The sequence below is a fragment of the Serratia sp. CY33802 genome (assembly GCF_052169095.1).
Taxonomy (GTDB): Bacteria; Pseudomonadota; Gammaproteobacteria; order Enterobacterales; family Enterobacteriaceae; genus Serratia; species Serratia bockelmannii.
This window is the reverse complement of record NZ_JBJNLL010000009.1, coordinates 115,344-214,116: the sequence shown is the minus strand read 5'-3', so window position 1 is coordinate 214,116 and position 98,773 is coordinate 115,344. Positions and strand designations below refer to the sequence as shown.

The 98,773-nt window shown below is 60.6% G+C and carries 91 protein-coding genes (1 of these 91 running past the window's edge); 35 read left to right on the top strand and 56 right to left on the bottom strand.

What is annotated here, in order from left to right:
* The 9 genes from ACJ8HA_RS21855 to fkpA all read right to left on the bottom strand — a co-directional run.
* Window positions 1-164, bottom strand: a 164-nt coding sequence (locus ACJ8HA_RS21855) for a GTP-binding protein (RefSeq protein ID WP_023158627.1), incomplete at its 3' end; no start/stop codon positions are given.
* Between the two features lie 70 nt (window positions 165-234).
* Entirely contained in the window at window positions 235-2,349 is a 2,115-nt protein-coding gene (gene fusA / locus ACJ8HA_RS21850; protein WP_025304497.1) for an elongation factor G, read from the bottom strand.
* 93 nt (window positions 2,350-2,442) lie between these two features.
* Complete coding sequence (gene rpsG, locus ACJ8HA_RS21845) at window positions 2,443-2,913, bottom strand: 30S ribosomal protein S7 (RefSeq protein ID WP_004956203.1); 471 nt, start codon at window positions 2,911-2,913, stop codon at window positions 2,443-2,445.
* Between the two features lie 96 nt (window positions 2,914-3,009).
* Complete coding sequence (gene rpsL / locus ACJ8HA_RS21840) at window positions 3,010-3,384, bottom strand: 30S ribosomal protein S12 (protein WP_004930426.1); 375 nt, start codon at window positions 3,382-3,384, stop codon at window positions 3,010-3,012.
* A gap of 143 nt (window positions 3,385-3,527) precedes the next feature.
* A complete protein-coding gene (gene tusB / locus ACJ8HA_RS21835; RefSeq protein WP_025304499.1) occupies window positions 3,528-3,815 on the bottom strand; it encodes a sulfurtransferase complex subunit TusB in 288 nt (95 codons plus the stop codon).
* A 9-nt stretch (window positions 3,816-3,824) separates the two neighbouring features.
* Window positions 3,825-4,184, bottom strand: a complete 360-nt coding sequence (gene tusC, locus ACJ8HA_RS21830) for a sulfurtransferase complex subunit TusC (protein WP_025304500.1) — start codon at window positions 4,182-4,184, stop codon at window positions 3,825-3,827.
* Between the two features lie 7 nt (window positions 4,185-4,191).
* Window positions 4,192-4,581 (bottom strand): sulfurtransferase complex subunit TusD, encoded by a 390-nt coding sequence (gene tusD / locus ACJ8HA_RS21825; protein WP_033636259.1) that lies wholly within the window; start codon window positions 4,579-4,581, stop codon window positions 4,192-4,194.
* Window positions 4,581-5,303, bottom strand: coding sequence for a helix-turn-helix transcriptional regulator (locus ACJ8HA_RS21820; protein ID WP_004930418.1), 723 nt, complete (start codon window positions 5,301-5,303; stop codon window positions 4,581-4,583). Before ACJ8HA_RS21820 ends, tusD begins: the two co-directional genes overlap by 1 nt.
* 373 nt (window positions 5,304-5,676) lie before the next feature.
* A complete protein-coding gene (gene fkpA / locus ACJ8HA_RS21815) occupies window positions 5,677-6,516 on the bottom strand; it encodes an FKBP-type peptidyl-prolyl cis-trans isomerase (protein WP_025304502.1) in 840 nt (279 codons plus the stop codon).
* A 356-nt stretch (window positions 6,517-6,872) separates the two neighbouring features.
* Here fkpA and ACJ8HA_RS21810 point away from each other — a divergent pair, with 356 nt between their 5' ends.
* A complete protein-coding gene (locus ACJ8HA_RS21810) occupies window positions 6,873-7,100 on the top strand; it encodes a SlyX family protein (RefSeq protein ID WP_025304503.1) in 228 nt (75 codons plus the stop codon).
* Between the two features lie 15 nt (window positions 7,101-7,115).
* On the opposite strand, the gene ACJ8HA_RS21805 is transcribed toward ACJ8HA_RS21810, so the two are convergent.
* The 7 genes from ACJ8HA_RS21805 to kefG all read right to left on the bottom strand — a co-directional run bounded on the left by ACJ8HA_RS21805 (window position 7,116) and on the right by kefG (window position 14,253).
* Window positions 7,116-8,288: a MalY/PatB family protein gene (locus ACJ8HA_RS21805; RefSeq protein WP_025304504.1), complete on the bottom strand. Its 1,173-nt coding sequence runs from the start codon at window positions 8,286-8,288 to the stop codon at window positions 7,116-7,118.
* A 1-nt stretch (window position 8,289) separates the two neighbouring features.
* A complete protein-coding gene (gene nhaC, locus ACJ8HA_RS21800; RefSeq protein WP_025304505.1) occupies window positions 8,290-9,729 on the bottom strand; it encodes a Na+/H+ antiporter NhaC in 1,440 nt (479 codons plus the stop codon).
* Window positions 9,730-9,851: 122 nt separating this feature from the next.
* Entirely contained in the window at window positions 9,852-10,880 is a 1,029-nt protein-coding gene (locus ACJ8HA_RS21795; RefSeq protein WP_060448453.1) for a LacI family DNA-binding transcriptional regulator, read from the bottom strand.
* Window positions 10,881-10,972: 92 nt separating this feature from the next.
* Window positions 10,973-11,560 (bottom strand): peptidylprolyl isomerase, encoded by a 588-nt coding sequence (gene slyD, locus ACJ8HA_RS21790; protein WP_004930407.1) that lies wholly within the window; start codon window positions 11,558-11,560, stop codon window positions 10,973-10,975.
* A 112-nt stretch (window positions 11,561-11,672) separates the two neighbouring features.
* A complete protein-coding gene (locus ACJ8HA_RS21785) occupies window positions 11,673-11,876 on the bottom strand; it encodes a YheV family putative zinc ribbon protein (protein WP_015379274.1) in 204 nt (67 codons plus the stop codon).
* Window positions 11,877-11,890: 14 nt separating this feature from the next.
* Window positions 11,891-13,699, bottom strand: a complete 1,809-nt coding sequence (gene kefB / locus ACJ8HA_RS21780) for a glutathione-regulated potassium-efflux system protein KefB (RefSeq protein ID WP_043138857.1) — start codon at window positions 13,697-13,699, stop codon at window positions 11,891-11,893.
* Between the two features lie 2 nt (window positions 13,700-13,701).
* Window positions 13,702-14,253, bottom strand: a complete 552-nt coding sequence (kefG, locus tag ACJ8HA_RS21775) for a glutathione-regulated potassium-efflux system ancillary protein KefG (RefSeq protein ID WP_025159909.1) — start codon at window positions 14,251-14,253, stop codon at window positions 13,702-13,704.
* 129 nt (window positions 14,254-14,382) lie between these two features.
* On the opposite strand from kefG, the gene ACJ8HA_RS21770 reads away from it, so the two are divergent.
* Window positions 14,383-16,296 (top strand): ABC transporter ATP-binding protein, encoded by a 1,914-nt coding sequence (locus tag ACJ8HA_RS21770; protein ID WP_164100023.1) that lies wholly within the window; start codon window positions 14,383-14,385, stop codon window positions 16,294-16,296.
* 6 nt (window positions 16,297-16,302) lie between these two features.
* Here the strand turns inward: ACJ8HA_RS21770 and tauD are convergent, their stop codons facing one another.
* The 6 genes from tauD to ACJ8HA_RS21740 all read right to left on the bottom strand — a co-directional run bounded on the left by tauD (window position 16,303) and on the right by ACJ8HA_RS21740 (window position 21,263).
* Window positions 16,303-17,151: a taurine dioxygenase gene (gene tauD / locus ACJ8HA_RS21765; protein ID WP_164100022.1), complete on the bottom strand. Its 849-nt coding sequence runs from the start codon at window positions 17,149-17,151 to the stop codon at window positions 16,303-16,305.
* Entirely contained in the window at window positions 17,148-17,984 is an 837-nt protein-coding gene (tauC, locus tag ACJ8HA_RS21760) for a taurine ABC transporter permease TauC (RefSeq protein ID WP_033631937.1), read from the bottom strand. Before tauC ends, tauD begins: the two co-directional genes overlap by 4 nt.
* Window positions 17,981-18,748 carry a taurine ABC transporter ATP-binding subunit gene (gene tauB, locus ACJ8HA_RS21755; protein ID WP_038878069.1) on the bottom strand — a complete coding sequence of 256 codons (768 nt, stop codon included), beginning with the start codon at window positions 18,746-18,748 and terminating at the stop codon, window positions 17,981-17,983. Before tauB ends, tauC begins: the two co-directional genes overlap by 4 nt.
* A gap of 9 nt (window positions 18,749-18,757) precedes the next feature.
* A complete protein-coding gene (gene tauA / locus ACJ8HA_RS21750) occupies window positions 18,758-19,753 on the bottom strand; it encodes a taurine ABC transporter substrate-binding protein (RefSeq protein ID WP_060424564.1) in 996 nt (331 codons plus the stop codon).
* A gap of 114 nt (window positions 19,754-19,867) precedes the next feature.
* Entirely contained in the window at window positions 19,868-20,650 is a 783-nt protein-coding gene (locus ACJ8HA_RS21745) for a PhzF family phenazine biosynthesis protein (protein WP_442515512.1), read from the bottom strand.
* 10 nt (window positions 20,651-20,660) lie between these two features.
* On the bottom strand, window positions 20,661-21,263 hold the full coding sequence (locus tag ACJ8HA_RS21740) for a LysE family translocator (RefSeq protein WP_038878079.1): 603 nt from the start codon (window positions 21,261-21,263) through the stop codon (window positions 20,661-20,663).
* A 119-nt stretch (window positions 21,264-21,382) separates the two neighbouring features.
* Between ACJ8HA_RS21740 and ACJ8HA_RS21735 the strand changes: the two genes are divergently transcribed.
* The 3 genes from ACJ8HA_RS21735 (at window position 21,383) to ACJ8HA_RS21725 (ending at window position 23,614) form a co-directional block, all read left to right on the top strand.
* Window positions 21,383-22,363, top strand: coding sequence for a hydrolase (locus ACJ8HA_RS21735; RefSeq protein ID WP_047729705.1), 981 nt, complete (start codon window positions 21,383-21,385; stop codon window positions 22,361-22,363).
* Window positions 22,360-22,593: a YheU family protein gene (locus ACJ8HA_RS21730; RefSeq protein WP_004930376.1), complete on the top strand. Its 234-nt coding sequence runs from the start codon at window positions 22,360-22,362 to the stop codon at window positions 22,591-22,593. Before ACJ8HA_RS21735 ends, ACJ8HA_RS21730 begins: the two co-directional genes overlap by 4 nt.
* 151 nt (window positions 22,594-22,744) lie before the next feature.
* A complete protein-coding gene (locus ACJ8HA_RS21725) occupies window positions 22,745-23,614 on the top strand; it encodes a phosphoribulokinase (protein ID WP_033636275.1) in 870 nt (289 codons plus the stop codon).
* A 38-nt stretch (window positions 23,615-23,652) separates the two neighbouring features.
* Here the strand turns inward: ACJ8HA_RS21725 and ACJ8HA_RS21720 are convergent, their stop codons facing one another.
* Window positions 23,653-24,060 (bottom strand): OsmC family protein, encoded by a 408-nt coding sequence (locus ACJ8HA_RS21720; RefSeq protein ID WP_004930372.1) that lies wholly within the window; start codon window positions 24,058-24,060, stop codon window positions 23,653-23,655.
* Between the two features lie 382 nt (window positions 24,061-24,442).
* On the opposite strand from ACJ8HA_RS21720, the gene crp reads away from it, so the two are divergent.
* Together crp and ACJ8HA_RS21710 are read left to right on the top strand one after the other, a co-directional pair.
* Complete coding sequence (crp, locus tag ACJ8HA_RS21715) at window positions 24,443-25,075, top strand: cAMP-activated global transcriptional regulator CRP (RefSeq protein WP_004090925.1); 633 nt, start codon at window positions 24,443-24,445, stop codon at window positions 25,073-25,075.
* A gap of 50 nt (window positions 25,076-25,125) precedes the next feature.
* Complete coding sequence (locus ACJ8HA_RS21710) at window positions 25,126-27,204, top strand: YccS/YhfK family putative transporter (protein ID WP_060424556.1); 2,079 nt, start codon at window positions 25,126-25,128, stop codon at window positions 27,202-27,204.
* A gap of 40 nt (window positions 27,205-27,244) precedes the next feature.
* Here ACJ8HA_RS21710 and argD read toward each other — a convergent pair whose 3' ends face one another.
* The 6 genes from argD to ppiA form a co-directional block, all read right to left on the bottom strand.
* On the bottom strand, window positions 27,245-28,462 hold the full coding sequence (argD, locus tag ACJ8HA_RS21705) for a bifunctional acetylornithine/succinyldiaminopimelate transaminase (protein WP_033649310.1): 1,218 nt from the start codon (window positions 28,460-28,462) through the stop codon (window positions 27,245-27,247).
* 131 nt (window positions 28,463-28,593) lie between these two features.
* The gene (locus ACJ8HA_RS21700; RefSeq protein ID WP_049198366.1) at window positions 28,594-29,169 is read right to left on the bottom strand and encodes an aminodeoxychorismate synthase component II; all 576 of its coding nucleotides are present in this window, start codon (window positions 29,167-29,169) and stop codon (window positions 28,594-28,596) included.
* Between the two features lie 72 nt (window positions 29,170-29,241).
* Window positions 29,242-30,768 (bottom strand): helicase HerA-like domain-containing protein, encoded by a 1,527-nt coding sequence (locus tag ACJ8HA_RS21695; RefSeq protein ID WP_442515511.1) that lies wholly within the window; start codon window positions 30,766-30,768, stop codon window positions 29,242-29,244.
* Window positions 30,769-30,919: 151 nt separating this feature from the next.
* The gene (gene btsR, locus ACJ8HA_RS21690; protein WP_047729698.1) at window positions 30,920-31,645 is read right to left on the bottom strand and encodes a two-component system response regulator BtsR; all 726 of its coding nucleotides are present in this window, start codon (window positions 31,643-31,645) and stop codon (window positions 30,920-30,922) included.
* Window positions 31,645-33,330 carry a LytS/YhcK type 5TM receptor domain-containing protein gene (locus ACJ8HA_RS21685; protein ID WP_442515510.1) on the bottom strand — a complete coding sequence of 562 codons (1,686 nt, stop codon included), beginning with the start codon at window positions 33,328-33,330 and terminating at the stop codon, window positions 31,645-31,647. The genes btsR and ACJ8HA_RS21685 overlap by 1 nt, the downstream gene beginning before the upstream one ends.
* A 155-nt stretch (window positions 33,331-33,485) precedes the next feature.
* A complete protein-coding gene (gene ppiA, locus ACJ8HA_RS21680) occupies window positions 33,486-34,055 on the bottom strand; it encodes a peptidylprolyl isomerase A (protein ID WP_049294941.1) in 570 nt (189 codons plus the stop codon).
* A 353-nt stretch (window positions 34,056-34,408) separates the two neighbouring features.
* Between ppiA and ACJ8HA_RS21675 the strand changes: the two genes are divergently transcribed.
* The 4 genes from ACJ8HA_RS21675 to tsgA all read left to right on the top strand — a co-directional run bounded on the left by ACJ8HA_RS21675 (window position 34,409) and on the right by tsgA (window position 38,478).
* The gene (locus ACJ8HA_RS21675; protein ID WP_025304525.1) at window positions 34,409-34,747 is read left to right on the top strand and encodes a PTS lactose/cellobiose transporter subunit IIA; all 339 of its coding nucleotides are present in this window, start codon (window positions 34,409-34,411) and stop codon (window positions 34,745-34,747) included.
* A complete protein-coding gene (locus tag ACJ8HA_RS21670; protein WP_025304526.1) occupies window positions 34,744-36,051 on the top strand; it encodes a 6-phospho-beta-glucosidase in 1,308 nt (435 codons plus the stop codon). The genes ACJ8HA_RS21675 and ACJ8HA_RS21670 overlap by 4 nt, the downstream gene beginning before the upstream one ends.
* A 70-nt stretch (window positions 36,052-36,121) precedes the next feature.
* Window positions 36,122-37,102, top strand: a complete 981-nt coding sequence (locus ACJ8HA_RS21665) for a LacI family DNA-binding transcriptional regulator (RefSeq protein WP_049294942.1) — start codon at window positions 36,122-36,124, stop codon at window positions 37,100-37,102.
* A 191-nt stretch (window positions 37,103-37,293) separates the two neighbouring features.
* Window positions 37,294-38,478, top strand: a complete 1,185-nt coding sequence (gene tsgA, locus ACJ8HA_RS21660) for an MFS transporter TsgA (RefSeq protein ID WP_025304528.1) — start codon at window positions 37,294-37,296, stop codon at window positions 38,476-38,478.
* Between the two features lie 54 nt (window positions 38,479-38,532).
* Here tsgA and ACJ8HA_RS21655 read toward each other — a convergent pair whose 3' ends face one another.
* Window positions 38,533-39,801 (bottom strand): cytosine deaminase, encoded by a 1,269-nt coding sequence (locus tag ACJ8HA_RS21655; protein ID WP_275585106.1) that lies wholly within the window; start codon window positions 39,799-39,801, stop codon window positions 38,533-38,535.
* A gap of 303 nt (window positions 39,802-40,104) precedes the next feature.
* Here ACJ8HA_RS21655 and nirB point away from each other — a divergent pair, with 303 nt between their 5' ends.
* From nirB to cysG, 4 genes are read left to right on the top strand one after another with little or no spacing between them, the layout of a single operon-like run.
* Window positions 40,105-42,654 (top strand): nitrite reductase large subunit NirB, encoded by a 2,550-nt coding sequence (gene nirB, locus ACJ8HA_RS21650; RefSeq protein WP_164100019.1) that lies wholly within the window; start codon window positions 40,105-40,107, stop codon window positions 42,652-42,654.
* Window positions 42,651-42,977: a nitrite reductase small subunit NirD gene (gene nirD, locus ACJ8HA_RS21645; protein WP_038878129.1), complete on the top strand. Its 327-nt coding sequence runs from the start codon at window positions 42,651-42,653 to the stop codon at window positions 42,975-42,977. Before nirB ends, nirD begins: the two co-directional genes overlap by 4 nt.
* A 16-nt stretch (window positions 42,978-42,993) precedes the next feature.
* Window positions 42,994-43,794, top strand: a complete 801-nt coding sequence (gene nirC / locus ACJ8HA_RS21640) for a nitrite transporter NirC (protein ID WP_043138885.1) — start codon at window positions 42,994-42,996, stop codon at window positions 43,792-43,794.
* 51 nt (window positions 43,795-43,845) lie between these two features.
* Window positions 43,846-45,249 carry a siroheme synthase CysG gene (gene cysG / locus ACJ8HA_RS21635; protein WP_197813158.1) on the top strand — a complete coding sequence of 468 codons (1,404 nt, stop codon included), beginning with the start codon at window positions 43,846-43,848 and terminating at the stop codon, window positions 45,247-45,249.
* A gap of 51 nt (window positions 45,250-45,300) precedes the next feature.
* On the opposite strand, the gene trpS is transcribed toward cysG, so the two are convergent.
* The 12 genes from trpS to pilM all read right to left on the bottom strand — a co-directional run bounded on the left by trpS (window position 45,301) and on the right by pilM (window position 55,330).
* Complete coding sequence (gene trpS, locus ACJ8HA_RS21630; protein WP_025304534.1) at window positions 45,301-46,308, bottom strand: tryptophan--tRNA ligase; 1,008 nt, start codon at window positions 46,306-46,308, stop codon at window positions 45,301-45,303.
* A gap of 2 nt (window positions 46,309-46,310) precedes the next feature.
* Window positions 46,311-47,009 (bottom strand): phosphoglycolate phosphatase, encoded by a 699-nt coding sequence (locus ACJ8HA_RS21625; RefSeq protein WP_043138894.1) that lies wholly within the window; start codon window positions 47,007-47,009, stop codon window positions 46,311-46,313.
* Window positions 47,002-47,679, bottom strand: a complete 678-nt coding sequence (rpe, locus tag ACJ8HA_RS21620; protein WP_004930320.1) for a ribulose-phosphate 3-epimerase — start codon at window positions 47,677-47,679, stop codon at window positions 47,002-47,004. The genes ACJ8HA_RS21625 and rpe overlap by 8 nt, the downstream gene beginning before the upstream one ends.
* 50 nt (window positions 47,680-47,729) lie before the next feature.
* The gene (dam, locus tag ACJ8HA_RS21615) at window positions 47,730-48,542 is read right to left on the bottom strand and encodes an adenine-specific DNA-methyltransferase (RefSeq protein WP_025304536.1); all 813 of its coding nucleotides are present in this window, start codon (window positions 48,540-48,542) and stop codon (window positions 47,730-47,732) included.
* 84 nt (window positions 48,543-48,626) lie between these two features.
* Window positions 48,627-49,640, bottom strand: a complete 1,014-nt coding sequence (locus ACJ8HA_RS21610) for an SPOR domain-containing protein (RefSeq protein WP_025304537.1) — start codon at window positions 49,638-49,640, stop codon at window positions 48,627-48,629.
* A 156-nt stretch (window positions 49,641-49,796) separates the two neighbouring features.
* Entirely contained in the window at window positions 49,797-50,897 is a 1,101-nt protein-coding gene (aroB, locus tag ACJ8HA_RS21605; RefSeq protein ID WP_025304538.1) for a 3-dehydroquinate synthase, read from the bottom strand.
* Window positions 50,898-51,003: 106 nt separating this feature from the next.
* The gene (aroK, locus tag ACJ8HA_RS21600; RefSeq protein WP_004391482.1) at window positions 51,004-51,525 is read right to left on the bottom strand and encodes a shikimate kinase AroK; all 522 of its coding nucleotides are present in this window, start codon (window positions 51,523-51,525) and stop codon (window positions 51,004-51,006) included.
* 349 nt (window positions 51,526-51,874) lie between these two features.
* The gene (gene hofQ / locus ACJ8HA_RS21595) at window positions 51,875-53,119 is read right to left on the bottom strand and encodes a DNA uptake porin HofQ (RefSeq protein WP_049206047.1); all 1,245 of its coding nucleotides are present in this window, start codon (window positions 53,117-53,119) and stop codon (window positions 51,875-51,877) included.
* Window positions 53,116-53,478 carry a HofP DNA utilization family protein gene (locus ACJ8HA_RS21590; protein ID WP_025304540.1) on the bottom strand — a complete coding sequence of 121 codons (363 nt, stop codon included), beginning with the start codon at window positions 53,476-53,478 and terminating at the stop codon, window positions 53,116-53,118. Before ACJ8HA_RS21590 ends, hofQ begins: the two co-directional genes overlap by 4 nt.
* Window positions 53,471-53,965, bottom strand: a complete 495-nt coding sequence (locus ACJ8HA_RS21585) for a hypothetical protein (protein WP_025304541.1) — start codon at window positions 53,963-53,965, stop codon at window positions 53,471-53,473. Before ACJ8HA_RS21585 ends, ACJ8HA_RS21590 begins: the two co-directional genes overlap by 8 nt.
* Window positions 53,958-54,497, bottom strand: a complete 540-nt coding sequence (locus tag ACJ8HA_RS21580; RefSeq protein ID WP_197813154.1) for a PilN domain-containing protein — start codon at window positions 54,495-54,497, stop codon at window positions 53,958-53,960. The genes ACJ8HA_RS21585 and ACJ8HA_RS21580 overlap by 8 nt, the downstream gene beginning before the upstream one ends.
* Complete coding sequence (gene pilM, locus ACJ8HA_RS21575) at window positions 54,497-55,330, bottom strand: type IV pilus biogenesis protein PilM (protein WP_049206041.1); 834 nt, start codon at window positions 55,328-55,330, stop codon at window positions 54,497-54,499. Before pilM ends, ACJ8HA_RS21580 begins: the two co-directional genes overlap by 1 nt.
* 121 nt (window positions 55,331-55,451) lie before the next feature.
* On the opposite strand from pilM, the gene mrcA reads away from it, so the two are divergent.
* The gene (gene mrcA / locus ACJ8HA_RS21570) at window positions 55,452-58,010 is read left to right on the top strand and encodes a peptidoglycan glycosyltransferase/peptidoglycan DD-transpeptidase MrcA (RefSeq protein ID WP_049294950.1); all 2,559 of its coding nucleotides are present in this window, start codon (window positions 55,452-55,454) and stop codon (window positions 58,008-58,010) included.
* Window positions 58,011-58,061: 51 nt separating this feature from the next.
* Here the strand turns inward: mrcA and nudE are convergent, their stop codons facing one another.
* Window positions 58,062-58,616, bottom strand: coding sequence for an ADP compounds hydrolase NudE (gene nudE, locus ACJ8HA_RS21565; RefSeq protein WP_015379304.1), 555 nt, complete (start codon window positions 58,614-58,616; stop codon window positions 58,062-58,064).
* Window positions 58,617-59,061: 445 nt separating this feature from the next.
* Between nudE and ACJ8HA_RS21560 the strand changes: the two genes are divergently transcribed.
* From ACJ8HA_RS21560 to ACJ8HA_RS21530, 7 genes are all read left to right on the top strand, one after another.
* Window positions 59,062-61,197, top strand: a complete 2,136-nt coding sequence (locus tag ACJ8HA_RS21560; RefSeq protein ID WP_025304545.1) for an intracellular growth attenuator family protein — start codon at window positions 59,062-59,064, stop codon at window positions 61,195-61,197.
* 99 nt (window positions 61,198-61,296) lie between these two features.
* The gene (yrfG, locus tag ACJ8HA_RS21555; RefSeq protein ID WP_089181417.1) at window positions 61,297-61,977 is read left to right on the top strand and encodes a GMP/IMP nucleotidase; all 681 of its coding nucleotides are present in this window, start codon (window positions 61,297-61,299) and stop codon (window positions 61,975-61,977) included.
* On the top strand, window positions 61,974-62,381 hold the full coding sequence (hslR, locus tag ACJ8HA_RS21550; RefSeq protein ID WP_025304547.1) for a ribosome-associated heat shock protein Hsp15: 408 nt from the start codon (window positions 61,974-61,976) through the stop codon (window positions 62,379-62,381). The genes yrfG and hslR overlap by 4 nt, the downstream gene beginning before the upstream one ends.
* Before the next feature lie 25 nt (window positions 62,382-62,406).
* Window positions 62,407-63,285: an Hsp33 family molecular chaperone HslO gene (gene hslO, locus ACJ8HA_RS21545; RefSeq protein WP_025304548.1), complete on the top strand. Its 879-nt coding sequence runs from the start codon at window positions 62,407-62,409 to the stop codon at window positions 63,283-63,285.
* A 194-nt stretch (window positions 63,286-63,479) separates the two neighbouring features.
* Complete coding sequence (gene pckA, locus ACJ8HA_RS21540; protein ID WP_043138920.1) at window positions 63,480-65,099, top strand: phosphoenolpyruvate carboxykinase (ATP); 1,620 nt, start codon at window positions 63,480-63,482, stop codon at window positions 65,097-65,099.
* Between the two features lie 126 nt (window positions 65,100-65,225).
* Window positions 65,226-65,489: a FitA-like ribbon-helix-helix domain-containing protein gene (locus tag ACJ8HA_RS21535; RefSeq protein WP_004930730.1), complete on the top strand. Its 264-nt coding sequence runs from the start codon at window positions 65,226-65,228 to the stop codon at window positions 65,487-65,489.
* Window positions 65,486-65,965, top strand: coding sequence for a type II toxin-antitoxin system VapC family toxin (locus ACJ8HA_RS21530; RefSeq protein WP_421095928.1), 480 nt, complete (start codon window positions 65,486-65,488; stop codon window positions 65,963-65,965). Before ACJ8HA_RS21535 ends, ACJ8HA_RS21530 begins: the two co-directional genes overlap by 4 nt.
* 32 nt (window positions 65,966-65,997) lie before the next feature.
* Here ACJ8HA_RS21530 and envZ read toward each other — a convergent pair whose 3' ends face one another.
* The 4 genes from envZ to cbpA form a co-directional block, all read right to left on the bottom strand.
* Window positions 65,998-67,368, bottom strand: coding sequence for a two-component system sensor histidine kinase EnvZ (envZ, locus tag ACJ8HA_RS21525; protein ID WP_015379311.1), 1,371 nt, complete (start codon window positions 67,366-67,368; stop codon window positions 65,998-66,000).
* Window positions 67,365-68,084 (bottom strand): osmolarity response regulator transcription factor OmpR, encoded by a 720-nt coding sequence (ompR, locus tag ACJ8HA_RS21520; RefSeq protein ID WP_004709363.1) that lies wholly within the window; start codon window positions 68,082-68,084, stop codon window positions 67,365-67,367. Before ompR ends, envZ begins: the two co-directional genes overlap by 4 nt.
* Window positions 68,085-68,341: 257 nt before the next feature.
* Window positions 68,342-68,647, bottom strand: a complete 306-nt coding sequence (locus tag ACJ8HA_RS21515) for a chaperone modulator CbpM (RefSeq protein ID WP_004930739.1) — start codon at window positions 68,645-68,647, stop codon at window positions 68,342-68,344.
* A gap of 5 nt (window positions 68,648-68,652) precedes the next feature.
* Window positions 68,653-69,609, bottom strand: coding sequence for a curved DNA-binding protein (cbpA, locus tag ACJ8HA_RS21510; RefSeq protein ID WP_043138927.1), 957 nt, complete (start codon window positions 69,607-69,609; stop codon window positions 68,653-68,655).
* A gap of 230 nt (window positions 69,610-69,839) precedes the next feature.
* Between cbpA and greB the strand changes: the two genes are divergently transcribed.
* The 5 genes from greB (at window position 69,840) to ACJ8HA_RS21485 (ending at window position 76,252) form a co-directional block, all read left to right on the top strand.
* Window positions 69,840-70,313 (top strand): transcription elongation factor GreB, encoded by a 474-nt coding sequence (greB, locus tag ACJ8HA_RS21505; protein WP_025304551.1) that lies wholly within the window; start codon window positions 69,840-69,842, stop codon window positions 70,311-70,313.
* A 157-nt stretch (window positions 70,314-70,470) separates the two neighbouring features.
* On the top strand, window positions 70,471-72,804 hold the full coding sequence (locus ACJ8HA_RS21500; RefSeq protein ID WP_043138931.1) for a Tex family protein: 2,334 nt from the start codon (window positions 70,471-70,473) through the stop codon (window positions 72,802-72,804).
* A gap of 606 nt (window positions 72,805-73,410) precedes the next feature.
* Entirely contained in the window at window positions 73,411-73,635 is a 225-nt protein-coding gene (gene feoA, locus ACJ8HA_RS21495) for a ferrous iron transporter A (RefSeq protein WP_025304553.1), read from the top strand.
* A gap of 62 nt (window positions 73,636-73,697) precedes the next feature.
* Window positions 73,698-76,013 (top strand): Fe(2+) transporter permease subunit FeoB, encoded by a 2,316-nt coding sequence (feoB, locus tag ACJ8HA_RS21490; protein WP_060448470.1) that lies wholly within the window; start codon window positions 73,698-73,700, stop codon window positions 76,011-76,013.
* A complete protein-coding gene (locus tag ACJ8HA_RS21485; RefSeq protein WP_033639206.1) occupies window positions 76,013-76,252 on the top strand; it encodes a FeoC-like transcriptional regulator in 240 nt (79 codons plus the stop codon). The genes feoB and ACJ8HA_RS21485 overlap by 1 nt, the downstream gene beginning before the upstream one ends.
* Before the next feature lie 41 nt (window positions 76,253-76,293).
* On the opposite strand, the gene ACJ8HA_RS21480 is transcribed toward ACJ8HA_RS21485, so the two are convergent.
* Together ACJ8HA_RS21480 and bioH are read right to left on the bottom strand one after the other, a co-directional pair.
* Complete coding sequence (locus ACJ8HA_RS21480) at window positions 76,294-76,578, bottom strand: YdgH/BhsA/McbA-like domain containing protein (RefSeq protein ID WP_004930765.1); 285 nt, start codon at window positions 76,576-76,578, stop codon at window positions 76,294-76,296.
* A 270-nt stretch (window positions 76,579-76,848) separates the two neighbouring features.
* Window positions 76,849-77,619: a pimeloyl-ACP methyl ester esterase BioH gene (gene bioH / locus ACJ8HA_RS21475; RefSeq protein ID WP_025304556.1), complete on the bottom strand. Its 771-nt coding sequence runs from the start codon at window positions 77,617-77,619 to the stop codon at window positions 76,849-76,851.
* A gap of 40 nt (window positions 77,620-77,659) precedes the next feature.
* Here bioH and gntX point away from each other — a divergent pair, with 40 nt between their 5' ends.
* Window positions 77,660-78,343, top strand: a complete 684-nt coding sequence (gntX, locus tag ACJ8HA_RS21470) for a DNA utilization protein GntX (RefSeq protein ID WP_442515509.1) — start codon at window positions 77,660-77,662, stop codon at window positions 78,341-78,343.
* 58 nt (window positions 78,344-78,401) lie between these two features.
* Complete coding sequence (nfuA, locus tag ACJ8HA_RS21465; RefSeq protein ID WP_025304558.1) at window positions 78,402-78,977, top strand: Fe-S biogenesis protein NfuA; 576 nt, start codon at window positions 78,402-78,404, stop codon at window positions 78,975-78,977.
* Window positions 78,978-79,161: 184 nt separating this feature from the next.
* Here the strand turns inward: nfuA and malQ are convergent, their stop codons facing one another.
* Together malQ and malP are read right to left on the bottom strand one after the other, a co-directional pair.
* The gene (gene malQ, locus ACJ8HA_RS21460) at window positions 79,162-81,252 is read right to left on the bottom strand and encodes a 4-alpha-glucanotransferase (RefSeq protein WP_442515508.1); all 2,091 of its coding nucleotides are present in this window, start codon (window positions 81,250-81,252) and stop codon (window positions 79,162-79,164) included.
* A 9-nt stretch (window positions 81,253-81,261) separates the two neighbouring features.
* Window positions 81,262-83,667, bottom strand: a complete 2,406-nt coding sequence (gene malP, locus ACJ8HA_RS21455; protein WP_148123800.1) for a maltodextrin phosphorylase — start codon at window positions 83,665-83,667, stop codon at window positions 81,262-81,264.
* Between the two features lie 460 nt (window positions 83,668-84,127).
* Between malP and malT the strand changes: the two genes are divergently transcribed.
* From malT to glpD, 5 genes are all read left to right on the top strand, one after another.
* Window positions 84,128-86,842: an HTH-type transcriptional regulator MalT gene (gene malT / locus ACJ8HA_RS21450; RefSeq protein WP_060435144.1), complete on the top strand. Its 2,715-nt coding sequence runs from the start codon at window positions 84,128-84,130 to the stop codon at window positions 86,840-86,842.
* An 82-nt stretch (window positions 86,843-86,924) separates the two neighbouring features.
* Window positions 86,925-87,251, top strand: coding sequence for a thiosulfate sulfurtransferase GlpE (gene glpE / locus ACJ8HA_RS21445; RefSeq protein WP_004930790.1), 327 nt, complete (start codon window positions 86,925-86,927; stop codon window positions 87,249-87,251).
* A gap of 171 nt (window positions 87,252-87,422) precedes the next feature.
* Window positions 87,423-88,259: a rhomboid family intramembrane serine protease GlpG gene (gene glpG, locus ACJ8HA_RS21440; protein ID WP_043138958.1), complete on the top strand. Its 837-nt coding sequence runs from the start codon at window positions 87,423-87,425 to the stop codon at window positions 88,257-88,259.
* Between the two features lie 50 nt (window positions 88,260-88,309).
* Window positions 88,310-89,068 (top strand): DeoR/GlpR family transcriptional regulator, encoded by a 759-nt coding sequence (locus ACJ8HA_RS21435; protein WP_004930797.1) that lies wholly within the window; start codon window positions 88,310-88,312, stop codon window positions 89,066-89,068.
* Between the two features lie 245 nt (window positions 89,069-89,313).
* Window positions 89,314-90,822 (top strand): glycerol-3-phosphate dehydrogenase, encoded by a 1,509-nt coding sequence (gene glpD, locus ACJ8HA_RS21430; protein WP_043138961.1) that lies wholly within the window; start codon window positions 89,314-89,316, stop codon window positions 90,820-90,822.
* Between the two features lie 67 nt (window positions 90,823-90,889).
* Here glpD and glgP read toward each other — a convergent pair whose 3' ends face one another.
* The 5 genes from glgP to glgB form a co-directional block, all read right to left on the bottom strand.
* Complete coding sequence (glgP, locus tag ACJ8HA_RS21425; RefSeq protein ID WP_025304564.1) at window positions 90,890-93,337, bottom strand: glycogen phosphorylase; 2,448 nt, start codon at window positions 93,335-93,337, stop codon at window positions 90,890-90,892.
* Window positions 93,338-93,478: 141 nt separating this feature from the next.
* The gene (gene glgA / locus ACJ8HA_RS21420; protein WP_025304565.1) at window positions 93,479-94,909 is read right to left on the bottom strand and encodes a glycogen synthase GlgA; all 1,431 of its coding nucleotides are present in this window, start codon (window positions 94,907-94,909) and stop codon (window positions 93,479-93,481) included.
* A 135-nt stretch (window positions 94,910-95,044) separates the two neighbouring features.
* Window positions 95,045-96,322 (bottom strand): glucose-1-phosphate adenylyltransferase, encoded by a 1,278-nt coding sequence (glgC, locus tag ACJ8HA_RS21415; RefSeq protein ID WP_442515507.1) that lies wholly within the window; start codon window positions 96,320-96,322, stop codon window positions 95,045-95,047.
* A 15-nt stretch (window positions 96,323-96,337) separates the two neighbouring features.
* A complete protein-coding gene (glgX, locus tag ACJ8HA_RS21410; RefSeq protein ID WP_442515506.1) occupies window positions 96,338-98,320 on the bottom strand; it encodes a glycogen debranching protein GlgX in 1,983 nt (660 codons plus the stop codon).
* Window positions 98,317-98,773: the 3' end of a 1,4-alpha-glucan branching enzyme gene (gene glgB, locus ACJ8HA_RS21405; RefSeq protein WP_025304568.1), read on the bottom strand. 1,730 nt of this gene lie beyond the right edge of the window; only the last 457 of its 2,187 coding nucleotides appear in the window; its start codon lies beyond the right edge, outside the window; it ends in the stop codon at window positions 98,317-98,319. The genes glgX and glgB overlap by 4 nt, the downstream gene beginning before the upstream one ends.

Here is a 98,773-nt window from a genome sequence, read left to right as displayed (position 1 = left end):
TCTGGCGCGTTATCGATCTGGTCGAAAGCACGTGCAGAACCGCCGTAGGTTTTAGCCAGAACGGTGGTGATCGCTGCAGTCAGGGTAGTTTTACCGTGGTCAACGTGGCCGATAGTACCAACGTTAACGTGCGGTTTTGTACGTTCAAATTTTTCTTTAGACACGGCTATATTCCTTACTATAGCGCTCTCCCCTTCTGGAGAGAGCACGGGACTTTGGTTTTAACCCTGCGGCTTATTTGCCACGGGCTTCGATTACGGCCTGAGCGACGTTGTTCGGTGCATCATCATACTTCAGGAATTCCATGGTGTATGATGCGCGACCTTTAGTCAGAGAACGCAGCTGAGTTGCGTAGCCGAACATTTCGGACAACGGTACTTCAGCGTGGATCTTAACGCCAGTCACTTCAGATTCCTGACCGCGCAGCATGCCGCGACGACGGCTCAAGTCACCGATAACGTCACCGGTGTTCTCTTCTGGAGTCTCAACTTCAACCTTCATGATAGGCTCAAGCAGAACTGGTTTCGCTTTCTTAAAGCCTTCTTTAAAGGCGATAGACGCGGCCAGTTTAAACGCCAGTTCAGAGGAGTCAACGTCGTGGTAAGAACCGAAGTGCAGACGAATACCCATGTCTACTACCGGGTAACCAGCCAACGGACCAGACTTCAGCTGCTCCTGGATGCCTTTATCAACGGCAGGGATGTATTCGCCAGGAATTACACCACCTTTGATGTCGTTGACGAACTCGTAACCTTTCGGGTTAGAGCCCGGCTCCAGTGGGTACATGTCGATCACAACGTGACCGTACTGACCGCGACCACCAGACTGCTTGGCGTGCTTACCTTCAACGTCGGTAATCTTCGCGCGAATCGCTTCGCGGTAAGCTACCTGAGGTTTGCCCACGTTAGCTTCAACGTTGAATTCACGCTTCATGCGGTCAACGATGATGTCGAGGTGCAGTTCACCCATACCGGCGATGATGGTCTGGTTAGACTCTTCGTCAGTCCATACGCGGAACGACGGGTCTTCTTTAGCCAGACGGCCCAGAGCCAGACCCATTTTTTCTTGGTCAGCTTTGGTTTTCGGTTCAACGGCGATAGAGATTACCGGCTCAGGGAATTCCATACGCTCCAGGATGATTGGAGAGTCTGGATCACACAGGGTGTCCCCGGTGGTCACGTCTTTCAGACCGATCGCAGCGGCGATGTCGCCTGCGCGAACTTCTTTGATCTCTTCACGCTTGTTGGCGTGCATCTGAACGATACGGCCAAAACGCTCGCGCGCAGACTTAACGGAGTTCAGCACGGTGTCGCCGGAGTTAACAACGCCGGAGTACACGCGGAAGAAGGTCAAGTTACCTACGAACGGGTCGGTAGCGATTTTGAACGCCAGCGCAGAGAACGGCTCGTCATCACTTGCGTGACGCTCAGCCGGAGTGTCTTTACCGTCGTCCAGGATACCGTTGATCGCAGGAACGTCAGTTGGTGCCGGCAGGTATTCGATTACCGCATCCAGCATCGCCTGCACGCCCTTGTTCTTGAACGCAGAACCACAGGTAACCAGGATGATTTCGTTGTTCAGTACGCGCTGACGCAGAGCTGCTTTGATTTCTTCCTCGGTCAGCTCTTCGCCGCCCAGGTATTTTTCCATCAGCTCTTCGGAAGCTTCCGCAGCGGACTCGATCAGGTTCTGGCGCCATTCTTCAGCCAGATCCATCATGTCAGCCGGGACGTCTTCGTATTCGAAGGTTACGCCTGCGTCTTCTTCGTTCCAGTTGATCGCCTTCATTTTCACCAGGTCGATAACGCCGGTGAATTTGTCTTCTGCGCCGATAGCCAGCTGCAGAGGAACAGGGTTAGCGCCCAGACGAGATTTGATCTGGCCAACAACTTTCAGGAAGTTAGCGCCCATACGGTCCATTTTGTTAACGAACGCGATACGTGGCACTTTGTATTTGTTAGCCTGACGCCATACGGTTTCAGACTGTGGCTGAACACCACCAACAGCACAGTAAACCATTACCGCGCCATCCAGCACACGCATGGAACGTTCTACTTCGATGGTGAAGTCAACGTGCCCTGGGGTGTCGATGATGTTTACGCGATGCGGTTCGAACTGCTTGGCCATACCAGACCAGAAAGCAGTAGTCGCTGCAGAAGTGATGGTAATACCACGCTCCTGCTCCTGTTCCATCCAGTCCATGGTGGCAGCGCCGTCATGAACTTCACCGATTTTGTGGTTTACACCGGTGTAGAACAGAATACGTTCGGTAGTGGTGGTTTTACCGGCGTCGATGTGAGCACTGATACCGATGTTACGGTAGCGTGCAATGGGTGTTGTACGAGCCATTTGATTCCTCTATTCCTAGGGCGTTCAAGTTCAGTTAACCCAAGCGGGCCGATTTGACGCGCCCGCTTGGTTAGCATGACTACAGCCAGGTGATTACCAGCGGTAGTGGGCGAACGCCTTGTTGGCTTCGGCCATACGGTGAACGTCTTCACGCTTCTTAACAGCAGAACCTTTGTTCTCTGCTGCGTCAGACAGCTCGTTCGCCAGGCGCAGAGCCATGGATTTATCACCGCGTTTACGTGCAGCATCAACGATCCAACGCATTGCCAGAGCATTACGACGAACCGGGCGGACTTCAACTGGTACCTGATAAGTAGAACCGCCAACGCGACGCGACTTAACTTCTACAGTCGGGCGAACGTTGTCGAGAGCGACTTCGAAAGCTTCCAGGTGATCTTTACCAGAACGCTGAGCCAGGGTCTCCAGCGCGGTATAGACGATTGCTTCTGCAGTAGATTTTTTACCGTCTACCATCAGGATATTTACAAATTTGGCCAGCAGCTCAGATCCGAACTTAGGATCTGGCAGGATTTTACGTTGGCCGATTACGCGACGACGTGGCATGGAAATACTCCGTTGTTAATTCAGGATTGTCCAAAACTCTACGAGTTTATTTTGACATTAAAGTTAAAACGTTTGGCCTTACTTAACGGAGAACCATTAAGCCTTTGGCTTCTTCACGCCGTACTTGGAACGAGCTTGCTTACGGTCTTTAACACCGGAGCAGTCAAGTGCACCACGGACGGTGTGGTAACGCACACCTGGCAGGTCTTTTACACGACCGCCACGGATCAGGATTACGGAGTGTTCCTGCAGGTTGTGGCCTTCGCCACCGATGTAGGAAGTCACTTCGAAACCGTTAGTCAAACGCACACGGCAAACTTTACGCAGTGCGGAGTTTGGTTTTTTCGGGGTAGTGGTATATACGCGGGTGCATACGCCACGTTTCTGCGGGCAGGCTTCCAGCGCTGGAACGTTGCTTTTAGCAGCCTTCACAGAGCGTGGTTTGCGAACCAGCTGGTTAATTGTTGCCATTAAAAAAGCTCCTGGTTTTTGCTTCGTACTAGCTTCGTAAACATGTGATAAATCCCCTCGTATGCACTATTGGCAGAGTACGAGGACGCAGAATTTTAGGGCTGACCAGTATGGGTGTCAAGAAATATACAACATCACTCTCATTACCAGGCCATTTGGCTGCGGTGTTGTTCGGTTAATTCAACGAAGTGATTATAGCCGATGACAGTGATTTTGTGCGAAAAATGACCAACCAATCCCCGGGCTTCCAGGTCATCCTGCAGCGCATAAAGGGATATGGGGGCGGCGAGCAGCAATTCAAGATGAGCGCTGCCGGCAAGGCCTGCAAGCACGCCGTCCTGTAGCAGCAACAGCGCGTCGCCCTCCGCCGCCAGGCGCAGCAGCGCAGGTAAGTCACATTGGTTTGGCGAATGGCTCAGGGTATACAGCATCAGAAGATCCTAAAACGTCATCACGGCGTCGTAACCGGCCAATTGGCGGCGCAATTCATCCGGCGCCAGCACCTCGGCATCCAGCACCCAATCGGTCACCTGACTCAGCCCACGCTCCTGCAGCGAAGCCTGGCATAGATAGCAGCGCTCCACGTCATACAACGGCAGCACGCCGAAGGTGGCGATGTAATTGCGCGCCAAGATTTTTTCCGGTTGCTGGCCCGGCAACAGCTGCAATACGCCATCGCCGACAAAAAACACCCCCAAATCCTCACTGAGCGCCGATGTGGCAAGCAGCGCATCCAGCCCTTCCCTGCCGCCGGCACCGCCGTGCGGCCCGTGGGTGAAAACAAAAGCGACTCGTTTCATCATATCCTCAGAACTGCACCAGACGGTCGCAACTCAGCGACGCTTCGGCCAGGGAACCCAGCCCGCTCAGGGTAAAGCCGGGCTGCAGGTTGGCGCTTGCCAGCCCCTGTTGCGCCGCCTCCTGCTCGTCGGTGACGCCACGGCGCAGCGCGGCAGCAACGCAGACGTTGAGCGCCACGCCGTGTTGCTGCGCCAGCTGCGTCCAGCCGCGCACCAGGTCGAATTCGTCGCTGGCCGGCGCGGTCAGTTGGTTGGCGTTCAACACCCCTTCACGGTAGAAAAAAACGCTGGAAAGCCGGTGCCCTTTCGCCAGCAAAGCCTGAGCGAACTGATAGGCGCTGCTGGCCTGCTGCGTGCCGTAAGCCGGGCCGGTGACCAACAGACAATAATCGAGCATCAACGGTCGCTTCCCAACAGATCGCCACTCTTGAACTGGCGGATGTACAGATACACGGTGTGTTTGGAGATATTCAGGCGATCCGCCACCTGATTGATCGCATCCTTGATATCGAAGATGCCTTTCTCATAGAGGTTGAGCACCACCTGGCGATTCTTGGCGTTATTGGACACCGAGCGGTCGGCGTTCACCTCTTCGATGGTGAACTCCAGCGTCTGCGCCACCAGATCGTCGACGGAAGAGGCGAAATTCACCGACGACGGCACGTCCTGCGTGGCCGGCGGCATAAAAGTCTGCATGATCTGCGAGAACGGCACGTCGAGGTTCATGTTGATGCACAGCAAGCCGATCACCCGCTGCTCGCGATTGCGAATGGCAATGGTCACCGATTTCATCAACACGCCGCTCTTGGCGCGGGTAAAGTAGGCTTTCGACACGCTGCTGTCGTCGCCGGCCATGTCGTGCAGCATGCGCAGCGCCAGGTCGGTGATCGGCGAGCCGATTTTGCGCCCGGTGTGTTCCCCGTTGGCGATGCGCACCGCCGAGCTGTTCAGGTCTTCCAGCGCGTGCAATACGATCTCACAGTGGCCGCCGATCAACATCGCCAGCCCGTCGACCACCGCTTCATAGGATTTCAGGATTTCATGATCCGTTTGAGTAAACGGACGTTCATTCAGCAAATCAAGTTCGCTGGCTTCGCTGGATAAAAGCGAATTCGACATCGAAGATACCACCCTCATAGATCGCCTGTGCCAGGGGGCGCAGCTAAAACCGCTCGGACCGGATCGCTGCCGTCGTCGGCATGCCGCCGCGCGGCTGGCTGAGAGCCGCATAAAACGGCACGATGACATCCGCGGGCGAGGCGGCCGGGAACAATTTTAGGTACACGCCCTAAGGGGCAGACGCATGACTGATAAGTCAGAATTATTAGTCTAGCAAAGCGGCCGGAGCAAAGTCCTTGCGTTTGCGCGTGGTATTGACGTTAAGCCCGATGCCCGGCAGGCGTCAAGCGTTCAATGGCGAGAGAGGCGGCGGCGGCCAAAATGAAAACCGCCGCGGAGGGCATCCGCGGCGGTGGCAAACAAAGCGACGAGATTATTTCGCTTTGGTATCGGCTTTCGCATCAGCCGGTTTTTCGGCTTTAGCGTCGGCTTTCGGCGCCGCTTTCACGTCCAGCAGCTCAACGTCGAAGACCAGCGTGGAGTTAGCTGGGATGCCCGGAACGCCGGTTTTGCCGTAGGCCAGCGCCGGTGGGATCACCAGCTTGATTTTTCCGCCTTTCTTGATGTGCTTCAGACCTTCGGTCCAGCCAGGGATCACGCCGTCCAGACGGAACGACAGCGGCTCGCCGCGGGTATAGGAGTTATCGAACTCGGTACCGTCGGTCAGGGTGCCTTTGTAGTTCACCACCACGGTGTCGCTGTCTTTCGGCGCTTCACCCGCGCCCGGTTTCTCTACCTGATACAGCAGGCCGGATTCGGTTTTCTTCACGCCTTTTTCTTTAGCGAAGCTGTCGCGATACTTGGCGCCTTTGGTTTCGTTGTCCTTGGCGTCCTGCTCCATCTTCGCCTGAGCGGAAGCCTTCACGCGCGCTTCGAAGCCCTGCAGGGTCTTCTCGATGTCGGCATCGTTCAGCTTGCTCTTGTTGGCGAACGCGTCCTGAACGCCGGCGATCAGCTGATCTTTGTCCAGCTTGATGCCCAGCTTCTCTTGCTCTTTCAGAGAGTTGTCCATGTAACGGCCGAGAGAGGCGCCCAGTGCGTAAGCCGCTTGCTCGTCGTCGTTTTTGAACTTGCCGGTGCTTGGCGCTGCTGCCGCGTCCGCTGGTTTAGCGGCTTCTGCCGGTTTGGCGGCATCGGCTGCCATGACCTGGGTCGCATTCAGAGCAAAAGCCATGGTGGTTGCCAGAAGCGTGACTTTAAACAAAGATTTCATCCATTTCTCCAGTGTCTGAAGCAATGCCCCAAACAATCATTAGGTAAGATAACCGGGCTACTATAGCTGCCTGAAACAAAACAAAACAGTCGCACAGGTAACCAATCGAGTCAAAGTGTGACTCCCACTTTGCCGAGAAGTTTCCCCCTGCGTGCTACTCGTATGATAAATCAGATTTTTCTTGCAGAATATTCGGCGAGGTTAGCAAAAAACGGCGTATCGGGCGCGCAACTTTTCAGCACTTTACACTGCCGATCGCAACGTTGCGCGCCGTCTGAAGAAATAGCGCGAGCAAACCCGGCGCCAGCTGTTACCATAGCGCCGAATCAGGATTTTATCGCGTCAGAGGTAGCCTCATGCACAACGCCGACATTCAACGCCTGCTACAGCGGCTTGAAGAACTGGAGAGCCGTCAGGCTTTCCAAGAGCTCACCATCGAAGAGCTCAACCAGACCGTTACCCAGCATCAAATGGAAATGCTGAAGATGCGCGAACACCTGCGCATGTTGACCGACAAGCTGCGCTCGACCCAAACCTCAATGATCGCCTCGCAATCGGAAGAAACCCCTCCGCCGCACTATTGAGGGTCCGTTGCGCGGTTATTTCAGGCGTGCCAACCCATCGACGGCACGCTCGAGATACCGGCGCGGGCACCCCAGGTTGATGCGGATAAAACCGCTCCCCTGCGGGCCGAAACCGCTGCCCATCGACGGAGCCAGCTTTGCCACCGCCACCAGCGCCTGCTGTAAGTCAGCATCGCTCAAACCCAGTGCACGGCAATCCAGCCAGGCGAGATAGGTCCCTTCTGCCTGGGTCATCGTGCACCAGGGCGCGGCGGCCGCCAGCGCCCGTTCAAACCAACGCCGATTCTCCGCCAGGTAGCTGAGCAGCTCATCAAGCCAGACAGCACCCCGTTGATAGGCCGCGGTCGCCGCCGTCATCGATAGCGCGTTGAACACATCCAGCCCGTGGGCATTCAGCCGATCGACAAACGCCTGCCGAAGCCGAGCGTTGGGGATCAGGAAATTCGAAATGCGCAGCGAGGAAAGGCCGAACGTTTTGCTGGCGGACGTCGCCGCAATCGCTCGCTCGCGATATTTCTTGTCCAGATGCAACACCGACGTAAACGTCTCGCCGGGCAGCAGCAGATCGGCCCAGATCTCATCGGAGATCACCGTAACGTCGTGGGTATGGCAAAGCGCCATGAGCCGCTCCAGTTCATCGCGGCGCCAGCAACGGCCTGTCGGATTGTGCGGATTGCACAGCAACAACAGCGGCGGTTTACGCTGTGCCAGACAGGCAGCCAACTGGTCGAAATCGATCCGATATCCCTGCGGAGTTTTCAACAGAGGATTCTCAAGCACCTCTCTGCCATTCATGGTGACTATCTTGGCGAACGAGCCATAATACGGCCCCTGCACCACCACACCGTCCCCCGGCTTGCTGAGCAGTTGGATCAGCATCGCCAATCCGGGCACCACCCCCTCAATCGACGTAAACCACTCACGCCGCAGCGGCAAGTCGTGCCGTTTGGCGAACCAGTCGATCGCCGCCTGATAGTAGGCGTCGTCACGTTCGCTGTAGCCAAAGACCCCGTGGTCCACCCGCTGATGCAGCGCCTGTTGCACCTCTGGCGGACATGGAAAATCGAAATCGGACACCCACATCGGCAACAGTTCGCTGCCATCCAGTTGCAGATAGCGGTCGATGAAGTCCCACTTCACGGAGCTGGTGTTGTGGCGATCGATGATGGCGTTGAAATGACTCGTCATGTCAGGCTTCCTTACGCTGCAAATCGTTCTGAGGTTGAAGTTTGGCGATACCGAAGCCGGTGAACCCATAAATCAGGGCGAACACCACCGCGGCATAACATTGGATCGCCCACGGCAGCAGATCGAGCGTGCTGACCCCCAGCGTGGTCGCCATGTAAATACCGGCGGCCGTCCACGGGATCAGCGGCTCGATAACGGTGCCCGCATCCTCGACGGTGCGCGACAGGTTTTTGTTGTCCAGCCCCATGCGCCGATAGGCCCCTTTGAACAGCTCCGCTGGGATCAGCAGCGCCAGCTTGCCGTCGCTGGTCGCGCCGGTCACCAGGATCGTGGTGGCAACGGTGGCGGCGATCAGTTGGCCGGTGGTGTGCACCACGTGCAGCAGCCGGCTGATGATCACCGTCAGGGCGCCGGTCAGCGTCAGGGCGCCGGCGAAGGAAAAGGCGCAGAACACCAGCAGGATCGTACTCATCATCGAGAACATGCCGCCGCGGTTCAGCAGGCGCGGCACATCGGCGACGATCCCTTCGACGTGATGGCCCTGGCTGGCGAACATCGACAGATTGAAGCCGTCCATCAACGCATTCAGCCCCTGTTGCAGGCTAAAACCCTGCAGCGCGACGCCGATGGCGATCGCCAGCGCGCAGGCGGCCAGCATGACAGGGATCACCGGCCGTTTGGTCACCGCGCCCCACAGCACCAGCACCGGTGGCAGGATCAACAGCAGGTTGAAATGGTACAGCCCCTCAAGCGCGCTGACGATTTCGGTCACTTTTTCCGGCGTTGCCACGCTGCCCACCGCGCCGGTGTGGCCGGCGATCAGGTACACCACGGCGGCCAGGATGAAGCTCGGCAACGTCGTGTACATCAGATGCTGGATATGGCTGTAGAGATCGGTATCCGCAACGATAGCCGCGAAATTCGTCGAATCGGACAACGGCGAAATTTTGTCGCCGAAGTAGGCGCCGGACACCACCGCCCCAGCCGCGGCGGCCAGTGGCACGTCTAAACCGGCGGCCACGCCCATCAGCGCCACGCCCACGGTGCCGGCTGCCCCCCACGAGGTGCCGGTGCACACCGAGATCACGCTGGTGATGAAGAACGCGGCAATCAGAATATATTGCGGACTGATCAGCTTCAGCCCCCAATACACCATGTAAGGGATTGTACCGCTGATCATCCAGGTGCCGATCAGGCCACCTACGCAGATCAGGATCATGATCACCGGCATGGCCTTCGCCAGCTTGGCCACGATGGCCTCGATGATGTCGTCCCAGCGGTAACCTTGCCACCAGGCCAGCGCGGCGGTGATGGCGGCGGAAACCAGCAGAAGCGGTTCAATGCGCAGGCCAAACTGGCCATAGCCGATGATGAGCAGCAACAGCATGGCCACAATCGGCAGCGTCGCCAACCCAAGGTTGAGCGTTTTCTTATTATCCATATACGGCTCCTGTTGAAGATGGGGTACTGCAACAGCGTAATGGCTTCGATAATCGGAGGATGTGAGCGCAGGCAACCGGCCATGTAATCGGTTTCATGCGCTCACGTTGTGTGACTTGTCTCTCATTCGCCGCGCTTGCTTTGCTCATGCGGCTCGCCATCGGTGACAGAGTCTCGCAGGATAAGCTCGGCCGAAAAGCGGTTGTTCTGCGGCGCGACGTCGCTGCCGCTGTGGATCTGCAGCGCGAGGCGCGCGGCGCGTCGGGCCATTTTCTCGATGGGGTAATGCACAGTGGTCAGCGAAGGGTGGAGATATTTCGCCAGGGCAATGTCGTCAAAGCCAACGATCGACAGCGCATCGGGCAACTGAATGTGCCGTTGATGGCAGGTGCGCATCATGCCGGCGGCCATCACGTCGTTGAACGTCACTGCGGCGGTGAAGCGTGGGTCGCTGGCCAGCACGCGCTCGGCCGCCAACTCGCCCCCTTTCTCGTTGAAGGGCACGCTGATGATCCAGGCTCCGGGCACCTCAATACCAGCGGCGGCCATGGCCTTGCGGTAACCCGCTAACCGCTGTGCGCGGTCGTCGATCGGCAAATCCGCCGTCACGCAGGCGATTCTCCGATGCCCCTGGCGAATGAGTAGCTCGGTCGCCGCCTGTGCCGCCTTGGCATTGTCGAGCCAAATACAACGATTGGCGATGGCCGGCAGGTAGCGATTGACCAGCACCAACGCGGGCGTGTGGGCGGCGTAGCGCAGCAGCTCCTCTTCTCCCATGCGCGTGACGTGCGCCACAATGGCTTCGCATCCCTGATTGATGAGAAAGTCGAGGCCGCTTTTTTCCAGTTCGGCCTGATGCCCGCCGCTGCACAACATCAAACGCACGCCGGCCTGCCGCGTGATGTCTTCCACGCCCCGCGCCAGGCGCGAGAAAAACGGATCGTCGAGGTTGCCGGTCAGCAACCCCAGCATATTGCCGCTTCTTTTCGCCAGTGCCAGCGCGGCGGCGTTGCGGTGGTAATTGAACTCGCGCATCGCTTTCTCGACGCGTTCGCGGGTCACCGGTTCAACGTAGGCGGTATTATTGATCACCCGGCTGACGGTGGCCGTGGAAACGCCGGCGCGGCGCGCAACGTCTTTCATGGTGGCCATGGCATGTCCTGTTTTGCCGTTCGGCGCCTGGTGCGCCGCGCATAAAAAAGGGCAGCCAATGGCCGCCCTCTTGTCTCGGGATTGCGTTCTGCTTAGTGGCAGCCGCAACCACCGTTACCGCAACCGCCTTTACCGTGGTCGTGACCATGGTCGTGATCGTGGCTGTGGCCGTGACCGCCGCAGCAACCTTCACCGTGCTCGTGGTGATGGTCGTGCTCGCCGTGTACGTGACCGTGCGCCAGCTCTTCTGCGGTCGCTTCGCGGATCGCGACAACTTCCACGTTGAAGTTCAGGTTTTGGCCGGCCAGCATGTGGTTGCCGTCAACCACGACGTGGTCACCGTCAACTTCGGTGATTTCAACCGGTACCGGGCCCTGATCGGTGTCAGCCAGAAAACGCATGCCGACCTGCAGTTCGTCAACGCCCATGAAGACGTCTTTCGGTACGCGCTGCACCAGGTTTTCGTCGTAGTTGCCGTACGCGTCGTTCGCGCCGACGTGAACGTCAAAACGATCGCCAACGTCGTGGCCTTCGAGTGCTTTTTCCAGACCTGCGATCAGAGAACCATGCCCGTGCAGATAGTCCAGCGGTGCGCTCACCGGAGACTCATCAACCAAAACACCGTCTTCTGTACGTACTTGGTAAGCCAGGCTGACCACCAAGTCTTTTGCTACTTTCATGATATCTCCTACCGTTGGCTACTAGGACGCGCACCGTTATCGGGATGCGCGCCTTTTCCGGACAGATTGTAACGGAAATCTGCCTCGCTGTACCCTCCGGGATAAAAAAACGCTACTTCGGCTGGAAAATGCCGATCACCTGCTCTTGCGGGCGAACGTGTTTTTCCACCTGTTGTTCGGTCTGGCGCTGATGGTGTCCGCACTTGACGCACTCCACCACTTCCACCTGATCCTCCCGCCATACCGCCAACGTATCCATAGCGCTACAGCTCGGGCACACCGCCCCGGCGATAAATCTCTTACGTGTTGCAGACATCGTTATGCTCCCGCTTATTCGTATTCGTCCCAGCCGTCGAACTGGCGACTTTCTTTTTGCATTTCGCGATGGAACAGCTCTTCCAGCTCGCGCCGCGCCTCTTTCACGCGGGAAATTTGCGCCACGTCGCCCTGATGCGGCGGCATCAGCTCACGCAGCATGCGCATATCCAGACGGCGGAAATGCTGCTGGGCGCGGAAAGCCTGATGCGGGTGCATGCCCAACTCCATCAGCGCCTTGCGCCCCAGTTCCAGCGCGCTGGAGAAGGTTTCGCGGCTGAACTGTTTCACGCCCGCCTGCAGCAGCTCATGCGCCTCCACGCGGCCGCGCGCGCGCGCCAGAATGCTCAGGTTCGGAAAGTGCTGTTGGCACAGCCGCACGATCTCCATGGTGTCTTCCGGCTCATTGCAGGTGATCACGATCGACTTGGCCTTTTCGGCGCCCGCCGCGCGCAACAGCTCCAGCTCGGTGGCGTCGCCGTAATAAACCTGGTAACCGTAACGCCGCAGCACGCCGACGGCGCTGACGTCGCGCTCCAGTACGGTAATGCGCATTTTGTTGGCCATCAACAGGCGGCCGATCACCTGGCCGAAACGCCCGAAGCCGACGATGATCACCTGCGGATCGTCATCCTCTACGTACGGCGTTTCCTCGTCTTCGCCTTTAGCGTTATAGCGGCGCGCCAAAATGCGGTCGATGACCTGCATCAGCAGCGGCGTGGTCATCATCGACAGCGTCACCACCACCAGCAGCAAAGAGAGTTGATCCGGCTGCAGCACCTTTTGCGTCCCCGCCGCCGAAAACAGTACGAAGGCAAACTCACCGCCCTGGCTGAGCACCCCGGCAAACTGCAGCCGCACCGAGCTACGCAGGCCGAACAGACGCGACACGCCATAGAGCACGCCGGATTTGACCGCCACCAGCGCCAGTACGCCGATCAACACCTCGGCCAGGTGGGTGTAGAGCACGCCGATATTCAACACCATGCCCACCGAGATAAAGAACAGCCCCAGCAGCAGCCCTTTAAACGGCTCGATGGAGATCTCCAGTTCGTGGCGATATTCGCTCTCCGCCAACAGCACCCCGGCGATGAAGGTGCCGAGCGCCATCGACAGGCCGAGCGCCTCCATAAACAGCGCCGAGCCGAGCACCAACAACAGCGCCGCGGCGGTGAAAATCTCGCGCACGCCGGAGGCGGCGATATAGCGGAACAGCGGCCGCAGCAGAAAGCGTCCGCCGATCAGCATGCCGCCGAACGCCGCGACCTTGAGCGCGATCTTCGCCCAGTCGTCGCTGGTGCCGCCGGCGCCGGCCAGAATGGGGATCAACGCCAACGCCGGGATCACCGCCATATCCTGGAACAGCAGCACCGAGAAACCGAGCTGCCCCCCTTCGTTGCGGTTCATGCCCTTTTCGCGCATCAGCTGCAGCGCCATGGCGGTGGAAGACATCGCCAGGCCGATACCGCCGATCACCGCCGCCTGCCAGGCGAAGTGCGTCAGGTACAGCAACGCGCCCAGCACCGCCGCGGTGAGCAACACCTGGCCGGCGCCGGCGCCGAAAATCGAGCGCCTCAGTTCCCACAGCTTGCTGGGGTTCAGCTCCAGACCGATGATGAACATCAGGAACACCACGCCCAGCTCGGAGAAGTGCAGGATCTCGTCAACGTCGCGGATGAAGCCCAATCCCCAAGGGCCGATGGCAATGCCGGCGATCAGATAGCCCAGCACCGCGCCGATCCCCAGGCGACGGGCGATCGGCACCGTCACCACCGCGGCAAACAGGAACAGCAAAATGGCGGTCAGTAAGGTCGATCCTTCCATGGTCACCGCCCTCCGTGCGGCAGCGGGTGGCTCAGCCACTCGCCGTAGGCGTCTGCATGGCTGCGCAACACCTCCGGCTTCTGCCGCCGCGCCCAATAAACCACGAACGGCGTCAGCCAGTGCATATGGCACATCCCGGCGGTCAGCTCGAACGGCCGCAGGATATCTTCCATCGGATAGTGGTTATAACCGCCGGTGCGGTAGGCGCCTTCCGGCTCACCGGTGGTGATCACCGAGCGCCAGTATTTGCCCGCCAGCGCATTGCCGCCCACCCCGCTGGCGAAGCCGCGCGACAGCACGCGATCCAGCCACTCCTTCAGCAGCGCCGGACAGCTGTAGGTATACAGAGGGTGCTGAAACACGATGACCTGATGCTCACGCAGCAGCTGTTGTTCGTGATGAATATCGATAAAAAAATCAGGGTAGTGCGCGTAGAGATCGTGCACGGTGACATGTTCTAACTGCTGCGCCGGTCGAAGCAAAACCCGGTTCGCCACCGAGTCATGGGATTCCGGATGGGCATACAGCAGCAAGACCTTGGGCGGCTGCGACATCATTCCCCTCCAAAGCGTCGTCAGAGTAGCGGTTTTCCGCTACCATGCATCGCAAAGACAAAAACAGCGCGCGGTGCGCGTTCTGTTACCTTAATGATAATTTAACATACTCTGAACATACGGCGCTTTATGATTGTATTCTCCTCGCTACAAATCCGACGCGGCATCCGCGTCCTGCTGGACAACGCCACGGCGACGGTTAATCCAGGTCAGAAGGTCGGCCTGGTGGGCAAAAATGGCTGCGGCAAATCCACGCTGCTGTCGCTGCTGAAGGGCGAGATCGCGGCGGATGGCGGCAGCTTTACCTTCCCCGGCAACTGGGCGCTGGCCTGGGTCAACCAGGAGACGCCGGCGCTGGACGTGCCGGCGATCGAGTATGTTATCGACGGCGACCGCGAGTTTCGCCAGCTCGAAGCCGAACTGCAGGCCGCCAACGACCGCAACGACGGCCACGCCATCGCCACCCTGCACGGTAAGCTGGACGCCATCGACGCCTGGACCATCCGTTCCCGCGCCGCCAGCCTGCTGCACGGCCTCGGCTTCTCCAACGAACAGCTGCAAAGCCCGGTGCGCGACTTTTCCGGCGGCTGGCGCATGCGTCTCAACCTGGCGCAGGCGCTGGTGTGCCGTTCCGACCTGCTGCTGCTCGACGAACCGACCAACCACCTGGATCTCGATGCGGTGATCTGGCTGGAGCGCTGGCTGAAAAGCTACCCCGGCACGCTGGTGCTGATCTCGCATGACCGCGACTTCCTCGATCCGATTGTCGACAAGATCCTGCATATCGAACAGCAGACCCTGAACGAATACACCGGCAACTACTCGTCGTTCGAACGCCAGCGCGCCACCAAATTGGCGCAGCAACAGTCGCTGTATCAGCATCAGCAAGAAAAAGTGGCGCACCTGCAAAGTTATATCGACCGTTTTCGGGCGAAGGCCTCCAAGGCCAAGCAGGCGCAGAGCCGCATCAAGATGCTGGAGCGCATGGAGCTGATCGCCCCGGCGCACGTCGACAACCCGTTCACCTTCAGCTTCCGCCCGCCGGAAAGCCTGCCGAACCCGCTGCTGCGCATGGAAAAAGTCAGCGCCGGATATGGCGATAAAGTGATCTTGAAGTCAATCAAGCTGAACCTGGTACCCGGTTCACGCATTGGCCTGCTCGGCCGCAACGGCGCCGGTAAATCGACGTTGATCAAACTGCTGGCCGGCACCCTGGAACCGCTGAGCGGCGAGATCGGCCTGGCGAAAGGCATCAAGCTGGGTTACTTCGCCCAGCACCAGCTGGAATTCCTGCGCGCCGACGAATCGCCGTTGCAGCATCTGAGCCGCATCGCGCCACGGGTGCTGGAGCAGCAGCTGCGAGATTACCTGGGCGGTTTCGGGTTCCAGGGCGACAAGGTCAGCGAAGTGACCGAACGTTTCTCCGGCGGCGAGAAGGCGCGGCTGGTGCTGGCACTGATCGTCTGGCAACGCCCGAACCTGCTGCTGCTCGATGAACCGACCAACCACCTGGATCTCGACATGCGTCAGGCGCTGACCGAGGCGCTGATCGATTTCGAAGGCGCGTTGGTGGTGGTCTCGCACGACCGTCACCTGCTGCGCTCCACCACCGACGATCTGTACTTGGTGCATGACGGCCAGGTCGAGCCTTTCGAGGGCGATCTCGACGACTACCAGCAGTGGCTTGTCGACCTGCAGCGCCAGGAAAACCAGCAGGATGCACCGGAAAAAGAGAGCGGCGGCAACAGCGCGCAGGCGCGCAAGGACCAAAAACGCCGCGAGGCGGAGTTCCGTACGCAGACCCAACCGCTGCGCAAGCAGATCGCCAAGCTGGAACAGCAGATGGAAAAACTGGGCGCCGAACTGGCGGCGGTGGAAGAGCAGTTGGCGGATCCCGCACTGTACGACATCAGCCGCAAGGTCGAACTGACCGACTGCCTGCAAAAGCAAAGCCAGGCCAAATCCGCGCTCGAAGAGACGGAAATGACCTGGCTGGATGCGCAGGAACAGCTGGAGCAGTTAACGCAGGCGTTCGACGCCTAAACGTTGTTACGCCTTGTAAAAGGGCTTGTCCCCCAGAATGGTCGCGCGGTGCATGATGCGCCGCTGCGGCAGATAATCCGCGTTGGCGTAGTGCTGCGTCACGCGGTTATCCCAGATCGCCACGTCATTTTCCTGCCAGCGCCAGCGCACCTGAAACTCCGGTTTGGTGATGTGAGCAAACAGGAAGTTCAGCAAAGCGTCGCTCTCCTTCGGCGCCAGATCGACGATCCGCGTGGTGAACCCTTCATTGACGAACAGCGCCTGCCGGCCGCTGACCGGGTGAGTACGCACCACCGGATGCAGCAGCGGCGGATTTTTCTGCACCGCCAGTTGCCAACGCTGGTGTTCTTCTTCACTGCCGCGATGCTTGTGCTCCGGGAACGACTTGGTGAAGTCATGCTCTGCGCGCAGCCCCGCGAGCAGCGTTCTGAACGGCGCCGACAGCGCCTCGTAGGCCGCGATGCCGCTGGCCCACAGCGTATCGCCGCCGGTGGAAGGCAAGGTCTTGGCCGCCAGGATCGCCCCCAGCGGCGGGTTCTCGATAAAGGTCACGTCGGTATGCCAGTTGTCGTTGTCCGGCGGGTTGTCGTCGTGGGTATCGAGCACGATGATCTCTTCCACGTCGGTGGCGTGCGGATAGACCGGATGGATGTGCAGATCGCCGAAGCGGCCGGCCAGATCGCGCTGCTGCAGCGGCGTGATCGGCTGGTTGCGGAAGAACAGCACCTGATGCTTGAGCAGCGCATGATAAAGCTGTTCAAACTGGCCATCGCCCAACGGCCGGGCCAACTCGACGTTTTCCACCAGCGCCCCGATGTAAGGCCCCAGCGGGGTGATATTCAGACGTTCGTTCATTGCTGTACTCCATGCCACGGGGTCAATCGGCGCTGCAGGGCGCGCAGCCCCAGCTCCAACCCAAATGCAATCACCGCAATCACGCCGATGCCGGCCAGCACCACGTCGGTCGCCAGAAACTCACCGGCGGATTGCACCATAAATCCCAGGCCGCGCGTGGCGGCGATCAGTTCGGCAGCCACCAGCGTCGACCAGCCGACGCCCAGCCCGATGCGGATGCCGGTCAGGATCTCCGGCAGCGCGCTCGGCAGCACCACGAAACGCAGCACCTGCCAACGCGTGGCGCCCAACGCGCGGGCGGCACGCACCCTCACCTGCGCCACGCTGCGCACGCCGGCCACGGCAGACAGCGTCACCGGCGCGAAGATCGCCAGATAAATCAGCAAGATCTTTGAGGTTTCGCCGATGCCGAACCAAATCACCATCAGCGGCAGATAGGCCAGCGGCGGCACCGGGCGGTAGATTTCAATCAGCGGATCGAGGATGCCGCGTACCGTGTCGTTCAGCCCCATGGCGATGCCCACCGGAATGCCGACGATCACCGCCGCCAACAGCGCTACCAGAATACGCCCCAGGCTGGCCGCCAGATGTTGCCACAGCGTGGCGTCCATAAAGCCTTGCGGGCTGGCGATGGTGATCAACTGGTGCAGCACCTGCTGCGGCGCCGGCAAAAACAGCGGGCTGATCAGCTGCAGCGCCGTTACGCCCCACCAGACGATCAACACCGTCAACAGCGTGGCGCCGCTCAGCCAAACGTTGCGCGGCACGCTGAAACGGCGTGCCGCTTTGCCCTGCGGCTGCGCCGCGGCCTTCAGAGTGGAATGCAGGCTCATAGCAAGGCCTCGCGCTGTTGGAAAACTTTGCCCAGCACGTATTCGCGCTGCGCGATAAATTCAGGATCTGACTTGATGGCGCGGCAGGCTTCACCGTCGGCATAGCGTTGGCCGAAGTTCAGCGACAGCCGCTCCACCACCTGCCCTGGCCCCGGCGACAGCAGCAGCAGTTCGCTGGCGAGGAACACCGCCTCTTCGATATCGTGGGTGATCAGCAGCACCTGCTTGCCGGTATCACGCCAAATGGTCAGTAACAGCTCCTGCATCTGCTCGCGGGTAAACGCGTCCAGGGCGCCGAACGGCTCGTCCAACAACAACAGCCGCGGATCGGCGGCCAGAGCGCGGGCGATGCCGACGCGTTGGCGCATGCCGCCGGAAAGCTGCCAGATAAAGTGCTGTTCATAGCCCGCCAGCCCCACGCGCTGCAGCATCTGCTCCGCCACCTGGCGGCGCTGCGCCTTGCCGACGCCGGCCAGTTGCAGGCCGAACTCGACGTTGTCCACCACATTGCGCCACGGCAGTAAGCCCTCATGCTGGAACACCACGCCCCGTTCGGCGCTCGGGCCGTGAACGGGCGTTCCATCCAGCGTGATGCTGCCAGCTGAAGGCTCGATAAACCCGGCGATCAAATTCAGCAGCGTGGTCTTACCGCAGCCCGACGGGCCGAGCACCACCACCAGTTGCCCGGCGGCGATCTGGAACGACACGTCACGCAGCGCGGGCCGCCCCTGATACTCTGCTGAAAGATGATTGACGTTTAGCATCCTGCTTCCTTACGACTGCGGCGCAGCCTGCACCTGTTTCACAAAGCGGTCGGTCACGTAAGCGCTGTAGTCGCTGTCGACCTGCGGGATCTTGCCCTGCTGCTTGAGGAATTCGGCGGTATCGCGGATCGCCTTGTCCACCGGCTGGCCGAGCTGGGCAACCTGATCCGCCACCGGCAGATAACGGTTTCCCTTCACCAGCTCCGGCACCTGCGCTTCCGGCACGCCGCTCAGGCGCGCCAGCGTGCTGAGGTGGTTCGGATCTTTCAGCCACTGTTCCGGCGCCGCCAGGTAGGCTTTTTGCGCCTGCAGGGCGCTGGCGGCAAAGGCGGTCACCACGTCGGGATGTTTCTCGGCAAAATCTTTGCGCACCACCCACACGTCCAGCGTCGGCGAGCCCCATTCGCCCACCTGCGCGGAGTCGGTCAACACCTTGCCCTGTTTGGCCAGTTCGTTGACCACCGGCGCCCAGACGTAGGCGCCGTCGATGTCGCCGCGCTGCCAGGCGGCGGCGATGGCCGGCGGCTGCAGATTGAGGATCTTCACCTGCTCAGGCTTGATGCCCCAATGCTTGAGCGAGGCCAGCAGGCTGTAATGGGTGGTGGAGATAAACGGCACCGCAATGCGCTTGCCGATCAGATCCTGCGGGCTTTTGATGTCATTTTTCACCACCAGCGCTTCGGAACTGCCGAGCTGCGAGGCGATGAGGAACACTTCGATGGGGAGTTTCTGGCTGGCGGCCACCGCCAGCGGGCTGGAGCCGATATTGCCGATCTGCACGTCGCCGGAGGCCAACGCACGCAGCACGCTGGAGCCGCTGTCGAACTTACGCCAGTCGACGGTCGCGCCGGACCGTTTGGCGAAGCTGTTTTCCGCCTGCGCCACCTTGGCCGGTTCCGCCGACGTCTGGTACGCCACGGTCACATCCACCGCGTAGGCGCTGGTTGCGCTGAGCGACAGCGCCAACAGCGCCGCGTTGCGTAAGGAAAAGAGTTTGCCCGCCATGTTCCGCTCCGTTGATAAAAATCTGTTCAGTTGCTGACAGTTTTATCTGAGCGATGACGGGCTATAAAAGAATAAAAAAGTCTTCTTTATTACCGTGAGTAATATAAACACGGGTTACAGCGCGATACTTCCGTGCAGGAACACATGAGCATAGCCGCCGAGCAGCGTGCGATCCCCGTGCAGTTCGCAGAACAGTTCGCCGCCGCGTGCCGAGATCTGCTGCGCATGCAGCCGATGGCGGCCGAGACGCGCCGTCCAGTAAGGCATCAGCGTGCAGTGCGCGGAGCCGGTAACCGGATCTTCACCGCCGTCGAGCGTGAAATAGCGCGACACGAAGTCCACGGTGTCACCCGGCGCGGTAACGATTACCGCACGCCCGGCCAGCGCGATCAGCGCCGGGATGTCCGGCCGCAGCGCGCGTACCTGCGTCTCATTTTCCAGCACCACCATCAGCGCTTTCGCCTGCCACACCTCCAGCGGCTGCTCGCCCAGCAGCGCCGCGAGGCCCGCCGGTTCAGCCACCTTCTGCGGCGGCCGTGCGGGGAAGTCGAGCACCAGCCGTTCCCCGTCCTGCGCATCGCGCTTGACGAACAGCTCGCCGCCGGCCGAACGGAAGCGGATATCCTGCAGCGCCGGATTGATCGCGCTGAACATCACATGCGCCGCCGCCAGGGTGCCGTGGCCGCAAAGGTCGACCTCGCGTTCCGGGGTAAACCAGCGGATAGCGGTCATGTCGCCGTCATCCCAGACAAAGCTGGTTTCCGGCAGGCCGATCTCGTTGGCGATCGCCTGCAGCCGCTCCGCCGACAGCGGCTGCGTCAGCAGGCAAACCCCGGCCGGGTTGCCGCGCAGCCCTTTGCCGGTAAAGGCAACCACGTGATAATAATTTTCCGCCATCGTTCGCTCCTTAATGCCAGATCAGTAACACACAGGCTGCGGTCAACAACCCCATGGAAACGTTGAAGATAACCCAGGCCTTTTTGCTGCGCAGCAGGCGGCCGATCACGGTGCCGAACGCCAGCCAGATAATGCCGGCGACAATGTTGACCACCAAAATGCCCAGCGCGATCGCCGCAATGGATCCGTTGTACTTATCGCCCGCCAGGCTGAAGCTGGCCACCGCCCCCAGCGCCATCAGCCAGGCTTTCGGGTTGAGGAACTGCAGCAGCCAGCCCTGATACAGCCGCACCGGCTGCGGCGGCGCCACGTCGGTTTCCAGTTTTTCATAGGCGGCGGTGGCGACTTTCCACGCCAGCCACAGCAGGTACAGACTGCCGAGGATTTTCAGGATCAGGTGCAGCGACGGGTAGACCAGGATCAGGCTGCCGACGCCGAAAGCCACCAGCAGCAAAATGCTTTGCATGCCGAGCATGATACCGACCATCAGCCACAGCGATCGCATAAAGCCGAAGTTAGCGCCGGAGGTAGTCAACAGCAGGTTATTGGGGCCAGGCGTGATGGCGGCGACCCACAGGAAGCCCAGCATCGAAAGGAATAAACTCGGTTCCATGGCACGGGTGCTCCTCACCCAAGGCGCTTTTTTGCAGTATCATTGTTAGTTCTTGGTATTGAAGCTAACAGTGCGCTAGGGATCTCACAATAGCCGCCCACAACATTTTTACTCAGCCTATGCCTAACACCTTTCGCCCTCTGACCGGGGCCAGTAACCCGCACCTGCAAACGCTGTTGCCGCGGTTGGTGCGCCGCCGCGTGTTATTGAAACCGCATTGGCAACGGCTGGAATTGCCCGACGGCGATTTCGTCGATCTCGCCTGGAGCGAAGATCCGGCGCAGGCGCGCGACAAACCGCGCGCGGTGCTGTTCCACGGCCTGGAAGGCAGCTTCTACAGCCCCTACGCACATGGCCTGCTCAACGCCTGGCGTGAGCGTGGCTGGCTCGGCGTGGTGATGCACTTTCGCGGCTGCAGCGGCGTGCCCAACCGCAAGCAGCGCATCTACCACTCCGGTGAAACCGAAGATGCACGCTTCTTCCTGCGCTGGCTGCGCGACCGCTACGGCGAGGTGCCGACCGCGGCGGTAGGCGTTTCGCTCGGCGGCAACATGCTGGCCTGCTATCTGGCGCAGCAAGGCGCCGACAGCCTGCTGCAGGCGGCGGTGGTGGTCTCGGCGCCGCTGATGCTGGAGCCCTGCGCCTACCGCATGGAGCAAGGTTTCTCCCGTGTTTATCAACGCTACCTGCTGGGGCAGCTGAAACAAAACGCCACCCGCAAGCTGTTGCACTACCCGGACACTCTGCCGCTCAAGCTGTCACAGCTGAACGGGTTGCGGCGCATCCGCGAATTCGACGACGCCATTACCTCGCGCATTCACGGCTTTAGCGACGCTATCGACTACTATCGCCGCTGCAGCGCCCTGCCGCTGTTGCCGGCTATTCAGACGCCGCTGCTGATCATCCATGCGAAGGACGATCCCTTCATGACCCATGAGGTGATCCCCGACGTCGCCGGCCTGCCGCGCAATATCGAATATCAACTGACCGAGTACGGCGGCCACGTCGGCTTCGTCGGCGGCACGCTGAAAAAACCGCACATGTGGCTGGAACATCGCATTCCGGCCTGGCTTTCCCCTTATCTGGACATCCCGACGTGATCATTCCCTGGCAAGAACTGGCAACCGACACCCTGAACAGCCTGATCGAATCCTTTGTACTGCGCGAAGGCACCGATTACGGCGAACATGAACGCTCGCTGGAACAGAAGGTGGAGGACGTGCGCCGCCAGCTGAAAAACGGCGAAGTGGTGCTGGTGTGGTCGGAACTGCACGAGAGCGTCAACATCATGCCGCGCGGCCAGTTCCGCGCCGGGCAGGAAGAAATTTAGTGGCGCTCGGTTCTATGACTGACGGAAAAAATCAGGTAACAATGGGGCATTGCAAACCAGCGCGCGCCATTTTTTCCTGAGATAGAGAGCGTCAACAAGAGCCACAATAATCCCCTGACGCCGGCGCATTCAACACGGAGTGACAACCATCATGTCTGCCAAACATCCCGTTATCGCGGTGACCGGTTCCAGCGGCGCCGGCACCACCACCACCAGCGTGGCGTTCCGTAAGATCTTCCAACAGCTCAACATCCGCGCCGCCGAGCTGGAGGGCGACAGTTTCCATCGCTACACCCGGCCGGAAATGGACGCGGCGATCCGCAAGGCGCGCGATCTGGGCAGACACATCAGCTATTTCGGCCCCGAGGCCAACGACTTCGGCCTGCTGCAGCAGAGCTTTATCGACTACGGCAAGAACGGCACCGGGCGCTCGCGCAAGTATCTGCACACCTACGACGAAGCGGTGCCCTACAATCAGGTGCCGGGTACCTTCACCCCGTGGGAACCGCTGCCGGCGCCGACTGACGTGCTGTTCTACGAGGGGCTGCACGGCGGCGTGGTCACCGAGCACCATGACGTGGCCAACCACGTCGATCTGCTGGTCGGCGTGGTGCCGATCGTCAACCTGGAGTGGATTCAGAAACTGATCCGCGATACCGGCGAGCGTGGCCACTCTCGCGAAGCGGTGATGGATTCGGTGGTGCGTTCGATGGAAGATTACATCAACTACATCACGCCGCAGTTCTCGCGCACCCACATCAACTTCCAGCGCGTGCCGACGGTGGACACCTCCAACCCGTTCGCCGCCAAGGCGATTCCCTCACTGGACGAAAGCTTCGTGGTGATCCACTTCCGCGGGCTGGATCAGATAGATTTCCCCTATTTGCTGGCGATGCTGCAGGGCTCGTTTATCTCACACATCAATACGTTAGTGGTGCCGGGCGGCAAGATGGGGCTGGCGATGGAGCTGATCATGGCGCCGCTGGTGCAGCGGTTGCTGGAAGGCAAGAAGATCGAATAAATGCGTTGAGCGCGGCGCCGGGCCGCGCTCCGTTTCGATTACGCCGGTTGGCGGATCTCGAAGCTGTGGGTCACCGTGGCAGCCTTGTTGAGCATCAGCGCCACCGAGCAGTACTTCTCCGCCGACAGGTTCACCGCACGCTCGACGATCTTGTCGGTCAGGTCCTGGCCGGTAACGATGAAGTGCAGGTTGATATGGGTGAACAACCGCGGGGCTTCTTCGCGGCGCTCGGAGGTCAGCTTCACCTCGCAGTCGCGCACGTCGTTGCGCCCTTTTTGCAGGATGGACACCACGTCGATCGCGCTGCAGCCGCCCACCGACATCAGCACCATCTCCATCGGGCTGGGCGCTTTATCACCGGCGTTGCCGTCCATCAGCACCTGGTGGCCGGAGGCCGATTCCCCCAAAAACGTTAACCCTTCCACCCATTTAACTCTTGCCTGCATTCTGGTCACTCCGGTTGATTTCTTAAAATCAGAGTACGCTTTCGCATAGAAACAGGCAACGTAACCTGATGCTAATCATGCTGAAGCGAGACAACACGAGACACCCGCCTTACTCTGTGCTACAAACAGAGCCGCAATAAATCTTTCCGGGACACTGAATTTCAGGGAAACGCCCAGAGAAAGGCTCCTTTACCGGTATGTTAACAGAATGTAGCTTGCAGCGCTTACGGCAAGTTAATATGCTAGAGCGACAGCGTATTTTTATGACACGCCTCAAAACTTGCCGGTAGCCCTCGCTCATGACTGCGGCTACAGGCGGGTTTTACAGGGAACTCTGACCCCTGTGACACAAGGCAGCGATAACAACAGAGGATAACAGCGAATGGTTCTCGGCAAACCGCAAACAGACCCTACTCTCGAATGGTTCCTGTCTCATTGCCATATCCACAAATATCCATCGAAGAGTACGCTGATTCACCAAGGTGAAAAGGCCGAAACGCTTTACTACATCGTGAAAGGCTCCGTCGCGGTGCTGATCAAGGATGAAGAAGGTAAAGAGATGATCCTGTCCTACCTCAACCAGGGGGATTTCATCGGCGAGCTCGGATTGTTCGAAGAAGGCCAGGAGCGCAGCGCCTGGGTTCGCGCGAAAACCGCCTGTGAAGTGGCCGAAATTTCCTACAAGAAATTCCGCCAGCTGATCCAGGTGAACCCGGACATCCTGATGCGTCTGTCCGCCCAAATGGCGAGCCGCCTGCAGGTCACCTCCGAAAAAGTGGGCAACCTCGCCTTCCTGGACGTTACCGGCCGCATCGCGCAAACCCTGCTGAATCTGGCGAAGCAACCCGACGCCATGACTCACCCGGACGGCATGCAGATCAAGATCACCCGTCAGGAGATCGGCCAGATCGTCGGCTGCTCGCGTGAAACCGTTGGCCGTATTCTGAAAATGCTGGAAGATCAAAACCTGATTTCCGCCCACGGCAAAACCATTGTCGTCTACGGCACCCGTTAATCCCTGAAAAAACGGCGCAGTCTGCGCCGTTTTTTTGTCTGCTCTCTGCCATGTGGCGCCGCCTGATCTACCACCCGGAAATCAACTACGCACTGCGACAAACGCTGGTGTTGTGCCTGCCGGTGCTGTTCGGCCTGCTGATAGGCCAGCTGCAGCTCGGCCTGATGTTCTCCCTCGTGCCCGCCTGCTGCAATATCGCCGGGCTGGATACGCCGCATAAGCGCTTCTTTAAACGACTGATCGTCGGCGGTTCGCTGTTCGCCTTCAGCAGCGTGCTGCTGCAACAGGCCCTGCTGTGGCACGTGCCGCTGCCGGCGCTGATGCTGGGCCTGGCGCTGCTGCTCGGCGTCACCGGCGAAATCAGCCCGCTGCACGCCCGGCTGTTGCCGGCGGCGCTGGTGGCCGCCATCTTCGCCCTCAGCACGGCCGGCACGGTGCCTATCTGGCAGGCGCCGCTGCTGTACGCGATCGGCACCGCCTGGTATGGCTTATTCACCTGGTTCTGGTTCAAGCTGTGGAAAGAGCAGCCGATGCGCGAGACGCTGAGCCAGCTCTACCTGGAACTGGCGGACTATTTCGAAGCCAAATACTCGCTGCTGACCCAGCACACCGATCCGCAGACCGCGCTGCCGCCGCTGCTGGTGCGCCAGCAAAAGGTGATGGACCTGATCAGCCTGTTGTACCAACAGCTTAATTTCCTGCCGCACGCCAACAATCTCGAGCAAAAGCGCCTGCAGCGCGCCTTTCAGGTGGCGATGGACCTGCAGGAGCACATCACCGTCAGCCTGCATCTGCCGGAAGAGGTGCAAAAACTGGTGGAGCAGAGCCAGGCCGAAGCGATCATTCGCCGCAATGCTCAGGTGATCGCCGGCCGGCTGCGCGTGGTGGCGCACGATATTCTCTATCATCAACATTCGAAGCGCTTCTCCATGACCCACGAGCTGGCGGCGCTGGAAAAAATGGCGGCGCAGCATCCCGATAATCCGGTCGGCCAGTTTTGTTATTACCACTTCAGCCGCATCGCCCGCCTGCTGCGCACCCAGCATCCGCTGTACCGCCGCGACCTGATGCCCGGCCAGCACCGCCTGCCGTTTTGGCCGGCGCTGGTCAGCTATCTGTCGTTCAAATCCACCGCCCTGCGCAACGCCGCGCGGCTGGGCGTAACGCTGGCGGTCGGCAGCAGCCTGGGTGCGGTATTCAACCTGCCGAAGCCTTACTGGATCCTGCTCACCATCATGCTGGTGAGCCAAAACGGGTATAACGCCACCCGGGTGCGTATTCAGCACCGTGCGCTGGGCACGATTGCCGGGCTATTGCTGGCAGCCGGGCTGCTGCAGCTGCAGTTGCCGGAGGGAGAAACGCTGAGCATCATGCTGGTGATCACGCTGCTGGCCTACCTGGTTTCGCGCAAGAACTACGGGCTGTCGGTGATTGGCTTTACGGTCACGGCGGTTTACACCCTGCAGCTGCTGGCGCTGAACGGCTCGCATTTTCTGGTACCGCGCCTGATCGATACGCTGATCGGCTGCGTGCTGGCGTTCGGCGGCACCATTTGGCTGTGGCCGCAGTGGCAAAGCGGGCTGCTGCGCAAGAATGCCCATCAGGCGCTGGAGAACGATCAAGCCGCGCTGCGGCTGATGCTGAAGCAACCGGAACCGGACGCCACCGCGTTGGCCTATACCCGCATGCAGGTCAACCAGGCACACAACGCGCTGTTCACCTCGCTCAATCAGGCGATGCAAGAGCCGGGGTTCGCGTCAAACTATCTGGCGGACATGCGGCTGTGGGTCACTCACAGCCAGTTCATCGTCGAACACCTGAACGCCATGACCATTCTGGCACGCGAGCACTACATGCTGACGCCGAAACTGGCGGAAGAGTATCTGCAGACCTGTGAAATCGCGCTGCAAAGCTGCCAGCAGCGGTTGGAATACGACGGCCCGAGCAGCGGCAACAGCGGCATCATGCAGCCGCCGGATCTGCATCCGGACATGCCCGTTACCGAGATGGAGCGCCATCTGCGGCGCATTTTGTCGCACCTGAGCGTGATGCACACCATTTCGTCGCTGGCCTGGCGCCAGCGCCCGCACCACGGCATCTGGCTCAAGCGCAAACTGCGCGATCAATAAGGGCGCGGCATGCCGCGCCCCGTTATATGCCGCGCGGGCTTCAGGCGTTGATCACATCCTGCACCGCCAGCTCGAACAGCGCCATGCCGGCCTCGATATCCTGCAGCTCCACCACCAGCGACGGCGCGAAGCGGATCACGTTCGGCCCGGCATTGAGGATCATCAACCCACGCGCGGCGGCGGCGGTGAGGAAGTCGCGCGCCCTGCCGTGATAATGCGGCGTCAGCTCGGCGCCAATCAGCAGCCCCATGCCGCGAATCGCGGTGAAAATACCGTATTTATCGCCGATATGCTGCAAAGCCTGCACATACAGCGCATGACGCTGCTCAATGCCGCTCAGCACCTCCGGCGTATTGATCACGTCCAGCGCCGCCTCCGCCACCGCGCAGGCCAGCGGGTTGCCGCCGTAAGTGGTGCCGTGGGTGCCCACCTGCATCACCGACGCAATGTCTTCGGTGGTCAGCATGGCGCTGACCGGGAAACCGCCGCCCAGCGCCTTGGCGGTGGTGAGAATGTCCGGCGTCACGCCATAATGCATATAGGCGAACAGTTTGCCGCTGCGCCCCATGCCGCTTTGCACTTCGTCGAACACCAGCAGCGCCTGATGTTGGTCGCACAGCTCGCGCACGCCTTTGAGGAAGCCGGCGTCGACCGGCGTAATACCGCCCTCGCCCTGAATCGGCTCCATCACCACCGCGCAGGTGTGGTCGTCCATCACCGCCTTCACCGCCGCCAAATCGTTGAACGGCACGTGCACGATGTCGGCCGGCTTCGGCCCGAACCCGTCGGAGTATTTAGCCTGCCCGCCCACCGACACGGTGAATAGCGTGCGGCCGTGAAACGCGTTATAGAAAGCGATGATTTTAGTTTTGTACGGGCTGTGGCGGGTGATGGCGTAATGGCGCGCCAGTTTGAACGCCGCCTCGTTGGCCTCAGCGCCGGAGTTGGCGAAGAACACCCGATCGGCGAAGGTGGCGTCGATCAGTTTGCTTGCCAGGCGCAGCGCGGGCTCATTGGTGAAGACGTTGCTGGTATGCCACAGGGTTTCGCCCTGGCGTTTAAGCGCCTCGACCAGCGCCGGATGGCAGTGCCCCAGCGCCGTCACCGCGATGCCGCCGGAAAAATCGATGTACTCTTTTCCCTGCTGATCCCAGACCCGGCTGCCTTGGCCACGCACCGGCACAAACTGGGCAGGCGCATAAACAGGCAGGATCACCTGGTCAAAGGTACTGCGGCTCACTGCGGATTTTTCAGTCATTTTCGGCTCCACCCTGAAAGTTTTTCAGCGCTATCGTAATGTTAGATTGAAAACATAATCACGAAATATGCATAAAAAACCAATCAAGCGCAAACGCAAAACGCCTGACGGGCGAAAAAAACGCACCGGAATTAACGCTTGAGGAAATTATCCAGCAGCTGGTGGCCCTGCTCGCTGAGCACGCTTTCCGGATGGAACTGCACGCCTTCCAACGCCAAAGTGCGGTGGCGGATGCCCATGATCTCGTCGCGCACGCCGTCGCGCTCGCTCCAGGCGGTCACTTCAAAACAGTCCGGCAGCGTATCGGCTTTCAGCACCAGCGAGTGATAGCGGGTCACGGTCAGCGGATCGCTCAGGCCACGAAACACGCCGACGCCCAGGTGACGAATCGCCGAGGTTTTGCCGTGCATCACCGCGCGGGCGCGCACCACCTCGGCGCCGAACGCCTGCCCCAGCGCCTGGTGCCCCAGGCACACGCCGAGGATCGGCAGCTTGCCGGCGAAATGACGAATGGCGGCCAGCGAGATACCCGCTTCGTTCGGGGTACAGGGGCCAGGGGAAATCACCAGATGCTGCGGCGCCAGCCGCTCGATATCGGCCAGCTGCAGCTCATCGTTGCGCTTCACCAGCACCTCGGCGCCCAATTCGCAGAAGTACTGGTAAAGGTTATAGGTAAAGGAGTCGTAGTTATCGATCAGCAGCAGCATGTTAGGTCCGGCAGAGAAAAATGCCGCCACAGTGTACTGATTTAACCCGCCGCTGCCGACGATAATTTCCGCTTACTTTTTACGGCCGCCGGTGATCGACCCCAGCACGCCGCGCAGGATCTGGCGGCCGAGATCGCGCGCCATGCTCTTGGCGGCGGTCTGGACGATGCCGTCGCGCTTGCCGCCGCGCGGGCCGGTGGAACCGAACAGCAGCTCGTTCAGGCCGTCCATCAGGCCGCCGCCCGCCTGCTGTTGTTGCTGTTGCGCCTGCGGTTGCTGCCCCTGCTGCGGGGTGCCGACGGTGGCGAAGCCGCCCGACGACAGCTTCTCGTAGGCGGATTCGCGGTCGATCATATCCTCATAGCGGCCATACAGCGGCGACTTGTTGATCGCGCTGTTCAGCCCTTCCGCACCGAGCATGCCCATTTTGGATTCCGGCGCGATCACCATCGCCCGCTCCACCACGTTAGGCCGGCCCTTCTCGTCGAGGAATGACACCAGCGCTTCGCCCACACCCAGCTCGGTGATCGCCGTTTCGGCATCGAAGGCCGCATTGGCGCGCAGGGTTTGCGCCGCCGTCTTCACCGCCTTCTGATCGCGCGGAGTAAAGGCGCGCAGCGCATGCTGTACGCGGTTGCCCAGCTGGCCCAGCACGCTGTCCGGAATGTCCAGCGGGTTCTGGGTGACGAAGTAAATGCCGACGCCTTTGGAGCGGATCAGACGCACCACCTGTTCGATCTTGGTCAACAGCGCCGCCGGCGCATCGTTGAACAGCAGGTGCGCCTCATCGAAGAAGAACACCAGCTTCGGCTGTTCAGGGTCGCCCACTTCCGGCAAGTGCTCAAACAGCTCGGCCAGCAGCCACAGCAGGAATACCGAATACAGCTTCGGCTGATTGATCAGCTTGTCCGCCGCCAGCAGGTTGATCACGCCGTGACCGTTGGCGTCGGTTTTCATCAGATCGTTGATGTCCAGCATCGGCTCGCCGAAGAACTGGTTGGCTCCCTGCTCTTCCAGCGTCAGCAACCCACGCTGGATGGCGCCGATCGACGCGGCAGAGATATTGCCGTACTGGGTCTGGAATTGTTTGGCGTTGTCGCCGACGAACTGCACCATGGCGCGCAGGTCCTTCATGTCCAGCAACAGCAGCGCATTGTCATCGGCGATCTTGAACACCAGCTGCAGCACGCCGCTTTGCACCTCGTTCAGATCCAACAGGCGCCCCAGCAACAGCGGCCCGAGATCGGAAATCGTGGCGCGGATCGGGTGGCCCTTTTCGCCGTAAATATCCCACGGGATAATGGTGCAGGCCTGCGGCTGCCAGTCGGTGACGCCGATCGCCGCCAGGCGCGCCTGCAGTTTCTCGGAAGGCACGCCCTCGGCGCCGATGCCTGACAGATCGCCCTTCACGTCGGACAGGAACACCGGCACGCCGATGCGCGAGAACTGTTCGGCCATTTTCTGCAGCGTCACCGTCTTGCCGGTGCCGGTTGCCCCGGTGATCAGCCCGTGGCGGTTGGCCAACGCCGGCAAAATCACCAGATCCTGCTCCGGTTTTCCGTCTTTCATCGCTTTGGCGATAATCCGTGGTTCACTCATTTTCTGTTCCTTTGACGCTGACGCAGCGCGAAACGCGCCTGTTGATGCAATAAAGCTATAAGCGCCGCGTAACCCCGTCAAGGACAAACAAAATGGGCGCCGTCGGGATGCCCATGATGCCTGTCTTTTCAGAATCCCCCTAAGACCTGCGTCACCCCCGCAGCCCCAGTTGCTCTTTCAGCGCCTTCAAATAGCGTCGGCTGACCGGTACAGGATCGCCGGCCGACATGATCATCTCCGCTGCGCCGCCCTCTTCGAAACGGATCTCGCGCACCTGCTCCAGATTGACCAGATACTGCCGATGGCAGCGCACCAGCGGCGTACGGCTTTCCAGCGTGCGCAGCGTCAGCTCGGTGAAACACTCCATGCCGTCGCTGCGCACCACGAAGACCCCGCTCAGTTTGGAACGGATCGCCAGCACTTCATCGAACCGCAGCAGGTAGATGCGGCTGTGGCCGGTGCAGGGAATGTATTTCAGGTAACCGGCGCTCTCTTCCAGCGCCGCCACGTCCTGCGGTGCACTGCGCTGCCGCAGGCGTTGCAGCGTCTTGCTCAGCCGCTTCGGCTCCGCCGGCTTCAGCAGATAGTCGAAGGCATGCTCCTCGAACGCCTGCACCGCGTATTCGTCGTAGGCGGTCAGAAACACGATGTGCGGCATGCGGTTGGGATCCAGCATGCCGACCATTTCCAGCCCGCTGATGCGCGGCATCTGGATATCGAGAAACACCACGTCCGGCTGCAGCCGGTGGATCTGGCTGATGGCTTCGATGGCGTTGGCGCATTCGCCGATAATCGCGATCTCCGCCTCGGCCTCCAGCAGATGGCGCAGGTTGTCGCGCGCGGAAGGTTCATCGTCAACAATCAGTGCGTTTAACATCAGGCGGCCCTCTCCATGGGGACATTGAGCGTAATGCGGGTGTAGGCGTCCGGCCGGCAATCCACCTGCACGCCATAGCCTTCGCCGTAGCGCACGCGAATGCGTTTATCCACCAGATTCATCCCCAGCCCGCTGCAGTTCGGTTTCGGCTGGAACAGCCCGGCGTTGTCCGTCACCTGCAGCAGCAGATGCTCGCCTTCGCAGCAGGCGCCGATTTCGATGCGACCCACGCCCAACAGATGCGAGGTGCCATGCTTGATGGCGTTTTCGACGATTGGCTGCAGCGAGAACGCCGGCAGCCGCACCGCCAACAGCGCCTCCGGCAGCGATACCGCGATCTCCAGCCGATCGGCGAAGCGCGCTTTCTCGATCTGCAGGTAGGCGTTCACGTGTTCAATCTCATCCGCCAGGCTGACTTCGTCATCCGAGCGTTTGAGGTTTTTACGAAAGAAGGTTGAGAGGGACTGCACCAGATCGCAGGCGCGCTCGCCATCGCGGCGGATCACCGCCACCAGGGTATTCAAGGCATTGAACAGGAAATGCGGATTGACCTGCGCATGCAGCAGCTTGATCTCCGACTGCGCCAGCAGCTGCTTGTGGCGCTCGTACTGTCCGGCCATGATCTGCGCCGACAGCAGGCTGGCGATGCCTTCGCCCAGCGTACGGTTGATGGTGCTGAACAGCTGGCTTTTCGGTTCGTACAGTTTGATGGTGCCGATCACCCGCTGGTTTTCGCCGCGCAGCGGGATCACCAGCGTCGAACCCAGCTTGCAGGCCGGGTTGATCGAGCAGCAGTAAGAGAGCTGATTGCCGTCGGCGTACACCACCTCGTTGTTGTCGATGGCGCGATGCGAATGCACCGAGACGATCGGCGTGCCCGGCAGGTGGTGATCGTCGCCGATGCCGATAAACGCCAGCAGCTTGTCACGATCGGTGATCGCCACTGCACCGATACCCAGCTCCTGATAAATCACCCGGGCGACCTTCATGCTGTTTTCTTGATCGAAGCCCTGGCGCAGGATGCCCTCGGTGCGCTCGGCGATCTTCAGCGCCTTGGAAGAGAAAGCGCTGGTGTATTTCTCAAACATCGCGCGCCGATCCAGCAGGATTTGCATGAACATCGCCGCACCGACGGTATTGGCGATCATCATCGGCAGCGCGATGTGCTCTACCAGCTGCAACGCTTCGTCGTAGGGGCGCGCCACCGCCAGGATGATCGCCATCTGCAGCACTTCCGCCACCAGCGCCACGCCGCCGACGAACAGCGGATTGAACAGCAGCTCGATGCGCCCGCGGCGCATGGCGATGCTGTGTACGATGCCGCCGACCAGGCCTTCCGACACCGTGGAAATCGCGCAGGCCACGTCGGTCATGCCGCCGAGCGTATACCGGTGCAGGCCGCCGGTCAGCCCGACCAGAAAGCCCACCGACGGCCCGCCCAGCAGCCCGCCCAGGACCGCGCCTATCGCGCGGGTGTTGGCGATCGAATCCTGAATGTGCAGCCCAAAATAGGTGCCCATGATGCAGAACACCGAGAAGATCACGTAGCACAGCAGCTTGTGCGGCAGGCGAATAGTCACCTGCATCAGCGGGATAAACAGCGGGGTTTTGCTCAGCAGATAGGCGATGACGAGATAGACGCACATCTGCTGCAACAGCAACAGCACCTGGTTAAATTCATACATGGCAGCAACTCATCCAGAGACAACAAAGGGCGAACGCCGGATTTCCGGTCTGGTTATTGTCTGCCGATTAGAGCATGGGGCACGGGAGAAAACAGTGATGAAGGCAAGGCTTCGTGAGGAAGGACGGCCGACCCCGGCGGGATCGGCCAAAAAACTTACGGCAACACCTTGGCCGACAGAATCACCACCGGTTTGGTCGGCACATTCTGGTAAGGGCCGACGTTACCGGTCGGCACCTGAGCGATCTTGTCCACGACGTCCATGCCTTTCACCACTTTGCCGAACACGGCGTAGCCGAAATCGCGCTGGCCGTGATCCAGGAAGGCGTTATCCGCCACGTTCAGGAAGAACTGGCTGGTGGCGCTGTCCTTGTCGGCGGTGCGCGCCATCGAAATGGTGCCGCGCAGGTTGCGCAAGCCGTTGTCGGCTTCGTTCTTGATTGGCGCCTTGGTGGATTTCTGCTGCATGTCAGCGGTGAAACCGCCGCCCTGAACCATAAAGCCCGGGATCACGCGATGGAAAATGGTGTTGTTGTAGTACCCGCTGTTCACGTAATCGACGAAATTCTGGGTGGAAACCGGTGCCTTCTGACTGTCGAGCGCCAACTCGATATTCCCTGCCGAGGTGGTCAGCATGACGTGGGCTTCACCGGCGGCGAGCGCCGCTGGCGCCATCGCTGTCAGGGAACACAGCGCGACGAAGGTCACTAAAGTACGTTTGAACATTAACGGGTCCTTTCTCTGAGAGACAAACAACGGAAAAGCGCTTTGATTCTAAAGAGCTGTATCGGCAAGTACCAGCCATTTACCTATATTTACCCAATTACGGGACATATCCTAGGCGGCCCTGAATTTTGCTGCGGAAAGTATGGGCGCAGAAGGCTTTTTTGCCAACCGCGTCACGCATTTTTTGCCCAGCGCCGCCCCGGGGCGTTTTTTGCGATCTACCTCCCAGTTTGCACACCCGTTGCCGTTACCCTATATAAATGAGAGCGCTCTCATTATAAAAAGAACGGATACTGAGGTATCCCACGGCGGCGTAGCCGCGCAACCCCTGGAGAAATGACGTGAGTGAATTGATGACTGAAGTCAGCCCCGAGTTTGAAAGCACCATCATGGAACTGCTGGTGTTCTCCGGCAGCGCGCGCAGTAATGCGTTGATGGCGTTGCGGCAAGCGCGCGCCGGTGACTTCGCCGCCGCGGCCAAACACATGGTCGAATCCAAAGAGTGGGTGAAGAAGGCGCACCTGATCCAGACCGAGCTGATCGGCCTGGACGAAGGCTGCGGCAAGCTGGCGATCAACCTGATCACCGTGCATGCGCAGGATCATCTGATGAACGCCATGGTCATCCAGGATCTGGCCGACGACATGATCGAGCTCTATCGCCGTCAGTCACAGACGGAGGGCCGCTCATGAACACGCTCAAAATCGCGGTGATTGGCGGTGGCAGCAGCTACACTCCCGAACTGGTCGATGGGCTGATCCAACGCATCGATGAGCTGCCGGTCACCGAACTGGCGCTGGTGGACGTCGAGCCAGGCCGCCAAAAAGTGGAAACCATCGCCGCCCTGACCCGCCGCATGCTGGCGCGCCACGGGCTGGAACAGGTGAAGGTCAGCGTGCACTTCGCGCTGGACGACGCCATTCACGGCGCCGCTTTCGTGCTGACCCAGTTCCGCGTCGGGCAACTGCCGGCGCGCGCCGCCGATGAACGGCTGGGCCTGAAATACCAGCTGCTCGGCCAGGAGACCACCGGCGTCGGCGGCTTCGCCAAGGCGCTGCGCACCATTCCGGTGATGCTGGATATCGCCCGTCGGGTGGAAAAGCTGGCGCCGGACGCCTGGATCATCAACTTCACCAACCCGGCCGGCATCGTCACCGAGGCGGTGTCCCGCTTTACCAAAGCGAAGATCATCGGCCTGTGTAACGTACCGATCAGCATGCATCACATGATCGCCAACATGCTGCAGGCGCCTTACGCCGACGTGCAGCTGCGGTTCGCCGGTTTGAATCACATGGTCTGGGTGCATCAGGTCACGCAGCAGGGGCGCGACGTCACCGGCAACGTGATCGACATGCTGTGCGACGGCGCGGCGCTGACCATGAACAACATCAAGGAAGAGCCCTGGCAGCCGGACTTCCTGCGCGCGCTCGGCGCCATCCCCTGCCCGTACCACCGCTATTTTTACCAGACCCGCGAGATGCTGGCGGAAGAGATGGCTGCCGCCGGCGAGCGCGGCACCCGCGCCGAGCAGGTGATGCAGGTAGAAAAAGAGCTGTTCGAGCTGTATGCCGATCCGCAGTTGAACAGTAAACCGGAGCAACTCAGCTTCCGCGGCGGTTCTTTCTATTCCGAAGTTGCGCTGGAGCTGATCCGTGCTATCCATAATAATCTCGGCACGCAATTAGTGGTCAACACCGCAAACCGCGGCGCAATCCATGGCCTGCCGGACGATGCTGTGATAGAAATCAACTGTATCGTCGATGCCCAGGGCGCGCATCCGCTGACGTTCGGCCCGCTGTCGGAACCGATGCAGGCGCTGACGCAGCAGGTAAAAGCCTACGAGCGCCTGACCATCGAGGCGGCAGTGCACGGCGATCGCCGCAGCGGCTTGCTGGCGCTGATCGCCAACCCGCTGGTGGGCAACGCCAACCTGGCACAGCCGTTGCTGGACGAGGTGTTGACGATAAACGCGCCGTACTTGCCGCAGTTCAGGTAAGCGCCGGCGCGGTATGACAGGGGTTCGGCACGCCGAACCCATTTTTTTAGCCGTAATCAGGAGTTGGACGATGGTGACACTGGAAGATGTCGCGGCGCTGGCGGGCGTATCGCGCGCCACCGTATCGCGGGTAGTGAACGGCGACAGCAACGTCAAGGCGCCGACCCGCGAGAAGGTTGAACGCGCCGTCGCCCAGCTCGGTTATACCCCCAACCCGGCGGCCCGTGCGCTCGCCTCCAGCCACAGCAATACCCTCGGGTTGGTCACGACGTCGTACCGCGGTGGCTTCTTCGGCGCGCTGATGGACTTCGTGCAGACCGAGGCCGAATCCCACGGCAAGCAGCTGCTGGTGACCCAGGGCCGCAACAGTGCCGAAAACGAATGGCAGGCGGTGCAGCGGCTGTTCAGCCTGCGCTGCGACGGCGTGATCCTGCACGTGCGTTTTCTCAGCGACGATCGGCTGCGCCAGCTGGCGGCGGAGCAACGTGATTTCGTGTTGCTCGATCGTCTGGTGCCGGGGCTGGAAGACCGCTGCGTCACCTTCGATCACCCGCTTGCCAGCCGCATGGCGACGCAGCAGTTACTCGACGCCGGGCACCGGCGCATCGCCTGCATCAGCGGCCCGCGCGAGCGCCCGTCGAGCCGCCTGCGGCTGCAAGGATTTGAAGAGGCGATGCAGGCGGCGAATATCGAGCCGGTAGCCTGTCTGGAGGGCGTCTACGATCTGGAAAGCGGTTACCGCTGCGCCGATCATCTGCTGCAGCAAACCGCACGGCCCAGCGCCATCTACTGCTGCAACGAAGAGATGGCGATCGGCGCGCTGCTGGCGATCAACGAGCACCGCCTGCGGGTACCGCAGGATATCTCCTTGATCTGTTACGACAGCGGCGAACGCGCACCTTTCGTGCGCCCGGCGTTGAGCAGCGTACATTTTCCCATCAGCGAAATGGCCCAATACGCGGCGCGCAGGCTGATCGACCCTGCCACCCCGGCGCACCGGTTTGAGCCGACGATCATCAACCGTGATTCCATTGTGACGGTACGCAAATAGATCACAATAATGCGTATCATCCCTTCATGGGTTGCATCAAAAAATCGACAGCCATCACAAAAAATCCCGTTGTCTGTGCTAGGATCCGCCCCCTGGTGGCCTGATCGGGACTTTTTTCTGCGTTTGCCAGGAAAAGCCAGCGGCCTTATGCCAGCTTTAAAACCTCTAACAGACATATTCAGGCCTATACAATGAATGACAGTAACCGCATACGGCTTACCTGGATCAGCTTCTTTTCGTACGCGCTGACCGGTGCTTTAGTGATCGTCACAGGGATGGTGATGGGAAACATTGCAGAGTACTTTAATCTGCCGGTTTCCAGCATGAGTAACACCTTTACTTTCCTCAACGCCGGTATTTTGATTTCGATCTTCCTCAATGCCTGGCTGATGGAAATCATCCCGCTGAAGCGTCAGTTGATCTTCGGCTTTGTCCTGATGGTGCTGGCGGTCGCAGGGCTGATGCTCGGCAAGAGCCTGACCATGTTCTCGCTGTGCATGTTTATCCTCGGCGTGGTGAGCGGCATCACCATGTCGATCGGCACCTTCCTGATCACCCACATGTATGCCGGCCGCCAGCGCGGTTCGCGCCTGTTGTTCACCGATTCCTTCTTCAGCATGGCCGGGATGATCTTCCCGATCGTCGCCGCGATGCTGCTGGCCCGCCATATCGGCTGGTACTGGGTTTATGCCTGCATCGGCCTGCTGTACGTGGGGATCTTCGTGCTGACCCTGTGCTCCGACTTCCCGGTGCTGGGCAAGAAAGGCGCCGATGCCGGTCAACCAGTCGAGAAAGAAAAATGGGGCATCGGCGTGCTGTTCCTGTCGATCGCCGCGCTGTGCTACATCCTCGGCCAGTTGGGCTTCATTCAGTGGGTACCTGAGTACGCCACCAAGTCGTTCAACATGGACATCGGCCAGGCCGGTAAGCTGGTGAGCGACTTCTGGACCTCATACATGGTCGGCATGTGGGTGTTCAGCTTCATCCTGCGCTTCTTCGATCTGCAGCGCATCGTTACCGTGCTGGCCGCGCTGGCCACCGGCGCGATGTACCTGTTCGTCAGCACCGACAATCCGGAGCACCTGGGCTACTACATCATGGCCCTGGGCTTCGTTTCCAGCGCCATCTACACCACGCTGATCACCCTCGGCTCGCTGCAGACCAAGGTCTCCTCGCCGAAGCTGGTCAACTTTATCCTGACCTGCGGTACCATCGGCACCATGCTGACCTTCGTGGTCACCGGCCCGATCGTGGCGAAAGGCGGCGCACATGCGGCGCTGACCACCGCTAACGGCCTGTATCTGGCGGTGTTCGTGATGTGTCTGCTGCTGGGCTTCGTGACCAAGCACCGCAGCCACGGTCACGTGACGCACTGATTTCTTCGCATCAAATACATCAAGGGCGCCCGCAAGGCGCCCTTTTTTTGCGCCTTAGCGCCGAAAATCCACCGTCTCCTCCTGCTGCAAATGCAGCGTGGTTTCCGCCGGCCGCGTTTCGGCGATCACCGCACCCTGGCGAATCGAATAACGCACCGGCGTCTGGCGACGCACCGCGTCGAAGCCGCTTTCCGCCGGCAGGATCACCAGGTTGGCGCTGTTGCCGGCCGCCAGGCCGTAGTCGCTCAGGTTAAGCGTGCGCGCGCTATGGTGGGTGATCAGCTTCAGTCCGTCGTCGATTTGGCCATAGCCCATCAGCTGGCACACGTGCAGCCCCATGTGCAGCACCTGCAGCATGTTGGCGGTGCCGAGCGGGTACCAAGGATCGAACACGTCGTCATGGCCGAAACAGACGTTGATCTCCGCCTCCAGCATCTCCTTCACTCGGGTCACGCCGCGCCGTTTCGGGTAACTGTCGAAACGGCCCTGCAGGTGAATGTTCACCAGCGGATTGGCGACGAAGTTGATGCCGGACATCTTCAACAGACGGAACAGCCGCGAGGCGTAAGCGCCGTTGTAAGAGTGCATCGCCGTGGTGTGGCTGGCGGTGACTTTCGCTCCTATCTCCAGCTTCAGTGCCAGCGCCGCCACGGTCTCGACGAAGCGCGATTGCTCGTCGTCGATTTCATCGCAGTGCACGTCCACCAGCCGATCGTATTTTTGCGCCAGCGCGAACGCCTTATGCAGCGACTCCACGCCGTACTCGCGGGTGAATTCGAAGTGCGGAATGGCGCCCACCACGTCGGCCCCAAGCCGCAACGCTTCTTCAAGCAACGCTTCGCCGTTGGGGTAGGAAAGGATCCCCTCCTGCGGGAAGGCGACAATCTGCAGCGTCACCCAAGGCGCCACTTCCTGCTTCACCTCCAGCATGGCGCGCAGCGCGGTCAGCGTGGGATCGGAAACGTCGACGTGGGTGCGCACATACTGCACGCCGTTGGCGATCTGCCACTTAAGCGTTTGCCAGGCGCGCTGTTTGACGTCTTCATGAGTCAGCAGCGCTTTGCGTTCAGCCCAGCGCTCAATGCCCTCGAACAGCGTGCCGGACTGGTTCCAGGCCGGCTGACCGGCGGTCTGCGTGGTATCCAGGTGGATATGCGGTTCGACGAACGCCGGCAACGCCAACCCGCCCTGCGCATCCAGCACGTCGCTGCGCCACTCCTGTCCTTCCGGCTGTGGCACCAGATGCGCGATGCGCCCCTGCTCGATTGCCAGTTGCCACAATCCTTCATGCCCGCTTAAACGCAGGTTGTCGATAAACTTCAATGGACGTTTCGCCACCCTTCACCTCTGCCGTTGCGCTGGTTTTCTTCATCATACTGGCAGCGGATCGCGCTGACAAAGTCGCCGTGCCATGCCTACCCCTTGCGTTTACTCCCTGCGGGGTAATTTACCTGCAAACTGACTCGCTTCAGCTAAAGATGAATAAAATCCGCAACTTATCAAAAAACGTGAAAAATCATTTATATACCACATTGGAGGTATATGGGAGTGTGATTGATTTGCATCAATAAATTGCTCATCGGGAGGGATAAGGTAACCCTAGGAAACCAGAATTTTGAGGCAATAATGAGCAGAGTCAAACTTGCCGTCGTCGGCAATGGCATGGTCGGCCACCGGTTCATCGAAGATCTGTTGGATAAAGCAGACAAAGACCAGTTCGAAATCACCGTATTTTGCGAAGAGCCGCGTATCGCTTACGATCGCGTGCACCTCTCTTCCTACTTCTCTCACCATACCGCCGAAGAGCTGTCGCTGGTGCGCGAAGGCTTTTACGAAAAACACGGCGTAAAGGTACTGGTCGGCGAACGCGCTATCACCATCAATCGTGACGAGAAGGTGATCCACTCCAACACCGGCCGCACCGTCTATTACGACAAGCTAATCATGGCCACCGGTTCCTATCCGTGGATCCCGCCGATTAAAGGCTCGGATAGCCAGGACTGCTTCGTTTACCGCACCATCGAAGACCTGAATGCCATCGAAGCCTGCGCGCGCCGCAGCAAACGCGGCGCGGTGGTCGGCGGCGGGCTGTTGGGGCTGGAAGCCGCCGGCGCGCTGAAAAGCCTGGGGGTGGAAACGCACGTGATCGAGTTCGCTCCGATGCTGATGGCCGAACAGCTCGACCCGATGGGCGGTGACCAGCTGCGCCGTAAGATCGAGCGCATGGGCGTCAAGGTACACACCGGCAAAAATACCCAGGAGATCGTCAACGGCGGCGGCACGGCGCGCAAAACCATGCATTTCGCCGACGGCAGCCTGCTGGAAGTGGATTTCATCGTGTTCTCCACCGGCATCCGCGCTCAGGACAAGCTGGCGCGCCAGTGCGGGCTGGAGATCGGCCGCCGCGGCGGCATCGCCATCAACGACAGCTGCCAGACGTCGGATCCGGACGTGTACGCCATCGGTGAGTGCGCCGCCTGGCGCGATCGCACCTTCGGTCTGGTGGCCCCGGGGTACAAAATGGCGCAGGTGGCCGTCGATCGCCTGCTGGGCCGCAAAAATGGCTTCCAGGGCGCCGACATGAGCGCCAAGCTGAAGCTGCTGGGCGTGGACGTCGGCGGCATCGGCGATGCACACGGCCGCACCGAAGGCGCCCGCAGCTACGTTTATCTGGATGAAAGCAAAGAAGTCTACAAACGCATCGTGGTCAGCGCCGACAATAAAACCCTGCTCGGCGCAGTGCTGGTGGGCGACACCAGCGACTACGGCAACCTGCTGCAGCTGGCGTTGAACGGCATCGAGCTGCCGGAGAACCCGGACGGCCTGATCCTGCCGGCCCATGCGGGCAGCAAACCAGCCATCGGCGTGGATTCGCTGCCGGAAAGCGCGCAGATCTGCTCCTGCTTCGACGTCAGCAAAGGTGACATCATCCAGGCGGTCAACAAAGGCTGCCACACCGTGGCGGCGCTGAAGGCCGAAACCAAGGCCGGCACCGGCTGCGGCGGCTGCATCCCGCTGCTCACCCAGGTACTGAACGCCGAGCTGAGCAAGCAAGGCATCGAGGTCAACCACCACCTGTGCGAACACTTCGCCTATTCACGCCAGGAGCTGTTCCACCTGATCCGCGTCGAAGGCATCAAGTCGTTCGAGGCATTGCTGGCCAAATACGGCAAAGGCTACGGCTGCGAAGTGTGTAAACCGACCGTCGGCTCGCTGCTGGCCTCATGCTGGAACGAGTACATCCTCAAGCCGCAGCATACGCCGCTGCAGGATACCAACGACAACTTCCTCGGCAATATCCAAAAAGACGGCACCTACTCGGTGATCCCGCGCTCCGCCGGCGGCGAAATCACCCCGGACGGCCTGCTGGCCATCGGCCAGATCGCCAAGGAGTACAACCTCTACACCAAAATGACCGGCTCGCAGCGTATCGGCATGTTCGGGGCGCAGAAAGACGATCTGCCGGCCATCTGGAGCAAGCTGCTCGCCGCCGGCTTTGAAACCGGCCACGCGTACGCCAAGGCGCTACGCATGGCGAAAACCTGCGTCGGCAGCACCTGGTGCCGCTACGGCGTCGGCGACAGCGTCGGCTTCGGCGTCACGCTGGAACATCGCTACAAAGGTATCCGCACCCCGCACAAAATGAAGTTCGGCGTCTCGGGATGTACCCGCGAATGCGCCGAGGCGCAGGGTAAGGACGTCGGCATCATTGCCACCGAGAACGGCTGGAACCTGTACGTCTGCGGCAACGGCGGCATGAAACCGCGCCACGCCGACCTGCTGGCCGCCGATCTCGATCGCGAGACCCTGGTGCGCTACCTCGACCGCTTCATGATGTTCTATATCCGCACCGCCGATAAGCTGCAGCGTACCTCGGTATGGCTGGAGAGCCTGGAAGGTGGCATCGATTACCTGCGCAAGGTGATCGTCGACGATAAGCTCGGCATCAACGAGCAGTTGGAAGCGGAGATCGCCCGCCTGCGCGACGCGGTGGTCTGCGAGTGGAAAGAGACCGTCGAGCATCCGGAAACGCAGCTTCGCTTCGCTCACTTCATCAACAGCCCGCTGCGCGATCCGAATGTGCAGGTAGTGGCCGAACGCGACCAGCACCGCCCGGCGCGCCCTGATGAGCGCATTCCCGTCACCCTGATCGATACCGAGGAGAGCCACGCATGAGCCAGTGGATTACCGTTTGTCCCGTCGCCGACATTCTGCCCGGCACCGGCGTGTGCGCCCTGATCGGCGATCGGCAGGTGGCGGTGTTCCGCCCCTATGCCGACGAACAGGTGTTCGCCATCAGCAATATCGACCCGTTCGCCCAGGCCAGCGTGCTGTCACGCGGGCTGATCGCCGAGCATCAAGGCGAACTGTGGGTCGCCAGCCCGCTGAAGAAACAGCATTTCCGCCTGTACGACGGACACTGTCTGGAAGATGACAGCCGTTCCGTCGCCAGCTTCACCAGCCGGGTGGTCGACGGCATCGTGCAAGTCGCGGCATAACCTTTCGGGAGGCAACATGTTTACCGACACGATCAACAAATGCGCCGCCAACGCGGCGCGCATCGTCCGCCTGGCGAAGGAGAGCCCGCTCGGCTTCTGGATCAGCTCGGCGATGGCGGGCGCCTACGTCGGCCTCGGCATCATCCTGATCTTCACCCTCGGCAACCTGGCCGACCCAAGCGTGCGGCCGCTGGTGATGGGCGCCACCTTCGGCATCGCGCTGACGCTGGTGATCATCGCCGGTTCCGAACTGTTCACCGGCCATACGATGTTCCTGACGCTCGGCGTCAAGGCCGGCACCATCCGCCAAAGCCAGATGTGGGCAGTGCTGCCGCAAACCTGGTTCGGCAACCTGCTCGGCTCGGTGCTGGTGGCGCTGATGTATTACTACGGCGGCGGTAGCCTGCTGCCAGTGGATACCAGTCTGGTGCACAGCGCCGCATTGGCAAAAACCACCGCGCCGGCCGAGGTGCTGTTCTTCAAGGGCGTGCTGTGCAACTGGCTGGTTTGCCTGGCGATCTGGATGGCGATCCGCGTAGAAGGCGCCGCCAAGTTCATCGCCATTTGGTGGTGTCTGCTGGCCTTTATCGCCTCGGGTTACGAACACTCCGTCGCCAACATGACGCTGTTTGCCCTCTCCTGGTTCGGCAACCACAGCGAGGCCTACACCCTCGCCGGCATCGGCCACAACCTGCTGTGGGTGACGCTGGGCAACATCCTGTCCGGCTCGGTGCTAATGGGTCTGGGGTATTGGTACGCCACGCCGCGCGCCGAACGCCCGCAGGCGGCGAAAGCCGCCGTACGTCAGACCGCCTGAGTTTTCGGGGGCGCATTTCGCCCCCACACTGATTACCCCCGAGGAGTGCCGATGGACTACCTGCCGATTTTCTGCCAACTGCAACACAAAGCCTGCCTGCTGGTCGGCGGCGGCGAGATCGCCGAACGCAAGGCGCGCCTGCTGCTGGACGCCGGTGCGGCGCTGACCGTCAACGCCGTAGACTTCACCCCGCAGTTCCGCCAGTGGGCGGCAGAAGGCCGGTTGACGCTGGCCGAAGGCGAATTCAGCCCGGCCCTGCTGGTGGAAAAATGGCTGGTGATCGCCGCTACCGACCGGCTAGAGGTCAACGCACGGGTGTATCAGTGCGCCAACCAGCAGCGGGTGTTCTGCAACGTGGTGGACGATCCGAAACGCGCCAGCTTTATCATGCCGTCGATTATCGACCGTTCGCCGATCATGGTCGCGGTGTCCTCCGGCGGCAAAGCGCCGGTGTTGGCGCGGCTGCTGCGCGAGAAGCTGGAAGCGATGCTGCCACAGCACCTCGGCAAGCTGGCCCAACTGGGCGGCTCGCTGCGGCAGCGGGTAAAACAACGCTTCAGCAGCCTCGGCGCGCGTCGGCGCTTCTGGGAACGGTTGTTCGCTCACGATCGGCTGGCGCAGTCGCTGGCCAACGACGACGCCGCGCTGGCTGAACGCCAGCTCGAGCAGCTGTTCAGCGAACAGCCGGCAGATCGCGGTGAAGTGGTTCTGGTGGGCGCCGGGCCGGGCGATGCCGGCCTGCTTACGCTGAAAGGGCTGCAACAAATCCAGCAGGCCGACGTGGTGGTTTACGACCGGCTGGTCTCCGAAGAGATCATGACGCTGGTGCGCCGCGACGCCGAGCGTATCTTCGTCGGCAAATGCGCCGGCCACCACTGCGTGCCGCAGGAGCAGATCAATCAAATCCTGCTGCAGCAGGCGCAGCAAGGCAAACGCGTGGTGCGCCTGAAAGGGGGCGATCCCTTTATCTTCGGCCGCGGCGGCGAAGAGCTGGAAACGCTGGCGGACGCCAACGTGCCGTTCTCGGTGGTGCCGGGCATTACCGCCGCCTCCGGCTGTTCCGCCTACAGCGGTATCCCGCTTACCCACCGCGACCATGCGCAGAGCGTGCGCCTGGTGACCGGCCACGCCAAGGCCGACGGCGGATTGGACTGGGTGACGCTGGCCGCCGGGCAACAGACGCTGGTGTTCTATATGGGGCTGTCGCAAGCGGCTGAAATCCAGCGCCAGCTGATCGCTAACGGGTTGCCAGCCGCCACGCCGGTGGCACTGGTGGAAAACGGCACCTCTTGCCGCCAACGGGTGATCGAAGGGGAGCTCCGCCAACTGGGCGCCTTGTCCCTTCAGGCCACCAGCCCCAGCCTGATCATCGTCGGCAGCGTGGTCAGTCTGCGCAGCAAGCTCAATTGGTTCGCCAGCGAAGAATCGCCTGCCAGCCTGGCGCAAATGGCGTAAGACCGACGTAAAAAAAGCGGCCTGTGGCCGCTTTTTCTATTTGCGCCGGCGTTATGCCTGCGGCGGTACGAAACCGACAGCCTGATAGACCTTCGCCAGGGTTTCCTGCGCGCGTGCGCGGGCTTTGGCGGCGCCGTCGCGCATCACCTGCTGCAGGTAGGCTTCATCGTTGCGGAAGCGATGGTAGCGCTCCTGCAGCTCACCCAGCATGCCGGAGACGGCTTCCGCCACCGCGCCTTTCAGGTGGCCGTACATCTGGCCTTCGAACTCGGCTTCCAACTGCGCAATGCTCTTGCCGGTCACACCGGCGAGGATATCCAGCAGGTTGGAGACGCCCGCTTTGTTAACCACGTCGTAACGCACGACAGGCGGCTCTTCCGAGTCGGTCATTGCGCGTTTGATCTTCTTGGTCACCGCTTTCGGATCTTCCAGCAGGCCGATCACGTTGTTGCGGTTGTCGTCCGACTTGGACATCTTCTTGGTCGGTTCCTGCAGCGACATCACGCGCGCGCCGGATTTAGGAATAAACGGCTCCGGCACTTTGAACACGTCGCCGTACAGCGCGTTGAAACGCTGGCCCACGTCGCGGCTCAGCTCCAGGTGTTGTTTCTGGTCTTCGCCCACCGGCACCTGGTTGGTTTGATACAGCAGAATATCCGCCGCCATCAGCACCGGATAGCTGAACAACCCAGCGTTGATGTTCTCGGCGTAGCGCGCGGATTTGTCCTTGAACTGCGTCATGCGGCTCAGTTCACCGAAATAGGTGTAGCAGTTCAGCACCCAGCTCAGCTGCGTGTGCTCAGGCACGTGCGACTGCACGAAGATGGTGCTTTTTTCCGGATCGATACCGCAGGCCAGGTACAGCGCCAGCGTATCCAGCGTGGCCTTGCGCAGCTTCTCGGCGTCCTGGCGAACGGTGATGGCATGCAGATCGACGATGCAGTAGATGCAGTCGTAGTCGTCCTGCATCTGCACCCACTGACGCAGCGCACCCATGTAGTTGCCGATGGTCAGTTCGCCGGACGGCTGCGCGCCGCTAAATACGATGGGCTTACTCATGTTTAAATTTCCTGATTCTCTAAAGATGACAGCCCAAGAGCGGGCAACAAATCGGCGAAGCGCTCCAACACCCGATCGGGGTGGCTCAGGGCGATCGATTCACCGTAGTTATAACCGTAGGTAAAGCCGACGCTCGGGCAACCGGCGCCCTGTGCGGCTTGAATATCGTTGCGCGAGTCGCCAACGAACAGCAGTTCATGCGCGCGCAGCCCAAGCTTGCCGAGCACCAGGTACAGCGGTGCCGGGTGCGGTTTCTTTTCCGTCACGTCGTCGCCGCCGATCACCAGCGAGAAATAATCGCCAATGCCCAACGATGCCAGCAGCGGCGCCACGAACGGCGTCGGCTTGTTAGTCACCAGCGCCATCGGGTAACCGTGTGCGGCCAGGCGGACCAGCGTCTCTTGCACCTGCGGGAACAGGCGGCTGCCGCTGTCAACGGTCTGCGCGTAGAAATGGTCGAAACGCTCACGCAGCCGGCTGCACTGCGCCGGCGTGCCTTCCGCTTCCGCCCAGCGCAGCGCGCGTTGCACCAGCACGTCGGCGCCGTTGCCGATCCAGGTGCCGACCCGTTCCTCACCCGCTTGCGGCAGGCCCGTCTCTTCCAGCGCCATATCGATGGCCGCCGCCAGACCCGGCGCGCTGTCGACCAGCGTGCCGTCCAGATCGAAGGCCAATGCGCGGATCGCGCCGAAATCAGCCATGGGTAACCTTCGCCAGCTCGCTGCGCATCTCGTCGATCACCTTGCGGTAGTCCGGCTGGCCAAAGATGGCGGAACCGGCGACGAACATATCGGCGCCCGCGGCGGCGATTTCAGCGATGTTATCCACCTTCACACCGCCGTCGACTTCCAGGCGGATATCGCGACCACTGTCGTCGATCAATTTGCGCACCTGGCGCAGCTTGTCCAGAGTACCGTGGATGAACGATTGGCCGCCGAAGCCCGGGTTGACCGACATCAGCAGGATCACGTCGATTTTATCCATCACGTAATCGAGGTAGCTCAGCGGCGTCGCCGGGTTGAACACCAGGCCGGCTTTACAGCCGTGCTCTTTAATTAGCTGAATGGTGCGATCGACATGCTCGGAAGCTTCAGGGTGGAAAGAGATATAAGACGCGCCTGCCTTGGCGAAATCAGGCACGATGCGGTCCACCGGCTTGACCATCAGGTGCACGTCAATCGGCGCAGTAATGCCGTAGTTGCGCAGCGCTTCGCACACCATCGGACCGATGGTCAGATTGGGCACGTAGTGGTTATCCATCACGTCGAAGTGCACCACGTCGCCGCCTGCAGCCAGCACGTTAGCGGTATCTTCACCTAACCGGGCAAAATCTGCCGACAGAATGGACGGGGCAATCAAAAACTTTTTCATCCGCTTCTCCAAACGTAGGGTCGAGTTGTTATGCGCCGGGGTGCCCCGGCTTAGCGATACAGCGCCAAAAGCTCGTTCACTTTGCTGCGGCCGAGAATGTTGCGGCTGATTGTGCGGCGCGCTTTCACCACATACAGCGCAGCATTCTGGTACCAGTCGCGCGTCAGCTCGGTATCGTGATTGGAGATCAATACCGGTACCTGGCTCTCTACCGAGAGCTGGTGCGCCAGTTGCGCCAGGCTCTGCTGATCGGCGATGCTGAAGCTGTTGGTGTGGTAAGCGGTGAAATTCGCCGTCGCCGACAGCGGCGCATAAGGCGGATCGCAATACACCACGGCACCGGCCACGGCCTTCGCCATGGTATCGCGGTAATGCTCGCAGACAAAAGTGGCATTGCGCGATTTTTCGGCAAACCAGTAGAGCTCTTCTTCCGGGAAGTACGGTTTCTTGTACCGGCCAAACGGCACGTTGAACTCGCCGCGCAGGTTATAGCGACACAGGCCGTTATAGCAGTGACGGTTCAGGTACAGGAACAGCAGCGCCCGGCGGTAAGGCTCGGTGCTAGTATTGAACTCTTCTCGCAGCAGGTAAAACTGATCCGAGTTATTGAATTCATCGGCGAAAAGCGTGCGGGCATCGCGCACGAAGTCATCCGTGCGCAGCTTAACGATGTTATACAGGTTGATAAGATCGCTATTGATGTCGGCGAGAATGTAGGCGTCGTAATCCGTATTCAGAAAGACGGATCCCGCACCCACGAAGGGCTCGATTAAGCAGTCTCCCGCCGGCAGATGGCGACGAATCTCATCTACCAGCGGGTATTTTCCACCAGCCCATTTTAAAAAAGCGCGGTTTTTCTTCATGCCGTCAATTAGCTACTTATACAATTCAGAGCGGCGGATTGTACTCTGTTTCAGACAGCACATCAGCGCACAAATTTAAATGATTTATTTTTTAAGATCTTGCTGCACTTGGTGTACAGGTCGGACCCACGGTTTTTTCGCCTGCACATCCGCCGGCAACGAAGCAATGGCGCGCTTCGCTTCCGCAGAAGACGCATAGTTGCCGCTCACCAGCACGTACCACGGTTTGCCGTCACGCTTGGTGGCGTACACCAGGTAGTTCTGCAGCTTCTGCTGTTTGGCGTAGGCGTTCAGCGTGTCGGAACGCGAAGCGCTGCTCAGCTGCAAGGTATAGTTGCTGCCCGGCGCAGACTGCAGTGAACTGCCGCTGCTGGCGACCGCTCCCGCTTTCGCGGTGGAAGACGGCTTGGCCGGCGGCGTATACACCGTGGTCGGTGATTTATGCTGCGTCGCGGTCGGTTTGGTGGCGGCGGTTTTCGCCGGCGTTTTATGCTGTTGCGGTGCGGTGCCCTGCACAGGACGCGTCGCTTCGCGCGCCGCGGCGCCGCTCATCACCGTCGCCGGTGCGGTCGGCAGCGTCGACGCTGCGCCGGTCATGCCTTGAGTCGCGGCATCCACCTGCCCCTGCTGCTGCGACAGCGCATCCGCCATGTTGCCCGGCAAATCGACGCGCTGCTGCGCGCCGCCCTGCTGAGGCTGCGTTTGCGCTTCGGTCGGTGTGCCGGAGATCGGCGGAACGCTGACGTTCTGCGGTTGCTGCGGCTGAGTCGCGCTCACGCCGTTGTTATCGTGGGTATCCGTCGTGCCGCCCGGCACGCCGTTATTGGCGGTGGTCAGCGACGAAGAACCGGACAGGTTGATATCGCGGGCCGCGCCGTTTTGCGCGCCGCTCTCCTGAGCCGCTTCATGTTTGGTTGGCGCCTTCAGGGCGGAACCGATGCCGATAATCAGCAGCAACAGCACCAAAATGCCGATGCCAATCATCAAATGCTGGCGCGAAACGGCGAAGCGCGGCGCGGCGGCCGGCTTGCGCGAACGCGTAGGACGACGATCGCTGCTATCAGGTCTGAGATCGTCTTCCGGTTTAAACTCGTCCATCTGAAACCCTCCAACTAGAGGCAAAAGCCCACCACCGTAGACCTACCGTGGCACGGGCAGATTAACCCGATGATGGCAAAGCGACACCCGTCGTGCTCTGCTCACTGTATTAATATAGATGCAAATGGCGGCTAAGCCACTGTTACTTAGTCCGATTTAATTACGCTGCTGCTCAGGCAAGCAGGCGGCGATCGACGCCAGCACCAGCTCATGCCCTACGCCGCCGCGCACTTCCGCCGCACCGATCATGGTCGGCAGCACCAGACGCAGTTCACCCGCCAGCACTTTCTTGTCACGCAACATGTGCGGCAGATAGGATTCCGGCGTCATTTCCTGCGGCCCGCAGACCGGCAAGCCGGCGCGCAGCAGCAGCGCTTTGATACGTTCGATGTCTTCAACAGAGAACTGGCCGAGACGGTGCGCGGTTTCCGCCGCCATCACCATGCCTGCAGCCACCGCTTCACCGTGCAGCCACACGCCGTAGCCCATCTCGGCTTCGATAGCATGACCGTAAGTATGGCCCAGATTCAGCAGGGCGCGCAGACCGCTTTCGCGTTCGTCGGCGGCCACCACCTCGGCCTTCAGTTCGCAGCAGCGGCGGATACAGTAGGCCAACGCCTGCATATCCAACGCCATCAGCGCATCGATGTTATTTTCCAACCAGACGAAGAACTCGCGATCGAGGATGATCCCGTACTTGATGACTTCGGCCAGGCCGGAAGAGAGTTCGCGCGTCGGCAACGTTTTCAGGCAATCCAGATCAACCACCACCGAAGCGGGTTGATAGAAAGCGCCGATCATGTTTTTGCCGAGCGGGTGGTTGACGGCGGTCTTGCCGCCTACGGAGGAGTCCACCTGCGACAACAGCGTGGTGGGAACCTGAATGAAGCGCACGCCGCGTTGGTAACACGCGGCGGCAAAACCGGTCAGATCGCCGACAACGCCGCCACCGAGGGCGATCAGCGTGGTATCGCGACCGTGCGGTTTTTCGAGCAGCGCCGAAAACACCTGCTCCAACACCGCCAGAGATTTGTACTGCTCACCATCGGGAAGAATCACCTGATCCACCACGACGCCGCTCTGCTCCAGCACCTGCCGGACACGCTCGAGATAGAGCGGCGCCAGGGTCTGGTTGGTGACCAACATCGCTTGCTCACCCGCCTTTAACGGCATAAAAGAAGCCGGATCGTTAAACAATCCGGCGGCAATGGTAATCGGGTAGCTACGCTCCCCAAGCGTTACAGTAATTCTCTCCATGTCGCGCTCAGTTCTCTGTATGGTGCGGCGGTGGTTGATCCCCGCAACAGCGGGGAACACAAATCAGTTTTTCGCATTGGCCGACGGCGAACGCGAAAATTGGCAATCAGTTGCTTTCCAGCATGTTGATGATCTGGTTAGCAACCACTTTAGCGCTCTGATCGTCGGTGCGGATGGTGACATCGGCAATCTCTTCATACAACGGATTACGTTCTTTCGCCAAGGCTTCCAGCACTTCACGCGGCGGAGAATCAACCTGCAGCAGCGGGCGTTTTTTATCACGCTGAGTGCGAGCCAGCTGCTTCTCGATCGTGGTTTCCAGATAGACCACCACGCCGCGCGCGGACAGACGGTTGCGCGTTTCGCGCGACTTCACCGAACCGCCGCCGGTCGCCAACACAATCCCTTGTTTTTCCGTCAGTTCATTAATGACTTTTTCTTCACGATCGCGGAAACCTTCTTCCCCTTCCACGTCGAATACCCAGCCCACGTCAGCTCCGGTACGTCGCTCAATTTCTTGATCGGAGTCGAAGAACTCCATATTGAGTTGCTGAGCTAACTGACGGCCAATAGTGCTTTTGCCGGCACCCATAGGCCCAACCAGAAAGATATTGCGTTTCTCTGCCATGTTTTTCGGTATTACTAAGACAATTCGTTAATGTTAACCCGCCCCGCCAATCAAATCAGCGGCGGGACCTAAACTGAAACCTCATGAGCGATAGTGCGAGATCAGACGAAAAATTATCTCAACACTCTTGGTAGTTTGGCAACCGAATAAATCGCAATCCACGCCGCGGGAGGGAAACCATATGTTTTTAACGGCGTCTTGACGCTAACAAAAAACCTCGGTGCTCAATTCGGTAACCCTTGTAAGCTAAATCGGCCGCAGCGTCAAACGCAGATCCCCCCAAGGGGATAAAAAAGTGTATCTGCTCATCAACTTTAGGAGATTTGCCGCCCAGCCGACAGGCAGCCGCTTATCCCTTAATCAAGGTCGGCGTAATGAAGATCACCAGCTCGCGTTTTTTCTGTTGTAGGCCACTTTGCCGGAACAAGCCCCCCAGCAGTGGCGCATCTCCCAATCCCGGCACCTTGTCCGCCGTCTTGCCGCTATGCCGTTGAAAAATACCGCCGAGCACCAGGGTTTCACCGCTTTTCACCGTGATCTGCGTCTTAATCTCCTGTTTATCGATGGTCAATGCCTCCCCCGCCCCGCGGCTGATGGCACGCCCCGGCATATTTTGGCTGATGTGCAACGTCAGCGTGATGCGCCCGTCCGGCAACACTTTCGGCGTCACCTCCATGCCCAGCACCGCCTCTTTGAACTCAATCGCGGTCGCACCGCTGGCGCCGCTCGACACTTCATAAGGGATCTCCGTCCCCTGTTTGATGCTGGCGGTTTGCAGGTGCGCCGTCAGCAAACGCGGGCTGGCGATGATCTCCACCTGATTCTCCTGCTCCAGCGCCGTCAGCTCGAGGCTCAACAAACGCCCGCTGATGCGCGCCAAATGGAAACCGGCGCTCACCGCGCTGCGCTCCAACGGCAGATTAACGCCGAGATTGCCCGGCCGCAGCGGCCGCGTCGGTTTTTCGTCGGCCGCCAATCCCCAACGCACGCCAAGTTCACGCAGGCTTTCGCTGTTGATGGTCACGATATGCGCCGCCAGCTGCACCTGTGCCAGCGGCGCGTCCATTTCCGTCACCCTTTTTTTCAACTGCGCCAGGATTGGCGCCGTGTCGCGCAGTAACAGCGTATTGGTGCGCTTATCCGCCAGCACGCTGCCACGCTCGCTGAGCAAGGCGCCGCGTTGAGCATTGAGGCTTTCGGCAATCTCCGCCGCATCGCCGTTTTGTAACGTCAGGGTCAGGCTGTGCAAAGGCTGCCGCTGCGCCAGCGCTTCTCGCTGCTGTTTTTTTTCCTGCGCGTCCGGCTCCGGGGCGACCAGCATCACGCTCCCCTCCCGCGTCATCGTCAGCTTGCCCATACGCAGGGTCAGCGCCAGCGCCTGAGGCCAGGGCACATTCTCCAGCCGCAGCGTCAGATTGCCGCTTACGCCGGGCGCGACGATCAGGTTCATCTGCCGATAATCCGCCAGCGCCTGCAGGATGACCGTCACTGGCGCATCCTGGAACTCCAGGGAAACCTGCTGTTTATCCTGCGCCTGGACGATGCCGAGCGACAGACACCACAACGCCACGCCCAATCCAGCGAGTCCTTTCATGGTTTGCCATCCTTGTTGTTGTCCATCATGAGCGAGATGTCGCCCTGGCTCGCCGGACAATCCGGTTCGGCCGCCAGCGCCGTTAACGTCAGGCTGCGCGCCCGCACCTGCGCCACCTGCCAACGCTCGTCCAGCACCCACTGCTGCGGCCGCAGGCGCAACCACTGCCCTGCCGGCGTCACCACCCAGCCATAGCGCAGCGGCGGTTGCCCGATGACGCCTTTCAGTCGCCAACCCGCCGGCGATGCCTCCTGATGGGCACAAACAGGCAGCGGAGGCGGCGCAAACGGATCGCGCGGTTCTGCACACAAGGCCCACGGCCATAGCAGCCACCACCAACGGCCCGGTCTTTTACTCATCGGCCTGCTCCTCGGCGGCATCCTGCAACACCAACCGCGCCGTCATGCCCTGCGGCGCCGTTTCCACGCTCAATTGTTCGAGACGCAAATCGGCGGGCAGCGCCTCCAACAGCGCCAACAAACCGGCATAATCAATGCGCAAACTCAGCGTTTGCCGCAGCGGTTTTTCCTGCCGCTGCCAGCGCAACAAGGCGCCCCCCGCTTGTTGCAGCACGTTCGCCAGATCGCCGGCGGTGGTCGGACCGATCGGCGTTGGCGGCATAGGGGCTTCCGGCGCCTCGTCCAGTTGGTGCTGTACCATGGAAATCTGTTGCAACAGGCGCTGTTGCCGCTCCGCCGCGTTTTCCCGCTGACGCCATTCGTCTTGCAGCAGCCAACCGCCGCCCAACAGCGCCAGCGTGCCGATGCCCAGCCCTTGCGCCACCAGCAATAGCCAGCCCGGCAAGTTCAGCCAAAAGCGCAGCCCGGATGACAAACGGCTATCCATCACGCCCCCACTGCGCCGCCAGATGAAAGGAATACAGACCGTCGTCCCGTTGCGTTACCTCAGCCAAACGCAGCCGTGGCAACGCAGGCATCCCCGCCAGCCGCCGTTCGAACTGCGTGATGGCCGCAGGAGAGCGGCTCAATCCACGCAGCCGCAGACCGTTCGTCGCATCGCTGTCCAGCGCCGTGAGCCACAGCAGTGGAGGAATGCTGAAGGACAATTGCTGAAGCAACTGCAAATAACGCCGGTTATGTTGGCCGTTGCGCGCCTGCCGTTCGGCGCGGGCGCTGTGCAGCGCTCGCTGCGCCCGCTCTTGCTGCTGCTGATGGGCGAGCAACGTCAAGGCCGCCAGCTCTTCACCCAGCATCGTTAGCCGCGCCTGCCGCTGCGCCTGTTGGTGACGCAGTTGGCCGGCAACCAGAAACAGCGCCAGCAGCAGTAGCGTTACCTGCAACAGCAGCGCACCCAGCCAGAAACAGCCGCGCCGCCGATCGCGGCGCTGTCGCCAGGGCAGAAAGTTGACCTGATACATCAGCGATCCTCCTCGCGCAGCGCCAGACCACCGGCCAATGCGAACGCCGCAGGATGCGCAGGCAACGGTGGGCGCAACTGCGTGAAGGCGCTGAGCGGCGACCAGGCAAGGCAACCGGTGGGCAAGGCACCTGCCAGCACGCTGCCGGCATAGACCGGCCGATCGTCGCCCGCCGGCATCTGGGCTTGCAGCGCCCGCAGCGCCTGCGCGTCATCGTCGCCCGGCGCCAGACCAAAGGCGAACGCGCCGTCAGCCGGCGCCACCCACAGCCATTCTCGTTCGAGACGGTGCATCAGCCCCGCAGCGGGCGGTACGCCTGCCGCCGTCGCCATCATCCGCAGCGCACAAGGGGTGATATCGACCGCTTGCGGATGCAGGCCAGCCTGACGCAAACAATGCAGCCACTGCTGCAGCTCCTGCCGCCGCGCGGCGGTCAGCAACAGCGCCGCCTCATCCGCCGGCGCGGTGCGATAGTCGAGCGCCAGCGTCTGGCCATCGAGCGGAAACTGCTTCAAACCGTGGCCACCGATATAGTCGCTGCGTTCCGGCTCGCGCAGCCGCGCGTCCGGCTGCGCCATGCGCTGCTGCAACACGCGCTGCGCCGGCAGAGCAATGCGTAAGGAAATATGTCGCGGCAGTTGAACGCGCCATTGCCGCAGCGCCCGGATCAGGAATTCGGAAGGTTCCAGGCAGCCATCGCGTAAAACCGCCTGCGGCAGCGCCTGCTGCCACCAGTGGCGCAACTGCCAGCCATTGCGGCGGCGTTGGGCCGCCACCGCGCGCACGCAGTCGATTTGTATATCCAGCCCCACCTGCCATGCTTGAGGGAACATGTTTCGCAAGCCTCCATAACATCAGATGATAAAAGAACATATCCATGTCGCAGGCTTGCCTTTATACTACCGCGCGGTTGTTTATAAACTGCCCAAATGACTTAGAAATGGGAAATCTCAGGTGAAGTTCGTAAAGTATTTACTAATCCTTGCAGTATGTTGCATCGTGCTGGGAGCAGCCTCGATTTTCGGCTTGTACAAATATGTCGAGCCGCAGCTGCCCGACGTCGCAACGCTGAAAGACGTACGGCTGCAGATACCGATGCAGGTTTACAGCGCCGATGGCGAACTGATCGCCCAATACGGTGAGAAGCGCCGCATTCCGCTGAAACTGGAACAAATTCCGCCGGTGATGGTGCACGCATTTATCGCCACCGAAGACAGCCGCTTCTATGATCACCATGGCGTCGATCCGGTCGGCATCTTCCGCGCCGCCTCAATCGCGCTGGTCTCCGGCCACGCTTCGCAGGGGGCCAGTACCATTACCCAACAGCTGGCGCGTAACTTCTTCTTAAGCCCGGAACGCACCCTGATGCGTAAAATCAAGGAAGCTTTCCTGGCGGTACGCATCGAGCAGATGCTCACCAAGGATGAAATCCTTGAGCTGTATCTGAACAAGATCTATCTGGGTTACCGCGCCTACGGCGTGGGCGCCGCCGCACAGGTCTATTTCGGGAAAGACGTCAGCCAGCTCACCCTGAGCGAGATGGCGACCATCGCCGGCCTGCCGAAAGCCCCGTCTACCTTCAACCCGCTCTATTCGCACGATCGCGCCGTTGCCCGCCGCAACGTGGTGCTGTCGCGCATGCTGGACGAGCATTACATCACGCAGGCGCAGTACGATCAGGCGCGCGCCGAAGATCTGGTCGCCAACTACCATGCGCCGGAAATCAGCTTCTCCGCGCCGTATCTCTCCGAGATGGTGCGTCAGGAGATGATCAAGCGCTACGGTGAAAACGCCTATACCGACGGTTACAAGGTTTACACCACCGTCACCAAACGGCTGCAGCTGGCGGCGCAGGAGTCGGTACGCAACAACGTGCTGGCCTATGACATGCGCCACGGCTACCGCGGCCCATCCAACGTGTTGTGGAAAGTCGGCGAAGCGGCCTGGGATCGCAAACAGATTGTCGACTCGCTGAAAAACTTGCCGAGCTACGGCCCACTGGCGCCGGCGGTCATCACCGCTGCTAACCCGCAGGAAGCGACGGCGATGCTGGCCGATGGCAGCAGCATTGCCCTGCCGATGGCCACCATGCGCTGGGCGCGGCCGTACCGTTCAGACACTCAGCAAGGCCCAACGCCGAAACGCGTCACTGACGTGGTGCAGACAGGTCAGCAGGTATGGGTGCGTAAAGTGAACGACGCCTGGTGGCTGTCGCAGGTGCCGGACGTCAACTCGGCGCTGGTCTCGATCAACCCGAACGACGGCGCGGTGAAAGCGCTGGTCGGCGGCTTCGACTTCAACCAGAGCAAGTTCAACCGCGTGACGCAGGCCCTGCGTCAGGTGGGGTCAAACATCAAACCGTTCCTGTACACCGCCGCGATGGATAAAGGCCTGACGCTGGCCACCATCCTGAACGATTTGCCGATCACCCGCTGGGATGCCGGCGCCGGCACCGACTGGCGGCCGAAGAACTCACCGCCGACCTACGACGGCCCGATTCGCCTGCGGCAGGGGCTGGGGCAATCGAAGAACGTGGTGATGGTGCGCGCAATGCGTGCGATGGGCGTCGACTACGCGGCGGAATATCTGCAGCGCTTCGGCTTCCCGGCACAGAACATCGTGCATACCGAATCGCTGGCGCTAGGTTCCGCCTCCTTCACCCCGATGCAGCTGGTACGCGGCTACGCGGTGCTGGCGAACGGCGGTTACCTGGTTGACCCGTACTTCATCACCAAGATTGAAGACGACAACGGCAATACGGTGTTCGAAGCTAAACCGAAAGTGGTGTGCAGCAGCTGCAACCTGCCGGTGATCTACGGCGACACCCACCGTTCGGCGGTGCTGTCCGACGACAACATCGAAAACGTCGCCACCTCGCAGGAAGGCAGCAACAGCACGGTGCCGATGCCGCAGCTGGAGCAGGTTACCCCGGCTCAGGTGCAGCAGGACGGTGACCAACAGTATGCGCCGCACGTGATCAGCACGCCGCTGGCCTTCCTGATCCACGACGCGCTGAACAGCAACATCTTCGGCGAACCGGGTTGGATGGGCACTGCCTGGCGTGCCGGGCGCGATCTGAAACGTCATGATATCGGCGGCAAAACCGGTACCACCAACAGTTCCAAAGACGCCTGGTTCTCCGGCTATGGCCCGGATACCGTGACGTCGGTGTGGATCGGTTTCGACGATCACCGCCGCGATCTGGGCCGTTCGACGGTATCCGGCGCTATCCCGGATCAGATTTCCGGCGGTGAAGGCGGAGCCAAGAGCGCCCAGCCGGCGTGGGACGACTTCATGAAGACCGCGCTGGAAGGCATTCCTGAGCAGAAAGTCACGCCGCCGCCAGGCATCATCAGCGTCACCATCGACAAAAGCAGCGGCAAGCTCTCCGGCGGTGGCGGCGGCAGCCGTTCCGAGTACTTTATCGAAGGGACGCAGCCGACGGACTACCCATCGCGCGATACCGGCACCACGTTGACCGATCCGGGCGGTGAAAGCCACGAGCTGTTCTGATCGAAAAGGGCCAGAGAAATCTGGCCCTTTTTTTATTCGGCGCGAAGCGTATCAGCGCGACGCGCGCAAAAACGCCTCGGAGAGAAACAGCGCGCTGACGTTGCGCGCCTCACGGAAATCCGGTTCCGCCAGCAACGCCATCATGTTGGCGATCGGCCAGCGCACCTGCGGCAAGGGCTCCGGTTCATCCCCTTCCAGGCTCTGCGGGTAGAGATCGTGGGCCAGCACGATATTCATTTTGCTGGAAAAGTAGGATGGCGCCATCGTCAGCTTACTGAGAAAATCAAAGCGCTTCGCGCCGTATCCCACCTCTTCCATCAGCTCGCGGTTGGCCGCTTCCAGCACGCCCTCTCCGGGATCGATCAACCCTTTCGGGAAACCCAGCTCATAGGATTCAGTGCCCACCGCATATTCGCGGATCAGCAGCAGGTCATCGCCAATCACCGGCACGATCATCACCGCTTCGCGATCCGAAGGCCGCATGCGCTCATACACCCGCCGAACCCCGTTGCTGAATTCCAAATCGACCGACTCGACGTTGAACAAACGCGAACGCGCGACCGTTTCCACTTTCAGAATTTTAGGTTTTTGCAGGTGTTTATCCATGATTGCCTCAAAGAGGTTACCCAGGCGTGGACGGGGCAACCGAAATAATGATTGGCGTAACGCACGGCTCGTTGGCGCTCAAATGCTGACCAAATTCGATCCTGATCACATTGTGCGTTAAGGGCAAGCTCCGCCGCAACGAGCATGAACAGTAATTTACTTTCTTTTAACAAGCGTAGCCAGCGGCGGGCGATTTTCCGTACTGATTCAGCAAACAGCACGCATGAAAATAGGATAATGCCGATATCGACGGCAGAGGCCGGTTGCTAGTATCACGCAGGCAAGAATCAGTGATAAAATGGCCTTGCGTCATGAAGGAATGAGATCCAGAGCGAGAATCTGTTTGTTCCCTCATTAGTTCTGGGTGCCTCCTGGCGGTTTACTCCGTATAATATTCAGCTTTTCATCAGGTTGGCGAAATTCACGGGTGTGAGATGGGGATTGCATGAGCACAATAGTGTTGATATTGGCCTTAGTGCTTGTCTGCCTGATTGCCGCCGGCCTGTACCTGTGGTTCAAGGCCCGCAACCCGTCGGCGCTGGCGCACGCGTTGCCGTTTATCAAGCCTGCCCACCGCAAGCTGACCGATGAAGAGCGCGCCGCGGTCGAGTTCTACCTCAATCAGCAAAACAAGCTGAGCAACAAACTGTTGCCCGGCGGTGGCGCTACGCTGCCCGCAGCCAAACTGGCGCTCACCCCGCAAAGCGATAACGTTTATCCCGTCACGCACGCCATCACCCGCTACGGTCTGGCCAGCGACGATCCCAATAAATGGCGCTATTACCTCGATGCCGAAGAGGTACATCTGCCGCCGTTTTGGGAACCCTACATCACCGCCGACAACCATGTGGAAGTGATCCGAACCCAGACGCTGCCGCTGGTGATTTCGCTCAACGGGCACTCGCTGAAAGATCATATTCACGACCGGCCGCAGCCGCCGGTGGTGACCGCCGCGCCGACCAAAAACGCTTCCATCCGCAAGGAAGAGAGCGAACATGTCGAGCTGGTGAACATTCGTAAGGAAACGCCGGAAGAGCATGCGCTGAACCGGCCGAACGGCATCCGTGAAGCCGTCATCATCTCCGCCGCGCTGCTGCTGCTGTTCTTCAGCCTGATCAGCCCGGTGCTGGTGATCCCGTGGATGATTTTCGTGGCGGTGCTGATGATCGCCTGGGGATGCTGGAACCTGTTCCGCCGTCCGGCGTCACGCGAGCTGAAAGAGATCCACTGCCTGCGCGGCACGCCGAAGCGCTGGGGCCTGTTCGGCGAATCCGGCCAGGGACAGATCAGCAACATTTCACTCGGCATCATCGATCTTATCTACCCGCCGCACTGGCAGCCGTACCTGACGCAAGACTTGGGCAAGACCACCGATGTGGACGTCTACCTCAATCGGCAGGTGGTGCGCCAGGGCCGTTTCCTCTCGCTGCATGACGAAGTGAAGAATTTTCCGCTGCAGCAGTGGGGCCGCAACGCGGTGCTGGTCGCCAGTTCGGCACTGGTACTGCTGTTGTTGCTGATCTATATCCCGCTCAATCTGCCGCTGACCCTCAGCATGGCCTGGCTGCAAGGCGCGCAAAAAGTGGAAGTGACCAGCGTACAGGCACTGGAAGCTACGCCGCTGCGCATCGGCGACACCCTGAAGGTGCGCGGCAGCGGCATGTGCTATGTGCCGCCGCCGGCCAACGGTGGCGGCGCCGTCAATTTTGCGCCGTTCGATTGCTCCGGCATTTACTGGAACAACGCCGCCCCGCTGCCGCAGCCGGAATCAGAAGTCATAGACAAAGCGACGGCCCTGCTGGCCACGGTCAACAGCCAGCTGCATCCGAGCGGTACCGATCAGAAGATCAACCCGCAGCTGGCCAGCGCCATCGAGAAATCCGGCATGATCCTGTTGGATGACTTTTCTGATATCGTTTTGAAAACACAGGATTTATGCCAGGCAGAAAACGACTGTGTGCGGCTGAAAAACGCGCTGGTCAACCTGGGCAACGCCAAAAACTGGAGCGGCCTGGTGAAACGCGCCAGATCAGGCGCGCTGCAAGGCGTCAACGTCCTGCTGCGCCCGGTAAGCGCCGAGTCGCTGGAAAGCCTGACCAAAGTGGCCACGTCGTCGTTCATCTTCAATGAAACGCGTCTGGCCGCCGCGGCGCTCAACAGCCCGCCGCCGGGCGGTTTCCTGATCCGCAGCGATGAAGGTCGACAGTTGGTCAGCCATCCGCAATCCTCAGCGCCGCAGAGCGAATACAACGCTCTTGACCAGTGGAATGAGTTGCAGCGCCTTTCCACTCTGCTGCTGCATACCCCATTCCAGGCGCAGGGGGTGATCACCAGCCTCAGCGTCGATGCCAACGGCACCCGCCACGTGGCGTTGCACAGCGAACCGGACATGATCACCCTGTGGCGCTACCTCGGTACCAGCCTGCTGTTGCTGGCGGTGGTCGTCAGCCTGGGCTATAACGCCTGGCGGCTGGTACAGCGTCGGCGCATCAATCAGCACCGCGTCGCCGATATCCAGCGTTACTACGACAGCTGCTTCAATCCGCAGCTCAATCCGATGTCAATGCGGCCGATGGCCTGAACCTGACGCCGGGGGTCTCCGCCCTGTCATCTGCTTATGCTACGCTAACGCTATTATTCTCATCTGCGGACCGCCCGTCGGTCCGCCCATGGAGTTTTTATGGTTCCCGAGTTTGATTGGCCGCAGATCGATACCGTGCTGCTGGATATGGACGGCACCTTGCTGGATCTGGAGTTCGACAGCCACTTCTGGCTCAGCCTGGTGCCGCAAGCGCTGAGCGAAAGGCGCGCCATTCCGTTCGACGAAGCCCGTCATATCATTGAACGGGAATATCAGGCGGTGCAGCACACCATGAACTGGTATTGCTTCGATTACTGGAGCGAGCGGTTGGATCTGGACATCTACCGCATGACCAGCGAAATCGGTAGCCGCGCGCGGCTGCGCGAAGACACCGAGCCGTTTTTACGGGCGCTGCGCGACGCCGGTCTGCAAACCATTTTGCTGACCAACGCCCATCCTCACAGCCTGGCGGTGAAAATCGAGCATACCGGCCTCGATCGGCACCTTGATTTATTGTTTTCCACCCACACATTTGGTTATCCGAAAGAAGATCAGCGTCTGTGGCAGGCGGTGCAACAGCACACCGGGTTCAACCCACAGCGCACGCTGTTTGTCGATGACGGCGAGCCGATCCTCGACGCGGCGCGCACTTTCGGCATTCGTTACTGCCTGGGCGTGCAAAACCCGGACTCCAGCACGGCGGAAAAAAGCTTCCAGCGCCATCCGTCGATGCGCGACTACCGTCTGCTGATACCGGCGCTGGCCAAGGGGGAAGCATGAAGGAAAAAGCGACGCGCGACGACGCGGTCCGACTGGATAAGTGGCTGTGGGCCGCACGCTTCTATAAGACTCGCGCGCTGGCGCGCGAAATGATCGACGGCGGCAAGGTGCATTACAACGGCCAGCGCGGCAAACCGAGCAAGATTGTCGAACTCAATGCCGAGCTTAAGCTGCGGCAGGGCAACGAAGAACGTACGGTGATCGTGCTGGCGCTGACCAGCCAACGCCGCGGTGCCAACGAGGCGCAGCAAATGTATCAGGAAACCGAAGCCAGCATCGCCAACCGCGAAAAAATGGCGCTGGCGCGCAAGATGAACGCGTTGACCATGCCGCATCCGGACCGTCGTCCGGACAAAAAGGAGCGGCGCGACCTGATGAAATTTAAATTTGGTGAGCCGGAATAACCCCTCACCGTAATGAGAGAAGATTATGTCCAACCATGACCAATTGCACCGTTACCTGTTTGAAAACTACGCGGTGCGCGGCGAGCTGGTTACCGTCAGCGAAACCTATCAGCAGATCCTGAACAACCACGATTACCCGGCACCGGTGCAAAAACTGCTGGGCGAGCTGCTGGTCGCCACCAGTCTGTTGACCGCAACCCTGAAGTTCGACGGCGACATCACCGTGCAGCTGCAGGGCGACGGCCCGCTGAAGCTGGCGGTGATCAACGGCAACAACCGCCAGGAGATGCGTGGCGTTGCGCGCACCCAGGCGCCTATCGCCGACGACAGCACCCTGCATCAGATGATCGGCAACGGCGTCATGGTCATCACCATTTCCCCGACGGAAGGCGAGCGCTATCAGGGCGTGGTCGGCCTGGAAGGTGAAACCCTGGCAGAATGCCTGGAAGCCTACTTCCGCCAGTCCGAGCAGCTGCCAACCCGCCTGTTCATCCGCACCGGCGAAGTGGAAGGCAATGCCGCAGCGGCCGGTATGCTGCTGCAGGTGCTGCCGGCGCAGGACGGCAACCTCGATGATTTCGATCATCTGGTGCAACTGACCAACACGGTCAAAAGCGAAGAGCTGTTCGGCCTGCCGGCCAACGAAGTGTTGTACCGCCTGTACCATCAGGAAGAGGTCACCTTGTACGAACCGCAGGACGTGCAGTTCCGTTGCACCTGTTCGCGCCAGCGTTGCGCCGACGCGCTAATGACCCTGCCGACCGATGAAGTGGCGGACATGCTGGAGCAGGACGGTAATATCGACATGCACTGCGACTACTGTGGCAGCCACTATGTCTTTGACCCGGTTGATGTTGCCGCGTTGTATGCGGGTAACACCGGCGAAAGCGACCAGTTGCACTAAGTAACACCTTTTCGGCGGGCGCCCCCGGCGCCTGCCAACGCCCGCCGTTTGCACGTTTGCTTTTTTCCGTGTGCTATCTCTCAGATCGTAACGAAATACCGCCTAAAACGTTAAATATTTGATACCCATCGCGGTTACTCACCGTTAGATCCCTACAATTGCCGCCAGAAATTCTGTGACCAAGGAGTAGTAACATGCGCGTTAAAGGTATAACCCCTCAGGATCTGGCCGCTTACGGCATTCACGACGTTAGCGAAATCGTTCACAACCCGAGCTATGAACTGCTGTTTAAGGAAGAAACAGACCCATCTCTGGAAGGTTTTGAGCGTGGGGTAGTCACCAAGCTGGGTGCCGTCTCCGTCGATACCGGCATCTTCACCGGCCGTTCGCCGAAAGACAAATACATCGTCCGCGACGACATTACCCGCGATACCGTGTGGTGGGCCGATCAGGGCAAAGGCAAAAACGACAACAAACCCCTCAGCCCGGAAGTGTGGGCCGATCTGAAACACCTGGTCACCGAGCAGCTTTCCGGCAAACGTCTGTTCGTGGTGGATACCTTCTGCGGCGCCAACGCTGACTCGCGCCTGAAAGTGCGTTTCATCACCGAGGTGGCCTGGCAGGCGCACTTCGTGAAAAACATGTTCATCCGCCCGAGCGACGACGAGCTGGCTGACTTCGAGCCGGACTTCGTGGTGATGAACGGCGCCAAATGCACCAACCCGAACTGGCAGCAACAAGGCCTGAACTCGGAGAACTTCGTCGCCTTCAACCTGACCGAGCGCATGCAGTTGATCGGCGGCACCTGGTACGGCGGCGAAATGAAGAAAGGCATGTTCTCGATGATGAACTACCTGCTGCCGCTGAAAGGCATCGCCTCGATGCACTGCTCGGCCAACGTGGGCGAGAAAGGCGACGTGGCGGTGTTCTTCGGCCTGTCCGGTACCGGCAAGACCACCCTTTCCACCGATCCTAAGCGTCAGCTGATCGGCGATGACGAGCACGGCTGGGACGACGACGGCGTGTTTAACTTCGAAGGCGGCTGCTACGCCAAGACCATCAAGCTCTCTGAAGAAGCCGAGCCGGACATCTATCACGCCATCAAACGCGACGCGCTGCTGGAAAACGTCACCGTGCTGGCCGACGGCAGCATCGACTTCAACGACGGTTCGAAAACCGAGAACACCCGCGTTTCTTACCCGATCTACCATATCCAAAACATCGTCAAGCCGGTGTCCAAAGCGGGTCACGCCACCAAAGTGATCTTCCTGACCGCCGACGCCTTCGGCGTGTTGCCGCCGGTATCGCGTCTGACCGCCAACCAGACTCAGTATCACTTCCTGTCCGGTTTCACCGCCAAATTGGCCGGCACCGAACGCGGCGTAACCGAGCCAACGCCAACCTTCTCCGCCTGCTTCGGCGCTGCGTTCCTGTCACTGCACCCGACGCAGTACGCCGAAGTGTTGGTGAAACGCATGCAGGCCGCCGGCGCCCAGGCTTACCTGGTCAACACCGGCTGGAACGGCACCGGCAAACGCATCTCGATCAAAGATACACGCGGCATCATCGACGCCATCCTGAGCGGTGAAATCGACAAGGCGGAAACCGTTACCCTGCCAATCTTCGATCTGGCGATGCCGACCGCGCTGCCGGGCGTGAACCCAGAGATCCTCGATCCGCGCAATACCTACGCCAGCCTCGAGCAGTGGCAGGAAAAAGCGCAGGATCTGGCCGAGCGCTTCATCACCAACTTCGACAAATACACCGATACGCCTGCGGGCGCCGCGCTGGTTAGCGCCGGCCCGAAGCTGTAATTCGGTAGCGTTACCTCTTCAGCTAAGGCGCGGATCCCGCGCCTTTTTTTATTTTCATCGATTGCTTTTTAACCAGCAAGGCGAGAAAATAAGTCAATGCAATCATTGATAGCAAAGGAGGTTTAAATGGCGACTATCACCGTCAGAAATCTGGACGACGAAATCAAAGAGCTGCTGCGTATCTCAGCGGCGAAAAACGGCCATTCTATGGAAGAGGAAGCGCGCATGATCCTGAAACAGGCGCTGGTGAAAAAGCCGCCGCGCTATGGATTGGGTACCTGGATGCATCAGCACTTCGCCGAATTCGGCGGCGTTGAGCTGGAGATCCCACCGCGTGACGCCGTGCCGCCACGCATCGTCACCTTTGATGATGAAGATGACAACGCATGATCATTATCGACACCAACGTCATTTCAGAAACGCTGCGTCCCAGCCCGTACTACAACGTCATTAACTGGTTAAATGAAAAGGACAATGACGAGCTCTATCTCAGCGCCATTGTCCTCGCCGAACTGTTCAGCGGCGTCGCCTGCATGCCTGACGGCAAGCGCCAGCGGGATCTCAAGCTGAAATTGGCGGACGCCATTGAATTGAAGTTCGAGGGGCAGATATTGCCGTTTGATGGGCTGTGCGCGATGCAATACGCGGAATTGACGGCAAGGAATCGGCTGCTGGGTAAAGCGATGAGCGTGCCGGATACCCAAATCGCCGCCACCTGCCTGCATTACGGTGCCGCCTTGGCCACCCGCAATACCAAAGACTTCATCCACTGTGGCATCGAATTAATCGATCCGTGGCAGGCGCCGACCGGCCGTCGGTTGCATGAAGATGCGGCGGAATACTACGTGATGAGCAGGAAGTCCTGACGGGGCCGCAGCGGCGCGGCCCACATCAGAGGTCAGGCGTTTTCCCTGGCCGTTTGATGACCGTTGGTCGACTCTTTTTTCTCCATCGGCAACGGAATATACGCGCGGATCAAAAGCCCGCCGCGCTCGCTGGTGCCGATATCCAGTTCGCCGTCATGCGCGTCGATAATACGCTGCACGATCGCCAGCCCCAGACCGGTGCCGCTGGTGCTGCGCGCGCTGTCACCGCGTACGAACGGCTGCAGCAGGTGCTTCAACTCTTCCGGCTTGATACCCGGGCCGTCATCTTCCACCTGGAACCAGCCGCGCTGCAGCTCGCGACCGCTGCTGACCTTGATCCAACCGTTGCCGTAACGCGCCGCGTTCACCACCATGTTCACCGCCGCCCGCTTAATCGACAGCGGATGCACATTCATCATCAGCTCGCCCGGTGACAACGCGGTTTCAATCACCCGCTCATAGCCGCTTTCCGCCGCGACCACTTCGCCTAAAATGGCGTTCAGATCGCTGCTTTCGGTCGGCATCTCCTGCCCGGTGCGCAGATAATCGATGAACTGCTCGATGATGGCGTTGCACTCTTCGATGTCTTTATTGATCGACTCGGCCAGATAGCCGTCTTCGGCGCTCATCATCTCCGTCGCCAGCCGGATACGCGTCAACGGCGTGCGCAGATCATGGCTGACCCCGGCCATCAGCAAGGTGCGATCGTCCGCCAGCTGCTTGACGCCCGACGCCATCTGATTGAATGCGCGAGTCACCGACCGCACTTCGGAAGCCCCATACTCGCGCAGCGGCGGCGGAATAATCCCTTTGCCCACCTGCAGCGCCGCATGTTCCAGCTCCACCAGCGGGCGGTTTTGAATACGAATAAACAGCCAGGCACCGCCGATCGCGAGCAGCATGATCGCCAGCGTATAGCGGAACAGCGGAGAGAAGTCGCCCTGATGGATTTCCGTCAGCGGTACGCGCACCCAGATATCGGGCTGCAGCCAGGTTTTCAGCCACACCACCGGGGAGTTCTTGTTCACCTCCACCCGCACATCGGTCGGCCCGCCGAGCTGCTGCGCCATCTGCTGGCTGAGGAACTGGTAGTGCTGCGCCCAGCGCAGGCCGCTCTCCTCCGCCGCCGAGTTGGTGTAGAGAGAAATGCCCAACTCGCGGTAGATCTCACGACGGAACGCTGGCGGCACTTCCAACAGCGTGCCGTCCTCCAGCTGCAGCCGATCGGTCATCAGCATACGCACTTCGTAAGCCAGTACCTTGTTGAACTGCTGCAGGCTGGGCAGGATGGCGAAGTTCAGCACCACCAGATAGGTCGTCACCAGGCTGACGAACAGCAAAGTGACGATCAACAACAGGGTTCGGGCAAACGAGCTACGCGGTGAAAAGCGCAATCGCCTCATGCCTTGCTGCCGTCCGGGACGAAGACGTAGCCGAGACCCCACACGGTCTGGATATAACGCGGATGCGCCGGATCTTCTTCAACCATGCGGCGCAGACGAGAGATCTGCACGTCGATGGAGCGCTCCATGGCGCTGTATTCGCGGCCACGCGCCAGATTCATCAGCTTATCGCGCGACAGCGGTTCACGCGGGTGGCTGACCAGCGCCTTCAGTACCGCGAATTCGCCGCTGGTCAACGGCATCGGCTCGTCTTCGCGGAACATCTCGCGGGTGCCGAGGTTCAGTTTGAATTTGCCGAAAGCGATCACCGCCTCTTCCTGCGAAGGCGCGCCCGGCAGTTCGTTCGCCTGGCGGCGCAGCACCGCGCGGATACGAGCCAACAGCTCACGCGGGTTGAACGGTTTAGGAATGTAGTCGTCGGCGCCGATTTCCAGCCCCACGATGCGATCGACCTCTTCGCCTTTCGCGGTGACCATAATGATCGGCATCGGGTTGCTCTGGCTACGCAGACGGCGGCAGATGGACAGGCCGTCTTCGCCCGGCAACATCAGATCGAGCACCATCAAATGGAAGGATTCACGGGTCAGCAAGCGATCCATTTGCTCAGCGTTGGCAACGCTGCGAACCTGGAAGCCCTGTTCGGTTAAATAACGTTCTAAAAGCGCGCGCAGGCGCATGTCATCATCGACAACCAGGATCTTATGATTCTCTTGCATGGTATTACTCCCAAAGGCTTTATTGCCTGACTCGAATATTGTTAGAAAACCTTGCCATTTGAGACAGCGTTTAATGGTATGTATTCTAGACGAAATTGTTACAAAGCTTATTCTTTTCCCCATTTATCAACAATTTTCAGTGAATGTCGACGGGGGTTCGTCAAAATTTCGCCCTTTATCGGCACAATGTGGGGCAGCGGCCCAATTTTGTGCAATTTCGCCACCGGGGAAGCGCCCGGTGGCGTTCAGCTGTCGGGTCAGGAGGTCTGCAGGAAACGTGCCAGCTGCCTACGTAGCTGCCGGTTCTCTTGCTGTAGCGCATCAACCCGATCGAGCAGCGTCAGCGCCATGGCGATCCCCGGCCAGTCCAGATCCAGCTCGGCCCGCAGCCTGCGCGCGCGCTGCAGATGGCTCAGCGCCGGATAATCGAACTCCCAGCGCGGCTGCGCCGGCTCCAACGGCACGATCACGCCCAGGCCGACGATCTCGACCAGCTCATCCTCTGAAATCTCCACTCGCTGACACAGCTCCACCACGGTGAATGTGATCTCTTTCTTCATCATGTGCTTTACTCCCATTCCGCGCGCGGGTTGAACGCCGCCTGTTCAGCCAGCTCTCGCCACAGGGCGCTGGCCTTCTCGTTCGGCTTCGGCGGCATCACCACCTTGAGAATGACATACAGATCGCCGGGCTCTTTCTTGCCCGCCAGCCCTTTGCCTTTGACCCGCAGCCGTTTGCCGCTCTGGCTGCCGGCCGGCACGGTCAGCGCGATTTTTCCGGTCAGCGTCGGCACCTCGATGCTGGCACCCAGTGCCGCTTCCCACGGAGCGAGCGGCGCCACGATGCTCAGGTTGTGGCCATCTATCTCAAACAGCGGGTGCGGCGCGAGGCGGATGACCAGATACAGATCGCCGTTTTGGCCGCCGCCCACGCCGGCAACGCCCTGCCCCTTGAGGCGAATGCGCTCGCCGTCGCCCACGCCGGCCGGGATTTTCACGTTCAACGTTTTGTTGGCTTCGCTCACCTGCCGCCCCAGCTCGTCATACACCGGCAGCGTATAGGAGATCTCGCGGCTTTGGCCATGCAGCGTTTCCTCGAGGAACAGCGGCACCTCCATCTCCAGATCCTGGCCGCGGAAGCCATGCCCGCCGTGCGAGTGCGAAGCGGAACGGTGCCCGCCCGCCGCACGCCCGCCGAACATGCTCTCGAAGAAGTCGGAGAAGTCTTGCGCGTCGGCGCCGTGCCATGAAGCGCTCTGCTGATAGCCGCCGTGATCGCCGCGCGCCTGGCGGCCAAAGTTCGGATCGTTGCGGTGCAGCCGGATCTGATCGTACTCGGCGCGGCGCTCGTCGTCCTTCAGCACCTCATAGGCTTCGGCCAGCTCCTTGAACTTGCTCTCGGCGTCGTCTTCAGTGCTCACGTCAGGGTGATATTTACGCGCCAGCCGGCGGTAGGCCGTTTTGATGGTTTTCAGATCGGCGTTGGGCTCAACGCCCATCGTGGCGTAGTAATCTTTAAATTCCATGCGGTAATACCTTCAATGTGTTGGGTTGTGCGCCAAAATTCCTTGTCTCTCTCGCCAGATATCCTCCTTTCGTCACATTCCTTTTCCGCTATCGCTAAGCATACTCCCGATTGTTAAAAGCTGCGCAAACTGAATAAAAACCGTGCGACAAGGCGCAGGCCCGCGCGCCATTTCTAAAGCCCCCCGCATTCACGTACACTGTGGCGGTGGCCCCATAAAGATAAATCACGATGAGAACTCAACTGATAACCCGTGAAGGGTATGACAAGCTCAAACAAGAGCTGGATTACCTCTGGCGTGAAGAGCGCCCCGAGGTGACCAAAAAAGTGACCTGGGCCGCCAGCCTGGGCGACAGAAGCGAAAACGCCGACTACCAGTACAACAAGAAGCGGCTGCGCGAAATTGACCGCCGCGTCCGCTATCTGACCAAATGCCTGGAGCAGTTGAAGATCGTCGATTACTCCCCGCAGCAGGAAGGCAAGGTGTTCTTCGGTGCCTGGGTGGAGGTGGAGAATGACGACGGCGAGACCAAACGCTTTCGCATCGTCGGTTACGACGAGATTTTCGGCCGCAAGGATTACATCTCCATCGATGCGCCGATGGCGCGCGCCCTGCTGAAAAAAGAGGTCGGGGACATCGCCACCGTCAATACGCCGCTGGGCGAGGCACAGTGGTACGTAAATGAGATAAACTACCCGAAGTAAGCTTTCAGCTTTTTCCGAACCGCCGCCAACGCCGCCGCCTGAGCTGTTCTCCACGCCGCGGCCGCGCGGCGGCGGCCCGCTCCACTGGCATTTTCCGCGATCAATCCGTATAACTGTCCCCTGTTTATTCACCGTTCTCAATACAGATACCAGACCTATGAATGACCCACTGAGCCGCATTATTGCAACAGAACTGCAGGCCCGGCCGGAGCAAGTCGACTCCGCCATCCGTCTGCTGGATGAAGGTAATACCGTGCCCTTTATTGCACGCTATCGTAAGGAAGTCACCGGGGGCCTGGACGACACCCAACTGCGCCAGCTGGAAACCCGCCTGGGTTATCTGCGTGAACTGGAAGATCGTCGTCAGACCATCCTGAAGTCGATCGATGAACAGGGCAAACTGACCGAACAGCTGGCGGGGGCGATCAACGCCACGCTGAGCAAGACCGAACTCGAAGACCTCTACCTGCCGTACAAACCGAAGCGCCGCACCCGTGGCCAGATCGCCATCGAAGCCGGTCTGGAACCGCTGGCGGACACGCTGTGGCAGGATCCGCAACAGCAGCCGGAACAGCTGGCTGAACGCTACGTCGACGCCGACAAGGGCGTGGCGGACGTGAAAGCCGCCCTCGACGGCGCGCGCTATATCCTGATGGAGCGCTTCGCCGAAGACGCCGCGCTGCTGGCCAAGGTGCGCGACTACCTGTGGAAAAACGCCCATCTGGTGTCCAAAGTGGTCGAGGGCAAGGAAGACGAAGGCGCCAAGTTCCGCGACTACTTCGATCACCACGAACCGATTTCCCAGGTGCCTTCGCACCGCGCGCTGGCAATGTTCCGCGGCCGCAACGAAGGTGTGCTGCAGCTGGCGCTGAACGCCGATCCGCAATTTGAGGAAGCGCCGCGCGAAAGCCAGGCGGAGCTGATCATCATCAATCACCTCAACCTGCGCCTGAACAACGCCCCGGCCGACGCCTGGCGTAAGGCGGTGGTCAACTGGACCTGGCGCATCAAGGTGCTCCTGCACCTGGAAACCGAGCTGATGGGCACGGTGCGCGAACGCGCGGAAGACGAAGCGATCAACGTGTTCGCCCGCAACATGCATGATCTGCTGATGGCCGCGCCGGCCGGCATGCGCGCCACCATGGGCCTCGATCCAGGCCTGCGCACCGGGGTGAAAGTCGCCGTGGTCGACGCGACCGGTAAACTGGTGGCCACCGACACCGTCTATCCGCACACCGGGCAAGCGGCCAAAGCCGCCGCCATCGTCGCGGCGCTGTGCATCAAACACAATGTAGAGCTGGTGGCCATCGGCAACGGCACCGCTTCGCGTGAGACCGAGCGTTTCTATCTCGACCTGCAAAAGCAGTTCAGCGACGTCCGGGCGCAGAAAGTGATCGTCAGCGAAGCGGGCGCATCGGTGTACTCCGCGTCAGAACTGGCGGCGCTGGAATTCCCGGATCTCGACGTGTCGCTGCGCGGCGCGGTATCCATTGCCCGTCGCCTGCAGGATCCGCTGGCGGAGCTGGTGAAGATCGATCCGAAATCCATCGGCGTCGGCCAGTATCAGCACGACGTCAGCCAGAGCCAGTTGGCGAAGAAGCTGGATTCGGTGGTGGAAGACTGCGTGAACGCCGTCGGCGTCGATCTGAACACCGCATCGGTACCATTGCTGACCCGCGTGGCCGGCCTGACACGCATGATGGCGCAGAACATCGTCAACTGGCGCGACGAGAACGGCCGTTTCAGCAACCGTGAACAGCTGCTGAAAGTCAGCCGTCTGGGGCCGAAGGCCTTCGAACAGTGCGCCGGCTTCCTGCGCATCAACCACGGCGACAATCCGCTGGATGCCTCCACCGTTCACCCGGAAGCCTACCCGGTGGTGCAGCGCATCCTGGCCGCCACCGAGCAGGCGCTGCAGGACCTGATGGGCAACGCCTCGGCGGTGCGCAGCCTGAAAGCGGTCGATTTCACCGACGACAAGTTCGGCGTGCCGACGGTCACCGACATCCTGAAAGAGCTGGAGAAGCCGGGCCGCGACCCGCGTCCGGAGTTCAAAACCGCCACCTTTGCCGAAGGCGTGGAAACCCTCAACGATCTGCAGCCGGGGATGATCCTGGAAGGGTCGGTCACTAACGTCACCAACTTCGGCGCCTTCGTGGATATCGGCGTGCATCAGGATGGCCTGGTGCACATCTCCTCGCTGGCGGACAAGTTCGTCGAAGATCCGCACACCGTGGTGAAGGCCGGCGACATCGTCAAAGTGAAGGTGATGGAAGTCGATCTGCAGCGTAAACGCATCGCGCTGAGCATGCGCCTGGATGAGCAACCGGGCGAAGGTTCACCGCGCCGAGGCGGCAACGCGCCGGCACAGGCACGCGACAACGCCAACCGTTCGGCAGGCGGCAACAAGGCCAAACCGCGCAATGCGGCGCCGGCCGGCAACAGCGCCATGGGCGACGCGCTGGCGGCGGCATTCGGCAAGAAACGCTAAGTCAGAGCCAATAGGGCGGAGCCTACTCCGCCCTTTCTGATGAAGAAAACTTGCTGCATTTCTTGACCCGTCTCAATAAACCATCATCTTTTTATTTCCCGTTCCTGCGTGACCACCCTCCCATTATTCAGGCAACAAAAATGCCTTCTGCAGCCATTTATTAACAACTCCGTTAACACGCATTTTTCATCTCGCGAATTGTGAGAGAAACACAAATGGTTACCGCTCGCATTACGGTGGAATAATGTTATCGAATTGCCTTTCAGCGGAAATAAATAAAGGGAAAAAGCCATCGATATTTGCAAACGAGAAAACTCGGCTACAAATACGTAACTGATTTAACTCGCCATTCTCATTTGTTCCCAAGTGCAAGCAGTGATAAAACATCGTTAATCAAGACAACGCCATTAAAAACTGCCGTCACCATAATAATTGGTTACAATACCCTTACTTTTTGTATTGAACGCGATAATGATAATTACTATTATTTGCGCTTACTTTATTGCATGACCTTATGGATGAATACCGCCGACGGCGTGGCATTTTCGCCGGCAACGTCCAATTATCATCAGCCCGATGTTCATCGGCACCCGGAAGGTTAATCACATGCAGCTTCAACCTAAACGCACGTATAAGATTGTCGGCTTTTCCGGTGAAATTGCGCCGGCCTACCGCCAGAAATTGTTATCGCTCGGCATGCTGCCTGGCTCTTCATTCGACGTAGTGCGCGTCGCGCCACTGGGCGATCCGATAGAAATTAAAACTCGCCGCGTCAGCCTGGTGCTGCGCAGGAAGGATCTGGCGCTGCTGCAGCTCGACGGCCAGCCCTGACCTCCGTTTGCCGACGCGCTCTTGCGCCGGCGCTGTTCTCCTTGAAGACGACACGCTGAACTATGAAAAAACTCACCATCGGCTTAATCGGTAACCCGAACTCCGGCAAAACCACGCTGTTCAACCAGCTGACCGGCGCACGCCAACGGGTCGGCAACTGGGCGGGCGTGACGGTCGAACGCAAAGAAGGCCATTTCACCACCCCGCAGTCCGACGTGCGGCTAGTCGATTTGCCCGGCACCTACTCCCTGACCACCATTTCAGAGCAAACGTCGCTCGATGAGCAGATCGCCTGCCATTACATTTTGAGCGGCGACGCCGATCTGCTGATCAACGTGGTCGACGCCTCCAACCTGGAGCGCAACCTCTACCTGACGCTGCAATTGCTGGAGCTGGGCATCCCCTGCATCGTGGCGCTGAACATGCTCGACATCGCCAAAAGCCAGCATATCGATATCGACGTCGCCGCGCTGTCGGCGCGCCTCGGCTGCCCGGTAGTACCGATGATCTCCACCCGCGCCGACGGCATCGGCGTGCTGAAACAGATGATCGACAATCATCGCATCAACGAACAGCAGGCGCTGGTGAACTACCCACCGTTGCTGCTGAAAGCGGTCGCCACGCTGAGCAACGCCATGCCGCAAACGCTGCCGGCAGTGCAACGCCGCTGGCTGGCATTGCAGATGCTGGAGGGCGACATCTACAGCCACCGGCTGGCCGGTCCCGCCGTCGCGCTGCTGCCTGCGGCCATTCAGACGTTGCAACAGCAGGAGCAAGAAGACCCGGCGCTGGTAATCGCCGACGCGCGCTACCAGTCTATCGCCACCCTGAGCGACGCGGTCAGCAACTCGCAGCAGGCGATGCCCAACCGCCTGACCGATATGCTGGATAAAGTGATCCTCAACCGCTGGCTGGGCGTGCCGATCTTCCTGTTGGTGATGTACCTGATGTTCCTGCTGGCGATCAATATCGGCGGCGCGCTGCAGCCGATCTTCGATATCGGCTCGGCGGCGATCTTCATTCAGGGCATTCAGTGGCTCGGCTACACCCTGCACTTCCCCGGCTGGCTGACCGTATTCCTGGCGCAGGGCGTCGGCGGCGGCATCAACACCGTGCTGCCGCTGGTGCCGCAGATCGGCATGATGTACCTGTTCCTGTCATTCCTGGAAGACTCCGGCTACATGGCGCGCGCGGCGTTCGTGATGGATCGCCTGATGCAGGCGCTCGGGCTGCCGGGTAAATCCTTCGTGCCGCTGATCGTCGGCTTCGGTTGCAACGTGCCGTCCATCATGGGCGCCCGTACGCTGGACGCCCAGCGCGAGCGCCTGATCACCATCATGATGGCGCCGTTCATGTCGTGCGGCGCCCGTCTGGCGATCTTCGCGGTGTTCGCCGCCGCCTTCTTCGGCCAGGACGGTGCTGGGGTGGTGTTCTCGCTATACATGCTCGGCATCGCGGTGGCGATCCTGACCGGCCTGGTACTCAAATATACCCTCATGCGCGGCGAAGCCTCACCGTTCGTCATGGAGCTGCCGGTTTACCACGTGCCGCACCTGAAAAGCCTGCTGCTGCAAACCTGGCAGCGGTTGAAAGGCTTCGTGTTGCGCGCCGGTAAGGTGATCGTGGTGGCCAGCATATTCATCGGCGGCCTGAACAGCTTCTCGTTCAGCGGCAAAACGGTCGACAACATCAACGACTCCGCGCTGGCTTCGGTCTCCAAGGTGCTGACGCCGTTGCTGCAGCCGATGGGCGTCCACAGCGATAACTGGCAGGCCACCGTTGGCCTGGTGACCGGCGCGATGGCGAAAGAAGTGGTGGTCGGCACGCTGAACACGCTGTATACCGCCGAGCACATCAACAAAGAGGCATTCGACGCCGCCAACTTCAACCTGCTCGATGAGCTGGGCGGCGCGCTCCAGGAAACCTGGGACGGCCTGAAAAATACCTTCAGCCTGAGCGTGCTCTCCAACCCGATCGAAGCCAGCAAGGGCGACGGCGAGATGGGCGTCGGTTCGATGGGCGTGATGAGCAGCAAATTCGGCTCCGGCATTTCCGCCTACAGCTACCTGATCTTCGTGTTGCTGTACGTGCCTTGCGTCTCGGTGATGGGCGCCATCGCACGTGAATCAAGCCGCGGCTGGATGACCTTCTCAATCCTGTGGGGGCTGAACGTGGCCTACTCGCTGGCGACGCTGTTCTATCAGGCGGCCACCTTCAACCAACACCCGCAGTACAGCCTGACGGCGATCCTGGCGGTGGTGCTGGTGAACCTGCTGGTGCTGTTCGGCCTGCGCCGGGCGCGCAGCCGCGTCACGGTGCGCCTGGGCAACGCCACGCCGGCGGCTTGTTGCCAGAGCGCCAAAGGGAGCTGTCACTGATGGCCGGGCTGCTGCAGGTGCGCGATGCGCTGGCGCTGCGCGGCAGCGCCCAGGCGCAGCAGCTCAGCCAATCGCTGGCGACGCCGCTGCCGCTGGTGCAGGCGATGCTGGATCGTTTGACGGCAATGGGGAAAGTGGAACGTATCGAACAGGATGGCGGCGCCTGTCTGAGCGGCAGTTGCAAAAGCTGCCCGCAGGGCCAGGGATGCAGCACGGTGTTCTACCGGCTGAAGGCCTGACGATCAGGGGCGCCGCAGCGGCGCCCCTTGCCGTTCAAGGCTTATTGCTTGTCTTTGTAAACTTCGGCGATGGCGCTGAATTTACCGTGTTCGCGGCCCGCCAGGATCACGTAGTATTGACCGCCCTTTTCGTCTGCCAGTTTGGACAGCTCTTCCTTGGCATCCATCGGTGACGTGGTTTCCGCCGTCGTGGTGACGGTGCCGATCTTCTCGTATTTACCCGGATTCTTATCCAGATCTTCCTTGGTCAGCAGGGTTGCCGCCATGGAGCCGAAAGACACCGAACCCAGCACTGCCGCTGCAATAATCATCTTCAATGATTTCATGACACTAACCTCTCAATGGATAATTTATCTGTTATGAAAGCCGTCAAGGATCCATGCGTAGTACCGCAGGCTGCCGCGACATCCTCAGGCCTCGTTGCTTTCCCTGACGGGGCCTGTTTCCCAGAGACGAAACGCCAAAATGAAAAGCGCCGCACGCGGTCTTTTCATTTTGCAGCCAACGCATTGACTCACTAAGTATTGAACAGCTTTGTCTTTTATCCACCCGGCGGCGTTTTTTTTCGCGCTCTATCGTGCGTTTTCACGCTGCATTCAATGTGCTGCAATAAACGCTTCGATCATCGTCACAAATTCATCGGGATGAGAGATAAATGGCGCATGGGCGGCTTTGGCCACGATCTGCGACGTAGAGTTCGGCCAGTCGGCGTCGAGCAGCTCGGCGACCTTGCGCGGCACCAGCCCGTCCAGATAGCCGTAGATCCGCAGCAGCGGCAGCGTCAACTCCGCCAGCGGTGCACGCAGATCGGCTGTGCGCAAGATCTCCAGCCCACCGTTCAGCACCTCGACGCTCGGCGTCGGTTGGTTGAGCACCACCGCTTTCAGTTGGCGCGCATCCTGACGCGCGCTCTCAGTGCCCAGCGTCTGCAGCGCCAGAAAACGCTCGACGGTGCGCTGGAAATCCAGGCTCAGCTGATGCTGGAAACCGCTCAGCACATCCGGGCGGATCCCCGGCCACTCATCGCGGGCGGCAAAGCACGGCGAGGAGGCTACGGTGATAAGCCCCTTGACTCGCTCGGGCTGCATCAGCGCCGCCTGGCTGGCCACCAGCCCACCGAGCGACCAGCCAAGCCACCAGGACTGCGGCGGGGCAGCCGCCAGCACGATTTCCGTCATCTGCTCCAGCGACAGGGCGCCGAACCCCTGGCTACGGCCGTACCCCGGCAGATCGACCAGGTGCAGGCGAAAATGCGGCGTCAGTCGCGCCTGAATGCAACTCCACACTTCGGCGTTCAATCCCCAGCCGTGCAGCAGCACAAGATCGCGTTCGCCTTCGCCTATTGTTTGCCAGTACAGCGCTGTCATTGGTTATTGTCCTTTCATACTTATCCGTCACGGAGACGCTATGCTATCAATCCGCAGCCGTTGTTGGCTATGCCGACAACCGTTGAGCCTGATCCGTCATGGCATCTGCAGCTGTTGCCTGCGTCATCTGCCGGCCCACCCGCCGTGTTGCCCGCGCTGCGGATTGCCCGCCGGGAAGACGCGAACGCCCTGCGGCCGCTGCCTGCAACGGCCACCGCCCTGGCAACGGCTGGTGTTCGTCGGCGACTACGTTGCGCCCCTCAGCCAACTGGTAAAAAGGTTCAAGTTCCACCGCGCGCCCGAGCTGGCGCCGACGCTAGCGCGCCTGATGTTGTTGCGGTGGCAGCAGGCGCGCAGAGAGCAGTATCTGAACAGACCCGACCTGATTTTAGCGGTACCCTTGTATGCAACACGCTGCTGGCACCGTGGTTATAACCAGAGCGATCTGTTGGCCCGGCCGCTGGCGCGCTGGCTGGGCTGCACCTATCAGCCCGCCGCCTTGCGCCGGGTGCGCAAAACCGCCCCGCAACAGCGGCTGAGCGCCGGGGTACGCAGGCGCAATCTGCAACGCGCGTTCGTTTGCGTGGCATCGGTCGCCGGCCGGCATATCGCCCTGGTGGATGACATGGTGACCACCGGCAGCACCGTCGCGCAGATAGCGGCGCTGCTGCAGCGGCAAGGCGCCGCCTCGGTGCAGATATGGTGCATTTGCCGCACGTTGTAGTGCCACGGCAATGGGCGTATTATAACCGACTATAGAAGTCAACTATTGAGCTAATGCTATGATCCGTATAACAGATACTGCACAGGAACACTTTGCCAAACTGCTGGCAAATCAAGAAGAAGGCACCCAAATCCGCGTATTCGTGATCAACCCGGGCACGCCGACGGCCGAATGCGGTGTCTCTTATTGTCCGCCGGACGCGGTAGAAGCGACGGATACCGAACTGAAGTTCGACAAACTGTCCGCCTATGTCGATGAGCTGAGCGCGCCGTATCTGGAAGACGCCGAAATCGACTTCGTGACCGACCAACTGGGTTCTCAGCTGACGCTGAAAGCGCCAAACGCCAAAATGCGCAAGGTCGATGACGACGCGCCGCTGATGGAGCGCGTGGAATACGTGCTGCAGTCGCAGATCAACCCACAGCTGGCGGGCCACGGCGGCCGCGTAACGCTGATGGAGATCACCGACGACAACATGGCAATCCTGCAGTTCGGCGGCGGTTGCAACGGTTGTTCGATGGTCGACGTCACGCTGAAAGAAGGCATCGAGAAAGAGCTGCTGCAGAAATTCCCGGAGCTGAAAGGCGTGCGTGACCTGACCGAGCACCAGCGCGGCGAGCACTCCTACTATTGATACCCTTCTTACTTGAAGTTGCAGCGTTGTTGGCCGCATGCGCGCACCCCAGTCACTTACTTAAGTAAGCTCCTGGGGATTTACGCACTTGCCGCCTAGCTGCAACTCCAATTAATTCGGGTATCCGTCATTTGGATGGGACTAAAGTTCTCGTCCTTTGACCTAATACAACGACACCTCATCGTCACCCCACCGACACCTTGCGGCGCCGCTTGTCCAAATCCTTCAGTAAGCGGTTTATGTGCGGGTCGGCAAACATCTCCTCCAGCGTCTGGGTCAGCTTGCGCCGCCAGTTAGGGTACTGATCGCTGGTACCGGGAATATTGACCGGATCGGCCATATCCAGCCAGTCTTCCGGCTGCAGGCCGAGCAAGGCGCTGGCGCTGTCGGCGACATAGCGCTGTAGGCCGCGGTTGAGCAGCGGGCTCATGCCGAGCAGCGCTGCCTTCTTGCCCACCTTCTGCGGCACGCAGCCATAACGATGCAATCCATCCAGCAGCCCCTGCTTGGCGCGTTCCCGATCGGCGAACAGCGCCCGCAGGATCTCCGCGTCCGGGTAAAGACCCAGCCGGTTGCCGAGCGTTAGATCGTCGCTTTGCCAGTAGCCGCGCAGCGTCGGCAGATCATGGGTGGTGATGGTCGCCATCGCCTGCACCGGATAGGCCTGCGGCGCGCGGAAATGGTATTCACCGTCGCTTTCGAAATAGAGCACTTTGTAGGAATAGACGCCGCTGTCGCGCAGCTTGCCGACGATTTCCACCGGCACCGTGCCGAGATCCTCGCCGATCACCATGCAACGGTGGCGCTGGCTTTCCAGCGCCAACACCGCCAGCAGATCGTCCACCGGGTATTTGACGTAGGCGCCGCGATCGGCGGTTTCGCCATACGGGATCCACCACAGCCGCAGCAGCGCCATGACGTGATCGATGCGCAGCGCGCCGCAGTTGGTCATGTTGGCGCGCAAAAGATCGATAAACGGCTGGTACCCGCGTGCCGCCATCACGTGCGGATCCATCGGCGGCAGGCCCCAGTTTTGCCCCAGAGGCCCCAGAATATCCGGCGGTGCCCCGACCGACGCTTTCAGGCAGTACAGTTCGCGGTCACACCAGGTTTCCGCCCCGCCTTCCGCCACCCCGACCGCCAGATCGCGATACAGGCCAATCGGCATCTGCTGCTGCCGGCTCTGGTCAAAACACTGCGCGAACTGCGTGGCCGCCAGCCACTGCAGCCACAGGTAAAAGCGGACCGCGTCCTGATGTTCGGAGCAGAACAGCCGTACCGCTTCGCTCTGCCCCTGCCGATAGCGCTCTGGCCAGGCCGGCCAGCCCCACTGGTGGGCATCTTTGGCCGCCAGATGGGCATGCAGCGCGTCGAACGCCGCCTGCTGATACAGGCTGTCGCCGCCCTCGCTGACGAACTGTTCGAACGCCTGACGCTGCCCGTCGTTTGGCTTGCGCGCCTGAAACAGCGGAAACGCCAGCTTCAGCGCCGCCAGCTTCAGCTGCATCACGGCGGTGTAATCCACCCACTCCGCGGCGCGCGCCTTGGCCAGCTGCTTCTGCGTCGCCGGCTTCTGCCACCAGCGCTGCGCCGCATCGCTGCGCTGGAAATCCTCCACCGCGTTGACGTCGATATACGCCAGATTCAGCCAGCGGCGCGACGAGGGACTGTAAGGGCTGGCGCTCTCCGGATTAGCCGGATACAGCGCATGGATCGGGTTGAGGCCAACGAAGGCGCCGCCGCGCTCCCCCACCTGCTCCACCATCAGACGCAGATCGCCGAAATCGCCGATGCCCCAGTTGCGATCGGAGCGCAGCGTATACAGCTGAACGCAAGCGCCCCACAGCTTCTTACCGGTCAGCAAGGCGTCCGGCTCGAAGCAGCGTCTCGGCGCGACGATCAGCCGGCATGGCCACTGCTGCTCGCCCTGGCTCAGCGTCAATTGGTGGTAACCCACCGGCAGATCGCCGGGCAGCGTCAGGGTCTTGCGCGCGCCGATGCGCCCCTGCAGGCATTCGCCGTCTTCACGTTGCAGCGCCCACAGGTACTCGCCTTCGCCCGCCGGGGTCAGCGCCAGCGGCGCGCCCTGATAGAACACCTTGACCGCCGGTAACGGCGGCGCCGCTCCTTCCTGCTCGACATCGGTTCGGTTCATGGCCGCCAGCAGCTTGCGCTTGGTCTGCGGTTCAATCGCCTGCCGCTTGCCGTGGGCATTGATGAAATCGGCGGCGATCCCCGCCTGCGCTGCCGCCTGATCGATACGCTTGCGATCCATTCGCTCTCCTTAACGTTTGGCTTGCCAGATACGCTGCTGGTAATCGCGGATCGAGCGATCCGAGCTGAACATGCCGACGCGCGCGGTGTTAAGGATAGTCCGCCGCGTCCATTCGTCCCGATCGCGATACAGCTCGTCGACCCGGCGCTGCGCCTGGCAGTACGAGGCAAAGTCCGCCAGCACCAGGTAGGGATCGCCGCCTTCCAGCAGGCTGTGCAGCATCATGTCGAACGCGTGCTTGTCGCCGTGGCTGAAGGTGCCGCTCGCCAGCTCGTCCAGAATCGCCTTCAGGTGCTTGTCTTTCTTGCGGTAGCTGAGCGGATCGTAACCCTTCGCCACTATCGCCTTCACCTGCTCCACGGTATTGCCGAAGATAAAGATATTGTCTTCGCCCACCTGCTCGGCGATTTCGACGTTGGCGCCGTCCAGCGTGCCGACCGTCAGCGCGCCGTTCAACGCCAGCTTCATGTTGCCGGTGCCGGAGGCCTCTTTGCCGGCGGTGGAGATCTGTTCGGAGATATCCGCCGCCGGGATCATCAGTTCGGCCACCGACACGCGGTAGTCAGGGATGAACGCCACTTTCAGGCGATCTTTCACCAACGGATCGTTATTGATCTTCTCGGCCGCCTGATTGATGGCGTAGATGATGTTCTTCGCCAGGTAGTAGCCCGGCGCCGCCTTGGCGCCGAACAGGAAGACGCGCGGCACGATGTCCAGGTTGGGGTTGTCGCGCAGCTGACGATACAGCGACAGGATGTGCAGCAGGTTCAGGTGCTGGCGTTTGTACTCGTGCAGACGCTTGATCTGCACGTCGAAGATCGCGTCCGGGTCAAGTGTCAGCCCCATTACGCCGTGTACGTAATGGGCCAGCGCCACCTTGTTGTCGCGTTTGATCTGCTGATAACGCTGGCGGAACGCCGCGTCGTCGGCGAATTTTTCCAGCCCGCGCAGCGCGTCGAGATCGCTCGCCCACTCCACCTTCAGCGTCTCGTCGATCAGGCCCGACAGCGCCGGGTTGCACTGTTTCAGCCAGCGGCGCGGCGTGATGCCGTTGGTGACGTTATGGAATTTGTTCGGCCACAGCTGGTGATATTCCGGGAACAGATCTTTCACCACCAGATCCGAATGCAGCTGCGCCACGCCATTGACCGCAAAGCCACTGACCACGCACAGGTTGGCCATGCGCACCTGCTTGTTGTGGTGCACCGCCAGTTTGGCCCACACCGCCTCGTCGCCCGGCCAGTGCTTATCCACCAATTTTTTAAACCTGGCGTTGATCTGTTTGATGATGGAGAAATGGCGCGGCAGCAGGCTGCGCACCAGTTTTTCATCCCAGCACTCCAGCGCTTCCGGCATCAGGGTGTGGTTGGTATAGGCGAAGGTGTTGCTGGTGATCGCCCAGGCCGCCTCCCATTCCAGCTGGTGCTCGTCCAGCAGAATGCGCAGCATTTCCGGAATGGCGATGGTCGGGTGGGTGTCGTTCAGCTGGATCACTTCGTACTTCGGCAGCTCTTCAATCTTGCGGCCGGCCTGATGGTGCTTGCGCAAAATGTCCGCCACCGAGCAGGCGCACTGGAAATACTGCTGCATCAGGCGCAGGCGCTTGCCGGCCTGATGGTTGTCGTTCGGGTAAAGCACCTTGGTCAGCTTGTCGGCTTCTACGCCCTGCTTCTCCGCCTGCAAGAATTTGCCGTCGTTGAAATCGCTCAGGTTGAACGGATGCTGATGGGTCGCCTGCCACAGGCGCAGCGGCTGCGCCACGCCGTTGCGATACCCCAGCACCGGCAGATCCCAGGCTTCGCCGCGCAGGGTGAAGGCCGGGCGCCACCGTTCGCGGCCGTCGGCCTGCTTTTCCAGCTTGCCGCCGATGCCCACGTCCACCGCCAGCGCGGCGTTGTGGCGGAACCACGGATAGCTCTCGCGTTGCCAGTTATCCGGCGCCTCTTGCTGTTGCCCTTCGCGGAACGACTGGCGGAACAGCCCGTACTGGTAATTCAGCCCATAGCCGGTGGCCGGTTGCTCCACCGTTGCCATCGAGTCGAGGAAACAGGCCGCCAGACGCCCCAGCCCGCCGTTGCCCAGCGCCGGATCGGTTTCCTGCTCCAGCAAATCCGCCAGCTTGACGTTCTGCTCGGCCAGCGCCTGCTCGACGGTGTCGTACCAGCCCAGGTTGATCAGGTTGTTCGCTGTCAACCGGCCAATCAAAAACTCCATCGAGATGTAGTTCACGTGACGCAGCGGTTTGGCGCTTTTGCGCGGCGCCGGCTGTGCGGCCAGCTGCTCGGCCAGCGCCGCACTGACGGCTTCCCACCATTGATGTTGCGTCATCTGCTGTGCGGAACTGAGGCCGAACCGTTGCCACTGACGGGCGAGCGCCGCCAGAAAAGCATCCTTCTTGAGCGTAGGCTGTGACATAAGGAAAACTCTCTATCCAGTAAGTGGGTCAAATTGCCGCTATCGTGCCGGTGAGAAAGCCTGACGGCATCATCCCGCCTGGGGATTAGCTGGGGAGGAGGATTGGGGCGTAGCTGGAATTGTGATCTCAGGCACTGTTTGACTCCCTTGCAACGATGCAAAAAAGCCCGCCAACGCGTGCGGCGAGCACTGAGAACGTTAACCATGACGTTAGCACAAGTATTCGCGCTGCTGAAGTTTTGTCCATGGCCGGAAATGCGATCCGCGACCGCATCGCCGCGCGCCGGCGCCAAACGTAAAAAAGTGTGATCAATAGCAACTTAACTCCAAGCCGATGCGGAAGCTTGTTGCAATACGTTTAGGGTTGGCAGAAGTTAGGGGGAGCTATTAATTACGAACCATAAAATAATTAGCGCCACTCCAATCCCGGCGGGAACCGCGATTTATACCCTGGAATACTATGCTGATCCCATCAAAACTGAGCCGCCCGGTACGGCTGCAAAATACCGTGATCCGCGATCGCCTGCTGGCCAAACTGGCCAGCGCGGGCAACTATCGCCTGACACTGGTCAATTGCCCGGCGGGATACGGGAAAACCACGCTGATCGCCCAATGGGCGGCCGGCAAGGCCGATCTGGGCTGGTATTCGCTGGATGAGAGCGACAACCAGCCGGAGCGCTTCGCCAGCTACCTGATTGCCGCGCTGCAGCAGGCCAGCGGCGGCCGCTGCGTCAAGAGCGAGGTGCTGAGCCAGAAACACCAGTACGCCAGCCTGTCGGCGTTGTTCGCCCAGCTGTTTATCGAGCTGGCCGACTGGCACCAGCCGCTGTACCTAGTGATCGACGACTACCACCTGATCACCAACGACGCCATCCACGAAGCCATGCGCTTCTTCCTGCGCCATCAGCCGGAAAACCTGACGCTGATCCTGCTCTCACGCACCCTGCCGCCGCTCGGCATCGCCAATTTGCGGGTGCGCGATCAGCTGCTGGAAATGGGCACGCAGCAGCTGGCGTTCACCCATCAGGAAGCCAAACAGTTCTTCGACTGCCGCCTGGCGGCGCCGATGGAACAGCAGGACAGCAGCCGCCTGTGCGACGAAGTCGAAGGCTGGGCCACCGCGCTGCAGCTGATCGCGCTGTCGGCCCGCCAGTCCGCCTCGTCGGCTCAGCTGTCGGCCAAGCGCCTGGCGGGGCTGAACGCCAGTCACCTGTCCGACTACCTGGTAGACGAAGTGCTGGACCACGTCGATGCCGATGCGCGCGCTTTCCTGCTGCGCTGTTCGGTGCTGCGCTCAATGAACGATGCGCTGATCGTGCGGCTGACCGGCGAAGACAACGGCCAGCAGCGGCTGGAGGAGCTGGAACGCCAGGGGCTGTTTATCCACCGCATGGACGACACCGGCGAATGGTTCAACTTCCATCCGCTGTTCGCCTCTTTCCTGCGCCAGCGTTGCCAGTGGGAACTGGCGCTGGAGCTGCCGGGGTTGCACCGCGCCGCCGCCGAGGGCTGGCTGGCGCTGGGGTATCCGGCTGAGGCCATTCACCACGCGTTGGCGGCCAGCGACGTCAGCATGCTGCGAGATATCCTGCTGCAACACGCCTGGTCGCTGTTCCACCACAGCGAACTGGCCCTGCTGGAGGAGTGCCTCAACGCGCTGCCCTATGAGCGCCTGATCCAAAACCCCAAGCTGGCGCTGCTGCAGGCCTGGCTGGCGCAGAGCCAGCACCGCTACAGCGAGGTCAATACCCTGCTGGAGCGCGCCGAGCGCACCATGCGCGAACAGAAAATCGAGATAGACCAAACGCTGCACGCCGAGTTCGACGCCCTGCGCGCCCAGGTGGCGATCAACGCCGGCAAACCGGAAGAAGCCGAGCGGCTGGCGACCGAAGCGTTAAAATTCCTGCCGCTGTCCAGCTACTACAGCCGCATCGTCGCCACCTCGGTGACCGGCGAAGTGCACCACTGCAAGGGCGAGCTGGCGCGCGCGCTGCCGATGATGCAGCAAACCGAACAGATGGCGCGTCGTCATCAGGCCAACCATTACGCGCTCTGGGCGCTGCTGCAGCAGAGCGAAATTCTTATCGCCCAAGGCTACCTGCAGGCCGCTTACGAAACCCAGGATAAGGCCTTCGAACTGATCCGCGAACAGCACCTGGAACAGCTGCCGATGCACGAATTCCTGCTGCGCATTCGCGCGCAGATCCTGTGGTCGTGGTCGCGGCTGGACGAAGCGGAAGACGCGGCGCGCGCCGGGCTGAAAATTCTGGCGAACTACCAACCGCAACAGCAGCTGCAGTGCATCGCCATGTTAGCAAAATGCTCGCTGGCGCGCGGCGACCTGGACAACGCCAATACCCACCTGCAGCGGTGCGAAGCCCTGCTGCACGGCGCCCACTACCATCGCGACTGGCTGACCAACACCGACAAATCGCGGGTGATCCACTGGCAGATGACCGGCGATACCGCCGCCGCCGCCCAGTGGCTGCGCCATACCGAAAAACCCGGCATGGCGGACAACCACTTCACACAGGGCCAATGGCGCAACATCGCGCGGGTGCAAATCCTGCTCGGCCAGTATGAAGAGGCCGGGGTGGTGCTGGATGAACTGAACGAGAACGCCCGCCGCCTGCGGCTGGTGAGCGATCTCAACCGCAACCTGCTGCTCAGCAACCAGCTCTACTGGCTGCAAGAGCGCAAGGGTGAAGCGCAGCAGGCGCTGATCGAAGCGCTGTCGCTGGCCAACCGCACCGGCTTTATCAGCCACTTCGTCATCGAAGGCGAAGCGATGGCGCAGCAGCTGCGCCAGCTGATCCAGCTCAACACGCTGCCGGAGCTGGAGCAGCATCGCGCCCAGCGCATCCTGCGCGACATCAACCAGCATCATCGGCACAAGTTCGCGCATTTCGACGAAAACTTCGTCGATAAGCTGCTGACCCATCCACAGGTGCCGGAACTGATCCGCACCAGTCCGTTGACCCAACGCGAATGGCAGGTGCTGGGGCTGATCTATTCCGGTTACAGCAACGACCAGATCGCCGGTGAGTTGGACGTGGCGGCCACCACCATCAAGACGCACATCCGCAATCTGTACCAGAAGCTGGGCGTGGCCCATCGCCAGGAGGCAGTGCAGCAGGCGCAGCAGCTGCTGAAGATGATGGGGTACGGCGCGTAAAAACCCTGATATCCCTCTGGTCTTAAACGCCGCCGAGTTGGTTACAATAGCGGCGTCCCCCAATAACGAGGCAGTCAGCAGTATGGAACAGTTCGAAGCGATCAACGTTGAGCAGGCGTACACCCGCTGGAAAGAGGGCAGCGCCGCCCTGGTCGACATCCGCGATCCGCAAAGTTTTGAAGCCGGGCATACGCCGGGCGCCTTTCACCTCACCAACGCCACCCTGTCGGCCTTTATGCAGCAAAACGACTTCGAGCGGCCGGTGATGGTGATGTGCTACCACGGCAACAGCAGCCGCAGCGCGGCGCAATACCTGCTGCACCAGGGGTTCGACGCGGTCTACAGCATCGACGGCGGTTTCGAGGCCTGGGCCCGCCAGTACCCGCAAGACGTGGAAACCTCTGCCTGATCCCCGCCGCCCGCTGCGCATCGGCGGGCTTTCCCTTCGATTTTATGCGCGTTTTCGCGGGTTTTTCGCAGATCCGTTTGCCAGCGCTCAGGATTTCGACGTTATAATCGGCCGTCAGGGTCATCGGCGAGCAAGCCGCGGCCAAAATCATTCACTTACGACGGAAGAGCAATGGTTAGAGTAATCGCCATATCCAACCCGCGCCTGGCGCTGGCCTTTGTCGACTATATGGCGACCCAGGGCATCCGGCTTGAGCTGCGCAACAGCGGCGAGGCGGCGGAAATCTGGCTGGCCGACGACAGCCACCTCGAGCAGGTGCAACACGAGCTGCAGCAGTTTCTGGTCGATCCGCTCAACCGCCGTTATCAGGCCGCCAGTTGGCAGACCGGCCATACCGACGCCGGCCTGCACTATCAGAGCGAATCCTACCTGCACACCCTGCGCAGCAAGGCCGGGCCGCTGACGCTCGGCGTGATGGTACTGTGCATCGCGGTCTACATCCTGATGCAGGTGCTGGGTGACGATACCGTGATGTACTGGCTCTCCTGGCCGCAAGACAGCAGCCAATACACGCAGCTGTGGCGCTGGGTCAGCCATGCGTTCCTGCACTTCTCCCTGCTGCATATTCTGTTCAACCTGATGTGGTGGTGGTATCTCGGCGGCCAGATGGAAAAACGCCTCGGCGCCGGCAAGCTGTTCGTGCTGGCGGTAGTGTCGGCCTTCTTCAGCGGCTGGGCGCAATCGCTGTTCAGCGGCGCGCTGTTCGGCGGACTTTCCGGCGTGGTCTATGCGCTGATGGGCTATGTGTGGCTGACGGGGGAACGGGCGCCGGAGCGCGGCCTGATGCTGCCGCGCGGCCTGATGGTGTTCTCGGTGCTGTGGCTGGTGGCCGGATATTTCGATATTTTAGGAATGTCGATCGCCAACGCGGCACACGTAGCCGGTTTAGTGTTAGGGTTATTGATGGCATTTTGGGATACGCGTCATCGCGCACACAACGAACAATAACAGCCGGGAGCTGTGCCCAGCGGGCATGGCGGGCGTTTTAGGGGATTATCGTGAAGCAAACACAGCGTCATGACGCAATTATCGAGCTGGTGCGCCTGCAGGGTTACGTCAGCACGGAAGAGCTGGTGGAACATTTTGACGTCAGCCCGCAAACGATTCGCCGCGATTTGAATGACCTGGCCGACCAGAACAAGATCCAGCGTCACCACGGCGGCGCGGCGCTGCCTTCCAGCTCGGTCAACGCTGCCTATAACGATCGCAAGGTGATGTGGTCGGAAGAGAAAGCCCGCATCGCGCAGCGCGTCGCCAGCCAGATCCCGGACGGCGCCACGCTGTTCATCGATATCGGCACCACGCCGGAAGCGGTGGCCCATGCGCTGATGAACCACAAGAACCTGCGCGTGGTCACCAACAACCTCAACGTCGCCACCCTGCTGACCGCCAAGGAAGACTTCCGCCTGATCCTGGCCGGCGGCGAAGTGCGCACCCGTGACGGCGGCATCATGGGCGAAGCCACCCTGGACTTCATCTCTCAATTCCGCCTCGATTACGGCATTCTCGGCATCAGCGGCATCGATATGGACGGCTCGCTGCTCGAATTCGACTATCACGAAGTGCGCACCAAACGCGCGATTATCGAAAATTCCCGCTGCGTGATGCTGGTGACCGACCACTCCAAATTCGGCCGCAACGCCATGGTCAACCTGGGCAACATGAACCTGATCGACTACCTGTTTACCGACCAGCTGCCGCCGCCGAGCGTGATGAAAATCATCGAACAGTACGACGTGCAGCTGGAGCTGTGCTGATTCGGCCTTAACCTGCGGGGCGCGCCGCCGCCCCGTTTTCCACCCCCGCCTCCCTTACCGACAGCCGTTTGCGCGCTCGCGCCATATCCACATCATTTATGTGACTATCATCACCAAACTGTTACCTCTATCACGCCTAAATGTTTTTGTTTGGTTAAGTCTTGGCTTGCTTGTTGGTTTTTGATTACAATCATGAGCGAAAACGAACATGAAAGAGCTATTTCGAACATCTGGAGGAAGATGACGTGGAAACCAAAGACTTGATCGTTATCGGTGGCGGCATCAACGGTGCCGGCATCGCGGCGGATGCTGCCGGGCGCGGGCTGTCGGTACTGCTACTGGAAGCGCAAGACTTGGCCTGTGCTACGTCTTCCGCCAGTTCCAAACTGATCCACGGTGGCCTGCGCTACCTGGAACACTACGAATTCCGTCTGGTGAGCGAAGCGCTGGCCGAGCGTGAAGTGCTGCTGAAGCTGGCACCGCACATCGCGTTCCCGATGCGTTTCCGCCTGCCGCACCAGCCGCATCTGCGTCCGGCCTGGATGATCCGTATCGGCCTGTTCCTGTACGATCACTTGGGCAAACGCACCAGCCTGCCGGGCAGCAAGGGGTTGCGCTTTGGACCAGAGTCGGTGCTGAAGCCTGAACTGAAGCGCGGTTTCGAATATTCCGACTGCTGGGTTGACGATGCTCGCCTGGTGGTGCTGAACGCGCAGGAAGTGGAAAAACGCGGCGGCGAAGTGCGCACCCGCACCAAAGTGACCCGCGCATGGCGTGAAAACGGCCTGTGGATGGTGGAAGCGGTCGATATCGACAGCGGCAAAACCTTCACCTGGCGCGCCAAAGGCCTGGTGAACGCCACCGGCCCGTGGGTGAAAAACTTCTTCGACGACGGCCTGAAGCTGAAATCACCTTACGGCATCCGTCTGATCAAAGGCAGCCACATCGTGGTGCCGCGCGTGCACGATCAGCCGCAGTCTTACATTCTGCAGAACGAAGACCACCGCATCGTGTTCGTGATCCCGTGGAATGACGAGTTCTCCATCATCGGCACCACCGACGTGGAGTACAAAGGCGATCCGAAGGACGTGAAGATCGACGAGAACGAAATCGCTTATCTGCTGAAAGTGTACAACGATCACTTCAAGAAGCAGCTGGGCCGCGACGACATCGTCTGGACTTACTCCGGCGTGCGTCCGCTGTGCGACGACGAGTCCGATTCACCGCAGGCGATCACCCGCGATTACACGCTGGACGTGCACGATGAGCAGGGCAAAGCGCCGCTGCTGTCGGTCTTCGGCGGCAAGCTGACCACCTACCGCAAGCTGGCCGAGCATGCGATGGAAAAACTGGCCCACTACTACCCAGGCTGCGGCCCGGCGTGGACCAAAAACGCCACGCTGCCGGGCGGTGACATCGACGGCGACCGCGACGGCTACGCGGCCAAACTGCGCCGTGCGCACGGCTGGTTGCCGGAAGCCCTGGCGCGCCGCTATGCCCGCACCTACGGCAGCCAGAGCGAGCTGATCCTGGCCGGCGCCAACGGCCTCGCCGATCTGGGCGAAGATTTCGGCCACGGTCTGTATGAAGCCGAGCTGCGCTACCTGACCGAGAAAGAGTGGGTCGTAGAACTGGCCGACGCCATCTGGCGCCGTACCAAGCTGGGTATGTGGCTGGACGAAGCGCAGCAGGCGCGAGTGAAAGCCTGGCTGGCAGAACACGCGAAAACGAAAGCGCTGTCTCTGGCTTCCTGAGCCGCAGCGTAACGAAAAAACGAAAAAGGGCCGGTTATCCGGCCCTTTGCTTTTTTCCTGCCCCGCTTTACAGCTTCACCGGCTGAATGTGCCAGATTTCGTCCGCGTATTCCTGAATGGTGCGATCGGAGGAGAAGTAGCCCATGTTGGCGATGTTCAGCACCGCGCGCCGCGTCCATTCGTCCTGATTGAGATAGACCTCGTCCACCTTGTCCTGCGTGTCCACATAGCTGCGGTAATCCGCCAACAGCTGATAGTGGTCGCCGAGGTTGACCAGCGAGTCGAACAGATTGCCATAGCGTTTCGGCTCTTCCGGGCTGAACACGCCGGTAGCGATCTGCGTCAGCGCCTGATGCAGCTCCGGGTCTTGCTCATAGTACTGGCGCGGGTTGTAACCGTTGCGGCGCAGCTCCTCGACCTGCTCGGCGGTATTGCCGAAGATAAAGATGTTCTCCTCCCCCACGTGCTCGCGCATCTCGACGTTGGCGCCGTCCAGCGTGCCGATGGTCAGCGCGCCGTTCAGCGCGAACTTCATATTGCTGGTACCTGAGGCCTCGGTGCCCGCCAGCGAGATCTGTTCGGACAGATCCGCCGCCGGGATAATGATCTGCGCCAGGCTGACGCCGTAGTTCGGAATGAACACCACCTTCAGTTGGGTATGCACGCGCGGATCGTTGTTGATCACTTTGGCCACGTCGTTGATCAAGCGGATGATCTGCTTGGCGGCATAGTAGGCCGAGGCCGCCTTGCCGGCGAAGATCACCACCCGCGGCACGCGCTCGATCTCCGGATCGTCCAGCAAACGGTTATACAGCGTGATGACGTGCAGCACGTTGAGCAGCTGCCGTTTGTACTCGTGGATGCGCTTGATCTGCACGTCGAACAACGCATCCGGGTTAACCACCACGTTGAGCGTTTTGGCGATATACAGCGCCAGCCGCTCCTTGTTCTGCCGCTTGGCGCGCTGTACCGCCTGCAGGAAGCTCGGGTAGTCGATATTGGCCTGGATCTCGCTCAGCTGGCTGAGATCGGTGCGCCAGGTTTGGCCGATGCAGTCGTCCAGCACCGCCGCCAGCGGCGGGTTGGCCAGCGCCAGCCAACGACGCGGCGTTACCCCGTTGGTTTTGTTGCAGAAACGAGTCGGGAACAGCCGGGCGAAGTCGGCGAACAACGACTGCACCATCAGTTCGGAATGCAGAGCGGAAACGCCGTTGACCTTGTGGCTGGCCACCACCGCCAGCCACGCCATGCGCACCCGGCGGCCGTTGGTTTCGTCGATGATCGAGACCCGCGCCAGCAGATCGTTGTCGCCCGGCGCCACTTCCTGCACCATCTTGAGGAAGTGATCGTTGATTTCGAAAATCAGCTGCAGGTGGCGCGGCAAGATGCGGCCTATCATGTCCAGCGGCCAGGTTTCCAGCGCCTCGCTCATCAGCGTGTGGTTGGTGTAAGAGAACACCTGCTCCACCACTTCCCAGGCGTCGAGCCACTTGAATTTGTGCTCGTCGATCAGCCGGTGCATCAGCTCGGGAATCGACAATACCGGGTGAGTGTCGTTGAGGTGAATGGCGATTTTGTCCGCCAGGTTGTCGAAGGTTTTGTGCATCAGCCAATGGCGATTGAGGATATCCTGCACCGTGGCCGACACCAGGAAATACTCCTGCCGCAGCCGCAGTTCGCGCCCGGAGGAGGTCGAATCGTCCGGATACAGCACGCGCGACACGTTCTCCGAATGGTTTTTATCTTCCACCGCCGCGAAGTAATCGCCCTGGTTGAACTTGCCGAGGTTGATCTCGTTACTGGCCTGCGCGCCCCATAACCGCAGCGTGTTGGTGGCGTCAGTGTCAAAACCGGGGATCACCTGATCGTAGGCGATGGCCACGACCTCTTCGGTCTCCAGCCAACGCGCCTTGGCGCCCTCCTGCTGCACGCGGCCGCCGAAGCGCACCTTGTAGCGAGTGTTATGGCGCGGAAACTCCCACGGATTGCCGTACTCCAGCCAGTAGTCCGGCGATTCCATCTGTTGGCCGTTGACGATGTTCTGCTTGAACATGCCGTATTCATAGCGAATGCCGTAGCCGCGCCCCGGCAGCGCCAGCGTGGCCAGCGAGTCGAGGAAGCAGGCCGCCAGCCGGCCCAGACCGCCGTTACCGAGCCCGGGGTCGTTCTCTTCCTCCAGCAGCTCCGCCAGGTTCAGCCCCATCTCATTCAGCGCATTGTCGATATCCTGATAGATGCCCATCGACAGCAGCGCGTTAGACAGAGTGCGGCCGATCAGGAACTCCATCGACAGGTAATACACCTGCCGCACGTCTTGAGACAGCTGGGCGCGGTTGGAACGCAGCCAGCGCTCCACCATGCGATCGCGCACCGCGAACAGCACGGCGTTCAGCCAATCGTGCCGGTTGGCGATAGCCGGATCCTTGCCGACGATAAACATCAGCTTATAGGCGATGGAGTGTTTCAGCGCTTCCACACTGACCGTAGGTGAGGTGTAACTAAACGGTGAAGTCATGGCTTTTTAATCCCTTGTAGGGAGCCCCGCCATTCGCCGCGGAATAGCGGGCTCCGCTGAACATGGACGCGGTACACCGCGCCCCGACAATCTACCCTTACGGCTGCCCGCCGTGCGTCAACCCGAGACGCGAAACGCGGGCTACAAGCGTTGATAAAGCGATAAATACTCTTTCGCCGCCACCGGCCAGCCGAAGTCCACACTCATGGCGTGGCGCTGAACGTGGCGCCAGTGTTTCGGCCGGCTCCACAGCACCATGGCGCGGCGGATGGCGTTGCCCAGCGCGACGGCGTCGCAATCGTCGAACACGAAGCCGCTGGCGGTGCCGTCGGCCAGGTTCTCTAGGGCGCAGTCCACGACCGTGTCCGCCAGCCCGCCGGTACGGCGCACCAGCGGCAGCGTGCCGTATTTCAGGCCGTAGAGCTGCGTCAGGCCGCAGGGCTCGAAGCGGCTCGGCACCAGAATGACGTCGGCGCCGCCGATGATGCGGTGGGAGAAGGATTCGTGATAACCGATCTGCACGCCGACCTGCTCAGGGTAGTCGGCGGCGGCGGCCAGAAACGCCTGCTGCAGCACCGCGTCGCCGGCGCCCAGCAGCGCCAACTGCCCGCCCTGCGCCAGCAATTCGGGCAACGCCTGCAGCACCAGATCGAGGCCTTTCTGGTTGGTCAATCGGCTCACCACCGCGAACACCGGCAGCGATTCGTCCACCTTCAGTCCCATGGCCTTTTGCAGATGCAGCTTGTTTTTGACCTTGCTTTTCAGATCGTCGGCGTCATAGCGGGCGCTCAGCCGCGGGTCGTGGGCCGGATCCCAAATCTTGTCGTCCACGCCGTTGAGGATGCCGCTCAGCCTGCCCTGCCGCTGCCGCTCCTGCAGCAGCCCCTCCATGCCGTAGCCGAACTCCGGCCGGGTGATCTCGCGCGCATAGGTCGGGCTGACGGCGGTCACGTGGTCGGCATAAAACAACCCGGCCTTGAGGAACGACATCTGGCCGTAGAACTCCAGGCCATAGACGTTGTAAAACGACGCCGGCAGCCACAGCTCGGTCACGTGATGGGCGGAGAACAGCCCCTGGTAGGCCAGGTTGTGCACCGTGAACACCGAACGCGCCGGGTGGCCGTTGGCGGCCAGATAGGCGCAGCTGAGACCGGCGTGCCAGTCGTGGGCGTGCACCAGCTGCGGGCGCCAGTAGCGATCCAGCCCCTTGGCCAGCTCGCAGGCCATCCAGCCCAGCAGCGCAAAGCGCCGGTGGTTGTCGGGGTAGGCGTACATGGACTGATCGTGGTACGGGCTGCCCGGCCGGTCATACAGCCAGGGCGCATCGATCAGGTAAATGCCCACGCCATGATAGGTGCCGTAACGCAGGCCGACACGGCCGGCGAACGAGTCTATCTCCGCCACCAGCACGGTGTCGGGTATGCCGTTGCGTACGTCAGGGAAAGCGGGCAATAGCACCCGAACATCGGCGCCTTCGGCGATTTGCGCCGCCGGCAGTGCGCCAACCACGTCTGCGAGTCCGCCCGTTTTCAGCAGGGGGAACATTTCAGAACATACGTGTAAGACCTGCATTATCACTCCTGAAAGTCGGCCGAAGGCCTCTGGATAAGAAATAAAGCAGGCTTGCCGCTGTTATGTGTGCCGCGTTGCGCAAGCCATCGAACCGTTCATCGGGCGGCAGGCTATCGTTCTGCCCCCCACGTTAACTCACAATTTTGACAACATTTCGCGCGTCACCAGCACGATGCCGCCTTCCGAGCGATAAAAACGCTTGCTGTCCTCATCGGCGTTTTCCCCGATCACCATGCCCTCCGGAATGTGGCAGGCGCGGTCGATGATGCAGCGCCGCAGGCGGCAGGAACGGCCGACGTTCACGTCCGGCAACAATACGGTAGAGTCGATGGTGCAAAACGAGTTCACTCGCACGCGCGGGAACAGCACCGAATGCACCACCACCGACCCGGACACGATGCAACCGCCGGACACCAGCGAATTCATGGTCATGCCATGGCTACCGGAGCGATCCTGCACAAACTTGGCCGGCGGCAGCGGTTCCATGTGGGTGCGGATCGGCCAGGCGCGGTCGTACATGTCCAGCTCCGGCGTCACCGACGCCAGATCGAGATTGGCGCGCCAGTAGGCGTCCAGCGTGCCCACGTCGCGCCAGTACGGCGGCAGATCGGGGTTGGACGTCACGCAGGATAAGGTAAACGGATGTGCCCACGCCGCCTGCTGCGCGGTGATTTTCGGGATCAGATCCTTGCCGAAGTCGTGGCTGGAGCCGGGGGTCGACATATCCTCCTCCAATAGCTGGAACAGGTAGGTGGCATTAAAAATATAGATGCCCATGCTGGCCAGCGACATATCCGGGTTGCCCGGCATCGCCGGCGGATCGGTGGGTTTTTCCAGAAACTCGATGATGCGATCGCTTTCATCCACCTTCATCACGCCGAATTCGCCGGCTTCGCTGCGCGGCACCGGCAGGCAAGCCACAGTGCACTGAGCGCCCTTCTCGACGTGGTCGATCAGCATGCGCGAATAATCCATCTTGTAGATGTGATCGCCCGCCAGGATCACCACGTATTCGGCCTCGTAGCGGCGGATGATATCCAGGTTCTGGTACACCGCGTCGGCGGTGCCTTTGTACCAATGTTCGGTGCTGAGTCGCTGCTGGGCCGGCAGCAGATCGACGAACTCATTCATCTCCTCGTTGAGGAACGACCAGCCGCGCTGAATGTGCTGCACCAGCGTGTGCGACTGGTATTGGGTGATCACGCCGATGCGGCGGATGCCGGAGTTCAGGCAGTTCGACAAGGCGAAGTCGATGATGCGGAATTTGCCGCCAAAGTGGACGGCGGGCTTGGCGCGGGTGGAGGTCAAATCTTTCAGACGTGAACCGCGGCCGCCGGCCAGGATCAGCGCTACGGATTTAATCGGCAACTGGCGCGCCAACATCAGGGGGTCTTTATTTTCAAACCTAACCATAGCGGACTCCTTTTATTATTTCCGTACCAGTACGCAAAGCGAGCACGCGGCCTGGTGCCAGGCGGGCAATACCGCCCGTGAGTCTTCCTGAGTGAACGGGGCGACAACCTGCCAATCGCCTTCCGGCAACCTCATCTCCGTCGTTTGCGGCGTGGCGTTGATCAGCAGCAGCCAGCGCTGCGACAGCAGGATCTGCATGAGCGGCTCGCCCTGCTCCCACTGCTGCGCGTCGAGCGCCTGCCCTTGCGCGTTCAGCCACTGCACGCTGCCGTCATCCTGCTGCCACCAGCGGTCCTGCTGCAACGCGGGGATCTGGCGGCGCAGCGCGATCAGCGCCGCGACGTAATCGGTTAGCGCATCGTCCGCCGTGGCCCAATCGAGCCAGGTGGTGGCGTTGTCCTGACAATAGGCATTGTTGTTCCCCTGCTGGCTGTGTCCCTGTTCATCGCCGGCCAGCAGCATCGGCGTTCCCTGGGACAGCAACAGCGTAGCGAGCATCGCCCGCTGGCTGGCCCTGCGGCGTTGTACAATGGCGTCGTCGGCGACCAGGCCTTCGACGCCGTGGTTGTTGCTGAAATTGCGATCGCTGCCGTCGCGGTTGCCCTCGCCGTTGGGCTGATTGTGTTTCTCATTGAAGCTGACCACGTCTTGCAGGGTAAAACCATCATGGGCGGTCAGCATATTGACGGTGGCGTAAGGCGCTCGCCCGCGCTGGTTATACAGATCGCTGGAAGCGGCAAAACGCCGGGCGAACTGGCCGAGCGACACGCCGCTCTGCAGCCAGAAACGGCGCATGTCATCGCGGTAATGGTCGTTCCATTCGGCGAAGCGGCCGGGAAACGCCCCCACCTGATAGCCGCCGGGGCCAACGTCCCAGGGTTCAGCGATGAGCTTGCAGCGCGACAGCACATCGTCCGCCAGCATCGCCTGGAACAGCGGGGCATCGCGATCGAACTCCGGCGTGCGGCCGAGCACGCTGCCCAGATCGAAACGGAAGCCGTCGACGTGGCACTCCCGTACCCAAAAACGCAGGCAATCCATCACCCAGGCCACGCCTTGCGGCTGATCCAACCGCAGCGTGTTGCCGCAGCCGGTGTCGTTGACATAGTCCCCTTCGGGCGTCAGCCAGTAGTAGCTCAGGTTATCGATGCCGCTCAGCGACAGCATCGGCCCGTCCCTATCCAGCTCGGCGCTGTGGTTAAACACCACGTCCAGGATCACCTCGATGCCGGCTTGGTGCAGCGCCTTGACCGCATCGCGGAATTCGTTCAGCGGCGTGGCATCGGTGCTCAGGCTGGCGTAGCGGTTGTCCGGCGCATAGGGCGCCAGCACGTTATAGCCCCAATAGTTGATCAGCCCCAACCGCTGCAGGCGCGGTTCGGAGGTATGTTGCTGCACCGGCAGCAGTTCCAGCGCGGTGATGCCGAGGCGTTTGAAGTGGGCGATCATCTCCGGGTGCCCCAATGCGGCGAAGCTGCCGCGCAGCGCCGGCGGGATCTTCGGGTGCAGCAGCGTCAGGCCGCGCACGTGCGCTTCATAAATCACCGTCTGGCCCCAGGGCGTGGCAGGCGGGCGATCGTCCTGCCAGTCATACCGTTCGTCCACCACCACACATTTCGGCATTAGCTCTGCGCTGTCGTGCGGGTCCGGCTGCTCGTAACCGCCGTGCAGGTGCGGGTGGTCCCCCACCGGCCCTTCCACCGCGCGCGCGGCTGGATCGAGCGCCAGTTTGTTGGGGTTGAAACGCTGTCCGTTCGCCGGGTCAAACGGGCCGTAGACCCGGTAACCGTAACGTTGCCCCGGCCTTCCGCCCGGCAAATAGCCATGCCAGATATCGCCGCTGCGCGCCGGCAGCGGCAGGCGCACTTCGCGCTGCTGGCCGTCGAACAGGCACAGCTCCACCCGCTCGGCGTGCGCCGAGTACAGGGTAAAGTTGATGCCTTCGCCGTCGTAATGCGCGCCCAGCGGCGCGGCGAGGCCGGCCGTCAGCTCCGTCATGGCGCCTCCCGCAGCAGATAAATGGTCGCCAGCGGCGGCAGCGTTACGCAGATGGAGAAGTCGCGGCCGTGGCTGCCGACCGCTTCAGAAGAGACCCGCCCCTGATTGCCGGCGTTGCTGCCGTGATAGTGGTGCGAATCGGTATTGAGGATCTCGCGGTAGTCACCGGCGCGCGAGAGGCCGATGCGGTAGCGGTAGCGCGGCACCGGGGTAAAGTTGCTGATGGCGATCAGCTCATTGCCCTGCGAATCGTAGCGCGCGAAGGCGAACACCGAGTTGTCGTGATCGTCGACCACCAGCCACTCGAAGCCGTCCGGCCGGTAGTCGCGCTCGTACAGCGGCGCCTGCTGCCGGTAGCAGTGGTTCAGATCGCGCACCAGCCGCTGCACGCCGTTATGCCAGTTATCCAACCCTTCCAATAAATGCCAGTCGAGGCTGGTATCGAAATTCCAC

Coding starts and splice junctions, on each gene's coding strand:
- fusA (WP_025304497.1), bottom strand. CDS start 2,349: ATGGCTCGTACAACACCCATTGCACGCTACCGTAACATCGGTATCAGT.
- rpsG (WP_004956203.1), bottom strand. CDS start 2,913: ATGCCACGTCGTCGCGTAATCGGCCAACGTAAAATCCTGCCAGATCCT.
- rpsL (WP_004930426.1), bottom strand. CDS start 3,384: ATGGCAACAATTAACCAGCTGGTTCGCAAACCACGCTCTGTGAAGGCT.
- tusB (WP_025304499.1), bottom strand. CDS start 3,815: ATGCTGTATACCCTGAGCCATTCGCCAAACCAATGTGACTTACCTGCG.
- tusC (WP_025304500.1), bottom strand. CDS start 4,184: ATGAAACGAGTCGCTTTTGTTTTCACCCACGGGCCGCACGGCGGTGCC.
- tusD (WP_033636259.1), bottom strand. CDS start 4,581: ATGCTCGATTATTGTCTGTTGGTCACCGGCCCGGCTTACGGCACGCAG.
- ACJ8HA_RS21820 (WP_004930418.1), bottom strand. CDS start 5,303: ATGTCGAATTCGCTTTTATCCAGCGAAGCCAGCGAACTTGATTTGCTG.
- fkpA (WP_025304502.1), bottom strand. CDS start 6,516: ATGAAATCTTTGTTTAAAGTCACGCTTCTGGCAACCACCATGGCTTTT.
- ACJ8HA_RS21810 (WP_025304503.1), top strand. CDS start 6,873: ATGCACAACGCCGACATTCAACGCCTGCTACAGCGGCTTGAAGAACTG.
- ACJ8HA_RS21805 (WP_025304504.1), bottom strand. CDS start 8,288: ATGACGAGTCATTTCAACGCCATCATCGATCGCCACAACACCAGCTCC.
- nhaC (WP_025304505.1), bottom strand. CDS start 9,729: ATGGATAATAAGAAAACGCTCAACCTTGGGTTGGCGACGCTGCCGATT.
- ACJ8HA_RS21795 (WP_060448453.1), bottom strand. CDS start 10,880: ATGGCCACCATGAAAGACGTTGCGCGCCGCGCCGGCGTTTCCACGGCC.
- slyD (WP_004930407.1), bottom strand. CDS start 11,560: ATGAAAGTAGCAAAAGACTTGGTGGTCAGCCTGGCTTACCAAGTACGT.
- ACJ8HA_RS21785 (WP_015379274.1), bottom strand. CDS start 11,876: ATGTCTGCAACACGTAAGAGATTTATCGCCGGGGCGGTGTGCCCGAGC.
- kefB (WP_043138857.1), bottom strand. CDS start 13,699: ATGGAAGGATCGACCTTACTGACCGCCATTTTGCTGTTCCTGTTTGCC.
- kefG (WP_025159909.1), bottom strand. CDS start 14,253: ATGTCGCAGCCGCCCAAGGTCTTGCTGCTGTATGCCCATCCGGAATCC.
- ACJ8HA_RS21770 (WP_164100023.1), top strand. CDS start 14,383: ATGATTGTATTCTCCTCGCTACAAATCCGACGCGGCATCCGCGTCCTG.
- tauD (WP_164100022.1), bottom strand. CDS start 17,151: ATGAACGAACGTCTGAATATCACCCCGCTGGGGCCTTACATCGGGGCG.
- tauC (WP_033631937.1), bottom strand. CDS start 17,984: ATGAGCCTGCATTCCACTCTGAAGGCCGCGGCGCAGCCGCAGGGCAAA.
- tauB (WP_038878069.1), bottom strand. CDS start 18,748: ATGCTAAACGTCAATCATCTTTCAGCAGAGTATCAGGGGCGGCCCGCG.
- tauA (WP_060424564.1), bottom strand. CDS start 19,753: ATGGCGGGCAAACTCTTTTCCTTACGCAACGCGGCGCTGTTGGCGCTG.
- ACJ8HA_RS21745 (WP_442515512.1), bottom strand. CDS start 20,650: ATGGCGGAAAATTATTATCACGTGGTTGCCTTTACCGGCAAAGGGCTG.
- ACJ8HA_RS21740 (WP_038878079.1), bottom strand. CDS start 21,263: ATGGAACCGAGTTTATTCCTTTCGATGCTGGGCTTCCTGTGGGTCGCC.
- ACJ8HA_RS21735 (WP_047729705.1), top strand. CDS start 21,383: ATGCCTAACACCTTTCGCCCTCTGACCGGGGCCAGTAACCCGCACCTG.
- ACJ8HA_RS21725 (WP_033636275.1), top strand. CDS start 22,745: ATGTCTGCCAAACATCCCGTTATCGCGGTGACCGGTTCCAGCGGCGCC.
- ACJ8HA_RS21720 (WP_004930372.1), bottom strand. CDS start 24,060: ATGCAGGCAAGAGTTAAATGGGTGGAAGGGTTAACGTTTTTGGGGGAA.
- crp (WP_004090925.1), top strand. CDS start 24,443: ATGGTTCTCGGCAAACCGCAAACAGACCCTACTCTCGAATGGTTCCTG.
- ACJ8HA_RS21710 (WP_060424556.1), top strand. CDS start 25,126: ATGTGGCGCCGCCTGATCTACCACCCGGAAATCAACTACGCACTGCGA.
- argD (WP_033649310.1), bottom strand. CDS start 28,462: ATGACTGAAAAATCCGCAGTGAGCCGCAGTACCTTTGACCAGGTGATC.
- ACJ8HA_RS21700 (WP_049198366.1), bottom strand. CDS start 29,169: ATGCTGCTGCTGATCGATAACTACGACTCCTTTACCTATAACCTTTAC.
- ACJ8HA_RS21695 (WP_442515511.1), bottom strand. CDS start 30,768: ATGAGTGAACCACGGATTATCGCCAAAGCGATGAAAGACGGAAAACCG.
- btsR (WP_047729698.1), bottom strand. CDS start 31,645: ATGTTAAACGCACTGATTGTTGACGATGAACCTTCCGCGCGCGACAAC.
- ACJ8HA_RS21685 (WP_442515510.1), bottom strand. CDS start 33,330: ATGTATGAATTTAACCAGGTGCTGTTGCTGTTGCAGCAGATGTGCGTC.
- ppiA (WP_049294941.1), bottom strand. CDS start 34,055: ATGTTCAAACGTACTTTAGTGACCTTCGTCGCGCTGTGTTCCCTGACA.
- ACJ8HA_RS21675 (WP_025304525.1), top strand. CDS start 34,409: ATGACTGAAGTCAGCCCCGAGTTTGAAAGCACCATCATGGAACTGCTG.
- ACJ8HA_RS21670 (WP_025304526.1), top strand. CDS start 34,744: ATGAACACGCTCAAAATCGCGGTGATTGGCGGTGGCAGCAGCTACACT.
- ACJ8HA_RS21665 (WP_049294942.1), top strand. CDS start 36,122: ATGGTGACACTGGAAGATGTCGCGGCGCTGGCGGGCGTATCGCGCGCC.
- tsgA (WP_025304528.1), top strand. CDS start 37,294: ATGAATGACAGTAACCGCATACGGCTTACCTGGATCAGCTTCTTTTCG.
- nirB (WP_164100019.1), top strand. CDS start 40,105: ATGAGCAGAGTCAAACTTGCCGTCGTCGGCAATGGCATGGTCGGCCAC.
- nirD (WP_038878129.1), top strand. CDS start 42,651: ATGAGCCAGTGGATTACCGTTTGTCCCGTCGCCGACATTCTGCCCGGC.
- nirC (WP_043138885.1), top strand. CDS start 42,994: ATGTTTACCGACACGATCAACAAATGCGCCGCCAACGCGGCGCGCATC.
- cysG (WP_197813158.1), top strand. CDS start 43,846: ATGGACTACCTGCCGATTTTCTGCCAACTGCAACACAAAGCCTGCCTG.
- trpS (WP_025304534.1), bottom strand. CDS start 46,308: ATGAGTAAGCCCATCGTATTTAGCGGCGCGCAGCCGTCCGGCGAACTG.
- ACJ8HA_RS21625 (WP_043138894.1), bottom strand. CDS start 47,009: ATGGCTGATTTCGGCGCGATCCGCGCATTGGCCTTCGATCTGGACGGC.
- rpe (WP_004930320.1), bottom strand. CDS start 47,679: ATGAAAAAGTTTTTGATTGCCCCGTCCATTCTGTCGGCAGATTTTGCC.
- dam (WP_025304536.1), bottom strand. CDS start 48,542: ATGAAGAAAAACCGCGCTTTTTTAAAATGGGCTGGTGGAAAATACCCG.
- ACJ8HA_RS21610 (WP_025304537.1), bottom strand. CDS start 49,640: ATGGACGAGTTTAAACCGGAAGACGATCTCAGACCTGATAGCAGCGAT.
- aroB (WP_025304538.1), bottom strand. CDS start 50,897: ATGGAGAGAATTACTGTAACGCTTGGGGAGCGTAGCTACCCGATTACC.
- aroK (WP_004391482.1), bottom strand. CDS start 51,525: ATGGCAGAGAAACGCAATATCTTTCTGGTTGGGCCTATGGGTGCCGGC.
- hofQ (WP_049206047.1), bottom strand. CDS start 53,119: ATGAAAGGACTCGCTGGATTGGGCGTGGCGTTGTGGTGTCTGTCGCTC.
- ACJ8HA_RS21590 (WP_025304540.1), bottom strand. CDS start 53,478: ATGAGTAAAAGACCGGGCCGTTGGTGGTGGCTGCTATGGCCGTGGGCC.
- ACJ8HA_RS21585 (WP_025304541.1), bottom strand. CDS start 53,965: ATGGATAGCCGTTTGTCATCCGGGCTGCGCTTTTGGCTGAACTTGCCG.
- ACJ8HA_RS21580 (WP_197813154.1), bottom strand. CDS start 54,497: ATGTATCAGGTCAACTTTCTGCCCTGGCGACAGCGCCGCGATCGGCGG.
- pilM (WP_049206041.1), bottom strand. CDS start 55,330: ATGTTCCCTCAAGCATGGCAGGTGGGGCTGGATATACAAATCGACTGC.
- nudE (WP_015379304.1), bottom strand. CDS start 58,616: ATGGATAAACACCTGCAAAAACCTAAAATTCTGAAAGTGGAAACGGTC.
- ACJ8HA_RS21560 (WP_025304545.1), top strand. CDS start 59,062: ATGAGCACAATAGTGTTGATATTGGCCTTAGTGCTTGTCTGCCTGATT.
- yrfG (WP_089181417.1), top strand. CDS start 61,297: ATGGTTCCCGAGTTTGATTGGCCGCAGATCGATACCGTGCTGCTGGAT.
- hslR (WP_025304547.1), top strand. CDS start 61,974: ATGAAGGAAAAAGCGACGCGCGACGACGCGGTCCGACTGGATAAGTGG.
- hslO (WP_025304548.1), top strand. CDS start 62,407: ATGTCCAACCATGACCAATTGCACCGTTACCTGTTTGAAAACTACGCG.
- pckA (WP_043138920.1), top strand. CDS start 63,480: ATGCGCGTTAAAGGTATAACCCCTCAGGATCTGGCCGCTTACGGCATT.
- ACJ8HA_RS21535 (WP_004930730.1), top strand. CDS start 65,226: ATGGCGACTATCACCGTCAGAAATCTGGACGACGAAATCAAAGAGCTG.
- ACJ8HA_RS21530 (WP_421095928.1), top strand. CDS start 65,486: ATGATCATTATCGACACCAACGTCATTTCAGAAACGCTGCGTCCCAGC.
- envZ (WP_015379311.1), bottom strand. CDS start 67,368: ATGAGGCGATTGCGCTTTTCACCGCGTAGCTCGTTTGCCCGAACCCTG.
- ompR (WP_004709363.1), bottom strand. CDS start 68,084: ATGCAAGAGAATCATAAGATCCTGGTTGTCGATGATGACATGCGCCTG.
- ACJ8HA_RS21515 (WP_004930739.1), bottom strand. CDS start 68,647: ATGATGAAGAAAGAGATCACATTCACCGTGGTGGAGCTGTGTCAGCGA.
- cbpA (WP_043138927.1), bottom strand. CDS start 69,609: ATGGAATTTAAAGATTACTACGCCACGATGGGCGTTGAGCCCAACGCC.
- greB (WP_025304551.1), top strand. CDS start 69,840: ATGAGAACTCAACTGATAACCCGTGAAGGGTATGACAAGCTCAAACAA.
- ACJ8HA_RS21500 (WP_043138931.1), top strand. CDS start 70,471: ATGAATGACCCACTGAGCCGCATTATTGCAACAGAACTGCAGGCCCGG.
- feoA (WP_025304553.1), top strand. CDS start 73,411: ATGCAGCTTCAACCTAAACGCACGTATAAGATTGTCGGCTTTTCCGGT.
- feoB (WP_060448470.1), top strand. CDS start 73,698: ATGAAAAAACTCACCATCGGCTTAATCGGTAACCCGAACTCCGGCAAA.
- ACJ8HA_RS21485 (WP_033639206.1), top strand. CDS start 76,013: ATGGCCGGGCTGCTGCAGGTGCGCGATGCGCTGGCGCTGCGCGGCAGC.
- ACJ8HA_RS21480 (WP_004930765.1), bottom strand. CDS start 76,578: ATGAAATCATTGAAGATGATTATTGCAGCGGCAGTGCTGGGTTCGGTG.
- bioH (WP_025304556.1), bottom strand. CDS start 77,619: ATGACAGCGCTGTACTGGCAAACAATAGGCGAAGGCGAACGCGATCTT.
- gntX (WP_442515509.1), top strand. CDS start 77,660: ATGCTATCAATCCGCAGCCGTTGTTGGCTATGCCGACAACCGTTGAGC.
- nfuA (WP_025304558.1), top strand. CDS start 78,402: ATGATCCGTATAACAGATACTGCACAGGAACACTTTGCCAAACTGCTG.
- malQ (WP_442515508.1), bottom strand. CDS start 81,252: ATGGATCGCAAGCGTATCGATCAGGCGGCAGCGCAGGCGGGGATCGCC.
- malP (WP_148123800.1), bottom strand. CDS start 83,667: ATGTCACAGCCTACGCTCAAGAAGGATGCTTTTCTGGCGGCGCTCGCC.
- malT (WP_060435144.1), top strand. CDS start 84,128: ATGCTGATCCCATCAAAACTGAGCCGCCCGGTACGGCTGCAAAATACC.
- glpE (WP_004930790.1), top strand. CDS start 86,925: ATGGAACAGTTCGAAGCGATCAACGTTGAGCAGGCGTACACCCGCTGG.
- glpG (WP_043138958.1), top strand. CDS start 87,423: ATGGTTAGAGTAATCGCCATATCCAACCCGCGCCTGGCGCTGGCCTTT.
- glgP (WP_025304564.1), bottom strand. CDS start 93,337: ATGACTTCACCGTTTAGTTACACCTCACCTACGGTCAGTGTGGAAGCG.
- glgA (WP_025304565.1), bottom strand. CDS start 94,909: ATGCAGGTCTTACACGTATGTTCTGAAATGTTCCCCCTGCTGAAAACG.
- glgC (WP_442515507.1), bottom strand. CDS start 96,322: ATGGTTAGGTTTGAAAATAAAGACCCCCTGATGTTGGCGCGCCAGTTG.
- glgX (WP_442515506.1), bottom strand. CDS start 98,320: ATGACGGAGCTGACGGCCGGCCTCGCCGCGCCGCTGGGCGCGCATTAC.